This is a genomic window from Curtobacterium sp. 22159 (assembly GCF_052045775.1).
Lineage (GTDB): Bacteria > Actinomycetota > Actinomycetes > Actinomycetales > Microbacteriaceae > Curtobacterium.
This window is the reverse complement of the sequence record NZ_JBQEPN010000007.1, coordinates 93259-206933: the sequence shown is the minus strand read 5'-3', so window position 1 is coordinate 206933 and position 113675 is coordinate 93259. Positions and strand designations below refer to the sequence as shown.

Annotated in this window: 105 protein-coding genes and 3 tRNA genes (1 of these 108 running past the window's edge); 64 read left to right on the top strand and 44 right to left on the bottom strand. The window is 70.8% G+C overall.

Annotated features, from left to right (window positions below; genetic code table 11):
- Positions 1-637 carry the 3' portion of a hypothetical protein gene (locus ACTJKO_RS10530; RefSeq protein WP_440688395.1) on the top strand. Its footprint begins 65 nt before the window's first position, so 637 of the gene's 702 nt are visible here — the last part of the coding sequence; the start codon falls outside the window, past its left edge; it ends in the stop codon at positions 635-637.
- A 37-nt stretch (positions 638-674) separates the two neighbouring features.
- Positions 675-1517 (top strand): NAD(P)H-binding protein, encoded by an 843-nt coding sequence (locus tag ACTJKO_RS10525; RefSeq protein ID WP_440688393.1) that lies wholly within the window; start codon positions 675-677, stop codon positions 1515-1517.
- A 74-nt stretch (positions 1518-1591) separates the two neighbouring features.
- Here the strand turns inward: ACTJKO_RS10525 and ACTJKO_RS10520 are convergent, their stop codons facing one another.
- The 3 genes from ACTJKO_RS10520 to pepN form a co-directional block, all read right to left on the bottom strand.
- Positions 1592-1990, bottom strand: a complete 399-nt coding sequence (locus ACTJKO_RS10520; protein WP_440688415.1) for a globin — start codon at positions 1988-1990, stop codon at positions 1592-1594.
- 74 nt (positions 1991-2064) lie between these two features.
- Complete coding sequence (locus tag ACTJKO_RS10515; protein ID WP_440688391.1) at positions 2065-3138, bottom strand: mechanosensitive ion channel family protein; 1074 nt, start codon at positions 3136-3138, stop codon at positions 2065-2067.
- A gap of 78 nt (positions 3139-3216) precedes the next feature.
- Positions 3217-5796: an aminopeptidase N gene (pepN, locus tag ACTJKO_RS10510; protein ID WP_440688389.1), complete on the bottom strand. Its 2580-nt coding sequence runs from the start codon at positions 5794-5796 to the stop codon at positions 3217-3219.
- 124 nt (positions 5797-5920) lie between these two features.
- Here pepN and ACTJKO_RS10505 point away from each other — a divergent pair, with 124 nt between their 5' ends.
- The gene (locus tag ACTJKO_RS10505) at positions 5921-6562 is read left to right on the top strand and encodes a mycothiol-dependent nitroreductase Rv2466c family protein (protein ID WP_440688387.1); all 642 of its coding nucleotides are present in this window, start codon (positions 5921-5923) and stop codon (positions 6560-6562) included.
- A gap of 11 nt (positions 6563-6573) precedes the next feature.
- Here ACTJKO_RS10505 and ACTJKO_RS10500 read toward each other — a convergent pair whose 3' ends face one another.
- Positions 6574-7101, bottom strand: coding sequence for an N-acetyltransferase family protein (locus ACTJKO_RS10500; RefSeq protein WP_440688385.1), 528 nt, complete (start codon positions 7099-7101; stop codon positions 6574-6576).
- Here ACTJKO_RS10500 and ACTJKO_RS10495 point away from each other — a divergent pair.
- Genes ACTJKO_RS10495 through ACTJKO_RS10485 form a run of 3 tightly spaced genes read left to right on the top strand, consistent with a single transcriptional unit; the run spans position 7100 to position 9224 of the window.
- Complete coding sequence (locus ACTJKO_RS10495) at positions 7100-7708, top strand: helix-turn-helix domain-containing protein (protein WP_440688383.1); 609 nt, start codon at positions 7100-7102, stop codon at positions 7706-7708. The two genes, ACTJKO_RS10500 and ACTJKO_RS10495, sit on opposite strands and share 2 nt — an antisense overlap.
- 22 nt (positions 7709-7730) lie before the next feature.
- Positions 7731-8219 carry a ribose-5-phosphate isomerase gene (locus ACTJKO_RS10490; RefSeq protein ID WP_440688381.1) on the top strand — a complete coding sequence of 163 codons (489 nt, stop codon included), beginning with the start codon at positions 7731-7733 and terminating at the stop codon, positions 8217-8219.
- An 18-nt stretch (positions 8220-8237) separates the two neighbouring features.
- The gene (locus tag ACTJKO_RS10485) at positions 8238-9224 is read left to right on the top strand and encodes an Fpg/Nei family DNA glycosylase (protein WP_440688379.1); all 987 of its coding nucleotides are present in this window, start codon (positions 8238-8240) and stop codon (positions 9222-9224) included.
- Positions 9225-9230: 6 nt separating this feature from the next.
- Here the strand turns inward: ACTJKO_RS10485 and ACTJKO_RS10480 are convergent, their stop codons facing one another.
- Both ACTJKO_RS10480 and ACTJKO_RS10475 read right to left on the bottom strand, forming a co-directional pair.
- On the bottom strand, positions 9231-10670 hold the full coding sequence (locus ACTJKO_RS10480; RefSeq protein ID WP_440688377.1) for an amidohydrolase: 1440 nt from the start codon (positions 10668-10670) through the stop codon (positions 9231-9233).
- Positions 10671-10711: 41 nt separating this feature from the next.
- Complete coding sequence (locus tag ACTJKO_RS10475) at positions 10712-11350, bottom strand: FMN-binding negative transcriptional regulator (RefSeq protein WP_440688375.1); 639 nt, start codon at positions 11348-11350, stop codon at positions 10712-10714.
- Positions 11351-11384: 34 nt separating this feature from the next.
- Here ACTJKO_RS10475 and ACTJKO_RS10470 point away from each other — a divergent pair, with 34 nt between their 5' ends.
- Positions 11385-12788, top strand: a complete 1404-nt coding sequence (locus ACTJKO_RS10470; protein WP_440688373.1) for a serine hydrolase — start codon at positions 11385-11387, stop codon at positions 12786-12788.
- A 3-nt stretch (positions 12789-12791) separates the two neighbouring features.
- Here the strand turns inward: ACTJKO_RS10470 and ACTJKO_RS10465 are convergent, their stop codons facing one another.
- The gene (locus ACTJKO_RS10465) at positions 12792-13376 is read right to left on the bottom strand and encodes a hypothetical protein (RefSeq protein ID WP_440688371.1); all 585 of its coding nucleotides are present in this window, start codon (positions 13374-13376) and stop codon (positions 12792-12794) included.
- Between the two features lie 96 nt (positions 13377-13472).
- Between ACTJKO_RS10465 and ACTJKO_RS10460 the strand changes: the two genes are divergently transcribed.
- The 3 genes from ACTJKO_RS10460 to ACTJKO_RS10450 are packed head-to-tail and all read left to right on the top strand — an operon-like array spanning position 13473 to position 16543.
- Positions 13473-14969, top strand: a complete 1497-nt coding sequence (locus ACTJKO_RS10460; RefSeq protein WP_440688369.1) for a histidine kinase — start codon at positions 13473-13475, stop codon at positions 14967-14969.
- Positions 14970-15008: 39 nt separating this feature from the next.
- Positions 15009-15671, top strand: a complete 663-nt coding sequence (locus tag ACTJKO_RS10455) for a response regulator transcription factor (RefSeq protein WP_440688366.1) — start codon at positions 15009-15011, stop codon at positions 15669-15671.
- Positions 15668-16543, top strand: coding sequence for an EamA family transporter (locus tag ACTJKO_RS10450; protein WP_440688364.1), 876 nt, complete (start codon positions 15668-15670; stop codon positions 16541-16543). Before ACTJKO_RS10455 ends, ACTJKO_RS10450 begins: the two co-directional genes overlap by 4 nt.
- Before the next feature lie 36 nt (positions 16544-16579).
- On the opposite strand, the gene ACTJKO_RS10445 is transcribed toward ACTJKO_RS10450, so the two are convergent.
- The 3 genes from ACTJKO_RS10445 to ACTJKO_RS10435 form a co-directional block, all read right to left on the bottom strand.
- On the bottom strand, positions 16580-16732 hold the full coding sequence (locus tag ACTJKO_RS10445; RefSeq protein ID WP_440688362.1) for a hypothetical protein: 153 nt from the start codon (positions 16730-16732) through the stop codon (positions 16580-16582).
- 104 nt (positions 16733-16836) lie between these two features.
- Positions 16837-17157 (bottom strand): hypothetical protein, encoded by a 321-nt coding sequence (locus ACTJKO_RS10440; protein ID WP_440688360.1) that lies wholly within the window; start codon positions 17155-17157, stop codon positions 16837-16839.
- 99 nt (positions 17158-17256) lie between these two features.
- Positions 17257-18288: a LacI family DNA-binding transcriptional regulator gene (locus tag ACTJKO_RS10435; RefSeq protein WP_440688358.1), complete on the bottom strand. Its 1032-nt coding sequence runs from the start codon at positions 18286-18288 to the stop codon at positions 17257-17259.
- 101 nt (positions 18289-18389) lie between these two features.
- On the opposite strand from ACTJKO_RS10435, the gene ACTJKO_RS10430 reads away from it, so the two are divergent.
- The 8 genes from ACTJKO_RS10430 (at position 18390) to ACTJKO_RS10395 (ending at position 28049) form a co-directional block, all read left to right on the top strand.
- Positions 18390-19682 (top strand): ABC transporter substrate-binding protein, encoded by a 1293-nt coding sequence (locus ACTJKO_RS10430; protein ID WP_440688356.1) that lies wholly within the window; start codon positions 18390-18392, stop codon positions 19680-19682.
- A 19-nt stretch (positions 19683-19701) separates the two neighbouring features.
- Positions 19702-20574, top strand: coding sequence for a carbohydrate ABC transporter permease (locus tag ACTJKO_RS10425; RefSeq protein WP_440688354.1), 873 nt, complete (start codon positions 19702-19704; stop codon positions 20572-20574).
- A complete protein-coding gene (locus ACTJKO_RS10420) occupies positions 20571-21533 on the top strand; it encodes a carbohydrate ABC transporter permease (RefSeq protein WP_440688352.1) in 963 nt (320 codons plus the stop codon). The genes ACTJKO_RS10425 and ACTJKO_RS10420 overlap by 4 nt, the downstream gene beginning before the upstream one ends.
- Positions 21533-22888, top strand: a complete 1356-nt coding sequence (locus ACTJKO_RS10415) for a glycoside hydrolase 5 family protein (RefSeq protein ID WP_440688350.1) — start codon at positions 21533-21535, stop codon at positions 22886-22888. The genes ACTJKO_RS10420 and ACTJKO_RS10415 overlap by 1 nt, the downstream gene beginning before the upstream one ends.
- A 116-nt stretch (positions 22889-23004) precedes the next feature.
- Entirely contained in the window at positions 23005-26049 is a 3045-nt protein-coding gene (locus ACTJKO_RS10410; protein WP_440688348.1) for an alpha-mannosidase, read from the top strand.
- Between the two features lie 82 nt (positions 26050-26131).
- A complete protein-coding gene (locus tag ACTJKO_RS10405; protein ID WP_440688346.1) occupies positions 26132-27046 on the top strand; it encodes an endo-beta-N-acetylglucosaminidase H in 915 nt (304 codons plus the stop codon).
- Positions 27047-27194: 148 nt separating this feature from the next.
- Positions 27195-27482 carry a DUF1905 domain-containing protein gene (locus ACTJKO_RS10400; RefSeq protein ID WP_440688344.1) on the top strand — a complete coding sequence of 96 codons (288 nt, stop codon included), beginning with the start codon at positions 27195-27197 and terminating at the stop codon, positions 27480-27482.
- Between the two features lie 39 nt (positions 27483-27521).
- Positions 27522-28049: a hypothetical protein gene (locus ACTJKO_RS10395; protein ID WP_440688342.1), complete on the top strand. Its 528-nt coding sequence runs from the start codon at positions 27522-27524 to the stop codon at positions 28047-28049.
- A gap of 78 nt (positions 28050-28127) precedes the next feature.
- Here the strand turns inward: ACTJKO_RS10395 and ACTJKO_RS10390 are convergent, their stop codons facing one another.
- The gene (locus ACTJKO_RS10390; RefSeq protein ID WP_440688341.1) at positions 28128-28859 is read right to left on the bottom strand and encodes a DUF2511 domain-containing protein; all 732 of its coding nucleotides are present in this window, start codon (positions 28857-28859) and stop codon (positions 28128-28130) included.
- A 363-nt stretch (positions 28860-29222) separates the two neighbouring features.
- On the opposite strand from ACTJKO_RS10390, the gene ACTJKO_RS10385 reads away from it, so the two are divergent.
- Positions 29223-29885, top strand: a complete 663-nt coding sequence (locus tag ACTJKO_RS10385; protein WP_440688339.1) for a sce7726 family protein — start codon at positions 29223-29225, stop codon at positions 29883-29885.
- Here the strand turns inward: ACTJKO_RS10385 and ACTJKO_RS10380 are convergent.
- Both ACTJKO_RS10380 and ACTJKO_RS10375 read right to left on the bottom strand, forming a co-directional pair.
- Positions 29767-30795 carry a beta family protein gene (locus ACTJKO_RS10380; protein ID WP_440688337.1) on the bottom strand — a complete coding sequence of 343 codons (1029 nt, stop codon included), beginning with the start codon at positions 30793-30795 and terminating at the stop codon, positions 29767-29769. The two genes, ACTJKO_RS10385 and ACTJKO_RS10380, sit on opposite strands and share 119 nt — an antisense overlap.
- A 41-nt stretch (positions 30796-30836) precedes the next feature.
- The gene (locus tag ACTJKO_RS10375; protein ID WP_440688335.1) at positions 30837-30989 is read right to left on the bottom strand and encodes a hypothetical protein; all 153 of its coding nucleotides are present in this window, start codon (positions 30987-30989) and stop codon (positions 30837-30839) included.
- Positions 30990-31102: 113 nt separating this feature from the next.
- Here ACTJKO_RS10375 and ACTJKO_RS10370 point away from each other — a divergent pair, with 113 nt between their 5' ends.
- From ACTJKO_RS10370 to ACTJKO_RS10355, 4 genes are all read left to right on the top strand, one after another.
- Positions 31103-31342 carry a hypothetical protein gene (locus tag ACTJKO_RS10370; protein WP_440688333.1) on the top strand — a complete coding sequence of 80 codons (240 nt, stop codon included), beginning with the start codon at positions 31103-31105 and terminating at the stop codon, positions 31340-31342.
- Positions 31339-31491 (top strand): hypothetical protein, encoded by a 153-nt coding sequence (locus ACTJKO_RS10365; protein WP_440688331.1) that lies wholly within the window; start codon positions 31339-31341, stop codon positions 31489-31491. The genes ACTJKO_RS10370 and ACTJKO_RS10365 overlap by 4 nt, the downstream gene beginning before the upstream one ends.
- A 76-nt stretch (positions 31492-31567) precedes the next feature.
- Positions 31568-32020 carry a hypothetical protein gene (locus ACTJKO_RS10360; RefSeq protein ID WP_440688329.1) on the top strand — a complete coding sequence of 151 codons (453 nt, stop codon included), beginning with the start codon at positions 31568-31570 and terminating at the stop codon, positions 32018-32020.
- 570 nt (positions 32021-32590) lie between these two features.
- Positions 32591-32923: a hypothetical protein gene (locus ACTJKO_RS10355; protein WP_440688327.1), complete on the top strand. Its 333-nt coding sequence runs from the start codon at positions 32591-32593 to the stop codon at positions 32921-32923.
- Positions 32924-33131: 208 nt separating this feature from the next.
- Here ACTJKO_RS10355 and ACTJKO_RS10350 read toward each other — a convergent pair whose 3' ends face one another.
- The 5 genes from ACTJKO_RS10350 to ACTJKO_RS10330 form a co-directional block, all read right to left on the bottom strand.
- Positions 33132-34241 (bottom strand): DUF262 domain-containing protein, encoded by a 1110-nt coding sequence (locus ACTJKO_RS10350; RefSeq protein WP_440688325.1) that lies wholly within the window; start codon positions 34239-34241, stop codon positions 33132-33134.
- On the bottom strand, positions 34238-35029 hold the full coding sequence (locus ACTJKO_RS10345; RefSeq protein ID WP_440688413.1) for an FRG domain-containing protein: 792 nt from the start codon (positions 35027-35029) through the stop codon (positions 34238-34240). Before ACTJKO_RS10345 ends, ACTJKO_RS10350 begins: the two co-directional genes overlap by 4 nt.
- 82 nt (positions 35030-35111) lie before the next feature.
- Complete coding sequence (locus ACTJKO_RS10340) at positions 35112-35624, bottom strand: hypothetical protein (protein WP_440688323.1); 513 nt, start codon at positions 35622-35624, stop codon at positions 35112-35114.
- Complete coding sequence (locus ACTJKO_RS10335; RefSeq protein ID WP_440688321.1) at positions 35617-36150, bottom strand: hypothetical protein; 534 nt, start codon at positions 36148-36150, stop codon at positions 35617-35619. Before ACTJKO_RS10335 ends, ACTJKO_RS10340 begins: the two co-directional genes overlap by 8 nt.
- A gap of 91 nt (positions 36151-36241) precedes the next feature.
- A tRNA-Gly gene (locus ACTJKO_RS10330) sits at positions 36242-36312 on the bottom strand.
- Positions 36313-36369: 57 nt separating this feature from the next.
- On the opposite strand from ACTJKO_RS10330, the gene ACTJKO_RS10325 reads away from it, so the two are divergent.
- From ACTJKO_RS10325 to ACTJKO_RS10305, 5 genes are all read left to right on the top strand, one after another.
- Complete coding sequence (locus ACTJKO_RS10325) at positions 36370-36645, top strand: hypothetical protein (protein WP_440688319.1); 276 nt, start codon at positions 36370-36372, stop codon at positions 36643-36645.
- Positions 36646-36739: 94 nt separating this feature from the next.
- Positions 36740-36816, top strand: a tRNA-Pro gene (locus ACTJKO_RS10320).
- A gap of 36 nt (positions 36817-36852) precedes the next feature.
- Positions 36853-38160, top strand: coding sequence for a trigger factor (gene tig, locus ACTJKO_RS10315; protein WP_440688317.1), 1308 nt, complete (start codon positions 36853-36855; stop codon positions 38158-38160).
- A gap of 150 nt (positions 38161-38310) precedes the next feature.
- Positions 38311-38940, top strand: coding sequence for an ATP-dependent Clp protease proteolytic subunit (locus tag ACTJKO_RS10310; RefSeq protein WP_440688315.1), 630 nt, complete (start codon positions 38311-38313; stop codon positions 38938-38940).
- Between the two features lie 29 nt (positions 38941-38969).
- Positions 38970-39629 carry an ATP-dependent Clp protease proteolytic subunit gene (locus tag ACTJKO_RS10305; protein WP_278311974.1) on the top strand — a complete coding sequence of 220 codons (660 nt, stop codon included), beginning with the start codon at positions 38970-38972 and terminating at the stop codon, positions 39627-39629.
- Positions 39630-39730: 101 nt separating this feature from the next.
- On the opposite strand, the gene ACTJKO_RS10300 is transcribed toward ACTJKO_RS10305, so the two are convergent.
- The gene (locus ACTJKO_RS10300) at positions 39731-40354 is read right to left on the bottom strand and encodes a copper resistance CopC family protein (protein WP_440688313.1); all 624 of its coding nucleotides are present in this window, start codon (positions 40352-40354) and stop codon (positions 39731-39733) included.
- 68 nt (positions 40355-40422) lie between these two features.
- The gene (locus ACTJKO_RS10295) at positions 40423-41148 is read right to left on the bottom strand and encodes a YcnI family copper-binding membrane protein (protein WP_440688311.1); all 726 of its coding nucleotides are present in this window, start codon (positions 41146-41148) and stop codon (positions 40423-40425) included.
- Positions 41149-41340: 192 nt separating this feature from the next.
- On the opposite strand from ACTJKO_RS10295, the gene clpX reads away from it, so the two are divergent.
- Positions 41341-42621 carry an ATP-dependent Clp protease ATP-binding subunit ClpX gene (gene clpX, locus ACTJKO_RS10290; protein ID WP_440688309.1) on the top strand — a complete coding sequence of 427 codons (1281 nt, stop codon included), beginning with the start codon at positions 41341-41343 and terminating at the stop codon, positions 42619-42621.
- 226 nt (positions 42622-42847) lie between these two features.
- Here clpX and ACTJKO_RS10285 read toward each other — a convergent pair whose 3' ends face one another.
- Both ACTJKO_RS10285 and ACTJKO_RS10280 read right to left on the bottom strand, forming a co-directional pair.
- On the bottom strand, positions 42848-44875 hold the full coding sequence (locus ACTJKO_RS10285) for a M3 family metallopeptidase (protein WP_440688307.1): 2028 nt from the start codon (positions 44873-44875) through the stop codon (positions 42848-42850).
- Positions 44876-44971: 96 nt separating this feature from the next.
- The gene (locus ACTJKO_RS10280) at positions 44972-45556 is read right to left on the bottom strand and encodes a TetR/AcrR family transcriptional regulator (RefSeq protein WP_440688306.1); all 585 of its coding nucleotides are present in this window, start codon (positions 45554-45556) and stop codon (positions 44972-44974) included.
- Positions 45557-45676: 120 nt separating this feature from the next.
- On the opposite strand from ACTJKO_RS10280, the gene ACTJKO_RS10275 reads away from it, so the two are divergent.
- Positions 45677-46513, top strand: a complete 837-nt coding sequence (locus ACTJKO_RS10275) for an alpha/beta fold hydrolase (protein WP_440688304.1) — start codon at positions 45677-45679, stop codon at positions 46511-46513.
- Positions 46514-46576: 63 nt separating this feature from the next.
- Here ACTJKO_RS10275 and ACTJKO_RS10270 read toward each other — a convergent pair whose 3' ends face one another.
- Both ACTJKO_RS10270 and valS read right to left on the bottom strand, forming a co-directional pair.
- Positions 46577-46828: a hypothetical protein gene (locus tag ACTJKO_RS10270; protein ID WP_440688302.1), complete on the bottom strand. Its 252-nt coding sequence runs from the start codon at positions 46826-46828 to the stop codon at positions 46577-46579.
- A 65-nt stretch (positions 46829-46893) separates the two neighbouring features.
- On the bottom strand, positions 46894-49482 hold the full coding sequence (gene valS / locus ACTJKO_RS10265) for a valine--tRNA ligase (protein ID WP_440688300.1): 2589 nt from the start codon (positions 49480-49482) through the stop codon (positions 46894-46896).
- 281 nt (positions 49483-49763) lie between these two features.
- On the opposite strand from valS, the gene proP reads away from it, so the two are divergent.
- Positions 49764-51269, top strand: a complete 1506-nt coding sequence (gene proP / locus ACTJKO_RS10260) for a glycine betaine/L-proline transporter ProP (RefSeq protein ID WP_440688298.1) — start codon at positions 49764-49766, stop codon at positions 51267-51269.
- 248 nt (positions 51270-51517) lie between these two features.
- Here the strand turns inward: proP and ACTJKO_RS10255 are convergent, their stop codons facing one another.
- The 4 genes from ACTJKO_RS10255 to ACTJKO_RS10240 are packed head-to-tail and all read right to left on the bottom strand — an operon-like array spanning position 51518 to position 56706.
- Entirely contained in the window at positions 51518-53134 is a 1617-nt protein-coding gene (locus tag ACTJKO_RS10255) for an ATP-binding cassette domain-containing protein (protein WP_440688296.1), read from the bottom strand.
- A complete protein-coding gene (locus ACTJKO_RS10250; protein WP_440688294.1) occupies positions 53131-54012 on the bottom strand; it encodes an ABC transporter permease in 882 nt (293 codons plus the stop codon). Before ACTJKO_RS10250 ends, ACTJKO_RS10255 begins: the two co-directional genes overlap by 4 nt.
- Positions 54009-55040 carry an ABC transporter permease gene (locus ACTJKO_RS10245; RefSeq protein WP_440688292.1) on the bottom strand — a complete coding sequence of 344 codons (1032 nt, stop codon included), beginning with the start codon at positions 55038-55040 and terminating at the stop codon, positions 54009-54011. The genes ACTJKO_RS10250 and ACTJKO_RS10245 overlap by 4 nt, the downstream gene beginning before the upstream one ends.
- Before the next feature lie 25 nt (positions 55041-55065).
- A complete protein-coding gene (locus tag ACTJKO_RS10240; protein ID WP_440688290.1) occupies positions 55066-56706 on the bottom strand; it encodes an ABC transporter substrate-binding protein in 1641 nt (546 codons plus the stop codon).
- Positions 56707-56737: 31 nt separating this feature from the next.
- Here ACTJKO_RS10240 and ACTJKO_RS10235 point away from each other — a divergent pair, with 31 nt between their 5' ends.
- Positions 56738-57337, top strand: coding sequence for a TetR/AcrR family transcriptional regulator (locus ACTJKO_RS10235; protein WP_440688288.1), 600 nt, complete (start codon positions 56738-56740; stop codon positions 57335-57337).
- A gap of 63 nt (positions 57338-57400) precedes the next feature.
- Here the strand turns inward: ACTJKO_RS10235 and ACTJKO_RS10230 are convergent, their stop codons facing one another.
- Positions 57401-58444 (bottom strand): cation diffusion facilitator family transporter, encoded by a 1044-nt coding sequence (locus ACTJKO_RS10230; protein ID WP_440688286.1) that lies wholly within the window; start codon positions 58442-58444, stop codon positions 57401-57403.
- Positions 58445-58681: 237 nt separating this feature from the next.
- On the opposite strand from ACTJKO_RS10230, the gene ileS reads away from it, so the two are divergent.
- Genes ileS through ACTJKO_RS10205 form a run of 5 tightly spaced genes read left to right on the top strand, consistent with a single transcriptional unit; the run spans position 58682 to position 65140 of the window.
- Positions 58682-61936, top strand: a complete 3255-nt coding sequence (ileS, locus tag ACTJKO_RS10225; protein WP_440688284.1) for an isoleucine--tRNA ligase — start codon at positions 58682-58684, stop codon at positions 61934-61936.
- Entirely contained in the window at positions 61933-63399 is a 1467-nt protein-coding gene (locus ACTJKO_RS10220) for a bifunctional folylpolyglutamate synthase/dihydrofolate synthase (RefSeq protein ID WP_440688282.1), read from the top strand. Before ileS ends, ACTJKO_RS10220 begins: the two co-directional genes overlap by 4 nt.
- A complete protein-coding gene (locus ACTJKO_RS10215) occupies positions 63396-63812 on the top strand; it encodes a DUF4233 domain-containing protein (RefSeq protein ID WP_440688280.1) in 417 nt (138 codons plus the stop codon). The genes ACTJKO_RS10220 and ACTJKO_RS10215 overlap by 4 nt, the downstream gene beginning before the upstream one ends.
- Positions 63813-63849: 37 nt before the next feature.
- Complete coding sequence (gene ndk, locus ACTJKO_RS10210; protein ID WP_440688278.1) at positions 63850-64269, top strand: nucleoside-diphosphate kinase; 420 nt, start codon at positions 63850-63852, stop codon at positions 64267-64269.
- A gap of 16 nt (positions 64270-64285) precedes the next feature.
- A complete protein-coding gene (locus ACTJKO_RS10205; RefSeq protein WP_440688276.1) occupies positions 64286-65140 on the top strand; it encodes a DsbA family protein in 855 nt (284 codons plus the stop codon).
- Between the two features lie 75 nt (positions 65141-65215).
- Here ACTJKO_RS10205 and ACTJKO_RS10200 read toward each other — a convergent pair whose 3' ends face one another.
- Both ACTJKO_RS10200 and ACTJKO_RS10195 read right to left on the bottom strand, forming a co-directional pair.
- Positions 65216-66067: a DsbA family protein gene (locus ACTJKO_RS10200; RefSeq protein WP_440688274.1), complete on the bottom strand. Its 852-nt coding sequence runs from the start codon at positions 66065-66067 to the stop codon at positions 65216-65218.
- Between the two features lie 100 nt (positions 66068-66167).
- Complete coding sequence (locus ACTJKO_RS10195) at positions 66168-66770, bottom strand: vitamin K epoxide reductase family protein (protein ID WP_440688272.1); 603 nt, start codon at positions 66768-66770, stop codon at positions 66168-66170.
- 332 nt (positions 66771-67102) lie between these two features.
- Here ACTJKO_RS10195 and ACTJKO_RS10190 point away from each other — a divergent pair, with 332 nt between their 5' ends.
- Together ACTJKO_RS10190 and ACTJKO_RS10185 are read left to right on the top strand one after the other, a co-directional pair.
- Positions 67103-69883, top strand: coding sequence for an Rne/Rng family ribonuclease (locus ACTJKO_RS10190; RefSeq protein WP_440688270.1), 2781 nt, complete (start codon positions 67103-67105; stop codon positions 69881-69883).
- Positions 69884-69885: 2 nt separating this feature from the next.
- Positions 69886-70743, top strand: a complete 858-nt coding sequence (locus ACTJKO_RS10185) for a hypothetical protein (protein ID WP_440688269.1) — start codon at positions 69886-69888, stop codon at positions 70741-70743.
- 172 nt (positions 70744-70915) lie between these two features.
- Here the strand turns inward: ACTJKO_RS10185 and ACTJKO_RS10180 are convergent, their stop codons facing one another.
- Entirely contained in the window at positions 70916-71188 is a 273-nt protein-coding gene (locus ACTJKO_RS10180) for a DUF4031 domain-containing protein (RefSeq protein ID WP_440688267.1), read from the bottom strand.
- A 178-nt stretch (positions 71189-71366) separates the two neighbouring features.
- On the opposite strand from ACTJKO_RS10180, the gene rplU reads away from it, so the two are divergent.
- From rplU to ACTJKO_RS10100, 16 genes are all read left to right on the top strand, one after another.
- Positions 71367-71675: a 50S ribosomal protein L21 gene (gene rplU / locus ACTJKO_RS10175; RefSeq protein ID WP_022905369.1), complete on the top strand. Its 309-nt coding sequence runs from the start codon at positions 71367-71369 to the stop codon at positions 71673-71675.
- A 14-nt stretch (positions 71676-71689) separates the two neighbouring features.
- Entirely contained in the window at positions 71690-71941 is a 252-nt protein-coding gene (rpmA, locus tag ACTJKO_RS10170; protein WP_070416551.1) for a 50S ribosomal protein L27, read from the top strand.
- Positions 71942-72023: 82 nt separating this feature from the next.
- On the top strand, positions 72024-73580 hold the full coding sequence (obgE, locus tag ACTJKO_RS10165; protein ID WP_440688264.1) for a GTPase ObgE: 1557 nt from the start codon (positions 72024-72026) through the stop codon (positions 73578-73580).
- A 7-nt stretch (positions 73581-73587) separates the two neighbouring features.
- Complete coding sequence (proB, locus tag ACTJKO_RS10160) at positions 73588-74406, top strand: glutamate 5-kinase (RefSeq protein ID WP_440688262.1); 819 nt, start codon at positions 73588-73590, stop codon at positions 74404-74406.
- A 99-nt stretch (positions 74407-74505) separates the two neighbouring features.
- On the top strand, positions 74506-75771 hold the full coding sequence (locus ACTJKO_RS10155; RefSeq protein WP_440688260.1) for a glutamate-5-semialdehyde dehydrogenase: 1266 nt from the start codon (positions 74506-74508) through the stop codon (positions 75769-75771).
- Between the two features lie 42 nt (positions 75772-75813).
- Complete coding sequence (locus ACTJKO_RS10150; protein WP_440688258.1) at positions 75814-76014, top strand: hypothetical protein; 201 nt, start codon at positions 75814-75816, stop codon at positions 76012-76014.
- An 11-nt stretch (positions 76015-76025) separates the two neighbouring features.
- Entirely contained in the window at positions 76026-76625 is a 600-nt protein-coding gene (gene nadD / locus ACTJKO_RS10145; protein ID WP_278311999.1) for a nicotinate-nucleotide adenylyltransferase, read from the top strand.
- Positions 76622-77995 (top strand): hypothetical protein, encoded by a 1374-nt coding sequence (locus tag ACTJKO_RS10140; protein WP_440688256.1) that lies wholly within the window; start codon positions 76622-76624, stop codon positions 77993-77995. The genes nadD and ACTJKO_RS10140 overlap by 4 nt, the downstream gene beginning before the upstream one ends.
- A 130-nt stretch (positions 77996-78125) precedes the next feature.
- Positions 78126-78500: a ribosome silencing factor gene (gene rsfS, locus ACTJKO_RS10135; protein ID WP_440688254.1), complete on the top strand. Its 375-nt coding sequence runs from the start codon at positions 78126-78128 to the stop codon at positions 78498-78500.
- A 107-nt stretch (positions 78501-78607) separates the two neighbouring features.
- A tRNA-Ala gene (locus ACTJKO_RS10130) sits at positions 78608-78683 on the top strand.
- A 423-nt stretch (positions 78684-79106) separates the two neighbouring features.
- Positions 79107-79628, top strand: a complete 522-nt coding sequence (locus tag ACTJKO_RS10125) for a hypothetical protein (protein ID WP_440688252.1) — start codon at positions 79107-79109, stop codon at positions 79626-79628.
- Between the two features lie 120 nt (positions 79629-79748).
- Positions 79749-80672, top strand: a complete 924-nt coding sequence (locus ACTJKO_RS10120) for an aldose 1-epimerase family protein (protein WP_440688250.1) — start codon at positions 79749-79751, stop codon at positions 80670-80672.
- The gene (locus ACTJKO_RS10115) at positions 80651-82156 is read left to right on the top strand and encodes an anthranilate synthase component I family protein (protein ID WP_440688248.1); all 1506 of its coding nucleotides are present in this window, start codon (positions 80651-80653) and stop codon (positions 82154-82156) included. Before ACTJKO_RS10120 ends, ACTJKO_RS10115 begins: the two co-directional genes overlap by 22 nt.
- 77 nt (positions 82157-82233) lie before the next feature.
- Positions 82234-83049 (top strand): hypothetical protein, encoded by an 816-nt coding sequence (locus ACTJKO_RS10110; protein WP_440688246.1) that lies wholly within the window; start codon positions 82234-82236, stop codon positions 83047-83049.
- The gene (locus ACTJKO_RS10105) at positions 83046-84767 is read left to right on the top strand and encodes a DNA polymerase Y family protein (RefSeq protein ID WP_440688244.1); all 1722 of its coding nucleotides are present in this window, start codon (positions 83046-83048) and stop codon (positions 84765-84767) included. Before ACTJKO_RS10110 ends, ACTJKO_RS10105 begins: the two co-directional genes overlap by 4 nt.
- A 43-nt stretch (positions 84768-84810) precedes the next feature.
- The gene (locus ACTJKO_RS10100; RefSeq protein ID WP_440688242.1) at positions 84811-88287 is read left to right on the top strand and encodes an error-prone DNA polymerase; all 3477 of its coding nucleotides are present in this window, start codon (positions 84811-84813) and stop codon (positions 88285-88287) included.
- 22 nt (positions 88288-88309) lie between these two features.
- Here ACTJKO_RS10100 and ACTJKO_RS10095 read toward each other — a convergent pair whose 3' ends face one another.
- Both ACTJKO_RS10095 and ACTJKO_RS10090 read right to left on the bottom strand, forming a co-directional pair.
- On the bottom strand, positions 88310-89794 hold the full coding sequence (locus tag ACTJKO_RS10095; protein WP_440688240.1) for a sensor histidine kinase: 1485 nt from the start codon (positions 89792-89794) through the stop codon (positions 88310-88312).
- Complete coding sequence (locus tag ACTJKO_RS10090) at positions 89791-90468, bottom strand: response regulator transcription factor (protein ID WP_440688238.1); 678 nt, start codon at positions 90466-90468, stop codon at positions 89791-89793. Before ACTJKO_RS10090 ends, ACTJKO_RS10095 begins: the two co-directional genes overlap by 4 nt.
- Positions 90469-90673: 205 nt before the next feature.
- Here ACTJKO_RS10090 and ACTJKO_RS10085 point away from each other — a divergent pair, with 205 nt between their 5' ends.
- Positions 90674-90985 (top strand): hypothetical protein, encoded by a 312-nt coding sequence (locus tag ACTJKO_RS10085; protein ID WP_440688236.1) that lies wholly within the window; start codon positions 90674-90676, stop codon positions 90983-90985.
- Between the two features lie 234 nt (positions 90986-91219).
- On the opposite strand, the gene ACTJKO_RS10080 is transcribed toward ACTJKO_RS10085, so the two are convergent.
- The gene (locus ACTJKO_RS10080) at positions 91220-92293 is read right to left on the bottom strand and encodes an FUSC family protein (RefSeq protein ID WP_440688234.1); all 1074 of its coding nucleotides are present in this window, start codon (positions 92291-92293) and stop codon (positions 91220-91222) included.
- Positions 92294-92373: 80 nt separating this feature from the next.
- On the opposite strand from ACTJKO_RS10080, the gene ACTJKO_RS10075 reads away from it, so the two are divergent.
- Together ACTJKO_RS10075 and ACTJKO_RS10070 are read left to right on the top strand one after the other, a co-directional pair.
- On the top strand, positions 92374-93618 hold the full coding sequence (locus ACTJKO_RS10075) for a phosphotransferase enzyme family protein (protein ID WP_440688232.1): 1245 nt from the start codon (positions 92374-92376) through the stop codon (positions 93616-93618).
- 745 nt (positions 93619-94363) lie between these two features.
- On the top strand, positions 94364-96499 hold the full coding sequence (locus ACTJKO_RS10070; protein WP_440688230.1) for a DEAD/DEAH box helicase: 2136 nt from the start codon (positions 94364-94366) through the stop codon (positions 96497-96499).
- Between the two features lie 123 nt (positions 96500-96622).
- Here the strand turns inward: ACTJKO_RS10070 and ACTJKO_RS10065 are convergent, their stop codons facing one another.
- Positions 96623-96895 carry a mycoredoxin gene (locus ACTJKO_RS10065; RefSeq protein WP_440688228.1) on the bottom strand — a complete coding sequence of 91 codons (273 nt, stop codon included), beginning with the start codon at positions 96893-96895 and terminating at the stop codon, positions 96623-96625.
- Positions 96896-97010: 115 nt separating this feature from the next.
- Between ACTJKO_RS10065 and ACTJKO_RS10060 the strand changes: the two genes are divergently transcribed.
- Positions 97011-98546, top strand: coding sequence for a CYTH domain-containing protein (locus ACTJKO_RS10060; RefSeq protein WP_440688226.1), 1536 nt, complete (start codon positions 97011-97013; stop codon positions 98544-98546).
- Between the two features lie 55 nt (positions 98547-98601).
- On the opposite strand, the gene ACTJKO_RS10055 is transcribed toward ACTJKO_RS10060, so the two are convergent.
- Positions 98602-100773 (bottom strand): S9 family peptidase, encoded by a 2172-nt coding sequence (locus ACTJKO_RS10055; protein ID WP_440688224.1) that lies wholly within the window; start codon positions 100771-100773, stop codon positions 98602-98604.
- Positions 100770-101999: a Fic family protein gene (locus ACTJKO_RS10050; RefSeq protein WP_440688222.1), complete on the bottom strand. Its 1230-nt coding sequence runs from the start codon at positions 101997-101999 to the stop codon at positions 100770-100772. Before ACTJKO_RS10050 ends, ACTJKO_RS10055 begins: the two co-directional genes overlap by 4 nt.
- A 127-nt stretch (positions 102000-102126) precedes the next feature.
- Between ACTJKO_RS10050 and ACTJKO_RS10045 the strand changes: the two genes are divergently transcribed.
- Positions 102127-103326, top strand: a complete 1200-nt coding sequence (locus ACTJKO_RS10045) for an amidohydrolase (protein WP_440688220.1) — start codon at positions 102127-102129, stop codon at positions 103324-103326.
- Positions 103327-103539: 213 nt separating this feature from the next.
- Here the strand turns inward: ACTJKO_RS10045 and ACTJKO_RS10040 are convergent, their stop codons facing one another.
- Both ACTJKO_RS10040 and ACTJKO_RS10035 read right to left on the bottom strand, forming a co-directional pair.
- Positions 103540-104430: an aminodeoxychorismate lyase gene (locus ACTJKO_RS10040; protein WP_440688218.1), complete on the bottom strand. Its 891-nt coding sequence runs from the start codon at positions 104428-104430 to the stop codon at positions 103540-103542.
- Between the two features lie 35 nt (positions 104431-104465).
- The gene (locus ACTJKO_RS10035; RefSeq protein ID WP_175351148.1) at positions 104466-104816 is read right to left on the bottom strand and encodes a tryptophan synthase subunit alpha; all 351 of its coding nucleotides are present in this window, start codon (positions 104814-104816) and stop codon (positions 104466-104468) included.
- Positions 104817-104873: 57 nt separating this feature from the next.
- On the opposite strand from ACTJKO_RS10035, the gene ACTJKO_RS10030 reads away from it, so the two are divergent.
- Positions 104874-105380: an 8-oxo-dGTP diphosphatase gene (locus ACTJKO_RS10030; RefSeq protein WP_440688216.1), complete on the top strand. Its 507-nt coding sequence runs from the start codon at positions 104874-104876 to the stop codon at positions 105378-105380.
- Here ACTJKO_RS10030 and ACTJKO_RS10025 read toward each other — a convergent pair.
- The 3 genes from ACTJKO_RS10025 to ACTJKO_RS10015 all read right to left on the bottom strand — a co-directional run bounded on the left by ACTJKO_RS10025 (position 105377) and on the right by ACTJKO_RS10015 (position 109031).
- Positions 105377-105661, bottom strand: coding sequence for a hypothetical protein (locus ACTJKO_RS10025; protein ID WP_440688214.1), 285 nt, complete (start codon positions 105659-105661; stop codon positions 105377-105379). The genes ACTJKO_RS10030 and ACTJKO_RS10025 overlap by 4 nt on opposite strands.
- A 28-nt stretch (positions 105662-105689) precedes the next feature.
- On the bottom strand, positions 105690-107264 hold the full coding sequence (locus tag ACTJKO_RS10020; protein WP_440688212.1) for an ABC transporter permease: 1575 nt from the start codon (positions 107262-107264) through the stop codon (positions 105690-105692).
- A gap of 78 nt (positions 107265-107342) precedes the next feature.
- Complete coding sequence (locus ACTJKO_RS10015; RefSeq protein WP_440688210.1) at positions 107343-109031, bottom strand: cation:proton antiporter; 1689 nt, start codon at positions 109029-109031, stop codon at positions 107343-107345.
- 115 nt (positions 109032-109146) lie between these two features.
- On the opposite strand from ACTJKO_RS10015, the gene ACTJKO_RS10010 reads away from it, so the two are divergent.
- The 3 genes from ACTJKO_RS10010 (at position 109147) to ACTJKO_RS10000 (ending at position 112356) form a co-directional block, all read left to right on the top strand.
- Positions 109147-110403 carry an anion permease gene (locus ACTJKO_RS10010; RefSeq protein WP_440688208.1) on the top strand — a complete coding sequence of 419 codons (1257 nt, stop codon included), beginning with the start codon at positions 109147-109149 and terminating at the stop codon, positions 110401-110403.
- Positions 110403-110699, top strand: coding sequence for a hypothetical protein (locus tag ACTJKO_RS10005; protein WP_440688206.1), 297 nt, complete (start codon positions 110403-110405; stop codon positions 110697-110699). The genes ACTJKO_RS10010 and ACTJKO_RS10005 overlap by 1 nt, the downstream gene beginning before the upstream one ends.
- A 181-nt stretch (positions 110700-110880) precedes the next feature.
- Entirely contained in the window at positions 110881-112356 is a 1476-nt protein-coding gene (locus ACTJKO_RS10000) for an aspartate ammonia-lyase (protein ID WP_440688204.1), read from the top strand.
- 114 nt (positions 112357-112470) lie between these two features.
- Here the strand turns inward: ACTJKO_RS10000 and ACTJKO_RS09995 are convergent, their stop codons facing one another.
- On the bottom strand, positions 112471-113556 hold the full coding sequence (locus ACTJKO_RS09995) for a YihY/virulence factor BrkB family protein (RefSeq protein ID WP_440688202.1): 1086 nt from the start codon (positions 113554-113556) through the stop codon (positions 112471-112473).
- Positions 113557-113675 lie beyond the last annotated feature (119 nt).

The following is a 113675-nucleotide window of genomic DNA, read 5'->3' as shown; positions in this document are numbered from 1 at the left end:
GGCCGCCCGCATCGAGGACGGCTCGGTCCGGCTCATCGCCGACTCGGGCGTCCTGGCGGTGTACACGGCGATCCTCTACCCGATCGGCCTGCTCGACGAGTTGCCGACCGTGCTCGGCCTCCGGACGTTCTCCCTCGCGGCCCCCGCCGAGATCGACGCCGTCGTGCCGCTGGCGTCGCTGCAGGAACGCCTGCGCCTCCTCGCCGAGGAACAGGACGCCGAGCACGCCGAGGGCGCGGACCCCACCCGGGCCACCCCGATCGAGGTCGAACTCCCGCACGAGGTACACACCGTCACCTGGGCCGCCATCTCCCCGCCCCGCGGCGGATGGGTCCCGCTGCCCGACGTCTCGCCCGAGCTGCTCCGCCGCGCAACACGCGACGGCATCGCCGAGGTCGCCGACGCCGTCCCGTCCAACGCCGGTGAAGCCATCGTGCGTCGCGTCCGCGCCGAGGTCTGGGGGCGGCCCGTCCCCGGCGTCGAACACGTCCCGGCGGGCGCCGGGTTCGCGGGGGAGAGCCTCGGGTTCCTCGGGCACGACCCCGTGCGGTTGTTCGAGACGGGTCCCTGGAGCCGCTTGACGACCTCGCGGGGGCACGTGCTCGTCAAGCGTCGCGCCTGGACGCTCAACCCGTAGCCAGGGTTCTCCGGCGCCTGCGTGGTTGGCTGGTGGCATGCACGTCTTCCTCACCGGCGCCTCCGGCTACATCGGTTCCTCGGTCCTCCGGGCCCTCGTGGCCCACGAGCACGAGGTCACCGCGATCGTGCGCACGGACGCGAAGGCGCAGGCCGTCCGCGACGCCGGCGGCCGGGCCCTCGTCGGCGACGTGACGGACACGGACGTCGTCCGCCGGCTCGCGCACGAGGCCGACGCCGTCGTGCACACCGCGTCCGCGCAGGGCATCGACCCGGACTTCACCACGACCGTCCTCGAGGCGCTGCACGGGACGCCGAAGCCGTTCGTGCACACCAGCGGCATCTTCACGTTCGGAGACTCGACGGACATCTCGGAGCAGTCTCCGATCGACCCGCCCGCGTTGACCGCGTGGCGTGTCCCGAACGAGGCCCGGGTCCGGGCGAGCGACGTGCGCACGACCATCATCGCGCCGGGCATCGTGTACGGTCGCGGCGCCGGCATCCCGGCGATGTTCGTCGGTGACGGCGAACACGAGGTCCGACTCGTCGGCGACGGGTCCCAGCGCTGGACGACGGTGCACATCGACGACCTGGGCGAGCTCTACGTCCTCGCGGTGCACCGGGGCGAGCAGGACGGTTACGTGGTGGCCGCGAGCGGCGACAACCCGACGGTGCGGGAGATCGCCGAGGCGGGCGCCCACGGTTCGCCCGTCGTCGCGGAGAGCGTCGACGCGTCCCGCGAGCGGCTCGGTACCGCCTACGCCGACGCGCTGCTCCTGCACCAGGAGGCGTCGGGCGCGCACGCACGGTCCGCGTTCGGGTGGAACCCGGCCCGTCCGTCGCTGGTCGACGACCTCGCCGACGGGTCCTACGTGCGCTGAACGACGCGAGCGCCGACGCGCCGCGTCCAAAGCCGACGCGCCGACGCGCCGACGCGCCGACACCCCGACGCGCGTCAGTCGAACGAGTTGGTCATGGCGTGGGCCGCGCGGTCGAGGTAGGCCCAGAGCTCGGCTTCGTCGAGGGGCGCGAGCCCGAGTGACTCGACGGCGTCCCGCATGTGGAGCAACCAGCGTTCCCGTGCCTCGGGCGTGACCCGGAACGGGGCGTGGCGCATCCGGAGCCGGGGGTGGCCCCGCTGCTCGCTGTACGTGCCCGGTCCGCCCCAGTACTGCTGCAGGAACGCGGACAGGCGCCAGATCGCCCCCTCGAGGTCGTCCGCCGGGTACATGGGCCAGATGACGTCGTCCTGCTGCACGCCGTCGTAGAAGCGTCGCACGAGCCGGTCGAACGTGGGTGCGCCGCCGATGCGCTCGTACAGTGAACCGGTGGCCGAGACGCCGTGCTCGCCCACGCGCAGGGTGATCGGCTGCGCGGGGACGCCGCCGGGCGCACCCGACGACGCGCTCGGGGGAGGAGCCTGGTCGGTCACTGCGGGTCCTTCCCGGAGTCGTGGTCGTCGGTCCGGATCGGCTGCCCGAGGATGTTCCGCCGGGGCCGTCGGGGCTTGGTGGGTGCCGGGGTGGGCTGGGTCCGCACGGTCCGGAGGCCGTTGATGGACGTCGCGTTCTCCCACCCCTGCGGCATGATCATCGCCATCGCCGGCAGGGTCACCCCGAGCTCGTCGACCGCGCGCTTGAGCCGCACGCGGAGTTCTCGGCCGACGACGTCGAGCTCGGAGGCACGGGTCTTCACGACCAGGCGGAACACCATGCCGACGTCGGTGATCGACTGCAGCCCCCAGATCTCGGGCTTCTCGACGATGCGCTGGCGCCACCGGGGCTCCTGCGACATCGCGACGGCGGCCTTGAGCAGGGCGTCCTGCACCGCGTCGATGTCGGTGTCGTACGGGACGGTGATGTCGACGAGCACGCGGGACCACCCCTGGGACAGGTTGCCGACCCGCAGGATCTGCCCGTTGGGCACGAACCAGAGGATGCCGTTGACGTCGCGGATCTGCATGACGCGCAGACCGACGTTCTCGACCACGCCGGTCGCCTGACCGGTGTCGACGACGTCGCCCACGCCCGCCTGGTCCTCGAGGATCATGAAGACCCCGGACAGCAGGTCGCGCACGATGCTCTGTGCGCCGACCGCGAGACCGGCGGCGACGAGGGACGCGCCGCCAACGATGCCGACGGCGGCGTTCGGGATGACGAGCGGGATGATGACCACGAGCGCGAGGACGACGACGATGACGGTCGCGAGGTTCTCGAGGACGCTGCCGAGCGTCCGGGTCCGCTGCACGACGCGAGCGGTCTGGATGGGTGAGGCGATGAGCGCCTGGGTGTCCTGCGCGCCCTGACGCTTCTTCACGCCGTTCACGACGCGGTCGACGATGCCCTTGATCGAGTGCCGCAGGATCACCCGCAGGATGATCGCGGCGAGGACCGTGATGACGATCGTGATCGGCACGTGCCACGTGTCGACGAACTGACCGAACGTCTGCGTCACCACCTGCGCGGCGTCGGTCGGGGTCGGGGAGGGTGCAGCCAATTGCATGATCCGGTCGATGCTAAAGGGCGGGGCCTCGGCCTTCCCTGAGGAACGCCGAGACCCCGCCGGTGGTCGAGCTGGGGCTCAGGCGTCCGCGGCCTGCACCCGCAGCGCGCGCTCCGTGCCCGCCAGGCTCTCGGAGACGATGCGCCGCAGCGCGGGCGTCTCCGGGTGCGCGTCGAGCCAGGCCGCCGCCGCGTCCCGGAGCTCGGCCGACGCGAGCGGCGCCGGGTAGAGCCCCGTGACGATGGTGTCGGCCATGTGGTAGCTGCGCTCGGCCCAGATGCGCGTGAGCACCTCGAAGTACTTCGGGACGAGGCCCTCGAGCACGACCGGGCTGTTCACGTGCTGGTAGCCGACGGTGGTCTGGCGCACGATCGCGTTCGGCAGCTCCGACGAGTCGACGAGCGACGAGAACGCCGCGAGCTTGCCCTCCGCCGTGGGGATCGTGGCTCGGGCACGGGCAGCGGCCTGCTCGCCCGAAGCGGTCTTGTCGGCGGCGAGCTCCGCGTCGACCTCGGCGTCGCCGGCCGCGCCCGCGAGCACGAGGCCCTCGAGCAGCTCCCACCGGAGGTCCGTGTCGATCTCGAGGCCGGTCAGCGTCACCGAACCGGCACGCAGCCCGGTGAGGGTGGCGACGTGCTCGGGCGTCGAGGCGATCTGCGCGAAGAACTTCACGAACTGGAACTGCGCGTCGGACCCGGCCTCGGCCGAGCTCGCGAGCTGCCAGAGGGTGTCGCCGACGGTGCGGATCGTGGCGTCGACCGTCGCGGGGGCGACGTAGTTGCGCGCGGTGAGGAGCAGCTGCGAGAGCGTCGTCCGGATCGTCGTCGACTCGGTCTCGGTCGCGATGTTGCCGAGGACGAGCCGGACGTAGTCGCTGGCCGGGGACTCGGCGTCGCGCGTGGCGTCCCACATCGCACCCCACACGATCGAGCGGGCGAGCGGGTTCGCGATCGAGGCGAGGTGCTCGATCGCGGTGCGGCGGGACTGCTCGTCGAGCCGGATCTTGGCGTAGGCCAGGTCGTCGTCGTTGAGGAGCACGAGGTCGCCGCGGTGGGTCCCGACGAGCTCGGGCACCTCGGTGCGGGCGCCGTCGACGTCGATCTCGACACGGTGCGTGCGCTCGAGCTTGCCGCCGGCGGACGCGGTGTCCGCGCCGAAGGGGGCGTCCGCGTCCTGCTGGAACGCGTACACGCCGATCGCGAGACGGTGCGGGCGGAGCGTGGGGTGGTCGGCCGGGGCTTCCTGCAGGACGGCGAAGGACGTGATCACGCCGGAGTCGTCGGTCTCGATCTCCGGCCGGAGCGTGTTGACGCCGGCCGTCTCGAGCCAGAGCTTCGACCACTCCGAGAGGTCACGCCCGCTCGTCGCTTCGAGCTCGACGAGCAGGTCGCGCAGTTCGGTGTTCGAGTGGTGGTGCTTCTTGAAGTACGCCGAGACACCGGCGAAGAAGGCGTCGATGCCGACCCACGCGACGAGCTGCTTGAGGACCGAGCCGCCCTTCGCGTAGGTGATGCCGTCGAAGTTGACCTGCACGTCCTCGAGGTCGTTGATGGTCGCGACGATCGGGTGCGTCGAGGGCAGCTGGTCCTGCCGGTAGGCCCACGACTTCTCCATGGCCTGGAACGTGGTCCACGCCTCGGTCCACTCGGTGGCCTCGGCGGTGGCGATGGTGGAGGCCCACTCCGCGAAGGACTCGTTGAGCCACAGGTCGTTCCACCACTTCATGGTGACGAGGTCGCCGAACCACATGTGGGCGAGCTCGTGCAGGATCGTGACGACCCGGCGCTCCTTGATGGCGTCGGTCACCTTCGAGCGGAACACGTACGTCTCGGTGAAGGTCACCGCGCCGGCGTTCTCCATCGCACCCGCGTTGAACTCCGGCACGAAGAGCTGGTCGTACTTCTCGAAGGGGTACGCGACGTCGAACTTCTCCTCGTAGTAGGCGAAGCCCTTCTTGGTGATGTCGAACACGTACTCGGGGTCGAGGTACTCCGCCAGCGACTTGCGCGCGAACACGCCCAGCGGGATGGTGCGGCCGTCGCGGCTGGTCAGTTCGTCAAGGACGACCTCGTACGGGCCGGCGACGAGGGCGGTGATGTAGCTGGAGATCTTCGCGGTCGGCGCGAAGGTCCACGTGGCGACCTCGCCGTCGACGTGGGGTTCCGGCGTGGGGGAGTTCGAGACCACCTGCCACCGCGACGGCGCCGTCACGGTGAACGAGAACTCGGCCTTGAGGTCGGGCTGCTCGAACACGGCGAACATCCGGCGCGAGTCCGGCACCTCGAACTGGGAGTAGAGGTACACCTCGTCGTCGACGGGGTCGACGAAGCGGTGCAGCCCCTCGCCCGTGTTCGTGTACAGCGCGTCGGCGACGACGACGAGCTCGTTCTGCTCCTGCAGCCCGTCGAGCTGGATGCGCACGCCGTCGTTCACCGCGGCGACGTCGAGCGCCGTGCCGTTCAGCGTGATCGAGTGCACCGTCTTCGTGATCGCGTCGATGAACGTCGAGGCGCCGGGCGTCGCGGTGAACCGCACGCGCGTGGTGCTGCCGAACGTCTCGGCGCCGCGGGTCAGGTCGAGCTCGACGTCGTACGTCTGCACGTCGACGATCGCGGCGCGTTCCTGGGCTTCGATTCGGGTGAGGTTCTCTCCGGGCACGGACGCTCCAACTTCGCTTGGGGACGCGGACGGTCGTTGTCCGCGTTTCGGGGAGCCCCGCGACGGCGTCGTGCACCGGCGGGACGATGGGATCCAGCCTAGCGAGCGGGCGTACGCTCGCACCGTGACGGACACGACTGTGGACACGACGACCGACCGCACCGCTGTGGAGTTCTGGTTCGACCCGAACTGCCCGTGGGCCTGGATGACGAGCCGCTGGGTGGGCGAGGTCGCTGAACACCGCGACCTCGACGTGACCTGGAAGGTGATGAGCCTCTTCGTCCTCAACGAGGACCAGGACATCCCCGAGGACTACCGGAAGCGCATCGTCACCGGCCAGGTCTACCCGCGCATCGTGACGGCGGCGCGGCTGCGGCGCGGACAGGACGTCGTGAAGCCGCTGTACGACGCGCTCGGCGAGCACATCCACCACCGCCAGGAGCGGGACCCGGAGCAGGTCGTCCCCGCGGTGCTCGAGGAACTCGGGCTCGACGCCGACCTGCTCGAGTACGCCTGGACGGACGAGGTCGACCAGGCCGTGCGCGCCAGCCACCAGGACGGCATCGACCGCGTCGGTCAGGACGTCGGCACGCCGGTCATCGCCGTCGAGGGAACCGCCTTCTTCGGTCCGGTCATCTCGCCCGCGCCGAAGGGCCAGGAGGCGCTGGACCTGTGGGACGGCGTCGTCGCGGTCGCGAAGTACCCCGGCTTCTTCGAGCTGAAGCGGTCGCGCACGGTCGGTCCGATCTTCGACACGGTCGCGTAGCGCGCCGCGGTTCAGGACAGCGGCAGCCGCATCAGGGTCAGGTCGAGCCAGCGGTCGAACTTGCGTCCGACCTCGGGCAGGACGCCGACGGTCGCGAAGCCGAGCCGCTCGTGGAGCGCGATCGAGCCGGTGTTCGACGAGCAGATGCCGGCCATCATGACGTGCATCCCCCCGTCGCGCGCGTGCTCGACGAGCGCCGTCATGAGCGTCGTCGCGACGCCGCGCCCCCGGAAGGCCGGCACGACGTACACGCTGTGCTCGACGGTGTGGCGGTACCCCTGGTGGGGGCGGAACGCGCTGTAGGTCACGTAGCCGGCGACCGACCCGTCGACCTCGGCGACGAGCACGGGGAGCCCGGCGGCGCGGCGTTCGGCGAGCCAAGCGTCGAAGTACGCCCTGGGGTGCGGTTCCTCCTGCCAGATCGCGGTGGAGTGCAGGACCGCGTCGACGTGCAGCGCGTGGACGACGTCGAGGTCCCGGGGCTCGCAGTCCCGCACGGTGACCGGCGCGGCGGAGCCCGTCGCATATGCTGTCGTCATGTCTCACATCGTAGACGACGAGCTCGTCGACGAACAACGCGCCCTCGGCGAGCGCCTGCAGCGCCTGCGCACGGAGCGGAAGTGGAGCCTCACCGAGCTCGCCGAGGAGTCGGGCGTCTCGCGCGCCATGATCAACCGGGTCGAACGGGGGGTATCCAGCCCGACGGCGACCATCCTCGGCCGGCTGTCCGGCGCGTTCGGGCTCACGGTGTCGCAGCTCCTCGACGAGGCGCTCGACCCCGAGGTGCCCAGGGGGACCGATCCCGACACGGCGCGGGGCGTGCAGCGTGGCGCGACCGCGGATTCCTGGACCGATCCCGAGACCGGGTACCGCAGGCGTCCGGTCTCGAGCGCGGCGTTCCCCGCGGACGTGACCGAGGTGCGCCTCCCGGCCGGCCGTGAGGTGGCCTACCCGGCGTCCGCGTACGCGTTCCTGCGCCACTGCATCTGGGTGGTCGACGGCGTGCTCGAGGTCGTCGCCGGAGGCGACGCGACGCGGCTCGGCCCGGGTGACCGGATCGAGCTCGGTGAGCCCGCGGACGTCGTGTACCGCAACCCGGGCGAGGAGCCCGCGCGGTACGTGGTCGTGGTGGTCCGGGCCCCGTAGACCGAGGAATAGGATCGGTCCCATGCGCATCCACCTCGGAACGGACCACGCCGGCCTCGAGTTCAACAAGACCCTCGCGACGCACCTCACCGAAGCGGGGCACGACGTGGTGGACCACGGTCCGACCGAGTACGACGCGCTCGACGACTACCCCTCGTTCTGCATCAACGCCGCGCACGCGGTCGTGCAGGACCAGCGCGCCGGCGTGCAGGCGCTCGGCGTGGTGTTCGGCGGCTCCGGCAACGGCGAGCAGATCGCCGCGAACAAGGTCGAGGGCGTGCGGGCGGCGCTGGTGTGGAACGAGTCGACGGCGCTCCTGGCCCGTCAGCACAACGACGCGAACGTCATCTCGATCGGTGCGCGCCAGCACACCGAGGACGAGGCGATCCGCTTCGTCGACCTGTTCATCGCCGAGCCGTTCTCGGGCGAGGAGCGTCACGCCCGTCGCATCGCGCAGCTCGCCGAGTACGAGACGACGGGGCACATCGCCGGTAAGCAGATCGACGAGTAGAGCGGGTAGACAGGGGTCATGCCCGAGGGTCACTCCGTCCACCGCATCGCCCGCCAGTTCGACCTGCACTTCGTCGGCCACGTCTGCGAGGTCTCGAGCCCCCAGGGCCGCTTCGCCGCCGGTGCCGCCAGGCTCGACGGCAAGCGGATGATCGCCGCCCGGGCCGTCGGCAAGCAGATGTTCCTCGAGTTCGAGGACGACCTGTTCCTCCGCGTGCACCTGGGGCTGTACGGGGCGTGGGACTTCGCCGGCGACATCTCCACCGACGCCACCATGCGGAGCGCGAACGGCCGCATGGGGCAGACGAACCAGCGGGGGACCGACCTCGAGCACGTCCCCGACGATGCCGGTGAGGACTCGTTGACGTCGATCGGGGCGCCGCGCCGCGCCCGGTACCGGATGGCCGAGCAGGAGAAGGTCGAGGACCCGATCGAGGCGTTCCCCCCGGACCCCGTCGGCCAGGTCCGGGTGCGGATCCTCACCGAGGACGCCGTCGCGGACCTCCGCGGCCCGACCGCCTGCGTCGTCGAGGACCCGGCCGGCGTGCAGCGCGCTCTCGACAAGCTCGGACCGGACCCGATGAACGACGACGGTCCCGAGGCCCGGCAGGTGTTCGTCGACAACGTCCGGAAGCGGAACGTCGCCATCGGGCAGCTGCTCATGGACCAGGCGGTGGTGTCCGGCATCGGCAACGTCTACCGTGCGGAGCTGCTGTTCCGGCAGCGCATCGACCCGTACAAGCCGGGCAAGGAGCTCACCGTCGAGCAGGCGGAGGCGCTGTGGGCGGACTGGTCGAAGCTGCTCCACGACGGTGTCCGGATCGGTCAGATGATGACGATGGACGACCTCTCGCCGGACGAGTACCGGGCCGCCATGGCGTCGCGGGACGACCGGCACTGGGTGTACCACCGCGCCGGGGAGCCCTGCCGGGTGTGCGGCACGGAGATCCGGATGGCCGAGATGGCCGGGCGCAAGCTCTACTGGTGCCCGACGGACCAGGTGTAGCGGCGCTCAGAGGTCGCGGTGGGTGAACCGCCCTCCGATCGCCGTGGCCAGCACGTGCATGCCGCGGAGCACCGACGACGTCGGCGCGGCCAGCGGGTCCGACTCGACGAGCACGAGGTCCGCGACGTCCCCGACGGCGACGCCGACGCGCCCGTCGGTCGAACCCCGCCAGGCGGTCAGTGCGGAGATCCGCTCGGCCGGGTGCCACGCCGGTCGGCCGTCGCGGTCGCGGCCGACCGCCGCCGCCATCGAGACCCAGGGGTCCAGCGGCGCGACGGGGGCGTCCGACCCGAGCCGCAGCCGCGCCCCGGCGCGGTGGAGTGACGCGAACGCGAACGCGCGGTCGGTGCGGCCGGCCCAGTGGAGGTCGGCCAGGTCGCGGTCGTCCATCGCGTGCTCGGGCTGCACCGACGCCGCGACCCCCAGCCGCGCGAAGCGGTCGAGGTCGGCGGTGTCGAGCAGCTGCGCGTGCTCGATGGTGCCGCGCGACCCGACCGCCTCGAACACGTCGAGCGCGAGGGTGTTCGCCCGGTCGCCGATCGCGTGCACCGCCGGCACGAACCCTGCGTCGACCGCACGTCGGACCATGGCCACGAGGTCCTCGAACGGCCACGCGAGCACCCCCTCGCCCGCGGCCGTCGCCGCGGTCCGGGTGCCGAGCGACCCGTCGGTGATCACCTTGAACGGTCCGGTCCGCACGAGTCCGCGCGTGCCCTCCGCGACGTCGCCGGTGCGCAGCCCCCGCGCGATGGCCGCGTCGAGCTCGGCCGGGTAGACGCCGGAGTCGACCCGGAGTCCGTCCGTGCCGGCCTGCACGCGCCGGGTCCACCGGTCCAGCCCGAACACCATCTCGAGGTCGACCACGCGCGTCACGCCGCGGGCCGCGGCCGCCTCGACGGCGTCCGCGACGGCGGCGTCGAGCTCGTCGTCCGGGACGCGGGACAGGGCGCCGGTCACGTCGAAGGCGTCCTGCTCGCGGAGCACGCCGTCCTCGCCGGCGGCGAGCGGGCGCCCGAGGACGTGCGCGAAGTGGTCGAGTGCCGCCGTGTTGCACCAGACGGCGTGCAGGTCGGCGCCGACGACGACGACCGGGAGGCGCGGCGCGACCCCGTCGAGCAGCTCGCGTCGGGCGGGGCGGGGCCACAGCCCGTCGCGGTACCCGTGGCCGACCAGCACGCGGTCCGGCGCGCCCGTCCTCGCGACCGTCGCGAGGAGCGCGGCCGTCTCCTCGGCGGACCCGCACCCGGAGACGTCGACGCGGCGGCGGACGAGGGCCCACTGGTCGAAGTGCACGTGGTGGTCGACGAGGCCGGGTCCGAGCCAGGCGCCCGACGCATCGACGACGTCGGTGTCGACATCGGTCGGGTCGAGCGTGCCGGCCGGGGCGACCGCGGTGACCCGCCCGTCGACGATGCGGACGTCGGCGGGGGCGCCGGATGTGCCCACCCGCCGGACGGTCCGGAGCAGGACCTCCGTCGTCTCCGCCGTCACGGCCGGTCCGCCGCTGGTGCGTGCACGCGTTCCATCTCGTCCGCCAGCGCGGGGGACGCGTACGGACCGTCCTCGCGGAGTCCGGCGATGATGCGCTCGACGACCTCGGGCGCCTTGTTCTGCGAGAGCTTCGCGCGGGCGTCGAACCGGGTGATCCGGATCCGGATGCCGACGGTGCCCTTCGCCGTGCGCCGGGCGGTCTCCTCGTCGACCCGGAGGGACGCCGGGGACGGCATGACCCGTTCGAAGTGGTCGACGAGGTCGCCGAGGACGCGGAAGTTCTCCTCGTCGGACAGGATCTCCGGCGTGCCCCAGCAGTGTGCGGTGACGTGGTTCCACGTCGGCACGAACTGCTCCGGCGGGTACCAGGCCGGCGACACGTACCCGTGCGGGCCCTGGAAGACCACGAGCACCTCGTGCCGGCCGAGCTCGTGGGCGACCTCGTCGGGTCTGCCCACGTGCGAGACGAGCACGATCTCGTCGCCCGTGTCCTGCTCGGTGTCGAGGAGGACCGGGTAGTGCGACGCGACGAGTCCCGCGTCGGTGTGCGACACGATCGTGGCCCAGGGGTTGCCGTCGATGAGGCGTCGCACCTCGTCGACGTCCGTCATGAGGAAGTGCGGTGTGTGTCGCATGGTCGCCAGCGTGGCACATGGAAGGGTGGTCGTCATGTCGAACCGTGTCGCCTACGAGTCCGTCCTGCCGTACGTCCGGGAGTGGGTGTCGTACAAGGTGTGGCAGCTCCGGGTCCCCGGGGTGCAGGTCGCGATCGGACTCGGCGGCGAGGTGCTGTTCGACGAGGCGTGGGGGTACGCGGACGTCGAGGCGGGTCGGCGCCTCACCACGACGGACCTGTTCCGGATCGCCTCGCACTCGAAGACCTTCACGTCGACCGCCGTCATGCTGCTCGTCGAGCGCGGGTCCCTCCGCCTGGACGACACGGCGGGCACGTACGTCCCCGCACTCGTCGACGGGGGATCGCCGCTCGCCGACGTCACCGTGCGGGAACTGCTCGAGATGGGCGCCGGCGTGATCCGGGACGGGCACGACGGCGACTACTGGTCGCAGCTCCGCCCGTTCCCGGACGAGGACGAACTGCTCCGGCTGCTGCTCGACGACGGGCAGAAGGTCCCGGCCGGGTCGTCGTTCAACTACTCCAACCTCGGCTACTCGCTGCTCGGACTCGTGATCGCCGCCGTCTCCGGCCGGTCGTACGGCGAGTTCGTGCGGGCCGAGATCACCGAGCCGCTCGGGCTGCGGAACACCGGGCCCGACTGGGACCCGTCACGCGCGGACGAGTTCGTGGTCGGCTACTCCGGGCTGCACAACGCCCGCACGCGCCGACGACTGGCGCACGTCGACACCCGCGCCATGGCCGCCGCGACGGGGTTCCACGGCACGGCGTCCGACCTCGTGCGGTACTTCACCTCGCACGTCGTCGGACAGCCGGGCCTCCTCTCGGACCACGCGAAGCGGCTCGTGCAGCGTCCCGCGTGGGGCGCGTCCGACACCGCCGGCCCCAAGGGCTACGGTGCCGGGTTCATCACCGAGCGCATCGGCGGGCGTGAGGTCCGCGGGCACTCGGGCGGGTTCCCGGGCCACATCACCCAGTCGCTGTTCGACCCCGAGTCGGGGCTGGTCGTCTCCGTGCTGACGAGCGCCGCCGCCGGCCCGGCCACACTCGTCGCCACCGCCATCGTGCAGTTGCTCGACGCCGCGGCGGACGACCACGCCCCGGGCGCGGCCGTGCCCGACGACATCGACCCGACGGCGTTCACCGGCCGGTTCCAGAACCCCTGGGGCGTCACGGACATCGCCCTCGTCGGACGCCGGCTGCTCGCGATCGACCCCACCGCACCGGCGCCGCTCGACGCACCGACCCGGCTCGAGGTGGTCGACGGCGACACGCTGCGGATGACGCACGGGCGACGGTTCGGCTCGATCGACGAGGACGTCACCTACCGTCGCGACGCGGACGGACGCGTGCTGGCGATCCGCGGCGACGGTGGCATGACCTCGGAGCCGTGGGCCGTGCCCGAGGAGGCACCCGAGGTGGCGGCCGGACTCGTCTGACCCTCAGCGCACCTCGGCCGACGCCCACAGCCGCGCGGCCCCGGCGGCGACGGGCCGGAGCAGCGGCGGTGCGACGAGGAGCAGCGCCGCGAGGTAGCCGACGCACTGGAACAGGTACGGCAGCGAGAGCACGACGCCCAGGGCCTCCTGCGGGAGCGCAGCGAGGACGGGCGCGGTCGACAGCATGAGCAGCCCGACGAACCACGCGGCGGCGGCGACCGACGCGATCCATCCCAGGGCCCGCCGGGTGCCGCGCGTGCTCCGGGTCGTCCGGATCCCGGCGGCGAGCAGCGCGCCCTGCGCCACGACGACGAGCACCGTGGTGGCCAGACCCGGCGCCGGCCACGAGAGCGCGAAGGCGAGCACGGACACCCCGAGGGCGAGCAACGCGCGGTCCTGCGTCCGCCACCCGGCCGCGGCCGTGGTGCCGGCCGCGACTCCGGCGAGGACCGCGCCGACGGTCAGGACGCCGTTCGGCACCACCCACTGCGTGAGCACGACCGCCCCCGTGACACCGCTGGCGGCAGCGATCCCCGTGGCGACCACCGCGGCCAGCGCGGTCAGACGTTCCCCCGTGACGTTCCCCATGGCACGGAGCGTACCCCGGGGCGGGGGATAACCCCACCCCGGGTCCGGGAGGGGGCAGGATGGGAGAACGCGCGGCCGCCCGCGAGGCTTGGTGTCATGACCGACACCGCCCGCCTCGACCAGGCCGACACCGTCCCGTTGCACGACTCCGTCCCGCCAGGAGCCACCGAACCCATGCCGACCCAGCCGCAGCCGACGCCGCCGACCTGGGCCTCGACCCCGTCCCCGTCGGCAGCCACGGCATCCGGCGCCGGAGCCGGAGCCGGATCGGGCACGGGCATGACCGCCGGCGCGTTCTACCGGGAGGCCTGGCGCCGTCTGCCCCGCGACTTCGGCTACATGGCGCTCACGGCGGTGCTCCTGTGCACCCTGTACTTCGCGTTCCCCGCGGCCATCTTCGGCGGCGGCTCGCACGACCTGTTCAACCCGTTCACGCTGCTCATGTTCTTCATCGCGCTGTTCGTGGCGCGGTGGCTCGGAGCGTTCGAGAAGCTCCGCATCGGGTGGGCCGACGCCCGCCCGATCCGCCCGGTGGACTGGACGCCGCGTTGGCAGCAGAACTGGTGGACCCGCACGGGGTCGGCGGTCGCCAACCCGCACTACTGGCTGTACCTGCTGCACGCGGCGGTCGTCTACCCGCTCGCGGCGCTCTGCACCGTCGGCGCCGGGACGCTCCTGCTCGCCGGGTTCCTGTGGCCGCTCGGCGTCGGCGCCGCCTGGGCGCTCGGCGGGATCGGCGGCCTGTACGTCCCGACCTGGGACACCTCCGGGGTCGCGAGCGTCGGGCTCCTGGGCCTGCTCTCGATGGCGGCGTCGGTCGCCCTGCTCCCGCTCTGGGCCCGCGGGTCCGTCCTGGCCCACTACTGGATCGACTTCGGCCTCCTCGGCGGGTTCCGCGCCGAGCAGCTCGAGCAGCGCGTCGCGGGCCTGCAGGCCTCCCGCGCCGGTGCCGTCACCGCCGAGGGGCAGGCGCTCCGGCAGATCGAACGCGACCTCCACGACGGCCCGCAGCAGCGCCTCGTCCGGCTCCGGATGGACCTCTCCGCCGCGGAGCGTGCGTTCGACAAGGACCCGGTCAAGGCGAAGCAGCTCATCGGTGAGGCGTCCGAGCACGCCAAGGACGCCCTCGACGAACTCCGCGCACTGTCCCGCGGGTTCGCGCCGCCGATCCTGCTCGACCGGGGGCTCGTCGCCGCCCTCGAAGCGCTCGTCGCACGCACCCCGATCCCCGTCGGCCTCGACGTCCGGCTGCCCGAGGGCCTCGAACTCGCGACGGAGATCCAGCGCAACGTGTACTTCACGGTCAGCGAGCTCCTCACGAACACCACCAAGCACGCCGGCGCCTCCACCGCCGGGGTCTACCTCGGCCTCGTGGTCGACGCGTCGGGCCTCTGGTACCTCACGGTGAGCGTCACCGACGACGGCCGCGGTGGAGCACGACCGCAGGAAGGACACGGCATCGAGGGGCTGATGGGCCGGATGCGCGCCCTCGACGGCGAGCTCACGGTGTCCAGCCCCGAGGGCGGCCCCACCGAGGCCACCGCCCGGATCCCGCTCGGTGCCCTGAACGGCGTGCCCACGGCGCGCGCGTGACACCGCGGGGGCGTCCGCGCTCCCGCTAGGCTGGTCGGCATGAGCGACGGCCCGGATGCAGCACGCATCCGGGCCGTCGTCGTCGACGACGCCGTCCTCCTGCGCGAAGGGCTCGCACGGGTCCTCGACGAAGCCGGCATCGACGTCATCGGGCAGTACGCCGACGCGGACGCCTTCCTCGCCACACTCCCCGGAGCCGCCCCGGACGTCGTCGTGATGGACGTCCGGATGCCGCCGACCTTCACCGACGAGGGTGTCCGAGCCGCCGTCGAGACCCGTCGGCTGGCGCCGCGCACGGGGGTGCTCCTGCTGTCGCAGTACGTCGAGGCCACCTACGCCGAGGACGTCCTCGCCGCGGGCGCGACGGGCATCGGGTACCTGCTCAAGGACCGCGTGACCCGCCTCGAGGAGATCGACGACGCGGTGCGCCGGATCGCTGCCGGCGGGACCGTCCTCGACCCCGAGGTGGTGACGCAGCTCATGAGCCGCCGACGCAACCCGCTCGAGGCACTCACCCCGCGGGAACGCGAGGTCCTCGGCCTCATGGCGGAGGGACGCACGAACGCCGCGATCGCCCGCGCACTCGTCATCGGCACCGGCGCCGTCGAGAAGCACGTCTCGAGCATCTTCGGCAAGCTCGCGCTCGAGGACACCGGCGAGGACCACCGTCGCGTCCTGGCCGTGCTGGCCTACCTGGGATGAACCGGGTCCCCGCGCCGGTCCTCGCGCTCGCCGCGATGGTGTCCGTGCAGCTCGGGGCCGCGATCGCGAAGACGCGGTTCGACGACGTCGGCTCCGTCGGCGCGGCCACGCTCCGGTTGGTCATCGGCGCGGTCGTCCTGGCGCTCGTCGTCCGCCCGCGCGTGCGGCACTGGACCCGTGCGCAGTGGATCGGGGCGGTCGGCCTCGGGTTGGCACTCGGCGGCATGAACGTCTTCATCTACGTCGCGTTCGCGAGCATCCCCATCGGCGTCGCCGTCACCATCGAGTTCCTCGGACCGCTCGCGCTGTCCCTCGCGCACACGAGGCGCTGGCGTGACGTCCTCTGGGCGGTGCTCGCGCTCGCCGGGGTGGTGCTCCTCGGGGTCGGGCCGACCGCCGTCACCGCGGTCTCGGGCGTGGTCTTCGCCGTCCTCGCGGCGGTCTGCTGGGCCGGGTACATCGTCATGAACCGGCACGTCGGCGCGACGATCCCCGGCGTCGACGGGCTCGCGGTCTCGATGCTCGTCGCCATGCTCGTGTCGCTGCCGTTCGGCCTGCGGTCGGCGGTGGACGGGGTGGTCCGCGAACCGGGGCTGCTGGTCGTGTTCGGCGCCGTGGCGGTGCTGTCGAGCGTCCTGCCGTACGCGCTGGAGATGCTCGCGCTCCGGCGGATGCCGACCCGCGTCTTCGGGGTGCTGCAGAGCCTCGGACCGGCGATCGCGGCGCTCGCCGGACTGGTGGTCCTCCACGAGGGGCTCGCGGCGCTCGAGGCCGTCGCCCTCGGGTGCGTCACCGCCGCCAGCGCCGGGGTGACGCTGTCCGCGCGCCGTGCGCAGGGGCGGCGTGGAGGAGGCGCGGACCCCGTTCCGTGATCGTGGAACGGGATCTGCGCCTCCTGGAAGACCCGCCTACTCGTCGCGGAGGAAGTCCGCGTACGTGGGTTCCGAGCGCTCACCCGTCAGCAACGCCGGATCGTTGACCCGTCGTTCGACGTAGGCCGCGATGACCTCGGGCGGCGTGAGCACGTGGGCGACCCAGGACGGCACCTCGCTCTTCTTCATGGTGCCTCCTCCCAGTACGTTGCTCGAGGGAACCGAAAGTCTCGATCGTCGAGTTACTTGCTGTACTGGTGTTCCGTAAACGATCCTCTTGATGGGCGTGGAAGTCAACGCGGTGCGTTCTCCGGACTGTTGCCGGACCGCGCGCGCAGGGTCCGGTGCTTGACCGCGGATCGCCACACCCAGGCGTTCGCTTGCTGACCGAACTGCGCCCACTCGACGAGGACGGCGTCCCTCGTCCAGCTCTTGGCGAAGGCCTTCACGCGGACGTGGAAGGTGGGGAACTGGATCCACGCCCAGACCGGCATCGGGGTGACGGCGTGGCAGACGTCCGGCCCGCGGGCGTCCTCGGACAGCGAGTAGGCGCGCGGACGCTCGACCTCCGGGTGTTCCGGGGGCTGCCACCGGTTCTCGCGACGCCGTCCCACGACGGTATTCGAACGTGTGTTCGATCGGACGTCAAGTCGGCCGCGCCACCGGTGTCCACCGACGATCGTGGATCGGCGTGTCGACGGGGTGGGAGGGTGTCAGTCGGCGGCGCGCCCGGTCGACTCGCGCACGCTCAGCGTCAGCGACGGCCCGGGTCGCGAGGGGAGCGGCGCCCCGGCGTCGATCTGCTCGCGGAGCAGCGTCGCCGCCCGTTGCCCGAGCTCGACGGTGTCGCGGGTCAGGGAGGTGATGGACGGGCGGACGAGCCGGATCATCGCGGAGTCGTCGAACGACACGATGGAGACGTCACCCGGCACGGCGACGCCCATCTCGCTCGCCACGCCGAGGCCCGCGACGGCGAGCACGTCGTTGTCGTACACGATCGCGGTCGGGCGGGTGCTCTGCGACAGCAGCGTCCGGGTCGCGCGCGCGCCGGCTTCGGCGGAGTAGTCGGTCGGGATGGACACGGGGTCGCCGAGCCCCTCCGCGGAGGTGAACGCCCGGACGCGGTCGATGCGCATGGCCGTGTGCTCGAACTCCGGCCGCCCGGCGACGTGCGCGATCCGCCGGTGCCCGAGTGCGTGCAGGTACCGCAGCACGGTGTCGGTGGCGTCCGAGTCGTCGATCCACACGCTCGGTGCCGCACCGTCGGCGGAGGGGTGCGAGCCGACGACGACCGTCGGCATCCCGAGCTCGGCGAGCAGGGCGAGTCGCTCGTCGTCGCGCCGGGGGTCGATCACGATGACCCCGTCGACACGGTGTCCGCGCCACCAGTCCCGGTAGGTCTCGAGCTCCTCCGCGGCGTCCCGGGCGACGAGCAGGTTCATGCCGACGTGACTGCCGGCGAGCCCGAGCTGGATGCCGGAGATGAGGTCACCGAAGAACGACTCCGTGCCGAGGGTGCGTGCGGGCCGGTTCAGCACGAAGCCGATCGAGCCGGCACGTGCACCACCCAGTGCGCGGGCGGCGGTGTGCGGCTGCCAGTCGAGTTCACGGGCGACCTCGCGCACCCGTCGGCGGGTCTCGTCGGAGACGCCGGGCCGGTCGTTGAGCGCGAACGACACCGCGCTGATCGACACGCCGGCGCGTGCGGCGATGTCGGCGATCGTCGTTCGACGTTTGATGACCACGACTTGACTATAGCGCTTTAGTCCTTCACAGTGGCTGCCACACAGCGGTTCTGCAACGAGTGCTGAACCGGTTCAGCAGGATGACGAGGGAGTCAGACGCCATGAGGACCACCACACGCACGCGGACGGGGAGTGCCGTCGCACTGCTCGCCGGGGTCGCCGCGACGGCGCTCGCCCTGACCGGATGCTCGAGCGGCAGCGGCGGCACGAGCGCCGGTTCCGGGGACGTCAGCGGCACCATCACGCTGCAGACCTGGGCGCTCACGCCGACCTACACCGACTACCTCGACGGTGTGATCAAGGACTTCGAGAAGGCCCACCCGGACGCGAAGGTCAAGCTCCAGGACCAGCCCGGCGACGGCTACGCCGACAAGGTGCTCAGCCAGGCGTCGTCGAACTCGCTGCCCGACGTGATCAACCTCCCGCCGGACATCGCCCTGCCGCTCGCCAAGCGCGGGTTCCTGCAGGACGTCTCGAAGGACGACACCAAGCTGGCGAGCACCTACGTGGCCGGCGCGCTCGACTCGTACCAGTACAAGGGCCTCGACGGCACGTACGGCTACCCCTGGTACCTCAACACCGACGTCGACTACTGGAACAGCGACATGTTCGCCAAGTGCGGTCTCGACGCGGACAACCCGCCGAAGACCACCGACGACCTGTTCACGCAGGCGAAGACCATGCACGACAAGTGCCCGGACGACTACCTCATGAGCCGCAAGCCCGGCCTCGGCGACTTCACGCTCGCGGGCGTCAAGGTGCTCAACAAGGACGGCTCGAAGTTCACCTTCGCCGACTCGTCGAAGGCCGTGGACCTCATCGACCGCTACAAGACCGCGTACCAGGACGGCTACATGCCCTCCAACGTGCTCAACAGCGACTACCTCGGCAACTCGACGCTCTTCACGCAGGGCAAGGTCGCGTGGACCACCGGCGGCGCCACCTCGATCGCCGACTTCGTGAAGAACAACCCCTCGCTGAAGGGCAAGGTCACGGTGAGCCCCGCCCTCGACACCCCGCCGCTGTACGTGCAGGGCCTGTCGGTGTCCAGCAAGTCGAAGCACCTCGCCACGGCGGAGGCGTTCGCGAAGTTCATGACGAACGCGAAGAACCAGGAGGCGTTCGCGCACCTGGTGAACATCTTCCCGTCGACCACCTCGTCGCAGTCCGACCCGTACTTCTCGAAGGATGACGGCACCGTGAACGGCAAGGCCCGCGTGCTCGCCAACGAGGCGCTCAAGAAGGCGAAGGTGCTCAACCCGGTCGAGGCGAACTCCGCGATGACGGACTTCCTCGACCAGCAGATCGCCCTCGCGATGAAGGGCGAGGTGACGCCGGAGAAGGCGCTGCAGACCGCCCAGACCAAGATGAACAGCCTGCTGGCCAACGGCTAGCCGGAACGGGAGGATCGTCATGCGCGCGAACCGTTGGTTCACCCCCTGGTTGCTCGTCCTGCCGGCGCTCGTCTGGCTGGTCGCGTTCAGCCTCTGGCCGTCGATCAACACGGTGCGGCTGTCGTTCACGAACGCCAGCCCCCTCGGCGGTGTCAGCCAGTGGGTCGGGTTCCGGAACTTCGAGACCCTGCTCGCGGACCCGCAGGTGTGGCAGGCGCTGCTCAACAGCGTCATCTACATGGCGATCTGCCTGCCGCTGCTGACGGTCCTCCCGCTCCTCATCGCGGTGCTCGTGCAGCAGAAGCTGCCCGGGATCGCGTTCTTCCGCACGGCCTACTACACGCCGGTGATCGCCTCGGCGGTGGTCGTCGGACTCATCTGGACGTGGATCCTCGACGACCGCGGCGTCATCAACGAGATGGTGAAGGCGCTCGGCGGGGCGGGGATCCCGTTCCTCACCGACCGGTGGCTGCTCCTCGTCAGCGCCATCAGCCTCACGGTGTGGAAGGGCCTCGGCTACTACATGATCATCTTCCTCGCGGCGCTCGGGAACGTCGGCAAGGACCTCCACGAAGCCGCCGCCCTCGACGGCGCCGGCGCGGTCCGACGCTTCTGGTCGGTGACCATGCCGGGCGTGCGGGGGACCATGACGCTCGTCGGGATCCTCGTGTGCGTGTCCGCGCTCCGGGTGTTCAGCGAGCTCTACATCCTCACCAACGGCACCGGGGGACCGGGCGGGCAGGACAACTCGCTCGTCATACTCATCCAGCAGTACGCCCGCGGCTTCACCGGCAACCTCGGTTACGCGTCCGCCCTGAGCCTCCTGCTCTTCGTCGTGACGCTCATCCCGATGCTCGCCCTCGCCCGCATGAACAGCAAGGCCGACAAGTGACGAACACGACCACCACCAGCGAACCGGTGCTCGGCGGCGCCACCGGCGCAGCAGCACCCGCAGCCGACGTGAGCGGTGCGACGGAACCACGCCGCGCCTCCCGTCCGCCCCGCCGTCGACGCGCCGCCTGGGGCGTCATGTCGACCCGCGAGAAGGTCGTCCGCTACGTCCTGCTCGTCGTCGTGCTGTTCATCACGATCGGGCCGTTCCTCTGGCAGCTCTCGACCTCGCTCAAGGGCCCTGGCGAGGACATCTACACCGCGAACCCGTCCTTCATCCCGACCGAGCCGACGATCGCGAACTACCTCAAGGTCGCCGCGGCGATCCCGGTCTGGCGCTACATCGGCAACTCGCTCCTCGTCGCGGCGATCGACGTCGTGGGGAACATCGTGTTCGCGACACTCGCCGGCTACGCCCTCGCACGCCTCCAGTGGCGGTTCCGGAAGGCCGTGCTCGGCCTGTTCCTCGCCACCCTCGTGCTCCCCGGCGAAGCGACGATCATCAGCCAGTTCGTCACCGTCAAGGACCTCGGGCTCGCCGACAACCTCGTCGGTGTCGCCCTGCCCGGCATGATCGCGGCGCTCAACGTCCTCCTCATGTTCAACGCGTTCCGGCAGATCCCCGACGAGATCGACCAGGCCGCGGTGATGGACGGCGCCAACGCGATGCAGCGGCTCCGCTACATCTCGCTGCCGGCGGTCCAGGGCACCATCGCCGTCATCGCGATCTTCTCGTTCATCGGCGCGTGGGACGACTTCCTCTGGCCGCTCATCGTGCTGCAGTCGCCGGAGAACCTCACCCTGACCGTCGGCCTGCAGTACCTGCAGGGCACCTTCGCCACCGACCAGCGCATGATCGCCGCCGGCACCATGATCGCGTTCATCCCGATCGCCGTGATCTTCGCCGTCCTCCAGCGGTTCTTCTTCAAGGGCGTCGAAGAGGGCGGGGTGAAGGGCTGATGCGCTTCGGCGTCAACCACACCCCCTCGGTCGGCTGGTTCCACTCGTGGCTCGACTTCTCGGCGGCGGACACCGCCCGCGACATGGAGGCGATCGCGTCGCTCGGCGCCGACCACGTGCGGATCTTCCCGCTGTGGCCGGTCGTCCAGCCGAACCGGACGCTCATCCGACAGGCGGCGCTCGACGACGTCGCCACCGTCGTCGACATCGCGGGCTCCTTCGGGCTCGACGTGAACGTCGACGCGCTGCAGGGGCACCTGTCGAGCTTCGACTTCGTGCCGTCGTGGCTGGACAGCTGGCACCGGCGGAACATGTTCACCGACCCGGACGTGGTCGCCTCCACGGCCGCGTACGTCCGGGCGCTCGCCGGAGCGGTCGCCGACAAGCCGAACCTGCTCGGGATCACCATCGGCAACGAGGTGAACCAGTTCGCACACGCACCGCACCCGACACCGCACGAGATCACGGCGGAGCAGGGGCACGCGTGGGCGGCGGCGATGGTCGCCGCCGCCCGGGACGGCCTGGCACCGGGACGCCCCGGTGGCTCGGGACGGGAGGTGCGGCGCGGGTCCGCCCCGCTGGTCACCGTCGCGCAGTACGACGCGGCCTGGTACGACGACGCGCAGCCGTTCGGTCCGGAGCACGCGGCCGACCACGGCGACGCCACGGTCACGCACTCGTGGGTGTTCAACGGCTCGGCCGCCCTGCACGGGGCGCTCGGCGCCGGTTCGGTGCGGCACGGGGAGTACTTGCTGCAGCTCGCCGCCGCGTGGAACCGCGACCCCGCACGGCCGAACTGGCTGCAGGAGGTCGGCGCCCCGACGAACGTCGTCGACCCCGTCGACGCCGCGACGTTCACGGACCGGACGATCCGGCACGTCCTCGACGCGCAGCAGGTCCTCGGCGTGACGTGGTGGTGCTCCCACGACGTCGCCCGGTCGCTCGCGGACTTCCCCGAACTCGAGTACGACCTCGGCCTGTTCACCAACGACGGCCGGCTGAAGCCCGCGGGCGAGGCCTTCGCGGCGCTCGCGCGGGAGCACGGACGCCGTGCCGCTCCCGCGCCCGCTCCCGTCGCCGCACCGTCCACGGCGCTCGTGCTCGACGACGTCCTGCCCGACGGGACCACCCGGTACGGACTGCGCGCCGACTGCGCGCCCGGCGGCCGGTTCAGCGCCGCATGGCTCGCCCTCGCCGAGGCCGCACCGGACGGACGCGGTCCGCAGGTCGTGCTCCGGTCGCGGCTCGCCGACGACGACACGACCGCGGCGCGTGGCATCGTCTCGGTGGTCGAGGTACCGGCGGAGCTCGACGGCACAGCCCTGACCGTCGCCCACCCCGCCACCATGCCCTGACCCGGCCCGACCGCTCGTCCCGGCTCCACCCGCACGACCGCTCCACCCGCACGACCGCTCCACCCCGCCCGTCCCGCCGGCACCGACGCCGGCCCTCCCACGCCAGGAAGGTCCCCATGCACGACGACATCCCCCTCACCACCGGACGGGCACGACGTGTCCTCGACGAGCGGATCCTGCCCGCGGTGCACGCGACCGCGACGCCCCTCGCGGCCGCGTGGCACGAACTGCCCGGCGAGCCGATCCCGCCCGCCGACGGACTCCGGCTCGCGTTCGAACCGTACGAGGTCGGCACGACGTGGGGCGCGGCGTGGGGGACCACCTGGTTCCGGCTCACCGGCACGGTGCCGAGCGCGTGGGCGGGCCGCCGGATCGAGGCCGTCATCGACCTCGGGTTCGACAAGAACATGCCGGGCTTCCAGTGCGAGGGCCTCGTGTACCTCGCCGACGGCTCGCCGGTGAAGTCGATCAACCCCCGCAACCAGTGGGTGCTCGTCACCGAACGCGCCGAGGGCGGCGAGACTGTCGAGCTCTTCGTCGAAGCGGCCTCGAACCCCGTCCTGCTCGACTACCACCCCTTCCTGCCGACGCAGGAGGGCGACGTGCAGACCTCGTCGTCGAAGCGTCTCTACACGAGCCGCCGCATGGACCTCGCCGTGTTCGAGTCCGAGGTGCACGAACTCGCGCTCGACATCGAGGTGCTGCTCGGGCTGCAGGCGGAGCTGCCCGAGGGACCGCGGCGCATGCGCATCCTCCAGGCGCTCGACGACGCACTCGACCGCCTCGACCTGCAGCACATCGCCGAGACGGCACCGGACGCCCGCGCGGCGCTCGCCGACGTGCTCGCCGCGCCCGCCGAGGCCTCGGCCCACACCATCTCCGCCGTCGGCCACGCGCACATCGACTCCGCGTGGCTCTGGCCCGTGCGGGAGACCATCCGGAAGGTCGCGCGCACCACCTCCACGATGACGGAGCTCATCGACCAGACCGACGACTTCCTCTACGGGATGTCGAGCGCGCAGCAGTACGCGTGGATCAAGGAACACCGGCCCGAGGTCTACGCGCGCGTCACGGCCGCCGTCGAAGCGGGACGGTTCCTGCCGATCGGCGGCATGTGGGTCGAGTCCGACACCGTGATGCCGACCGGCGAGAGCATCGTGCGGCAGTTCTCGCAGGGACAGCGGTTCTTCGAGCGGGAGTTCGGGATCCGACCGAAGGGCGTCTGGCTGCCGGACAGCTTCGGGTACTCGCCGGCGCTGCCCCAGCTCATGCGCCGAGCCGGGTTCGAGTGGTTCTTCACGCAGAAGATCTCGTGGAACCAGGTCAACAAGTTCCCGCACCACACGTTCCTCTGGGAGGGCATCGACGGGTCGCGCGTGTTCTCGCACTTCCCGTCGATGGACACGTACAACTCGCAGCTGTCCGGCAGCGAGGTCGCGAAGGCGTCGCGGCAGTTCCGTGAGAACCGGCTCGCCACCGGATCGATCGCGCCGGTCGGCTGGGGTGACGGCGGTGGCGGCACCACCCGCGAGATGACCGGCACCGCGAAGCGGCTCGCCGACCTCGAGGGGAGCGCCAAGGTCCGCTGGGAGCACCCCGACGCGTTCTTCGACCGGGCCAAGGCCGAGCTGCCGGACCCGCCCGTGTGGGTCGGTGAGCTCTACCTCGAGCTGCACCGCGCCACCCTCACGAGCCAGCACGGCACGAAGCAGGGCAACCGCCGGTGCGAGCAGCTCCTCGTCGAGGCCGAACTCTGGGCCGCGACCGCTGCCGCGCGCACCGACTTCACGTACCCGTACGACGAGCTCGACGCCCTCTGGCAGCAGGTCCTCCTGCAGCAGTTCCACGACATCCTGCCCGGCACCTCGATCGCCTGGGTCCACCGCGAGGCGGTGGCGAAGTACGCCGAGACGGCCGAACGCCTCACCGCGATCATCGACCGGGCGTTGTCGGCACTCGCGGGGGAGGGGGACGCGACGGTCGTCGTGAACCCGGCCCCGTTCCTCCAGGCCGGCGCACCCGCACAGGGCGCGGTCCTCGCAGCCGACGTGGCGGACGCGACCCCGGTGGCGCTGTCCGAGCAGGACGGCGGGTGGGTGCTCGCCAACGACCTCGTGCGCGTCGTCGTCGACGGGCGGGGGCTCGTGACGAGCGCCGTCGACCTGACCACCGGACGCGACGCCGTCGCCCCCGGGCAGGTCGCCAACCTGCTGCAGCTGCACCAGGACTTCCCGAACATGTGGGACGCGTGGGACGTCGACCGCTACTACCGCAACCGCGTCGAGGACCTCGTGTCGGTCACCGCCCTCACCGCCACCGTCGACGAGGGCACCGGCGTCGCCCGCGTCGTCGTGGAGCGGGCGTTCGGCGACTCGACGGTCACCCAGGAGATCACCCTCGCACCCGGCTCCCGGACACTCGAGTTCGACCAGACGACCGACTGGCACGAGACCGAGAAGTTCCTCAAGGTGGCGTTCCCGCTCGACGTCCGCGCCGAGCACACCGTCGCCGAGACGCAGTTCGGGGCGCAGAAGCGGGTGACCCACACGAACACCTCGTGGGAGGCCGCGAAGTTCGAGACCTCGATGCACCGCTACGTGCTCGTCGAGGAGCCCGGCTTCGGCGTCGCCCTCGTGAACGACTCGATCCACGGCTTCGACACCACCCGCGACGCCGTCGACGGCCACGTCACGACCACCGTCCGGCTCTCGCTGCTGCGCGCCCCGCGGTTCCCCGACCCCGAGACCGACCAGGGCGTGCAGACGCACCGGTACGGCCTCGTGGTCGGCACCGACCAGCTCGGGGCGACCGCCGCAGGCGTCCGCATGAACGCGGCCGCCCGGACCATCACGGGGGCGAACGGCTTCGAGCCGCTCGTGCAGGTGTCCGGCGACGTCGTGCTGTCGAGCGTCAAGCTCGCCGACGACCGCTCCGGGGACCTCGTCGTCCGCGTGTACGAGCCCGTCGGACGTCGGGGGACCGGCGGCATCGCCGTGGCCGACGGCGCGGGCACCCGCTTCGGCGAACCGGTCGAGGTCAGCCTGCTCGAGGAACGCGACGACGCGCTGCCCGGCGTCGCCTCGACCACCGACGGGGTCGCGGCCTTCCCGGTCGCTGCCTACGAGGTCCGCACCTTCCGGTACCCCCGCGTGCGCGCCTGAGACCCCGCCGCCGGGACCCGGGGTCCCGGCGGCGGCCCCGGCCGGCGACCGTCGGCCGGTTCATCACTCGAAGAGGAGTGTCATGAAGAAGTCCATGAAGTTCGGGATCGTGGCGGCGCTCGCCGCGATGGTGGCGGCGCCGCTCGTGCCGTCCGCAGCGACGGCGGCGACGGCAGGGGCCGCGCCCGCCGCGACGTCCGCCACGAAGTCCGGGCCGACGAGCATCGCGTACGTCGAGGTCAACAACGACGAACTCGCGAACGTCGGCCGGTACCAGCTCGCCAACGGGGCGAACGCGTTCGACGTCGCGATCATCTTCGCCGCGAACATCAACTGGAACGGCTCGAAGGCCGTCCTGTACAACAACGACAAGGTGCAGGCGACGCTCGACGCAGCGGCGACGCAGATCCGCCCGCTGCAGGCCAAGGGCATCAAGGTGTCGCTGTCGATCCTCGGCAACCACCAGGGGGCCGGGATCGCGAACTTCACCACCCAGGCCGCAGCGCAGGACTTCGCGTCCCAGGTCGCCGCCACGGTGTCGAAGTACGGTCTCGACGGGGTCGACCTCGACGACGAGTACGCCGACTACGGCACGAACGGCACGGCGCAGCCGAACCAGCAGTCCATCGGCTGGCTCATCAGCGCGCTCCGCGCCGACATGCCCGGCAAGCTCATCTCGTTCTACGACATCGGACCGGCGGCCTCGTCCCTGTCGTCGTCGAGCAGCACGATCGGCTCGAAGCTCGACTACGCCTGGAACCCCTACTACGGCACGTACTCCGCGCCGTCGATCCCGGGGCTCGGCAAGGACCGTCTGTCCGCGGCGGCCGTGGACATCCAGAACACGTCCCAGTCCACCGCGGTGTCGCTCGCGCAGCGGACCGTGTCGGACGGCTACGGCGTGTTCATGACGTACAACCTGCCGGGCGGCGACCGCTCGGCGTACGTGTCGGCCATGACCCAGAAGCTCTACGGGCAGGCCGCGACCTACTACTGAGGTCGCGTCCGCGGCGGCTCGCGCCCCGCGTCGTCCGGGCACCGGCCTGGAGGCGCGGGGCGCGTCCGTCCCGTCGGTCGCCTCGGTGGGCCCGGGCGATCCGATCCCGCAGCCGAGTCCCTCGCGGCAGCGGTCGTACGATCGCGTCGTGGAGATCGAGTTCGACGGCGAGGTGATCGAGTGGCGCGGTCCGGCGCCGTTCTTCTACGCCGTCGTGCCGCCCGACGCCGCGGAGACCATCCACGAACTCGCGCCGATGCTGACGTACGGGTGGGGAGTGATCCCCGCGCGGGTGAGGATCGGCGCCGTGACGTGGACGACGTCGCTCTTCCCGAAGGACGGCGGGTACCTCGTGCCGCTCCGGGCGGCGGAGCGGCGACGGACGGGCGTCGAGCTCGGGGACGTGGCGCACGTCAGGCTCGAGTTCGGCGCCTGACATTGTGGAATGTGGTACGGCACCGGTAATCTCGCCGCCATGGAGAGATCGAGCCCTACAGCCCGCCCCGCCGCTCCGGGCGACACCGCTCACGACTCGATGATCCGCATCGTCGAGTGGTGTCCCCGGTGGCTCGTCCTGGGGATGGCACTGGTGCTGCTCGGCGTCGACCTCTTCGTGGCGTGGATGGTGCGTCCAGGGGGACCCGAGACCGGCGACGCTTCCGCGTTGCCCATCCTGGTCCTCGTGTCGGCGATCGTGATGACGTTCGCTGCCGCTCCGCAGACGCTCGTCATCACCGACGAGCGGATCCGGATGCGCGCTCTGTACTTCGTCGACGTTCGCATCTCGCGTCGCGAGGTCGCGGACGTGATCGTGGTGGACGTGCGGGCCGGAGCGTTCGGGGGCATCGGCGTGCGGGCCGCGAACGGAGGACTGGCGTTCGTGTCCGGCTCGAAGCCTGCAATCCGATTGCGCACCCGCAGCGGACGCGAGTACGTGTTCACGACCGAGGATGCACGCACGGTGGCGGCGCGGCTCGAAGATGTGCGCGACGGGAGGGGATGACGGGAATCGAACCCGCGCGGCCGGTGCAGGTTCGTCAGCGTCGTGATCTCAGGGGGGGGGGGGGGCAGGAGCCCGCCGTCACTTGCAGAGCTTCAGACCCGCGTCGACGACCGGCGAGATGTCGACCTTCAGCCCCTCGACGTTCGGGTTCGGTGCCCAGATGGGATCGATCTTCGGGTAGGAGGTGTGGTCCTGCGCGGTGCCGTTGACCGCGTAGCGGGTCCCGTCGGGGGCGTCGAGGGTCACGACGTTGAGGTGCATCCCGCCGGACGTGATGTTCTTGCACCGGACGACCGCGTACGGCACCGTCAGTGGCCAGTCATCGCCGAACTTCGTGCTGACCAGGAGGCCCTTCTTCTTCCGCAGTTTCTCGGGTACGTCCACCTTCGCTGCGGGTGTCGCTGCCACGGGCGCGTGATCGGCACACACGCCGTCCTGCGGGTCTCCGAGCTTGACCTTCCCGCTCTTCTTCTTGGGGAACGTCACCACGACGTACCCGGCGTTGCCGCCCTTGTCGTCCGGTCCGCCGCCAGGAGCCCACGTACGGTCGACGCAGATCACCCGCTTGCTGACCTTGACGCCCTTGACGCTCAGGCCATGCCAGATCGGCGCATCGGGCAGTTCGGCGAGGACCAGCTTCTCGGCCTTCTTGATCCGCTTCGACTTCTTCGGGGCCGCGTTCGGCGTCGATGCACCGGCTGCGGCGGTCTGGGTGGGAGCGGCGGATGCCGTGCCCGGCAGCACCACCGTGCTCGCCACGACGCTGAGCGCTGCAAGCGCCGTGATGGCGGAAGAGAGGTACCTGTTCACAGCGAGCAGCGTACGGCTGGAGAGCTGCTGCTGACAGCCCTCGTCCGGTCGCCCAGGACCCTGATCCCCACCAGTTGCCAGAGAGGGGATGACGGGAATCGAACCCGCGTGGCCAGTTTGGAAGAACGTCCCTCGTGCACTACCGCTGCAAACCGACGCGAACCGATCCGACCTCCGCGGAGCTGTCCTGGCCCGTATTTTCAGGCTTCGAGGAGAGCCGCAGTGGCTCACGTCGGTTCGGCTAGGTCGGGCGTGGTGGAGCGCAGCTGGAGGGGTTCTAGGAGGGGCAGGACACCGTTCGGACGTCTCGCCGCGGGAGCGCGCCACCCCGGGAGAACAAGCCTCGCCACTTATGCTGTCGCTATGCCGCCAGTCACCGAAGAAGAGCTCCGGGACTTCGTCCGCGTAGCTGTGACGGACGACGGAAGCGATGGGCAGACTGCTCCGCTCGTCGTCGACGAGTTCGTCGTGGGCACCGAGGGGCGTATCGACCTCGCCCTGGTGGGAGACGCGTTGATCGGCTATGAGCTGAAGAGCGACCTAGATACGCTGCGTCGTCTCCCTCAGCAAATGTCCTCATACTCGAAGGTGTTCGATTTCTGCACCTTGGTCGTCACAGACCGCCACCTGGGCGGGGCGAGACGCGCCCTCGATCCACGTTGGGGGCTCGCCGTTGTCCGACGCGAGGCCGGGAAATTGACCTACAAGCAGATCCGAAAGGCACGGCCGCTCCGTCGCACGGATGCGGTCGCGCTCGCCGGTCTGCTCTGGCGGGACGAGGCGCTCCACGCCCTGGACTTGCTCGGTGCCGCGGCAGGGCTCCGGTCTAAGCCCCGGGATGTCCTCTGGGAGCGCCTCGCACAGGTTGCGAGTCAGGACGAGTTAAGAGCGATTGTTGTACGAGCGCTCACGGCTCGCCAAGGGTGGCGAGACGTTCAAGCACGACGTGAATATGACGAGACATTCCAATACGCAGGTGCGTCGTCGCGTTTCCTGGCCCGGCGCTTCCGTCCGCAATATCGCTGATCTGCTGGTCAGCAATTGAGAAGCTGGCCCCCGAGTAGTAGGGGGCCGACACGATGCCTGAGGCGAGCGCTCGATATTGCGGCGACGGCGCTTTCCGCTCCTTCGCGCGATGTACAAACCAGTCCGTGCCGCTCGTGTACCGCATGTTTGGGATGGGAGTGAACGGTGCCCCGCCATAGGTGGGCACGCCAATCGCATAGTCCGCAAAGACGACGGGGCGACCGATGCCGGGCCGAACCGTCATGAATGCGGACGCGTCAGCTCTTGCAATAGCCGTTACACTCTCTCGCGGCGCGACATCCCCAATTGCCGAAGGGAATGCGGAGAATGCCACGACAACCGACCGCCAGTCGTTGAGAGCCGGGAGAGCGTGAACCGCCTGGCCGGCGACAGCGGCCTGGATGGCGACACTGCCCGACAGCAGCCCCGCATCGACCACGATGTCAACTTCGGAGCGGGCAAGCCCAAGAGACGCAACTGTGGACTCAACCTCGGTTGCCATGTTGATTGCCTCGTCGATCAAGTCCTCCACGTCGAGGCGGATGACGACGCCACGACTGTCCGTGCGTACAACCGACGCCACCACACCGAGCGTGAGAGGTTCCTCGGTTGCAGTGATGACGGGGACGCTAGTCACGGCTTCATGACGCAGAGCAGCGAAAAGGTCATCGACGACCGGGGCAAAGTCAGAATCGTCCTGCCCCTCAGCGTTGAGGGCTTGGACCCAGATCTGATTCGGCCCCTGCCAGACCCTTGAGATCGCTGCTGCTGCTCCGACTGGATCGATGACTTCCAAGAGGGGGACGAGGCGATCATTGGTGCAGCCGCCGATGGCGTCCAGCTCCGCTCGCTTGCTCTTGAGGATGGGGACATAAGCGTCAGTTGTAAGCGCGACATTGGGCGAGACCATGATTGATACTCACTGCTGTGAGACGGCCCCGTCAGGTCCCCCTACTGGGGCTTGCGTCGATCAGGCATGTCCTTCCGGCTACTCAGTCCCTCGCGCCGCATGGCGCGGGCTTGCGCCTGCACGGTGAGCGGGTGCTTCGCTCGCTCCTTGTCGTTGCCCGTGTACTCGGTGCCGCGGTCGCTGTTGTTGCTCATGAGAATTGCCTTCCGTGATTGTCGATAGTTGCAAAAACAAAAACGCACCTATTGCCCCACGGAGCTGCCGCAGGTATGTACCGTTAATGCTAAAGCCAACGGAAGGACAGCACATGGCAATGCCGCAATCGGAAGCAGAACTGCGAACCACGGTGCCGACGGAAGTGGTGGACGCGCTCGACTTGATGGTGCGCCTCGGCGGCATTTCTAAGGCGACAATCGAGCGCACTGCGCTTGTCGATCACCTGACGACTCTTGGGGTGCTGTTCCCCGAAGTCGCTCAGACGCTCCGCCCGACTAAGACCCGCGGCCGACTCAGCAGTGACCGCTCAACCCAAAAGGACGACCGATGACCATCCAGACCACGCCCTACCCTGCGTACTACGGGCCGCGCGCCGCAGGACTGCTGCGCCTTCGCGCTCAGGACTACCGTGGCGCTGCCGAAGAGCTGCGGGCCGAGCTCGATGCCACGGAGCGGTACTTCACCGCGGCCTTCGAGTGAGCCGACGAGAGCAGCAGTACCCGGGATCGCATCCGCGACCTGGCCAAGCGCCCAACGCGCCGGATCGGAGCCTGACATGCCCGTCTTCGACTACAGCCCCGCCGTCGCTGCGGACCCCGAGGTGTACCGCATCCACGCTCGGGAAGAGTCCTACCCGAACTCGGTCGCTGAACAGGCCGAGATCAAGCGTGTGGACGACGCAGTCTTCGATCGAGTCCGCATCTACGAGAACTCCTTGGTCGACAGCTCAGGGGCGCTGATCGAACGCGGTGCCGCGCTCGCAAAGGGCGCTACAGACATCGAGCGCGCCGTGCGCGAAGAGGTCAGGCACCCGCTCGACAACACCCGCATCGACTTGAAGAAGGTCGCCGAGCGATACACCGCCCTGCGCAGCCGGGCGCAGGAGCAGATCGACGCTCTCGAACGCCTCGCAAGGGAAGCGGAGTGGCTGGCCGAGAAGGCTAACGACCCGTACGCCGCCTACCGCGCTCTCGTAGTCCGCTATCCGGCACTCAGCAAGAAGTATTGACACACAGAACCGCCCCGACTCCTGGAAGCGGAGTCGGGGCGGCGGAGGGACCTACCGTGACATCCAACATTCTAACACCTGGGTCGCTGGAAGCGCTGCACGCGCTGTGGGGCTGGGACCGCTCCTGGCCCACGCTCGACTCGATCGCAGGAGCGCCTGACGACAGTCCGATGCAGCGCTTGAGCCGAGTGGAGCTCGTTACCATCCGCCTGAGCGCGGATCTTGCCTCCGAACGGCTGCCACACCGCGGGGTCGTCTTCGACGCGGCCATGCGCATCGCTGTGTGGGCCGAACGGGTCAGCTGCCCTACCTGTCCGGCTGGTCAGTCGCGAAGACTCTGCAGTCGCTGCATTACCCGCGATCCTGGAACGCGAGAGTGCCCATCCGCGGGCTGGACTTGCTCGTCGCCGTGGACTGCAGCAGCGACCTGCACGGCGTGAGCATCACGGTCGACGCTGAGCCGACCGACGGCCTGCACCACCGGCCGATGCGACTTCGCAACCGGTGGGTTGAGCTCAGCAATATCAAATAAGCGGACTAGAGTCCGCTCGCAGGAGAGGGGTGAGACAGATGCAGTACGGATCAAGCGCATGGCAGGGGCAGCACGCGCCCAAGTCGCCGCGAGGCTTGACCGAGCGCGAAGTGCTGCTCACCACTGACGCGCTTTCTCAGTTGCGAGACGCCGTCCTGACACACCGCGTCGCCGCCGAGATGCTTCAGGCCTCGCGGCGAACTCTGGACGCGATCAACCGCATCAACGCCCGACTGCGTCACGCTCTACGGGTGCAGGTCGCGCTTGTCGCTGCGCGCCTGTTCCGGCCCCTGCCGGATGCTCATCCTGCTGCCCGCCCGGCCAGCCCCAACGCCCCGAACACGGCGCGCTGGGCGACGCCCGCGGGGTAGTTCCGCGCGCTCTGTCGCCCGACAGATCACCTCTGACCGGGCGACGCTGCATTGGTAGCTCGCTGATGCTCGCCGCGGGCTTCAAGCCGTATGAGGTCAGCCGATGGATGGGACACGCGTCCGTTTCCACGACGGACACCATCTACGGACACCTGTACCCGACCGACTACGACCAGATCGCGCGGTTCGAGGCGTTCGTGGCAAAGGCTTAGGGTGTCTGCTCGGCCATGAGTTGCCTCCCCAGCGGCACTGTCTTGGCAAAACGGTCGCCGGTGGCGAGGCCAGTCGTCGTGCCTAGGGTTTGGGGCAAGGTTGACCACAGTGCCTTTGCCGCGTCCAGCACATCTGTTCGGTAGCTAGTGCCCGTTGAAACGTGATACCCGATACCGAGGGCAATAGCCTCGAATGACGTGCTGGAAAAGCCGCCGCGGAAACTCGAACGCTGTACATCCCACTTGCGGAAAACGGCTTCAGATCCGTGGGCCGCGATGATACTGAAGGTTGTGTCAAACACTTTCCGGAGCTCCGTGGAGCGAGCCGGAAACTGCTCCGCGAAGTTGAGGGCCCAGTTGTCCAGCTTCGTCGGGAAGTCACCCAGCCCTCCGCGCTTGCCCTTAATCTCGCGGTCATGCAGCATCAGGAATCGGAGAATGAGTTCCAGGTCAAACTGCTCATCAATTAGGCGGTCGCCGAGGGCCATCGTCTGAACGAAGTTGTCGTTGCTACTGAGCTGGTGCAGCCAGGCAAGAACCTCGCTGTTCACACCTGCGATGAGAGCAGTTCGGATCTCCTGGGGTGTGAGGATCGACCCGTAGCTGTTCAGTCGCTGGAAAAGGTCGAACTTTGCTTTCGGGTCGGAACTCCGCTTGATGACGCGAATATCCAGACGCGCTAGTCGCACGTCGAGCATCTGTGCGTCCGTCAGAGACGCTGAACCTGAACCTCCCCAGGTCTTACCCTCAAGGTCAGGGAGGTACGTAGTAGCAGCGAGGACGAGCGGTTCCTTCTTGCCTTCGAGGTCGGGAAGGAGTCCCTGGAGCTGAAGCAGGGTGCTGACTCGCTGCAATCCATCAACGAGTTCCCATTTCCCGGTGTCGTCTTGAGCGACGAAGATCGACGGAATCGGGATTCCAAGAATGATGCTTTCGACTAGCCGACTCTTCTGGTCGTCCGTCCAGCGGAAAAGCCGTTGGAACTCCGGACGAATGATGAGCACGCCCTCTCTGTACAAGCTAGTGAGTTCGCTCACTGACATGCTGATCGTGTCTGCAGAGACCTCGCGTCGAGCAGCGGAAATCTGCTCTTCCAGACTGTTCATTCGATCTCCTCATTTGCGATGTCTTGAGCCAGTTCGGCGAGGCCCGGATACACGCTTGACCGAGTAATGCCCATCAATGAAAGCTGCTGACGGATCTGCTCAGGTTCCCCGGTGAGTACGATCTTGCGGAGCACCTCGGCCGGCGGAGCGGTTTCGTCGAGTGGAACCATCGTTTTGCCAGACACGGTGAAGGCTCCGCTCTGGGCGGCGATTCGGTCGCTGTTATAAGTGCCATAGATGGCGACGGGTGCGGGCGCGAACTGGTTGTCTAGAACGCCTGGTTCCCATTGCTCTAGTAGCTTGTCCGTGGTCGCCATGATTCCGACCGGCAGTCCGTCGAGGCGAGGATTAGTGCGATTCAGCTTGACGGGGTCCAGGATCCAGATTGCCGGTTCGCAAGCGCCGGTGCCGCACTCGCACCGCGTGGCGTCGTGGTCAAGCGCGAAGTACACGGCCATGAGGAGGTTTGTGGACCAGTCAAGGAGGCGCGTGGGCAGGCCGTAGTGCTGCATCGCGAACAGGTGTTCCCAGTCCGTCTGGGGGTAGCCCGCAGGCCAGTACGGAAGGCTCCTCTGGCGGAACCGTGTCAGAAGACGAGTTTCAAGTTCGAGCACCTGAGTGGAAGAGACCTCGGCTTGTCCGGCCGCTGGTTTCAGCCTTCGCCACAAGGACGGCATGAGATGTCGATGTGAGCACCCCTGGCCTCGAAACCAGAACTGCTTCTCCGGCTTCAGGTCCAAGACGTGGGAGACGAGCTCCGGGATGTCGGCAAGCTTGTTCTCGGTCATGACCACGAGCTGACAGTACCTCACCCCATGTGTTCTCTCGCGCGCGTTCCCTCGGAGGGGCCGGCGCCCGAGCTCAGGTCACCTAGTACGTCGGTTCCTCCCAAACGGTGATCGACCGAACGTCCTCTACTTCTTCCGGCTCCGCCGACTCGAACGGGTCGCCTCTACCCACGACCGAGTCCTTCGGGTCGATTTTTCGTGGTGAATTCTTGTCGAGGGTGAGCTTCTCAACCTTGTCCACGTATTCCGGTTCTTGAAGGGCGGCTGCGAAGGACCGGAGGCCCAAGCCACCGGTACCCCCCACGTTGACCCTGCGAGTGCGGAACGTGCGAGCGAGCGTGATCTTCGGGGCGACCTCAATGGCACGCACCACGATCTTCACGACCTTGATGTCGCCGAGCGGTTCGTTCGTATCTGGGTCGGTGATGCCTACCGCTCCAGGGTCGAGGATCGCGAAGTACATCCCGGCCCGCACCCCGTGATCAGCGCCCCGGTTGAGGATCACCTCTCGGTCACTCACGACCTCGGCGACTTTGCCGCGGATGCGTGGGTCACCATCGGGGTCGTGGGCGACTTCGACGGCTCCGTCACTCATGTTGAGCTCCTTCTTGATCTTGGCTTGCCCTGGCGAGCATCTCGAACGCGCGCTGCCCTTCTTCGCGCAAGCGGTTGACTTCTTCCAGCGAGCCGGGTGCGACGGTGTCCCATTCCGCCATCGCCGCATAGATGGCTACCCGTACGGCTTCCAGGCGTTCCTGCGTATCCCCCAGTCCGTCATGCAGCCGGACGCTTCGTGGGGCAGCTTGTGTCAGTTGCGCGACCAGCACCTGCGCGTTCTCCACGTCCTGGGCGATATGGACGAGTCCGCGCACGGCGCTCGCACCGTTCGCGGTTAGGTCGCGCTCGCGCGGGGTGGGCTGGAAGAGAGCCCCGAGGCTCGCGCCCAGGATGCCCGCTACCCCGATGCCTGCCCCAGCCCATCCGTTCGATGGCGTCACTAGCACGCCGAGAACGACGAGAACAGCTCCCATCACGCAGCCCCACCAGAATTTCGGCCCGATGATGAGGTCGCTATGACGAAATCGCACGACCGGGCGTCGGTCCTGCGGCCTGTCGTTCATGGCGAGAGCATACAGAGACCGAGGGGTTCTGGAGGGGTTCGGCCTGAGCGTCCGTCGTCCGGACTGACCTACTTGCCAGTAGCCACAAGGGAGGGGATGACGGGAATCGAACCCGCGTGGCCAGTTTGGAAGACTGGGGCTCTACCATTGAGCTACATCCCCGCGGCTGCGCACGAGTCGCAGCAGCCCCATCATCGTAGCGGACGAACGACGACCGACATGCCACCACGCGTCACGCTCCCGCCGAGCGACGCCGACGCCCGTCGGATCAAGCGCGCCCGGGTCGTCTCGTACGTGCTCGTGCTCCTCGCCGCGGTCGTGTTCTCGCTGCGCCCGGGCCTCTTCGGGGACCCGACCACGCAGCCGGTGCACGCGCTCCTGCACGTGGGGCGGGTCATCGCCGGCATCGTGCTCGGACTCGCCGCGCTCGGCGTGCAGGTCGTCGTCGGCCTGCGGTGGCGCAAGGACCTGCGGGATCGCGCCGGGGACGACTGACGAAGCTCCCGGGAACCGAGCGCCGGGGGACCGCTAGACTCGTCGGCGTCGCATGCGCCTGCCGGCGTGGGCGGACACCCCTGGCCCAGTCAAACGGGGCGTAGCTCAGCTTGGTAGAGCGCCCGCTTTGGGAGCGGGAGGTCGCAGGTTCAAATCCTGTCGCCCCGACCAGGACCACACGAACGTCAACCAACAGGAGAACATCCCTTGGCCACCAGCACCGTCGACAAGGTGAGCGACACCCGCGTCAAGCTCACCGTGAACGTGACGCCGGAAGATCTCAAGCCGAGCATCGACCACGCGTACAAGCACATCGCCGAGCAGATCAACATCCCCGGCTTCCGCAAGGGCAAGGTCCCGCCGGCGATCGTCGACCAGCGTGTCGGCCGCGGCGAGGTCCTGAACCACGCCGTCGGCGACGCCATCGACAACTTCTACCGCCAGGCGGTGGAGGAGCAGGAGCTGCGCATCCTCGGTCGTGCCGAGGCCGACGTCGCCGAGCTGCCGAACGTCAAGGACTTCACGGGTGACCTCGTCCTCACCTTCGAGGTGGACGTCCGTCCCGAGTTCGACCTGCCGGACTACGCGAACTACGAGCTCACGGTCGATGCCGTCGACGTCACCGACGACGAGATCGAGGAGGAGCTGCAGAACCTCCGCACCCGCTTCGGCACGCTCGTCACGGTCGACCGCCCGGCGACCAAGGGTGACTTCGCCCAGATCGACCTCACCGCCACCATCGGCGACGACGAGGTCGACTCGGCCACCGGCGTCTCCTACGAGATCGGCTCGGGCGACCTGCTCGAGGGCATCGACGAGGCGCTCGATTCCCTCACCGCTGGCGAGTCCACCACCTTCGAGTCGAAGCTCGTGGGCGGCGAACGCGAAGGCGAGACCGCCCAGATCTCCGTGACGGTCACCGCCGTCAAGGAGCGCGAGCTCCCCGAGGCCGACGACGAGTTCGCCCAGATCGCCAGCCAGTTCGACACGATCCACCAGCTCAAGGCGGACCTCAAGGAGCAGATCGCCAAGTCCAAGACCTTCGGTCAGGGCGCCGCGGCTCGCGACAAGCTCGTCGAGAAGCTCATCGAGGACGTCAACATCCCGATCTCGGAGAAGCTCATCGAGGACGAGGTGCACCGCCACCTCGAGCAGGAGAACCGCCTCGAGGACGACGAGCACCGCAAGGAGGTCGCGGAGTCCAGCGAGAAGGCCTTCCGTTCGCAGATCCTCCTCGACGCGATCGCCGAGAAGGAAGAGATCCAGGTCTCGCAGGAAGAGCTCACGCAGTACCTCATCCAGGCCGCTGCGCAGTACGGCATGGAGCCGGGCGAGTTCATCAAGGTCATCGACCAGAACGGGCAGATCCCCGGCATGGTCGGCGAGGTGGCCCGCTCGAAGGCCGTCGCGACCGTCCTCTCCACGGTGACCGTCAAGGACACCAACGGCAACGACGTCGACCTGTCCGCCTTCACGGCGGGCGTCGCGCAGGAGCCGGCGGAGGACGCCGAGTAAGCGTTCCGACACGACGCACGGGAGGCGNTGGCACCGCGCCTCCCGTCGTTCGTTCCCGCACCGTCGCATTGCCGTCAGCGAACAGACGCGAAGTGCCGCGTTGCAACCGATAAGTTCGACAACAAGCGACAACTGAACGGGAGCTTTTCCATGGCCGAAGCGACACTGAACCCCAGTGTTTTTGACCGCCTTCTGAGAGACCGGATCGTGTGGCTCGGCTCCGAGGTCCGCGACGACAACTCGAACGAGATCGCAGCGAAGCTGCTGATGCTCGCCGCCGAGGACCCTGAGAAGGACATCTACCTCTACATCAACTCGCCCGGTGGCTCGATCACCGCCGGCATGGCGATCTACGACACGATGCAGTTCGTGCCGAACGACATCGTCACGGTGGGCATCGGCCTCGCCGCGTCGATGGGGCAGTTCCTGCTCTCGTCCGGCACGCCGGGCAAGCGGTACATCACGCCGAACGCCCGCGTGCTCCTGCACCAGCCGTCCGGCGGCTTCGGAGGCACCGCGGCCGACATCCAGACGCAGGCCAAGGTCATCCTCGACATGAAGCAGCGGATGGCGGAGCTGACGGCGGAGCAGACCGGCAAGACGGTCGAGCAGATCCTCAAGGACAACGACCGCGACAACTGGTTCACGGCGCAGGAAGCCCTCGAGTACGGCTTCGTCGACCACCTCCGTGCGTCCTCGAACGAGGTCGTCGGCGGTGGCGGAACCGTCGGCGACGGCGAGACCCCCACCGAAGCCGCCGAGCCCGACGCGCAGTCCTGACCCGACCCACCGAAGAAAAGGAAACGAGAATGCATCTCCCCATGCTCGGTGGCGCGCAGAACGTCCCGGCTCCGTCGAACCGTTACATCCTCCCGAGCTTCGAGGAGCGCACGGCCTACGGCTACAAGCGGCAGGACCCGTACGCGAAGCTGTTCGAGGACCGCATCGTGTTCCTCGGTGTCCAGGTCGACGACGCGTCCGCTGACGACATCATGGCGCAGCTCCTGGTGCTCGAGTCGATGGACCCGGACCGCGACATCGTCATGTACATCAACTCGCCCGGTGGCTCGTTCACCGCGATGACGGCGATCTACGACACGATGCAGTACATCCGTCCGCAGATCCAGACGGTGTGCCTCGGTCAGGCGGCGTCGGCCGCGTCGGTGCTCCTCGCTGCCGGCACCCCCGGCAAGCGTCTGGCGCTCCCGAACGCCCGCGTGCTCATCCACCAGCCGGCGACGCAGCAGGGCGGCGGTCAGGCGTCGGACATCGAGATCCAGGCGGCGGAGATCCTCCGCATGCGCACCTGGCTCGAGGACACGCTGTCGAAGCACTCGAACCGCACGCCGGAGCAGGTCAACAACGACATCGAGCGTGACAAGATCATGTCCGCCGAAGAGGCTCTGGAGTACGGCCTGATCGACCAGGTCCTCACGAGCCGCAAGAACCTGCCGGCGCTCGTCAAGTAGCGCTGCACGCTCGAAGGCCCCGCACCGATCGGTGCGGGGCCTTCGTCGTCCGTCCGTCGTCGGACTGGAGGCGCGGTGCGGGTCCGGTGGGTCGGCGCGCGTCAGTCCTCGTCGGTGTCGTCCGCCGCGGGAGCCGGGCGCCGACGGAGGAGGAGCAGCACCGCCACGACCACGCCGACGAGGACGATGCCGCCGGCACCGATCCAGATCGCGTCCGAGGCGGCCGAGTCGGTGTCGCCTGACGCCGTGCCCGTGGTGGTGTCGGCACTCGCACTCGCGCCGTTGCCGCTCCCGCCCGAGGTGGCGCAGACCGGGGGCTTCGCGGCACCCTTCGCCGGCGTGGACCCGGCCGGCGCCTTCCACGTGAACGAGTACTCGTCGGACACGGTGTGTCCGTCCGCCGAGATGATCTGCCACTCGACGGTGTACTTGCCGGACTCGCCGAGGGCGGCCTTCGTGGTCATCGAGGGTCCGTCGACGTCGAGGCAGCCGTTCTCGTAGTACTTCCCGTCCGGACCGACGATCCGGTACGCGAAGCCGGAGTCGGTGCCACCGATGTCGAGCAGCTTGTCGTTCGTCGTGATCTCGAAACGGTCCGGCAGCGACGTCAGCGTCCCGTCCACCTTCGGCGTCGACGCCACCATGTAGTTGTGCGCGCTGGCAGGACCAGCGAGGCCCAGGACCGCACCGCCCGCGATGGCGAGCGCTGCTGCGGAACCGGCCACGATCCTCCAGGCCCGCCCGGCCGACGTTCCCCGTGACCGTCGGCCGTGCGCCGGACGCGCGTTGGGCGTCACTTGGACGCGCTCCGCCGGCGCGTGTTCGCGACCGCGACGACCAGGGCGATCGCTCCGAGGACCAGACCGCCGAGGCCGAGGAACCGCCCGACGAGGTCGGGGTCGCTCGAGGTGCTCGTGGACGCGGCCTCGGCCGTCGGGGTGGCGGCGACGGGGTCACCGTCGTCGGACGTCGGCACGGCAGCGGTCAGGGTGATCGAGGGTGCGGGGTGCTCCGGCTCGGCCTCGCCCGCCTTCTGCTCCTGGTTCCACTCGACCGAGCCCTTCTCACAGGTCTGCAGCGCGGGGAACTCGACGAGGTCCCCGGGCTTGCCGTCCGGCAGGGAGAAGGAGAGCGAGAACGTGTCGCGCTCGTCGGCGGGCAGGGGCGTCTTCGCCGTCCACGTGACGCTCGTGACGCGCTGTGCGGCGTCCTCGGTGGATTCGCCGTCCGCCGACGCCGAGGGGCTCGTGTAGGGCTCGGTCGTCTTCGAGATCGTCCAGTTCGGGTTGACCGTCGGCGTGACCTCGATGACGGACTCCGGCACCTGGAACTCGATCTTCGTCGTGGGGGAGCCGTCGCACCCGTGGGGGACCGAGAACGTCGCCGTCGTGTAGGAGTTCGCCGCGGTCGACGTGGCCGTCGCCGAGACGTGCGCGCTCGCGACCCCCGCGGTGCCGAGGACGATGGCAGCGGTGACGCCGAGGGTCGCGGTGCCGACGACGGCGAGGCGCTTGGACATGGCGTTCCTTCCGGGCGGAGTTCTACAACTTGTAGAGGAGTCGGCACCACGGTAGCAGGATCGAACGCCCTGGGCGAACGCAGCCGCCGAAACCGGCTCGGCGTCGCAGCCGGTGTCACCGGTTGCGATTAGGCTCGTCCACAAGTCGGGCAGGTCGTCGACCTGCTTCGGTCAACCAGGGAGGGCACCGACATGGCACGCATCGGAGAGAGCGCTGACCTGCTCAAGTGCTCCTTCTGCGGCAAGAGCCAGAAGCAGGTCCAGCAGCTCATCGCCGGACCCGGCGTGTACATCTGCGACGAGTGCGTGGAGCTGTGCAACGAGATCATCGAGGAACGTCTCGCCGAAGCGGGTGAAGACACTGCCAGCGGTGAGTTCGAGCTCCCCAAGCCGCGCGAGATCTTCGACTTCCTGCAGGAGTACGTCATCGGGCAGGACCCGGCGAAGCGCTCCCTGGCCGTCGCCGTCTACAACCACTACAAGCGCATCCGTGCGCAGGGGCAGATCACCGCGGCGGAAGACCGTGACGACGTCGAGATCGCGAAGTCGAACATCCTGCTCATCGGGCCGACCGGCTGCGGCAAGACCTACCTCGCGCAGACCCTGGCGAAGCGGCTCAACGTGCCGTTCGCCGTCGCGGACGCCACCGCCCTGACCGAGGCCGGGTACGTCGGTGAGGACGTCGAGAACATCCTCCTGAAGCTCATCCAGGCCGCCGACTACGACGTGAAGCGTGCCGAGACCGGCATCATCTACATCGACGAGGTCGACAAGATCGCGCGGAAGGCCGAGAACCCCTCGATCACCCGCGACGTCTCGGGCGAGGGCGTGCAGCAGGCACTGCTCAAGATCCTCGAAGGGACCGTCGCGTCGGTTCCCCCGCAGGGCGGACGGAAGCACCCGCACCAGGAGTTCATCCAGATCGACACGACGAACGTGCTGTTCATCGTGGCGGGGGCGTTCGCCGGGCTCGAGGACATCGTGTCGTCGCGCGTCGGCAAGCGCGGGATCGGCTTCGGGGCGCCGCTGCACAGCCCGCTCGACCAGCAGGACCTCTACGCCGACGTCCTCCCCGAAGACCTCCACAAGTTCGGGCTCATCCCGGAGTTCATCGGGCGTCTGCCCGTCGTGACCACGGTGTCGCAGCTCGACCAGTCGGCACTCATGCGGATCCTGACCGAGCCGAAGAACGCCCTCGTGAAGCAGTACCAGCGGATGTTCGCGATCGACGGTGTCGAGCTCGAGTTCGACCGGGGTGCGCTCGAGGCGATCGCGGACCTCGCCGTCCTGCGGCAGACCGGTGCTCGTGGGCTGCGGGCCATCCTCGAAGAAGTGCTCGGCCCGGTGATGTTCGAGGTGCCCTCGGACGACGACGTCGCGCGCGTCGTGATCACCCGCGAGTCCGTGCTCGAGAACGCAGCGCCCACGATCGTGCCGAGGCCGCGCGCGAAGCGCGTCGAGAAGTCGGCGTAGCGGCGGCGCGGCCGCTGCTGTCGTCCGGAAGGGCCCGTGCCGTCGATCGGCGCGGGCCCTTCGGCGTGCGGCGCCGGGGCGGCGGGGCGGTCGCGTTGAGCGTCGAACCACGGATCCGACGTCGAACCAGGTGTGGGACCTGGTTCGATGTCGGATCCNTCCGTGGTTCGACACCGGGCGGCGCCGCGCCGCGCGCCGCGCGCCGCGCGCCGCGCCGCGCGCCGCGCTACTCCAGCCCGCGGCGCCGCAGCAGCGGCCCCACCTCGGCGTCGCGCCCGCGGAAGTCCCGGTACGCCTCGAGCGGGTCCTTCGCCCCGCCCACGCCGAGCAGCTTCGACGCGAACCGCCGCCCGGCCTCCCGCGAGAGCCCACCGTTCTCCCGGAACCACTCCACCGTGTCCGCGTCGAGCACCTCGGACCAGATGTACCCGTAGTACCCGGCGTCGTACCCGCCCGAGAACGTGTGCGCGAAGTACGTCGACGAGTACCGCGGCGGGACGGCAGCCACGTCCACCCCGGCGGCACGGAGTGCGTCACGCTCGAAGTCCTCGACCGACGTCACGGAAGCGGCATCGGCCGCCGAGAGCCGGTGCCACGCCTGGTCGAGCAGCGCGGCGGCGAGGTACTCCGTGGTGGCGAAGCCCTCGTTGAACCCGGCCGAGTCGCTGAGCCCGAGCACGAGTTCCGGCGGCAGGGGCTCCCCGGTCTCGTGGTGCTTGGCGTAGTTCGCCAGGACGGACGGCCACGACACCCACATCTCGTTCACCTGCGACGGGAACTCCACGAAGTCGCGCTCGACGTTCGTGCCCGAGAAGCGCGGGTACGTGGTGCGGGCGATGAGCCCGTGCAGCGCGTGGCCGAACTCGTGGAAGAGCGTCTCGACCTCGTCCTGGATGAGGAGCGTCGGCGACCCTGCAGCGGGCTTGGCGACGTTGAGGTTGTTCACGACGACGGGCAGTGTGCCGAGCAGGGCGGACTGCTCCACCACGGGGTTCATCCACGCCCCGCCGCGCTTGCCGTCGCGCGTGTAGAGGTCGAGCAGGTAGAGGCCGACCGGCTCACCGTCGGACCCGTGCACCTCGAACACCCGCACCTCGTCGTTGTACCCGTGCAGGTCGGGTCGTTCGGTGAAGGTCAGCCCGTACAGTTCGCCGGCAGCGTGGAACACTCCGTCGTGCAGGACACGGTCGGCCTCGAAGTACGGGCGCAGCGCGGAGCTGTCGGCGGCGAACTGCTCACCGCGCAGCAGCTCGGTCGCGTACGCCCAGTCCCACGCCTCGATGTCGAACCCGACGGTGCGGGACCGGACGGCTCGTTCGTCGTCGGCGTTCGCCGCGGCGGCGGGGACGAGGGACGACAGCAGGCCGTCGACGGCCTCGGGCGTGCCCGCGGTCTCGTCGGCGGTGACGACCGCGGCGTGGTTCGGGAAGCCGAGCAGCTCGGCACGTTCGGCTCGGAGCCGGACGATCCGCAGCAGGACGTCGCGGTTGTCGTGCTCGTTGCCGCGGCGTCCGCGCGAGAGCGAGGCGCGCATGATCCGTTCCCGCAGACCCCGGTCGGCCAGGGTCGCGAGCCACGGGTGACCGGTGTACAGCGGGAGCGTGATGAGCCAGCCGTCCAGCCCCCGGTCGGCGGCAGCAGCGGCAGCGGCCGACTTCGCGCCGTCGTCCAGTCCTTCGAGCTCGTCCTCGGCGGTCACGTGCACGGCGAGGTCGTTGGTGTCCTCGAGCAGGTTCCGCTCGAACGTGGTCGTGAGCGTGGAGAGCTCCTGGTTGATCGCGGTGAGGCGTTCCTTGCCGGCGTCGTCGAGCCCGGCACCGGCGAGGGTCATCTCGGTGTGGGTGCGCTCGACGAGCCGCCGGTCCTCGTCGGTGAGGTCGGTCCGTTCCCCGAGGGTGTCCCGCACGGCGGTGACCCGCTCGTACAGTCGGCCGTCGAGGGTGATCGCGTCGCGGTGCGCGGCGAGGAGCGGGGAGACCTCGGCCTCGAGGTCGTGCAGCTCCGGCGTGGAGTCCGCCGACGACAGCGTGAAGAACACGTGGCTGACGCGGGCGAGCAGTTGGCCCGTGCGCTCGAGCGCCACGAGGGTGTTCTCGAACGTTGGCGCGTCGGTGGAGGTCGCGATCGCCTCCACCTCGGCACGCTGCTCGGCCATGCCGGCGTCGAACGCGGGCCGGTAGTGCTCGAGCCGCACGTCACGGAACGGCGGGAGGGCGTAGGGGAGGGTGCTCGGTGCATCGAACGGGGTTGCCATCACCCCACCCTACGGACCGTGCCGCGGGACGGGGCGACGGGCGGACGGGAGGCGCGGTGCCGGGCCGCCCCGCGCCTCCCGTCCGCCACCGGGCCCTCAGACGCGCGTCGCCGCGTCGATGAGCGTCTCCGCCGCCCGCCGTGCGTGCACCGCCGGAGCGGTCGACCCGGCGATCGCCGCCGTCGTCTGCGCCCCTTCGGCGAGCAGCGCGAGCTGCGCTGCGAGTTCCTCGGCGGCGGCGGGGTCGTCGACCGCCGAAGCGGCCAGTCCGGCGACGAAGCGCTGGAAGGAGTCCTTGTGGTCGCGGGCGATCTCAGCGACCGCGGGTGAGGTCGCACCGAGTTCGCCGAACGCGTTGATGAACCCGCAGCCCCGGAACGTGTCGTCGCCGAACCAGGACTCGAGGAAGTCGTACATCGCGAGGAGCTTGTCGCGCGGCGTCGCTGCGGCGTCGACGGCTCCGTGCACCCCGCGCTCCCAGACGTCATGGCGTCCGGCGAGGACGGCCGCGATGAGCTGCTCCTTGCCGGGGAACGTGGCGTAGAGCTTCTTGAGCGAGACCCCGGCGCCGGTGCGGATCTCGTCCATGCCGACCGACTGGATGCCCCGGGCGTAGAAGAGCCGGTCGGCGACGTCGACGATGTGTGCCCGGACGTCGGGTTCGACGGTGCTGGTGGCCATGGTCGTCCTCTGTTCGCTGCGGGTTCACCGTCCCGGACTTGCGCGGGGAACGGCCGTTCTCTAGTGTAGTCGACATCGACGGAGAACGATCGTTCTCCGCGGGCTAGGGAAGGAACGACCATGGGCGCCATCACCGTCGGGACCGAGAACAGCGTCGACATCGAGCTGCACTACGAGGACAAGGGGAGCGGACAGCCGATCGTGCTGATCCACGGCTTCCCCCTCGACGGCAACTCCTGGGAAGGGCAGGTCCCGGCCCTCCTCGACGCCGGGTACCGCGTCGTCACGTACGACCGTCGGGGCTTCGGCCAGTCCTCGCAGCCGTCGACCGGGTACGACTACGACACCTTCGCCGACGACCTGCACACCGTGCTCGAGACGCTCGACCTGCGCGACGTGATCCTCGTGGGCTTCTCGATGGGCACCGGCGAGATCGCCCGCTACATCGGCCGCCACGGCGAGGACCGGATCGCGAAGGTGGCGTTCCTGGCCTCCCTCGAGCCGTACCTCGCCATCACCGACGACAACCCGGACGGTGCCGCTCCGATGTCGTTCTTCGAGGGCATCGCCGCCGACGTCCGGCAGGACCGGTACGCCTACTTCACGAACTTCTACCGGGACTTCTTCAACCTCGACGAGAACCTCGGGAAGCGCATCTCCGAGGAGCAGGTCCGGAACGCCTGGAACGTCGCCGCGGGATCGGGTGCGATCGCCTCCGCCGCGGCCCCGCTCACCTGGCCGACCGACTTCCGTCAGGACATCCCGAAGGTCACCGTCCCCGCCCTCATCCTGCACGGCACGGCGGACAACATCCTGCCGATCGATGCCACCGGTCGTCGCTTCACGAAGGCCCTGCCGCACGCGGAGTACGTCGAGATCGAGGGCGCCCCGCACGGCTTGCTCACCACGCACACCGCCGAGGTGAACGAGGCGCTCCTGGGCTGGCTCCGGAAGTAGCCGACCCCTCGCACGACGAGAGCCGCCGACCCGTCCGGGCCGGCGGCTCTCGTCGTCGGTGCGTCAGTCCTCTTCCGCGGCGTCGTCCGGGTTGGTCACCTGGGCGTGTCCGGCGTCGTCGAGGTGGATCGCCGTGCCGTCGTCCAGCGTGACGATGGGCTTGCCCTCGAGGAAGGTCAGGGTCCAGCCCCATCCCGTCGTGTCGACCGACTCCGAGGTGAGTTCGTCCTCGACGCCACGCACGGCGACGACCATCGCCTCGGGCAGGCGCGCAGGCGGCTCCCCACCCACGTTCCAGCGCGTTCCCAACTGCATCCGTGCCTCCAGTCCCGGTGTGGACGGGCCTGATCGCCGAGGCGACCCGGCCCGTCCGCCCGACGCTACGCCTGCTGTTCCGCCAGCTCGATGTCGGTGACGGCGAGCTCCTCGCCGTCCACGAACGACAGGTTCTCGACACGGCCCACGGCCGCCAGGTCGACCGCTGCGCGCTCGATGAGTGCACGCGTCTCGGCCGGCGCGGCGACCACCGCCCGCGTCACGGGCGTCTTCTGGGACGCCTTCGCCGCCGTCTTCGCCCCGCGGATGCCGATGAGCGCCTGGCCCACGGCTGCGAGGAGGCCCGTCGGCTCGGCCTGCGTGGGCAGCTCGGCACGGGTCGGCCAGGAGGCGCGGTGCACGCTCGTCTCGTGGGTCCAGGCCCACACCTCCTCGGTCGCGAACGGGAGGAACGGTGCGAGCAGGCGCAGCAGCGCGTCGATCGCGGCGCGGAGCGCGAGCACCGCGCTCGCCTGCGTCTCGTGCGTCGCCTCGGTCGCCGTGCCGTACGCACGCTCCTTGACGAGCTCGAGGTAGTCGTCGCAGAAGGTCCAGAAGAAGCGCTCGATGACCTCGAGGGCACGGGCGTGGTCGAACCCGTCGAACGCGGTCGTGGCCTGGTCGATCACGGAGCCGAGCTCGGCGAGCATGTCCACGTCGAGCGGCTCGGTGACGTCGGTCGCGCCCTCGGGCAGCGGGAAGCCGTACACGAACTTCGCGGCGTTGAGGACCTTGATCGCCAGGCGACGGCCGACCTTGATCTGCTTCGGGTTCTGCGGGTCGAAGGCCGCGTCCGTGCCGAGCTTCGACGAGGCCGCCCAGTAGCGGACGGCGTCGGCGCCGTGCTGCTCGAGGATCGACAGCGGCGTGACGACGTTGCCCTTCGACTTCGACATCTTCTTGCGGTCTGGGTCGACGATGAAGCCGGAGATGGACGCGTGCTTCCACGGCACCGTGTCGGCCTCGAGCTGGCTGCGGAGCACGGTCGTGAACAGCCAGGTGCGGATGATGTCCTGCGCCTGCGGTCGGACGTCGTACGGGTACACCAGGTCGTAGAGCGCCGGGTCGGTCTCCCACTTGCCCGCGAGCTGCGGGGTGAGCGACGACGTCGCCCAGGTGTCCATCACGTCGAGCTCGCCCTGGAACCCGCCGGGCACGCCGCGCTGGGACTCGTCGTACCCGGGTGCCGGTTCGGACGCCGGGTCGACGGGGAGCTGGGCCTCGGTGGGGACGATCGGCTTGTCGTACACCGGGTTGCCGTCGGCGTCGAGCGGGTACCAGACCGGCAGCGGAACGCCGAAGAAGCGCTGCCGCGAGATCAGCCAGTCGCCGGAGAGGCCACCGACCCAGTTGTCGTAGCGGACGCGCATGAAGTCCGGGTGGAACGCGATCTCCTCGCCGCGTCGGCGCAGCGTGCTCTTGAGCTGCTCGTCGCGCGCGCCGTTCACGATGTACCACTGGCGGGTCGAGACGATCTCGAGCGGCTTGTCGCCCTTCTCGAAGAACTTCACCGGGTGGTTGATCGAGGTGATCTCGCCGACCAGCTCGCCGGACTCGGTGAGGGCGTCCACGACGACCTTCTTCGCCGAGAACACGGTCTTGCCGGCCATCTCGGCGTAGAGCTCCTGGCCGCGCGCGGACTCGATCCAGTCCGGCGTCTCGCTCTTCACGCGGCCGTCGAAGCCGATGACCGCGCGGTTCGGCAGCTGCAGCTCGCGCCACCAGACCACGTCGGTGGTGTCACCGAACGTGCAGACCATCGCGATGCCGGCGCCCTTGTCCTGCTGGGCGAGGTGGTGGGCGACGACGGGGACCTCGACGTCGAACAGGGGCGAGCGGACGGTGGTGCCGAAGAGGTCCTGGAAGCGCTCGTCGTCCGGGTGCGCGACGAGGGCGACGCACGCGGGCAGGAGCTCCGGGCGCGTGGTCTGGATGACGACGTCCTGCCCGTCGGGGCGGTGGAAGGCCAGGCCGTGGTACGCGCCGGGCATCTCCTTGTCCTCGAGCTCGGCCTGCGCCACGGCGGTGCGGAACGTCACGTCCCAGAGCGTCGGGGCGTCGGCCTGGTACGCCTCGCCGCGTTCGAGGTTGCGGAGGAACGCGCGCTGGGCGCTCGCCCGGGAGGTGTCGTCGATCGTGCGGTACGACTGCGTCCAGTCGACCGACAGGCCGAGCGTGCGGAAGAGGTGCTCGAACTGCTGCTCGTCCTGCACGGTCAGGCGTTCGCAAAGCTCGATGAAGTTGCGGCGCGACACCGGGACCTGGTCGGCGGCCTTGCTCGACTTGTTGTCGCCGCCCTCGAACGGCGGCACGAACGCCGGGTCGTAGGGGAGCTGCGGGTCGCACCGGACGCCGTAGTAGTTCTGCACGCGGCGTTCGGTGGGGAGACCGTTGTCGTCCCAGCCCATCGGGTAGAAGACCTGCTTGCCGCGCATGCGCTCGTACCGGGCCTTGAGGTCGGTGTGCGTGTACGAGAACACGTGACCGATGTGCAGCGAACCCGAGGCGGTGGGCGGCGGGGTGTCGATCGAGTAGACGTCGTCGCGGGTGATGCCGGTGCGGTCGAAGCGGTACGTGCCGTCCTGCTCCCACTGCGGCCCCCAGACCTGCTCGAGCCCGTCCACCGTGGGCTTGTCGGGCATGGGCTTGGTCATGGCTGCGCCTTTCGATCGGTATGTGCGGCACCGAGTCCGTGATGAGGTGCCTGAGTGTGGTGCGCACGCTGCGCGCTGCCCCAATCGTAGCGGTCCCTGTCGTCGGAGCGCTCCATCTGGTAGGCTGTCGGAGTTTGTCCGGCGAGCGCGGTGTTCGCGAGGACCGCACAGTCGCTTCCCGCCGGGCGCCCGAAGGCAAGACACAGCACTACCGGAGGAACGATTTGGCACCGAACGAGACACGTCAGCACGGCGATCGGCCGCTGCGCACCAAGGCCCAGGTGAAGCGTGCACGCCGCAAGCTGACCGAGGACGACGTCACCGTCGTCGAGGAGTCGCTGCTCAAGCGTGCCGTCGCCGCCGCTGCGCTCGGCAACGCCATGGAGTGGTTCGACTTCGGCATCTTCGCCTACCTCACCGTGACGATCTCGCAGGTGTTCCTGCCCCACGGGGACGCAGCTGCGAACATCGTCGCCACGTTCGGCTTCTTCGCCGCCGCGTTCATCGTGCGTCCGATCGGCGGTGCCGTCTTCGGCCCGATCGGCGACAAGATCGGCCGGCAGAAGGTCCTCGCGCTGACGATGATCCTCATGGCCGCCGGCACGCTCATGATCGGCCTGATCCCGTCGTACGACTCGATCGGGTTCTGGGCGCCGATCCTGCTGCTCGTCGCCCGGTTCGTGCAGGGCTTCTCGACCGGTGGCGAGTACGGCGGCGCAGCGACCTTCATCGCGGAGTACTCGCCGGACAAGCGCCGCGGCTTCATGGGCTCGTGGCTCGAGTTCGGCACCCTCGCCGGCTACGTGCTCGGCGCGTCGATCGTCACGGGCCTGCAGTTCGGCCTCTCCGAGGACGCCCTGCTCAGCTGGGGGTGGCGCATCCCGTTCATCATCGCGGGTCCGCTCGGCCTCATCGGGCTCTACCTCCGCCTGAAGCTCGAGGAGACCCCGGCGTTCCAGAAGCAGCAGGAGCAGGCCGCCGAGCGGGAGTCGCAGAAGACGCCGTTCCTCAAGCTCTTCGCCGAGAACTGGCGCTCGCTCCTCATCTGCATCGGCCTGGTCCTCGTGTTCAACGTGACCGACTACATGCTGCTGTCGTACATGCCGACCTACCTCGAGCAGAACCTCGGGCAGAACGCCACGTTCGGGCTCATCCTGATCGTCGTCGTGATGCTCCTGATGATGGTCGTCATCACGTTCGGCGGACGCCTCTCCGACAAGTTCGGCCGTCGTCCCGTGCTCGCCGCGGGGTGCATCGGCTTCATCCTGCTGTCCTGGCCGGCGCTCAAGCTCGTGCAGGGCGGCACCGGCGTCGGGGTCTTCGCGGGCCTGCTCATCCTCGGCATCGTGCTGGTGACCTTCACCTCGACGATGCCCTCGACGCTCCCCGCGCTCTTCCCGACGATCATCCGGTACGGGGCGCTCGCGATCGCGTTCAACGTGTCGGTGTCCCTGTTCGGCGGCACGACCCCGCTCGCGACCTCCGCGCTCATCAACGCCGCGAAGGACGCCGGACTCGGCTGGGCGGAGGACATCCCCGCCTTCTACCTCATGCTCGCCGCCGTCATCGGACTCGTCGCGGTCTACTTCACGAAGGAGACCGCCTCGTCGCCGCTCATGGGCTCCGGACCGACGGTCGCGTCGGAGGACGAGGTCGCCGAGGTCATCAAGGACTACAACGACCCGACCTCGGAGCTCGCGCAGTCCGACTGGGCGAAGGAGTTCTCGACGAGCGAGATCCCGATCATCTCGGGCGACGTCCCCGCGAAGGAGTCCGCGAGCTCGTAGCGGCCCTTCCCCGCCGGCCAGGAGGCGCGGCGCGCGTCCGCCACGGACGTCGCGCCGCGCCTCCTGCCGTCCTGGGCGCGGTGCGCCGGTGGCGGTGGCGGCGGTGGCGGTGGTGGCGGTGGTGGCGGCCCGAGTCTCGCGCTCAGCGCCGGGCGCCGGCCGGCCGGATTTCGGGCTCAGCGACAGTTCACGCGCGCGAAGGCGCGTGAACTGTCGCTGAGCCCGAAAACTCCCGCGCGCCGGGCGCGCTACGCGGCGCCGGCGTCCGACCGCGGGCCCTCTGCGAGCCGCTCCGCGGCCCGCAGGAGCCTCGCCGTCACGGCGTGGGTCGGCCGGTCGAACACCGACGCGGCGGGGCCGTGCTCCACCACGCGGCCCTCGTGCACGACCAGCACGTCGTCCGCCATCCGTCGCACGGCCCGGAGGTCGTGCGACACGAACACCATCGCCACGCCCGTGCTGTCCCGCAGTCGTTCGAGCAGGGACAACACCGCGTCCTGCACCGTGGCGTCGAGTGCGGTGACGGGCTCGTCGAGGACGATCACCTCGGGCGAGGTCGCCAGCGCCCGGGCGATCGCGAGCCGCTGCCGTTGCCCGCCGGACAGCGTGAGGGGGGAGCGACGCCGCAGCGTCGGGTCGAGGCCGACCTGCTCGAGTGCGGCGTCGACCCGGGCGTCGAGGGATCCACGCGCGGAGCGTTCGGTCCCGTCGGAGAACGCGTCGGCGAGCACCCGTTCGACGCTCCACCGCTCGTCGAAGGTCGCGCCGGGGTCCTGCACCACGGCGGCCACGCGGTGCCGGAGCGGTCGGCGGTCGCGCTCGTCGAGCGGCACCCACGGCGCGCCGTCGAGCGTCACCGTGCCGGCGTCGGGCTCCTCGAGTCCGAGGAGGATCCGCGCGAGCGTCGTCTTGCCGGAGCCGGACGCACCGATCACGCCGAGGACCCGCCCCCGCGCGAGGTCGAACGACACCCCGTCGACCGCTGGGACCTCCCCGAACGAACGGCGGAGTCCCTCGACGGCGAGTACCGGACCCGGCCCGGGCCCCGCCTCCGGTCGTGCAACGGACGCTCCGGCCGCCAGGGGCGGGGTCGGGTCCCCGTCGCGACCGGCCGCCCGCACGAGCGCGCGCGTCGCGTCGTGCTGCGGCGCACCGAACACCGCTGCGACGGCACCCTCCTCGACGACGCGTCCTTCGTGCATGACCACCACGCGGTCCGCCCACCCCGCGACGAGCCCCAGGTCGTGCGTGATGACGAGGAGACCGGCTCCCGCGAGCTGTGCCGCGCGGAGCTGCTCCATGACCGTGACGGCGACGCCGGCGTCGAGTGCGGTGGTGGGCTCGTCCGCGACCACCAGGGCCGGTCTCCCGACGGTCGCTGCGGCGATGAGCGCCCGCTGTCGCATCCCGCCCGACAGTGTCCCCGCGAGCCGTCCGTCCGTCGCGATCGCGGGGTCGAGGCCCACGGACGTCAGTGCGCGACGGACCGCCTCGACACGGGCGGCCGCCGTCATCTCGGTGTGCAGCCGGAGGGTGTCCGCGACCTCGCGTCCGACCGGTCGCAGCGGGTCCAGCGCGCCGAGTGCCTCCTGGCCGACGTAGCCGACCCGGGATCCGCGCACGCTGCGCCACCGGCGGTCCGAGAACGCCCGGACGTCGAGACCGGTGACGGTGAGCCGGTCGACGCGCACCGCCGAGCCGGGGGCGGACAGACCGAGTGCCGCCCGGGCGGTGACGGTCTTCCCGGAGCCGGACGCTCCGACGAGGGCGACGCACTCGCCGGCCGCCACGCGCAGCGCGACGTCCTGCACGACGGTCCGGCCACCGATCGCGACCGTGAGCCCGTGGATGTCGAGCACGTTCACCGGACGACTCCTGTCCGTCGGACGGCTCGCCCGAGCACGGTCACCGCGGTCGCGAGCACGACGATCGCGAGTCCGGGGAACGTGCTCATCCACGGGGCGGTCTCGAGGTAGGTCCGGCCGTCGGCGAGCATCGCGCCCCACTCCGGAGCCGGCGGGGGCGTCCCGACGCCGAGGTAGCTCAGCGCCGAGGCCCACACGATCGCCTGCCCGACCCCGAGCGTCGCGACGGCCACGACGGGCCAGAGCGCCGCGGGCAGCACGTGCCGGAGGACGATGCGGGCGGGGGAGCGGCCCATGACGACGGCGGTCTCGACGACCTGCGAGTGCCGTGCGCTCCGCACGAGTCCGCGGACGATCCGCGCGTACCCGGGGGCGGTCGCGAACCCGACGGCGAGCATCGCGGGGACGGGGCCGGGCCCGGTCACCGCGATGACCACGAGCGCGACGAGGAGGAGCGGGAGCGCGAACGCCACCTCGGTGACGCGCCCGACGACGGCGTCGACGAGCCTGCCGCCCAGGCCCGCGACGACGCCGAGCACCACGCCGACCCCGCCACCGACGAGCGTGGCGACCACCCCGACGAGGAGCGACCCCCGGGTGCCCGCGACGACGCGCGCGAGGACGTCGCGGCCGGATTCGTCGGTGCCGAACACATGCTGGGGGTTCGGCGCGGTCAGGGCCTCGGATGGGTGCACCGCGAGTGGGTCCCCGCCGCCGAGCAGCCCCGGCCAGACCGCCGCGACGACCGCCAGGGCGACGACGGCGGCAGCGATCGTGCCGGCCGGGCCGAGCGTCCCCCCACGGAATCGCTCGGACCGGCCGGTGGTCGGGTCGCCCTGGGCACCGGCCTGGAGGCGCGGCTCGGCGATGCCGCTCACCGTGCGCCCGCCTCGGCGCTGGTGGCGCCCGGGCTGCGGCGTCGTGCGCGGCCGTCCTCGGTGGTCCGGGCCGTCCTCGGGTCCACGGCGCGTTCGACGAGGTCCGCGACGGCGAGCACCACCACGTACGCCGCGGCCGAGACGAGCGCGATGCCCGTCACGAGCGGCATGTCGCGCTGCGTCACGGCGGTCACCAGCGCGCGCCCGATGCCCGGGAGCGCGAAGACCGACTCGACGACGACGGCGCCGGACACGAGCGAGCCGAACGCCCACGCGGACAGCGCGATCCCCGGGAGCGCGGCGTGCCGGAGCAGGTGCCGCCCGAACAGCCCGGCGCGGGTCTCGCCCCGGCTGCGGGCGGCGAGGGCGAACGCGGACCGCTGGGCGTCGACCACGCCGTCCCGGACGGTCTCGGCGAGGTAGCCGGCGACCGGCACCGCGACCGTGACCACGGGGAGCACCCACCCGCGTACCGTTCCGTCGCTGACCGCGGGCACCCACCCGAGCGCGCTCGCGAACACGACGATGAGCACGCTGCCGAGCCAGAAGTGCGGTGTCACGCTCGCGGTGACGCTCAACGCGCTGGTCAGCCCGGCGGCGAACCGGCCCCGCTGCGTCGACCACCACGCGGCGACGATCGCGAGCGCCCACGCCACGACGAGGCCGAGCGCCGCGAGCGTCAGCGTCACGGGGAGCTGTTGACCGAGGAGCGTCGCGACCGGGGTCCGGAAGGCGTACGAGTCACCGAGCTGCCCGGTCGCCAGCCGGCCGAGGAACACCGCGTACTGCACGAGCACCGGACGGTCGAGTCCGTACTCCTGCCGCACATGGGCCACCGCCTCCGCGGATGCCTGCGAGCCCGGGCCGCCGAGGATCGCGAGCGCCGGGTCGCCGGGGATCAGCCGGATCGCGACGAACACGATCGTCGCGACGGCCCAGAGCACCCCGATGCCGCCGGCCAGGCGGCGGAGTCCCCACAGTGCCCACGCCGACCACGCGGCGGGCGGGGTCAGGTGTCCGCGACGCAATCCGTTCCTCCCGGTCCGGGCCGCGTCAGCGGTCCAGCCAGGCCGCGCCGAACCACGGGGTGGAGACCGCGGTGGTCCGCACGCCGTGCACGCTCGATCGGAGCAGGAAGTGGTTCTGCTGGTCGTAGAGGGGCAGGACGGTGCCGCTGGCGAGGATGTCCTGCTGCGCCCGCTGGTACAGGTCGCCGCGCTCGGCGGTGTCCGACGTCCGGGCGGCGCGTTCGAGCAGCTGGTCGACCTCGGGGTCGTCGAGCTGCGCGAGGTTGGCGAAGTACCCGGAGGGTGCCGGCTTGATGCTCGCGCTGTCGTAGAGGATGCGCAGGACGTCCGCGCCGACCTTCGTGTACGGGGCGCTGACGACGTCGTAGTGGTTCGCCGCGAGGGCCGCGTACCAGCTGGAGAGGTCGAGCTCGTCGAGGACGACCTTGAAGCCGACGGCCTTCTCGGACGCCTGGATCTGCTGGAAGAGGCTGCGTTCGGCGGGCACCGACTGGTTCGTCGACACCGGGAACGTCACCGTCAGCTGTTGCCCGTCCTTCTCGCGGACGCCGTCCGGGCCCGTCTTCCAGCCGGCTTCGTCGAGCAGTCGCTTCGCCGTGCTGGGGGAGTACCGGAACAGGCTCTCGTCCGAGTACGCGAACGGCTCCACGCTGGAGAGCACCGAGTATGAGCGCTTCGCGGTGCCGAGGAAGAGCGACCGGATGCCCGGGTCAACCTCCGCGCCGGCGATGAACGCCTTGCGCACTGCCTCGTCGCGGAACACCCCGTGGCCGGAGTTCAGTTCGAGGCGGTTCGACGCTCCGGGGCGCGGGGCGTCGAGGTCGCGGATCGAGCCCTTCGACGACGCAGCCTTGATCTGGTCCGGCTGGGCGTTGTCGATGACGTCGACCTGGCCGGACTGCAGGGCCGCGTACCGCGAGGTCGAGTCCGGGAGGAAGCGCCACGTGATGCCGTCGAGGCGGGGCTTCGTGCTCCCCTGCAGTGGGGTGTAGGAGGTGTTCTTCAGCAGCGTCACCCGGTCGCCGTGCTTCCACCCGGTGACCGCGAACGGCCCGGTGCCGACGGGGGACTCGCAGTTCTGCGCCTGCGGCCGCTCGAGGGCCTTCGGGGACTCCATGCCCACCCAGGGCTGTGAGAACGACTCGAGCAGGGCGCTGTCGGGGCGGCTCAGCGTGAGCGTGACGGTGTGCTCGTCGGTGGCGGTTGCTCGCTGGATGGACTGCAACGCGAGGTACCCGGTGCTGGACGCCGTCGCCGGGTCCTGCACGTGCTCGATGTTCGCGACGACGGCTGCCGCGTCGAACGGGGTGCCGTCGGTGAACCTGACGTCGTCGCGGAGCGTGAAGGTCAGCGTCTTCCCGTCGGCGCTCGTCGTCCACGACTTCGCGAGCGCGGGCACCGGCTTGCCGTCGTGGAGCGCGGTGAGCTCCTCGATGTACTGGCTGGAGAGCAGCGCCTGCGGGTAGTTGCCGCCGACGTGCGGGTCGAGGCAGGTCGGTTCGGCGTCGCCGGAGGCGTAGACGAGCGTGCCGCCGTCCACGGGGGTGCTGTTCGCGGTGGCCGCGCCGCCGCCGGTGCAGGCCGAGACGGCCAGGAGGATCGTGGCGGCGCCCGCCACCGCGCTCGCGATGCGGAGACGGGTTTTCTGTACTGAGTCCAAGATCATGGCTGGACGAGTCTAGCGGTTTACTGGGGCCATGGACGAACCGATGCGCCGCGGCGGCCGCCCCCGACGCTCGAGTGCGGAGGTGCTCGCGGACGCCGCCGCCGAGCTCTTCCTCGAACAGGGCTACGGACGGACGACGGTCGACCACATCGCCGCCCGTGCCGGGGTGAGCCGTGCGACGTTCTTCAACTACTTCACGGCGAAGTCCGACGTGCTCTGGCTGGACCTCGACGCGGCGGTCGGCTCGCTCCCGGAGCACCTCGCGGCGTCCACCGAGGGCTCGGCCGTCCGGGCCGTCGAGGACGCGCTGCTCGCCGCCGCCCGCGCGCACGACCCCGAGCGGGTCCCGTGGGCGATCGCGCAGGCGGAGGTGATGGGCATCGGGCCGGAACTCGTCGCGAGCGTCGCCGCCCGGGTGATGGCACAGCACGCCGCCGTCTCCGCGTTCGTGGCCGGCCGCACCGGCGACCACCCGGCCGCGCTGTGGCCGCAGACGGTGTCGGGCGCCATGCTCGGAGCCGCCGCGGCGGCCTTCGGCGTGTGGGTGGCGGACGGTGTGGGACGTCGACCGCTCGTCGAGTACGTCGGCGCGGCGCTGACCCCGGTCGCGGCGGGGCTCGACGCCCGCTGAGGAGCCTTCCGCTGGAGGAGGGCTGGCGTGCCGTCTGTCGGACGGACGCCGACGCGCCGTCCGTCAGTCGGTGCGGAGCGTCCCCGCGCCGCCTGACGCGACGTCCTCGACCGTGCCGTCCCGCACGACCTCGGGGACGTCGCGGGCGGTCGGCACGAGTGAGTCGTCGCCCGGGTAGCTGAGCGTGAGGACGGCCTCCTCGATGTACTGGCTCTGCTCGAGCGAGGCCTCGACGTCCCGCAGCCGCACCGCGACGTGCTCCTCGTTCTCGTTCCCGGTCAGGTCGACGGCGGCGACGAGGTAGACCCGGCTCGGTCCGACGAACTCCAGGTGCAGGTAGGTGACGCGCTCGATCTGCTCGCGCCCGAGGAGTTCGAGCAGCACGGCGTTCTCCAGCTCGGGGGAGGTGCTCTCGCCGAGCAGGAAGCGCCGGTTCCGGTCGATGAGCACGACCGCGACCACGCCGAGCAGGACGCCGATCGCGATCGAGCCGACGGCGTCGAACACCGCCAGTCCGGTGACCTGGTGCAGGAACACCCCGAGGAACGCGACGACGAGCCCGATGAGCGCCGCGGCGTCCTCGGCGAACACGGCCCGCAGCGTCGGGTTCGACGACTGGAGCACGTGGCGGAGCACCGGCACGCGCCGCTTCGTCGCCGCTCCGTGCGCCTGGCGGTACGCCTGCAGGAAGCTCGTCCCCTCGAGGCAGAACGACAGTCCGAGCACGATGTAGTTGAGCAGCACGTCCTCGGCGGGACCGGTGTCCCCGAGCTCGGTGATGCCGTGGTAGATCGACACGATCGCGCCGGCGGTGAACAGGCCGAACGCGGCGAACATCGACCAGATGTAGGTCTCGCGGCCGTACCCGAGCGGGTGCGCGGTGTCCCGCTTGCGCGCCCCGCGCCGTTCGGCGACGAGCAGGAACACCTCGTTGCCGGTGTCCGCCCACGAGTGCGCCGCCTCGGCGACCATGGACGCGGACCCGGAGATCATGGAGGCGACGGTCTTCGCGATCGCGACGAGCAGGTTCGCGCCGAACGCGATGACGACGGTGAGCAGGGATTCGGGGCGGTCCTGCTGGGCAGGGGCAGGATCAGACGACGGCATCGCTCCAGCATGCTCCCGTCCGCTAAACTCGTGCACACAGGCGTCGAACCGGCCATCACCGGGGAGCCTCCGGAAGAACGCGGACCATCACACGGGCCGTCAGTAGAGCCGGGCGGACCGGGCCGCGCGAACCCCGAACACGAGCGGTCGCGCAGCAACCAGGCGCGGCAAGCGAGGTGGTACCGCGGAGCACGCTCCGTCCTCGTGGCAGAGAACCCCGACCACAGGAGCCATGCGGTGCGCTACCCCTTGAACTCGAACGCCGACGGCGTCACGCCCTCGCCGAGCTTCCCCGCCGTCGAGCAGGGGATCCTCGCCTTCTGGAAGGGCGACGGCACGTTCCAGGCCTCGATCGACCAGCGCGAGGGCTGCGACGAGTGGACGTTCTACGACGGCCCGCCCTTCGCGAACGGCCTGCCGCACTACGGCCACCTGCTGACCGGCTACGCGAAGGACGTCTTCCCGCGCTACCAGACGATGCGCGGCAAGCAGGTGCACCGCCGCTTCGGGTGGGACACGCACGGCCTGCCCGCCGAGCTCGAGGCGATGCGGCAGCTCGGCATCACCGAGAAGCACGAGATCGACGAGATGGGCGTCGACGTCTTCAACGCCGCCGCGAAGAAGTCGGTGCTGCAGTACACCGACGAGTGGCAGGCGTACGTCACCCGCCAGGCGCGCTGGGTGGACTTCGAGCACGACTACAAGACCCTCGACGTGACGTTCATGGAGAGCGTGCTGTGGGCGTGGAAGCAGCTCTGGGACAAGGGGCTGGCGTACGAGGGCTTCCGGGTCCTGCCGTACTGCTGGAACGACCAGACGCCGCTGTCGAACCACGAGCTGCGCATGGACGACGACGTCTACAAGATGCGCCAGGACCAGTCCGTCACGGTCTCGTTCCCGCTGCGCGGTGCCCGTGCCGCCGAGCTGGGCCTCGACGGCGTGCGGGCGCTCGCCTGGACGACGACCCCGTGGACCCTGCCGACCAACGCCGCACTGGCCGTCGGGCCCGCGGTCTCGTACGTGGTGCTGCCCGCCGGGCCGGGAGGCGCGGCTGACGGTGGTCCCGCGGGTTCCGCCGCGTACCTGCTCGCGTCCGACACGGTGGCCGCGTACGCGAAGGACCTCGGCTACGAGTCGGCCGACGCCGCTGCCGAGGCCGTCACGCGGACGATCGCGGGGCGCGAGCTCGACGGGGTCGAGTACGAGCGCCTGTTCGACTTCCTCGACGGCACCGAGGGGTACGAGCACGCGTGGCGGATCCTCGTCGCGGACTACGTCGAGACGGGCGAGGGCACCGGCATCGTGCACCAGGCCCCGGCCTACGGCGCCGACGACCAGGAGGTCTGCGCCGCCGCGGGCATCCCCGTGGTCCTGTCCCTCGACGAGGGCGGCGTCTTCACGTCGCAGTTCGGCGAGGTCGCCGGGCTCCTGTGGTCGGACGCCAACAAGCCGCTGACGAAGGCCGTCCGCGACGCCGGACGGCTGCTCCGTCAGGCGTCCTACGAGCACAGCTACCCGCACTGCTGGCGCTGCCGGAAGCCCCTCATCTACAAGGCGGTCTCGTCGTGGTTCGTCCGCGTCACCGAGCTCCGCGACCGCATGGGCGAGCTGAACCAGCAGATCAACTGGGTGCCGGAGAACGTCAAGGACGGCCAGTTCGGCAAGTGGGTCGGGAACGCCATCGACTGGTCGGTGTCCCGCAACCGGTACTTCGGCACGCCCATCCCGGTCTGGCAGTCGGACGACCCGGCCCACCCGCGCACGGACGTGTACGGGTCGCTCGAGGAGATCGAGCGTGACTTCGGTCGGCTGCCGGTGAACGCGGACGGCGAGGTCGACCTGCACCGGCCGTTCATCGACGACCTGACGCGCCCGAACCCCGACGACCCGACCGGACAGTCCACCATGCGCCGGATCACCGACGTGTTCGATGTCTGGTTCGACTCGGGGTCGATGCCGTACGCCCAGGTGCACTACCCGTTCGAGAACCGCGAGTGGTTCGAGTCGCACAACCCGGCGGACTTCATCGTCGAGTACATCGGACAGACGCGCGGCTGGTTCTACGTCATGCACGTGCTCTCCACCGCGTTGTTCGACCGGCCCGCGTTCCGGAACGTCATCAGCCACGGCATCGTGCTCGGCTCGGACGGGCAGAAGATGTCGAAGTCGCTGCGGAACTACCCGGACGTGTCCGAGGTCTTCGACCGCGACGGCGCCGACGCGATGCGCTGGTTCCTCATGTCGTCGTCGGTGATCCGCGGCGGCAACCTCGTCGTCACCGAGGAGGGGATCCGCCAGGGCGTCCGCGAGTTCCTGCTGCCGCTCTGGTCGACGTACTACTTCTTCACCCTGTACGCGAACGCGTCCGGTGCCGACGGCTACCAGGCGTCGCGACGGACGGACAGCACCGACGTGCTCGACCGGTACCTGTTGGCGAAGACCCGGGTGCTCGTCGAGGACGTCACCGCGCACCTCGACGCGCTCGACACACCGCTCGCCGCCCAGGCCGTGCGGGACTTCGCCGACGTGCTGACGAACTGGTACGTCCGCCGGTCGCGTGACAAGTTCTGGGCCGGAGCGGCATCGTCGCCCGAGGCGCAGGCGGCGTTCGACACGCTGTACACCGTGCTCGAGACGCTCACCCGCGTCGCCGCGCCCCTGGCACCGCTCGTCACCGAGGAGGTCTGGCAGGGCCTCACCGGCGGGCGCAGCGTCCACCTGCAGGACTTCCCCGACGCGGCGGAGTTCCCGGCCGACGACGCCCTCGTCGATGCCATGGACCGGGTGCGCGACGTCGCCTCGAAGGGCCTCGCGCTCCGGAAGGCCACGGGCAAGCGCGTCCGCCTGCCGCTCGCGACGCTCACCCTCGTCGTGCCCGACCCGGCGGCGCTCGAGCCCTTCTCGGACATCCTCCGCGACGAACTCAACGTCAAGCAGGTCGTGCTCGAGCAGCAGGAGGAGTCCTCGCTCGGCCGCTACGGCATCGAGCGGAAGCTCACCGTCAACGCCCGCGCCGCCGGCCCGCGGATCGGCAAGCAGGTCCAGCAGGTCATCCCCGCCGCCAAGCGCGGCGACTGGACCGCCACCGAGTCCGGCGTGACCGTCGGCGGCGTCGACCTGGTCGAGGGCGAGTACACGCTCGACCTCACCGTCGCGGACGACTCCGTGGCCGTGGCGTTCCTCGACGGCGGCGGCTTCGCCGTGCTCGACACCGTCACGACGCCCGAGCTCGAGGCCGAGGGGCTCGCCCGCGACGTCGTCCGCGCCGTGCAGCAGGCCCGCCGCGACGCCGACCTCGACGTCAGCGACCGCATCGCCCTACGCCTGCGGGTGTCCCCCGACGCGGCCGACGCCGTGCGGGCGCACGAGCAGCTCATCGCCGGCGAGACCCTGTCGACCAGCGTCGAGGTCGAGCCGACCGAGTTCGCGGAGAGCGAGGGCACCGACGTCGGCGACGGTGCGAAGGTGTCCGTGGAGGTGGCACGCGCATGAGCGACATCAACGACGAGCAGTACGACGACCTCGACGGTGACCAGGCCGAGGGGATCCGGATCCCGGTCGGTCCGGCCGGCGATGCCGCTCCGACGGAGGCGGTGGCCTACGCCGGGGACGACGACGAGGTCCGGCGCGTCGAGGAGGCGCTGTACGCCCGCATCGGGGAGCAGTCGCCCGAGCACCGGCTGTCCGCCACCCGACGGGCCGTCGAGCTCCTCGGCGACCCGCACCTGTCGTACCCGGTGATCCACCTCACCGGGACGAACGGCAAGACCTCGACCGCTCGGATGACCGAGAGCATCGTCCGCGCGCACGGCCTCCGTACCGGGCTCATGACGAGCCCGCACCTGGTGTCGATCCGGGAACGCATCGTCATCGACGGCGCACCGATCGAGCCGAGCCGCTTCGTGGAGAACTGGGACGACATCGTCCCGATCCTCGAGATGACGGACCGCGAGCTCACCGACAAGGGCGAACTCCCGTTGACGTTCTTCGAGGCGCTCACGGTCCTCGCCCTGGCGTGCTTCGCCGAGGCACCGGTGGACGTCGCCGTGATCGAGGTCGGCATGGGCGGCGAGTGGGACTCCACGAACGTCGTGCAGAGCCAGGTCGCGGTGTTCACGCCGATCGCGATCGACCACGCGAAGCAGCTCGGCGGCACCGTGGCCGAGATCGCCCGCACGAAGTCGGGGATCATCAAGCCGTCGTCGTCGGTCGTGTCGAGCGCCCAGACGCCCGAGGCGCTCGCCGAACTGCAGCGCGCGGCCGAGCTCACCGAGTCGACCCTCGCGGTCGAGGGCGATCGGTTCCGGGTGGTCGACGTCACCCCGGCGGTCGGCGGGCAGCTCATCACCGTGCAGGGCATCGCCGGTCGGTACGACGACCTGTTCCTGCCGCTGTTCGGGCGGCACCAGGCCGACAACGCCGCCGTGGCGATCGCCGCGGTGGAGTCCTTCATCGGCCGCGGCTCGCAGGCCCTCGACGAGGACGTCCTGTCCGAGGGGCTCGCCGGTGCGACGAGCCCCGGACGCCTGCAGCCGATCGCGCAGGAGCCGACCGTGGTGGTCGACGCGGCGCACAACCCGCACGGCGCCCGAGCACTCGCCGAAGCGCTCCCCGTCGCGTTCCCGTCCGGGCACGTCGTCGGGGTCGTCGGGATCCTTGCGGACAAGGACGCCCGCGGGTTCGTCCGGGCGCTGAAGGACACCGTGCAGACGTTCGTCGTGACGCAACCGCCGGGGGACCGCGCGCTCGACGCGGACGCCTTCGCCCGCATCGTCGTCGACGAGGTCGGCGAGGACCGCGTGGTCGTCGAACCGGCGCTCGAGGCCGCGCTCCAGGAGGCGCGCGACCTCGCCGACGACGCCGATGCCGAGGACGCCATGGTGCTCGTCGCGGGTTCCATCGTGATGGTGGGGAAGGTCATGGACCTGGTCCACGCGGAAGGGGAGACGAAGTGACGGACGCAGACCGCGCCTCCCGGACCGGCCGCGCACCGCGCACGCGGAAGCCGCGCCGGGAACGCGGGGCACAGGAGAGTCTGCTGTCGATCACCCTGATCCTCGAGGCGATCATGTTCTTCTTCCCGATGCTCGTCGTGTTCGGGAAGGGCACGCTGCCGCCGGCCGCCGCGTTCGGCGGCGGCATCGGCTCGATGATCGTACTGGCGCTCGCGTCACGCCTGACCGGCAACCGCGCCGGTGTATGGTTCGGGTGGCTGCTGCAGGCGGCCATCCTCGCCACCGGGTTCATCGAGCCGTTCATGTTCGCGGTCGCCGTGGTGTTCCTGGCGCTGTGGGTCTTCTGCTTCGCCAAGGGCGGTCAGCTCGACCGTCAGAACGCGCGGCGACGGGCCGCGCTCGGCGAGGACTGACCACACCGTTCGACCCCGAACACACTAGGAGTTCTGCGTGTCCGACCTCGAAGAGACCCTCGTCCTCGTCAAGCCCGACGGCGTCGCCCGCCAGCTCACCGGTGAGATCCTCCGCCGGATCGAGGCCAAGGGCTACGAGATCGTCGACCTGAAGATGCTGACGGCCCCCCGTGACCTGCTCGACGCCCACTACGAGGAGCACCAGGGCAAGCCCTTCTTCGAACCGCTCGTCGAGTTCATGCAGTCCGGGCCGGTGGTCGCCGTGCGCGTCGCCGGCAACGCGGTGATCGCCGGCTTCCGGTCCCTCGCGGGCACCACCGACCCGACGTCCGCCGCGCCGGGCACCATCCGTGGCGACCTCGGTCGCGACTGGGGCCTCAAGGTGCAGCAGAACCTCGTGCACGGTTCGGACAGCCCCGAGTCCGCGGCCCGCGAGCTCGCACTCTGGTTCGCGTGAGCCCGGAGCGTCGAGCATGACCAACAACGACCGTCCCACCAAGAACGAGCGTCGTCAGCACGCGCGTGAGGTCGCCCGGCAGCGGGCCGAGGCCGAGAAGCGGCGGAAGCGCCGCAACCGGTGGTTCCTGCAGGGCGGGATCGGACTCGGCATCGTCGCGATCGCAGCGATCGTCGCGATCGTCGTCGTCAACGTGAACAACGGCGGCAGCACCTCGGCCGCGGGCCCGAGGAACATGGCGACCGGTGCGATCCAGTTCACCGGCGGTGACGGCAAGGTGACCCCGGTGACCACGAAGGCGGTGTCCGCGAAGGGCACGCCGTCCGCCGTCCCGACGTCGAACCCGGACGGTGCAGTCGCGGTCACCGAGTACGTCGACTGGGCGTGCCCGGTGTGCAAGCAGTTCGAGGCCGCGTACGCCGACCAGATCCTCGACAAGGTCAAGTCCGGCGACGCGACGCTGGCGATCCAGCCCGTGTCGATCCTCGACCGGAACTACCGGAACTCCCGGTACGCCAGCCGCGCCGCGAACGCCGCGATGTGCGTCGCCGACCACGCGCCGGACAAGTTCCTCGACGTCCAGACGCAGTTCTTCGACAACCAGCCGGCGGAGGGCTCCGACGGGCTGACGAACGCGCAGATCGCGAAACTCGTCAAGGCGGGCGGCGCGACGGGCTCGGACGTCTCCCAGTGCCTCTCGAGCGAGCAGTTCCGCGGATGGGTGACGAAGTCCACGAACGCCGTCCTCGCGGACAAGAGCCTGCAGGGCACGCAGGGCTTCGGCACGCCGACGGTCCTCGTGAACGGCAAGAAGATCGCCACGCTGACCGACGTCGTCAGCGAGATCGACGCGGCGTCCAAGTCGGAGTAGGACCCCCGCCGGACGACCACGGCCCCCGCTTCCGGATCGGAAGCGGGGGCCGTGGTCGTCCGGGGTGTCCGGGTGTCACGCCTTCGCGCCGTTCTGCTCGACGAACGCCGCGAACGCGTCCGTGTCGGTGAGTGAACCGCTGTACTGCTTGCCGTTGACGATCACCGTGGGAGTGCCGGTGACCTTGTCGAGCGACGAGTTCGGGATCTTGTCGTTGAGGACGCGGTTCGTCGCGGCCCCCACCCATCCGGCGAACTGCTGATCCGTGATGCAGGAGGCGACCTTGCCGTTCGTCGCCCCCGCCGCCTTCGCCAAGGAGGCGAGCTTGTCGTTCGTCAGGCCACGCGTGTTCTCGGACGGCTGGTTCTCGTAGAGCGCGCTGTTGTACGCGAGGAAGGCGTCCGGGTCGTAGTTCGCGACGCAGGCGGCTGCCGCCGCGGAACGGGTCGAGTACTTCGAGCCGAGCGACGAGCGGTCGAGCAGGTTGAACGGGTGCAGCTCGAGCGTGGCCGAGCCGTCCTTCACCCACTGCTGGATCTGGGACATCTGGCTCGTCTCGAACTGGTTGCAGTACGGGCACATGTAGTCCGAGTACACCGTGATGTTCGCGACCGAGTCGTCCTGCTTCGTCGGGGTCGGCTTGCCACCGTCCGGGACGGCCCCGGTCGTCACGGGCACGATCTTGCCGTTCACCCCGTGCAGGAGCACGCCGTCGCTCGCCATGTTCTTCGGGCCGGGGCCGGCGGGCTGCACCGAGTTCGCGATCACCACGACGACGATCGCGATCACCGCGAGCGCGCCGACGATGATGCCGCTGATCCCCAGCGTGCGGTTGCGACGACGACGCGCCTGCTCCTTCTCACGAGCCGCGCGCGCACGTTCCCGTGCCGCGTCCCGCCGTGCCTTCTTGCTCTCGTTCTCGCTCATCGAGATCGAGCGTAGGGGCAGGTCGGCGGCCGATCGGTCGCTCAGGCTGGGAAGCACCCAGGAATCGGATGACGCGTCATCGACAACGCACAGCGGAGGTTCAGAAGGACGAAAGGAGCGTCGGGAACTTGATGAGGATCGTCACGACGATGAAGAGGTAGTTCGCGAGCGGGAACGCCCAGCAGAACGGCAGCAGCACCCGTCCGAGGCGCTGGGTACCGGCGCCGAAGCGGCCCTGCGCGGCGTTCCAGATCGTGAACACCCAGAACATCGGGATGGTCATCGACCAGACGAGCATGCACCACGGGCAGAGGGCGCCGATGAACCAGACGGTCTGGGTGAACAGCCAGGTCACGAACACCCACGCCAGGAACACCCCGGCGTTGAACGCGATCCAGAACCACCGGGAACCGTTCCGGAACCCGGCCAGGAGCAGGATCGCCACGGCGATCGGGGCGACGAACCCCATCACCCCGAGCAGGGGGTTCGGGAAGCCGAACAGGTGCCCCTGCCAGCTCGCCATGACGTCCGAGCAGCTGATGAACGGGTTGACGTCGCAGGAGAGGACCTTCTTCGGGTTCGCGTACTTCGCGAACTCGTCGAGGACGAGCGAGAAGGACCCGTAGAGACCGACCGCGCCGGTGATCAGGAGGAAGACCGCGATGGCGATCGGACGGCGGGCGGCGGGTGCTGGCGTGCTCACGGCGTCATCATCGCATGCCGCCTCCGGTCCTTTCCGGGCGCGGCATGCGATAATCGCTCCAGGTCGTGCGGCCGATCCGCGCGACGACGAAAGCTTTCCGGGCGCCGCCCGGACGATCAGGTGCGGTGAGAGCGCACCGTGACCGGGACTCGCGTCACTCCGACGCCGAGCCGTCAGGGCCGGGTGCCCGACACGGAACGGCAGCGGACACGAGAAGTCGACGCGCCGGTCACAAGACAGCGAACGCGGGGGCGTGGACGCCGCCCGCAACAACGACAGAGTTCCCGCCGTCCGACGAGGACGCGAGCGGGGTCAAGGAGTGCACCAGGTCCATGGTGGAGCAGAACAACGACAACACGAACAACGAAGAAGTCGCGCCGAAGCGTCGCGGTCGCCTGTTCGGCGGCCGTCGCGCCCGGTCCGCCGGCCAGGAGGCGCGGGGGGACGCCGGCGGGAACGGTACCGCTGACGGGTCGGTCGCGCCGAGCGACGAGACGGTGACGACCGCCGCTCCTGCTGCGGAGCCGGACGCCGTGTCCGGCGCCGTCGCGGCAGCGGTCTCGGTCGAGGTGGAGGCGGTCGCCGCGGCGAGCGACGAGCCGCACGACGTCAGCACGGTCACCGGCGACCTGCCGGTCGTGGACGGCACCGACGCTGCCCCGGTGAGCGACGTGGCGGAGGCGGACCGCGCCTCCCGGTCGCTGTCCTCCGACGACACGACGCCTGCCCCGACCGCCGAGCCGGAGCAGCCGGCCGCCGACGAGCCGTTCGTGCCGAAGGCGACGAGCACGCTCAGCCTCATCTTCCACGCACCGGTCCTGCCGGAGCTGCCGTACCGTGCGCCCCGCGTCGACGAGGACGAGGACGACGAGCAGGGCGGCGGACGCCGACGTTCGCGTCGCCGCGGCACGAGCGCCGATCGCGAGTCGCGTGAGCCGCGCGACCACCAGGAACCGCGTCGCCGCGAGGTCGAGTACATCACCGAGCCGCAGAAGGTGAAGGGCTCGACCCGGCTCGAGGCCAAGAAGCAGCGTCGTCGTGACGGGCGCGACGCGGGCCGTCGTCGCCAGGTCGTCACCGAGGACGAGTTCCTCGCCCGCCGCGAGAGCGTCGACCGGCAGATGATCGTCCGGTCGAGCTCCTCGAAGATCGAGATCGGCGTGCTCGAGGACAACGTCCTCGCCGAGCACTACGTGACGAAGTCGCACAACGTGTCGCTCATCGGCAACGTGTACCTCGGCAAGGTCCAGAACGTGCTGCCCTCGATGGAGGCCGCCTTCGTCGACATCGGCCGCGGCCGCAACGCCGTGCTCTACGCGGGCGAGGTCGACTGGGCATCGGTCGACACCGGAAACCACGGGCGACGCATCGAGGCCGCGCTCAAGCCGGGCGACAAGGTCCTCGTGCAGGTCACGAAGGACCCCGTCGGGCACAAGGGTGCGCGCCTGACCAGCCAGGTCTCGCTGCCCGGCCGCTACCTCGTGTACGTGCCGAACGGCTCGATGAACGGCATCTCCCGCAAGCTCCCCGACACCGAGCGTGCGCGTCTCAAGAAGATCCTCAAGGAGGTCCTCCCCGAGCACGCCGGCGTCATCGTCCGCACGGCGGCCGAGGGTGCCACCGAGGAGCAGCTCACCCGCGACGTGCAGCGCCTCACCAGCCAGTGGGAGGCCATCCAGAAGAAGGTCGCGAACGGGCACGCGCCGGCCATGCTCCACTCCGAGCCCGACCTGCTCGTCAAGATCGTGCGCGACGTCTTCAACGAGGACTTCACGAAGCTCATCATCGACGGCGAGTCGGCCCGCGCCACCATCGACGAGTACCTGTCGGCGGTCGCACCGGACCTCAAGGACCGCGTCGAGCTCTACGACGGTCCGGACTCGTTCGAGGAGTACCGGCTCAACGAGCAGATCGAGAAGGCCCTCGACCGCAAGGTCTGGCTGCCGTCGGGCGGCTCGCTCGTGATCGACCGCACCGAGGCCATGACGGTCATCGACGTCAACACGGGCAAGTTCGTCGGCTCCGGGGGCAACCTCGAGGAGACCGTCACGAAGAACAACCTCGAGGCCGCCGAGGAGATCGTCCGCCAGCTCCGTCTGCGTGACATCGGCGGCATCATCGTGGTCGACTTCATCGACATGGTCCTCGAGTCGAACCGCGACCTCGTGCTGCGACGTCTCGTCGAGTGCCTCAGCCGCGACCGCACGAAGCACCAGGTCGCCGAGGTCACCTCGCTCGGCCTCGTGCAGATGACCCGCAAGAAGATCGGCGTCGGACTCCGCGAGTCCCTCGACGAGGTGAACGCCAAGGTCAACGACAACAACGCCGACCCGGGGCCGTCGAAGGGCCGTCGCAAGGGCCGCGGTGGCAACGGCAACGGCGGGAACAACGGCGGCGGGAACGGCTCCGGTGCGTCGAACGGCGGGTCGAACGGCTCGTCGTCGCAGACGCACCAGATCACCGACGACGTCAAGAACGCCCTCTCGCGGATCGCCGCGTCGACGATCCCGCACGACGAGCACGAGTCGCACCCGACCCCGGCGACGCCGGTGTCGGCACCGGAGGCCTCCGCACCCGAGGCACCGTCCGACGGTCCCGCCACGGGTCCGGCCTCCGACGCCGCCGAACCGAGCGAGCAGCCGTCGGGGTCCAAGCGTCGTCGCCGTCGCGGCGGGCGGGGCGGGGGAGCGCCGGAGACGGTGGACGTCCCGTCGCCCGCCTCGGCTCCGTCTCCGTCGGTCGACGACGCTCCGGCGTCCACGTCCGTCGGGTCCGGGTCTGCGGGCGCACCGACGGCCGGACCGACCACGACGGACGACGCCCCGGCGAAGGCCCCGGTCCGCCGCCGCGTCAGCTCCAGCGCGCCCGTGACCCCGACGGAGACCTCGGTCGCCATCCTCGACATCCCGATCGCCGCCACGAAGCGCGAGCCCCGCAAGGTCAGCGGCGACGCCGAGTCCCTGCTCGACTCCGTCCTGCAGGCGCTCCCGGAGCCGAAGCAGCCCGGCCAGGGACGCTCGCGTTCCCGGCGGGTCTCGTCGCCGAGCATCAGCGCGCCGGCGAGCACCGACGGCGACAGCACCGACGACGGCGCCGTGATCCTGGGGAACTGACGATGTCGATCCCCGGCGACCCGCAGCGGCCGCAGCAGGACCGTGGGTACTACGGCGCGGGCTGGTCACAGCCCGCGCCGTCCGCGCCGCAGTACGGGGCGCCGCAGGGCGGTCCGTACCCGACCGCAGGGGACCGGTACGGCGCACCCCAGCGCGGCGCGTACCCACCGCCCCGGCCGCCGCGCCCCGACGCCGACCCGCGCCGGGCCTTCGCGCCGGGCGCCTCCGTGACGAACACCGCCGGAGCGCTCATCGCCGTCGTCTCGGTCGTCCTCGTCGAGTTCGTCGCCGGGCTGTTCGGGCTGCTGGGGGCGTCGCTCGTCGTGCACCCGTTCTCGTCGTACGGAGCCGGGGACAGCCTGGTCTCCGGGTTCGTCACGGGTGTGTTCGCGGCGCCGTTCCCCTTCTACGCGGGGGCGTTCCTCGCGCTCGCGTTCCTCACCCCCATCGCCCGCCGGAGCCCGCTGCCCACGGTGCTGCTCCGCACCGTGCTCGCCGGCGCCGCCGGGACGGTCGCCCTCGCGCTCGTCGGGGTGTTCACCGGTGCGTTCGGCGCCGTGACCTCCGGGGGAGCGCGGATCGTGATCGACGTGTTCACGAGACCGTTGCAGAGCGGCCTGCCCCTCACGCTGATGCTCCTGGCGACCTCCACCGCCGCGTGGCTCTGGCTCGGACGTCCGCGTGGCCCTCGTCGTGGGCCGGGAGCACCGGGGACGCCCGGCACCGTCCGCCAGCCGGACGCCGTACCGCCGGCGACGGTCCGGCCGACGTCGCAGCAGGGCGCGCAGCAGCCGTCCGTGCCGCCGTACGCGCCGCCGCAGCCGCCGTCCGACCCCTGGGGTGGTCCGCGGCCCCGCTGAGCCGTGCGGCGCCGTCGCGCGCCGACAGCTGTGTCCCCGTGCCGGGCGTGCCGTGTCCGCGCGAGCCGGCGCGCTGTGTACGACCGTGCATCCGCCGGGGCGGCGCCGGCGCGCGGTGGTGCCCCGTGCCCCCAGGTCGCTGCCAGGTCGAGCGTGTGCGCCCGACGGCGCCTCAGAGCGTGCGCTTGTCCCGCTGCGCGACCCGCAGGCCGCTCCCGATGAGGCGGAGGACCAGCTCGCGTCCGGTGACCGCCCGCGCCCCCGCCGCGACGAGTTCCTCGTACCGCGAGAGCGGGACGTCGTAGTGGTCGTGGTCGAACGCCCGCCGCGGCACCCCGGTGCGGTCCGCGAACGCATGCAGCTCGTCGTAGGATGTGTCACTGACGAGGTGCGACCACAGAGTGTCGTGTGCGGGCCACGTCGGCGGGTCGATCAGCACGGTCACACGGCAATCGTACGTGTGTCCCCGTTTGACCGGACCTGGGGGCATCGAGTATTCTCGATCCCTGGTGTCAGCGGGCCGTTCTGCCTGCGTCGCCGATCGGGCCCGGCCTCCGGGAGCCGCTCGTGCAGAAGTGGGCACCCGAGACTTCCCTCAAGCAGAGTTACGTAAGGATTTCCACGTGGTTTACGCAGTAGTGCGCGCCGGCGGCCGTCAGGAGAAGGTCGAGGTCGGCACGATCATCACGATCGACCGTGCCAAGGCCGACGACAAGGGCAACATCGACCTCGCCCCGGTGCTCCTCGTGGACGGTGACAAGATCACGTCGGCGGCTTCCGAGCTCGCGAACGTGACCGTCACCGCCGAGGTGCTCGAGGACCTCCGCGGTCCGAAGGTCGTCATCCAGAAGTTCAAGAACAAGACCGGGTACAAGAAGCGTCAGGGTTTCCGCGCTGAGCTCACCCGTGTCAAGATCACCTCGATCGCGTAAGGCGGGAGTAGAAGATGGCACACAAGAAGGGTGCGAGCTCCACTCGCAACGGTCGTGACTCGAACGCACAGCGCCTCGGCGTGAAGCGCTTCGGTGGCGAGGTCGTCAACGCCGGTGAGATCATCCTCCGCCAGCGTGGCACCCACTTCCACCCCGGCGCCAACGTCGGCCGCGGTGGCGACGACACGCTGTTCGCCCTCTCGGCCGGTGCGGTCGAGTTCGGCACCAAGGGCGGCCGCAAGGTCGTCAACATCGTCAACGCGTAACACCGACGACCAGACTCTGCGGGAGGGACGGGCCACGTGCCCGCCCCTCCCGTTCTCTTTCGCAACACCTAGGAGTGGACCCATGGCGACGTTCGTCGACCGCGTGACCCTGCACCTCAGCGCGGGCAACGGCGGCAACGGCTGCGTGTCGGTCCGCCGTGAGAAGTTCAAGCCCCTCGCCGGCCCGGACGGCGGCAACGGCGGTGACGGCGGCGACATCGTCCTCGTCGCCGACCCGCAGGTGACGACCCTGCTCGGCTACCACCGCTCGCCGCACCGATCCTCGAAGAACGGCCAGCCCGGCATGGGCGACATGCGCAGCGGCATCAGCGGGGAGACCCTCGAGCTCCCCATCCCGATCGGCACCGTGGTGTACGACGAGGACGGCCAGGTCATCGCGGACATGACCGAGCCCGGCATGCGCGTCGTCATCGCCCCCGGTGGCCAGGGCGGCCTCGGCAACGCGGCTCTCGCGACCACGAAGCGCAAGGCCCCCGGCTTCGCCCTGCTCGGCACCGAGGGCTGGTCCGGTGACGTCAGCCTCGAACTCAAGACCATCGCCGACGTCGCACTCGTCGGGTTCCCGAGCGCCGGCAAGTCCTCGCTCATCGCCGCGATCTCCGCCGCGAAGCCGAAGATCGCCGACTACCCGTTCACGACCCTCACGCCGAACCTCGGCGTCGTCGAGTCCGGTTCGACCCGCTTCACCGTCGCCGACGTCCCCGGTCTCATCGAGGGCGCGTCGGAGGGCAAGGGCCTCGGGCTCGAGTTCCTCCGCCACGTCGAGCGCTGCGAGGCACTGCTGCACGTCATCGACTGCGCGACGCTCGACCCCGGTCGTGACCCCGTCAGCGACCTCGACGTCATCCTCGGCGAGCTCGCGCGCTACCCGGTCCCCGAGGGCCAGGTTCCGCTGCTCGAGCGCCCGCAGATGATCGCGCTCAACAAGATCGACGTGCCCGAGGCCGCGGAACTCGCCGAGTTCGTCACGGCCGAGCTCGAAGGGCGCGGCTACCGCGTCTTCCCGATCTCCACCGCATCCCGCAAGGGGCTGCGCGAGCTGACGTTCGCGTTGGCCGACGTCGTGGAGCAGGCCCGCGCCTCCCGTGCGGCGGAGCCGGTCGCCGAGCGCATCGTCCTGCGTCCCAAGGCCGTCGACGACAAGCCGTTCACCGTCCGCGCCGAGGGCGGCGAGGAGCACCGCTTCTACCGCGTCCGCGGTGCGAAGCCGGAGCGCTGGGTGCAGCAGACCGACTTCACCAACGAAGAGGCGATCGGCTACCTCGCCGACCGCCTGGCGAAGCTCGGCGTCGAGGACGGCCTGTTCAAGGCCGGCGCCGTCGCCGGGTCCACGGTCGTCATCGGTGGCGACGGCGGCACCGTCTTCGACTGGGAGCCGACGCTCACCTCGACGGCCGAACTCATCACGAGTGCCCGCGGCACCGACTCGCGCATCGGCGGCAGTTCCCGTCCGACCCGCAACGAGCGCCGCGAGGAGTACTTCGAACGCATGGACGCGAAGGCCGCGGCCCGAGCAGAACTCGAGCAGGAGCGCATCTCGGGCCTGTGGGCTGAGGACGAGGTGGCGCACGAGGGCGACCTGACCACGGACGCGGCCGACCAGGACGAGAGGGACTGACCGCAGCATGACCGACACGACCGCACGCGCCGACCTCGGACCCGTCACCCGGCGTGAGGACATCCCACGCGCGCGGCGGATCGTGGTCAAGGTGGGGTCGTCGTCGGTCAGCGGGGAGAACACCGGGCAGATCGCGCCGCTCGTGGACGCCCTGGCCGCCGCCCACGCCCGCGGCACCGAGGTCGTGCTGGTGTCGTCCGGTGCGATCGCCACCGGGTTCCCGTTCCTCGGACTCGAGGGGCGCCCGGACGACCTCGCCACGCAGCAGGCCGCCGCGGCGACGGGGCAGAACGTGCTGATGTTCCGCTACCAGAAGGAACTCGACCGCCACGGCGTCGTCGCCGCGCAGATCCTGCTCACCGCCGGCGACCTGCAGAACCCCACGCACCGCGTCAACGCACAGCGGGCGATCGACCGGTTGCTCGCGCTCCGGGTGCTCCCGATCGTGAACGAGAACGACACGGTCGCCACGCACGAGATCCGCTTCGGCGACAACGACCGGCTCGCGGCCCTCGTCGCGCGGCTGCTCGGAGCGGACGCACTCGTGCTGCTGTCCGACGTCGAGTCGCTGTACACGCGACCGCCGGAACAGCCCGGGGCGGCCCCGATCGACCTCGTGCCGTTCGGCGACGAGCTCATCGGGGTCACGTTCGGGTCGATCGGCGCTGCCGGTGTGGGCACCGGGGGAGCGGGGACGAAGGTGGCCGCTGCTCGGCTCGCGGCCGAGGCGGGCACGTCGGTGCTCGTGACGGCGACGGCGCTGGTCGAGCGGGCGCTCGCGGGCGACGCGGTGGGCACCTGGTTCGAGGCCGCACCGCGCGGGTGACGGTGCGGGGGTTCCGCTCGGCTCGCGGTTCCTCTCGTGCCCGTTCGCCAGGCGCGGCACGGCTCCGTCACAGGGCTCGCGCGCACCTAGAATCGAGCCATGTCGCTGACCGCACCAGCACCGACCCTGACCGACAAGCTCGTCGCCGCGCGCGACGCCTCGTCGGCGCTCGCGACGGCGACGACCGCGGTGAAGGACGCGGCGCTCCGGGCGATCGCTGCGGCGGTCCGGGCAGCGACGGCGGACATCGTCCAGGCGAACCACGGCGATCTCGTCGCGGGTGAGGAGTCCGGCCTCTCGTCGGGCCTGCTCGACCGGCTCCGGCTCGACGTCGACCGCATCGACGCCCTCGCGGACGCCGTGGAGCACGTGGTGGGACTCACCGACCCGGTAGGTCAGCACGTCCGCGGTTCCCGGTTGCCGAACGGCCTGCAGCTCACCCAGGTGCGGGTGCCGTTCGGCGTCGTCGGGGCGATCTACGAGGCGCGGCCCAACGTCACGGTCGACATCGCGAGCCTCGCGTTGAAGAGCGGCAACGCGGTCGTGCTCCGCGGTGGCTCCGCCGCACAGCGGACGAACGCCGTGCTCGTCGCCCGGATCCAGGACGCGGTCGCGTCGGTCGGCCTGCCGCGTGAGCTCGTGCAGACCATCGACGAGTTCGGTCGCGCCGGCGCCAACGAGCTCATGCGCGCCCGCGGGCTCGTCGACGTCCTCATCCCGCGGGGCAGTGCGTCGCTCATCCAGACCGTCGTGACCGAGTCGCAGGTCCCCGTCATCGAGACCGGCGCCGGCGTCGTGCACGTGTTCCTCGACGAGTCGGCGCCCCTCGACCGTTCGGTCGACATCGTGCTGAACAGCAAGGTGCAGCGGCCGAGCGTGTGCAACGCCCTCGAGACCCTCCTGGTGCACGAGCACGCCGCGGAACGCCTGCTGCCCGTCCTGGCCGACCGGCTCCGCGCTGCCGGTGTGACGCTGCGGGGCGACGACGCAACCCGGGCGATCGTCCCCGGCGTGCTCCGTGCCACCGACGAGGACTGGGCGACCGAGTCGATGGACCTCGACCTGTCGATCCGGGTCGTGCCGGACGTCGACGGCGCCATGGCGCACATCGCGCGGTGGTCGACACACCACACCGAGTCGATCGTCACGAACGACGTCGACACGGCCGAGCGGTTCATCGCCGAGGTCGACTCGGCCGTCGTCATGGCGAACGCATCGACGCGGTTCACCGACGGCGGGGAGTTCGGGTTCGGCGCTGAGGTGGGGATCTCGACGCAGAAGCTCCACGCACGGGGCCCGATGGGGCTGCCCGAACTCACGAGCACCAAGTGGATCGTGCGCGGTCAGGGCCAGATCCGCGGCTAGACTGAACGGCGACTTCCCCCGACCGAACGGAGCATCGGACACATGACCTTCCTCGCTGAAGCCGCTGAGCACGCCTCCGGGGTCCCCGCGTACGTCTTCCCGCTCGTCGGTGCCCTCTTCTTCGCGTTCCTCGGGTTCGTGACCTGGAGCTTCCGCGACGTCGCCTACCGTCACTCGCACAAGTTCGAGGCCACGCGCACCCACGAGACGGGTGTCGACGAGTTCGGTCGCACCGAGATCTGACCCGCCACTCCATGCTCGAGAGCACGGGGCGGCCACGCATCGGTGTGATGGGTGGCACGTTCGACCCGATCCACAACGGCCACCTCGTGGCCGCGTCGGAAGTCGCGCGTGCGTTCGACCTCGACGAAGTGGTCTTCGTCCCGACGGGCCAGCCGTACATGAAGTCGGACGTCACGGACGCCGAGCACCGGTACCTCATGACGGTCGTCGCCACCGCGTCGAACCCCATGTTCACCGTGAGCCGCGTCGACATCGACCGCCCCGGCCCGACCTACACCGTCGACACGCTGCGCGACCTGCATGCCCAGCGGCCCGATGCGCAGCTCGTCTTCATCTCGGGCGCAGACGCCGTCCAGCAGATTGTCGACTGGAAGGACCATGATGGGCTCTGGGACCTCGCGCACTTCGTCGCCGTGACACGACCAGGACACGCCTTGAGCATCACGGGACTGCCAGAACGCGACGTAAGCTTGCTCGAAGTTCCCGCGCTGGCCATATCGTCGACCGATTGCCGCGACCGGGTGAGACGCGGTTTCCCCGTGTGGTACTTGGTCCCAGACGGTGTCGTCCAGTACATCTCGAAGCACCATCTGTATCGGAGCGTTGCATGAGTTCGTCCGACGCGCAGCCGCCCCTGTCGCGGCGCCAGGCGCGCGAGCGTGAGCGCGCCGCCGCGGCCGGCGCGCAGCCCGTGACGCCGCCACCGACCGTCGCGGCTCCCGCAGCGGAGTCGGGGGTCCGACACCGCCCGGGGAGCCACGTCGCACCCGCACCGGGAGCACCGGCGCAGTCCGCCGTCCCCTCGTCGGCTTCCGCACCGACGTCCGCTGCGTCCGCGCACGCGGGCATCCCGGTGATGCCGCCGGCGTCCGCGACCGAGATCGTCCCGGGCAGCGGCGGACTGACCCGTCGTCAGATCCGTGAGATGCGCGCCGCCGAGGGGCAGGCCATCCAGCCCGTCCCGCTGCAGAACCCCACGCCGCAGTCGTCCGACCGCACCGTGCAGGACGTGCTCGGCTCGGTCGACGCCCTGCAGGTCGATGCCGGAGCCGGACGCGCTCCCGAGCCGGACGCACAGGAGCCCGGGGTCGAGACCGTCGCGCTGGACCAGGCTGCGGTTGCCCAGGCGACCGAGGCGGACGGCTCGCCGGACGCCATCGAGCCCCTCGAGACGGCCGTGGCCCACAGTGACGAGCCGCGTCGCCACCGTTCGACCTGGGCGCCGCACGACGCGTCTGACGCGCCGTCCGGACCGGAAGCAGCCGCCGGAGCCCCGACGGACGCGCCGTCCGGCGACCCGGTCCGCTCGTCGTTCCCGACGGTCGAGTCGTCGACCCCGGCGGTCTTCCCGCTCTCGCTGGACGAGGACGACACGAACGAGGTGCCCGTCCAGGCGCAGCCCGCGCAGACCGCCCGCCCGGCCTCGGCACCGTCGTCGACGCCGCGGGTACCGGCGTCGTTCCAGCGGCCGTCCGAACCGAAGCCGCTGACGACCGCGTTCGAGCCGCCCGTGGGTCACTGGTCGCAGCAGGCGCACGACTCGAACGACGCCGAGGTCCACGACGAGGAGACCGGTGCCCGCCGCGTCGCCGTGACCAACACGAACGCCATCATCTTGCCGAACTCGGCGCTGGCCGACCCGACGGGTGCGCTCAACGCCACGGGTGAGGTCATCCTCACGGGCTCGATCGACCTGCCCTCCTCGCTGTCCTCGACGGGTTCGCACCGGCCGATCGACGGCGCCGAGGTGGACCGCCTGCTCGAGCAGCACGACGAGCAGCCGGACACGGATGCCAGCCCGGTCCGCGCCAGCCGTGCCGTCTCGAGCCACACCTCGACGCGGCAGGTGGTGCTCGCCGCCGCCAAGCCGAAGGAGTCGCGCACGCCGCTCATCCTCGGCGTCACAGTCGGTGCCGTCGGCATCGCGGCTGCAGCGGTGATCATCGTCGCCCTCGTCACCACGCACACGTTCGGCGGCTAGAGACGACCCCCGACACCCCGGAAACCGGCGCCCCGTCGACCGCAGCCTGGCCGCTGTCGGCGGGGTGGCTTATGATCGGGACCCATCAAGCGAACCGGCTGCCTGCCGGATCGACGACCGGAAGGAATCCGTGACCGCCTCCTCACGTGCACTGGAACTCGTGCAGATCGCCGCTCGGGCGGCCGACGCCAAGCAGGCGGAAGACCTCGTCGCCCTCGACGTGACCGGACCGCTGCAGCTCACCGACGTGTTCCTGCTCGCGACCGGCCGGAACGAGCGCAACGTGCTCGCCATCGCGGACGAGATCGAAGAGCGCCTCCTCGAAGCCGGGGCCAAGCCGCTCCGTCGCGAAGGCCGGACCGAGGGGCGTTGGGTCCTCATCGACTTCGGTGACATCGTCGTGCACGTCTTCCACGAAGAAGACCGCCAGTACTACTCGCTTGAGCGCCTCTGGTCGGACTGCCCGACCATCACGCTCGAGCTCCCGGTGGACCACACCGCGTAGTCGCGACTCGCCCGGGTGGCGAGGACGATTTCGTCACCCGGCGTTCGCATGGTGTACGCTTCTACGGTGCCTCCGGGGAACGGAGGGACACTGAAGCACAACACTTCGGGTCTGTGGCGCAGCTGGTAGCGCACCTGCATGGCATGCAGGGGGTCAGGGGTTCGAGTCCCCTCAGATCCACCAACAACCCCCGCGGTTCTTCGGAGCCGCGGGGGTTTTTCGTGTCCCCGTCCTGGCGAGTACTGCGGCGCGGCCGGTCCTCGGCGCGATACCCGCGACAGAAGCAGCGGAAGATCACCGAAGGTGTCGGACTCCGGCACCTCGGGCGCGGGCACGTCGGCTCTGCGAACACGGCGTTCGAAGACCGGGGCTGCTTCGTCGAACTCGGATCCACCGACCACGAACCATTGAGACGGGTGTCCGACTGACACACAGGACGCACCATGCTGACCGACGGCGCGAATCGATCTGACGAAGGCCAGGACGAGAGCACACCGAAGCGGCGGTGTTCGTGTACACAAGCGTGAGGTACAAGCTGGCCAGGAGGGTGATCCAGTGAAAACCAGAGTGACGGCGGCGGAACGCAGAACGGGGTACCTCGTCGCCATGGCCATCGCAGTCGTGGCGCTCACGGCGTGCGCCGGGATCGATCCGACAGTCGATGCGAGCAAGGATCGAGCAACGACGCCAGAACAATCCCATGAGGACGTTCTGGACATCCTCGATGCCATCGAGTCGGTCGTCGGGACTGACGGTTGGGACGACTCGGATTCGTCCTGGGGGACCTGCCCCTCGCATGGCGGTGATGGTGCACAGTTCAGCCTCTACGCCGCCCGACGCCTGCGATTGCCCGGCACACCGGATGCCGTCACCAACGAGGTGGCAAAGGCACTGGAATCAGCCGGGTACAAGGACGTTCGGATCCAGCACGATCCCAGTCTCAAGCCAGCTCGCACGGTGATCGGTTACCCGAACGGGTACAACAACGGCACCGCGGAGGACGGATTCGGCATCCAGTTCCAAGCGGGCACCGACTACGCGGCAGCCATCATCTCCGGGCACTGTGTCCCGGGCAAGGCGCCGAAGCTCGGCGACCCCCTCAACCCTCGTCCGACTGACCTGCCCTGAGCTGGGACGGGCGGGGGAGCCGACCCCGTCACCCGAGCCGGTGAATGATCTGCGGTCCTCCTCCGCGCCGCGAGGGTCCTCTCGTCCTGACCCACCCCGTGATCCCGATACGCTGAGCGCATGAGCAGCGTCGCGCCCCTGTCCGGTTCCGCCCTGACGATCACCGCCGGCGGGTACACGGCCGAGATCGCATCGGTCGGGGCGACGCTCCGGACCCTCCGCTCCGCCGGCCGCGACCTGGTCGTGCCGTTCGACGCCGACGAGGTCCGCCCGGTGTTCCGCGGGGCCGTCCTCGCTCCGTGGCCGAACCGGGTGGTCGACGGGCAGTACTCGTTCGGTGGTCAGGAGCACGAGCTGGCGCTGACCGAGCCGACGCGCCACCACGCCCTGCACGGTCTCGTCGCGTGGACCGACTTCCGGGTCGTGTCGCACGAGCCGGACCGGGCCGTCCTCGCCACCACGGTGCCCGCGCAGACGGGCTACCCGTTCCGCGTCGACGTGCTCGTCGAGTACCGCCTCGACGCGGACGGGCTGCACACCACCGTGACCGGGACGAACACCGGCCCGGACGCAGCGCCATGGGGGACCGGACCCCACCCGTACCTCGTCGCAGGCCCGGGTCGGGTCGACGACTGGACGCTGACGCTGCCCGCCGCCGAGGTGCTCGAGGTCACCGAGGACCGCCTCGTCCCGACGGGCCTCGCGCCGGTGCACGACGAGTTCGACCTGCGCACCGCGACGCGCATCGGCGACCGGTTCATCGACCACGCGTTCACCGGGTTCGACCGTGACGCCGACGGCATCGCGGCGATCGTGCTCACCGCCGAGGACGGGCACGGCGTCCGAGTCGCCTTCGGCCCGGAGTGCGGGTGGGCGCAGGTGCACACCGCGGACCACGTCGTCCCCGAGTACCACCGCGCGGGCCTCGCCGTCGAGCCCATGACCTGCGCACCGGACGCGTTCAACGCCGGCGCCGACGCCGGTCTCGTCGTGCTCGAGCCGGGCGCCTCCTCGGCGGCCTCGTGGACGATCGCGGCCGTCTGACGGCAGCTCCCGCCACCGCCCGGATCGAGGTCCGGCGGCTGACGGCGATCCCCGACCTCGGAGCGCTGGCCGCCTCGAACGGAGCGGACGTCGTCTGGCTCGACTCGTCACTGCCGGACGGCGCACCACCCACCGCACGCGCCCGGGCGCGCTGGTCGGTGCTCGCGATGACCGACGGGCCGTTCGCCGCGCGGTTCCGGCACGAGGCACGGCGGGCGTCCGTCGAGACCACATCGGCGTCGCAGCGGTGGTTCGGGGCCGAACCGGCATCCGACCGTCCGGCGTTCGAGGTCCTCGCCGACCTGCTCGATCGCACCCCGACGCTGCCCGAGCCCGTCTCGGGCTGCGGGTTCGCGCTCGGCTGGGTCGGGTTCCTCGGGTACGAGCTCGGACGCGAGTCGGGTGGTGTCGATCGGACGGCGGACGGTCACGCCGATGCGGACCTGCGGTTCACGGACCGCGCGGTGGTCGTCGAGACGGGCGGGGATGCCTGGGCACTCACCCTGGTGGACGACACCGAACCGGACGCGAGCGTCGCGAACCGCACCTGGCTCGACGAGGTGGGCGCCTGGTCGACGCGAGCGGACGTCACGGAGGGCGAGCCGCGCCTCCTGGACGATGCGACGGGTCGCGTGACGCGCGCCGACTACGTGGCGGCCGTGGAGGCGTGCCGTGCGGAGATCCGCGAGGGCAACGCGTTCCAGGTGTGCCTCACCACCGCGTTCGCGGTTCGGGAGGCGCGGGTCGGCCCCGCCGCGGACCCGCACCTGGTCGAGTACCTGCGTCTCCGCGCAGTGGACCCGGTCCCGTTCGGTGCGTACCTGCGGCTCGGTCCGCTGCGGGTCGCGAGCCGCTCCCCGGAGCGTTTCCTGCGCATCGAGGCATCGGGTGTGGTGTCCGCGGAACCGATCAAGGGGACCCGACGGCGTGCCGACGACCCTGTGGAGGACGAAGCGGTGCGTCGGGAACTCGCCGCCAGCGTGAAGGACCGCGCGGAGAACGTGATGATCGTCGACCTGCTCCGGAACGACCTGCTCCGCACGGCCGTGCCGGGCTCGGTGCACGTCGATCGGCTGTGCGACGTGGAGACGTACGAGAGCGTGCACCAGATGGTCTCCACGATCGGCGCGGTGCTGCCGGCCGGGGTCTCCCGCGCGGCCGTGGTGCGTGCGGCGTTCCCGCCGGGGTCGATGACGGGCGCGCCCAAGACGAGTGCGATGGCGATCGCGGACCGGCTCGAACGCGCGCCTCGCGGGGTGTACTCGGGTGCGATCGGGTACTTCTCGGCCAGCGGTGCGGTCGACCTGTCGGTGGTGATCCGCACACTGGTGACGGTCCTCGACGATGAGGGTTCGGTACGGACCCGGACGTTCGGTGCCGGTGGCGCGGTGACGTGGTCGTCGGTCGCGTCCGACGAGGCGGACGAGGTCGAGACGAAGACCCGATCGGTGCTCTCGGGAGTGGGGTCCGTCGCCCGCTGGTAAGAGCACATCGGCGTGTCGAACGGGTGTTCGAATCCTCTGTCCACAGGATGTCGGTCCCGATTGACATCATCGAACACATGTTCGAATATGAGGGCATGCAGACGGCGGCGGCACTCCGGTCGCCCGGCGCTCCACGGGAGTCCACCGGGCGTTCCGGTCCTGCCCGCCCGGTTCGACGGGTCGACCACCTGGGGGATGCGCGGGCCGCGCTCGAACGCATCACGGCGTTGCGTTCGCGGGTCGCCGAGATGGAGTCCACGCGCGTCGACACCGAGGGACTGCCCACCGCCGACGCGCTGGCGCCGCTCCTGCCCGGGGGTGCGATCCGGGTGGGGGGCTCCTACGCGGTGCAGGAATCCGTGCTGCTGGCGATGACGATGCTGCAGGCTGCGTCGGCAGCCGGGGCATGGTGCGCCGTGGTGGGGGTGCCGTCCTTCGGGGTCGAAGCGGCAGCGGCGGCCGGCATCGACCTCGAACGGCTCGTGCTCGTGCCGGACCCGGGGGACCAGTGGCTCACCGTGACCGCCGCCCTGGCGGACGTGGCGCAGATCGTCCTCACCCGTCCGCTCGGTCGGGTGGTGCCCGGTGACGTCTCCCGGCTGTCGGCCCGACTCCGGCAGCGGGGCGGCGCGCTGGTCGTGCTCGGGTCCTGGCCGGGGGCGGACGTCACGCTGCGGGTGACGCGGTCCGAGTGGGGCGGGATCGGGTCGGGTCACGGGTTCCTGACCGAACGACGGGTCACGGTGTCGGCGACCGGTCGCGCCGGAGCGGTGCGTCCGGTGAGCGCCGACCTGCTGCTGCCCGCGGCGGACGGCACGGTCCGGCCGGCCACCCCCGCTGTGGCACCCGCCGCGTCTCCCGGGGTGCTGCGTCCCGTGGCGGTGGCGTCGTGAGCCCGCGCGGGGGCGGCCGCACCCGGACGTCCGGCGCTCGCGTCACCGGTGCGCTCGCCGGTGCGGCCGGTGGCGCCGGGAACGCCGCGGTCCCGGACGCGCGGGCGATCCGTGCCGACGCGCTCGCCCGCGGGGGTGCGCTTCCCGAGCCGCCACCGACCCGGACGATCGTGCTGTGGTGCCCGGACTGGCCGGTGATCGCCGCTGCACGGGCCGCCGGGTCCCCGCCGGAACACCCGTTCGCCCTCGTGGTGAAGGGGCAGGTGTACGCCAGTTCCGCCAGTGCACGACAGCACGGTGTGGTCCGCGGGCTCCGCGTGCGTGAGGCGCAGGCACGGTGCCCCGAGCTCGTGGTGCAGCCGTACGACGACGCCCTCGACCACCGGGCGTTCGAACCGGTCATCCGCGCGGTCGAAGCGGCCGTCCCGGGGGTCGAGGTCCTCCGGCCGGGCACCCTCGCGCTGCGCTCCCGCGGACCGGCCCGGTACTACGGCGGGGAGCGCGCGGCGGCGGCCACCCTCGCTGGCATCGCCGCCGACCACGGCGCGCCCGGGGTCCGTGCCGGGGTCGCCGACACCCCGTTCGCCGCCGAACAGGCCGCGCGTGCGCGTCCGACCCGTCCGGGTGAACGGGTCCGGATCGTGCCCGTCGACGGATCGGCGTCCTTCCTCTCCGGGCTGCCCCTCGGGGTGCTCGGCGACCCCGACCTGGCGATGCTGCTGGGCCGGCTCGGCATCGGGACCCTCGGCGAGTTCGCGGCGCTGAGCGACGTGCAGGTGCGTGATCGGTTCGGGGTCGCGGGGGCGTTCCTGCACCGGCTCGCCGGCGGCCGTGACCCGCGTGAGATCGCCGCGCGGTCAGTGCCCCCGGAACTCCGGGTCGAGGCCGCGTTCGAACCGCCGCTCGACCGCGCCGACCAGATCGCGTTCGCGTTCCGGCGATCCGCCGACGACTTCGCCGCGCGACTCCGGGCAGCGGGGCTCGTGGCCACGACGATCCGGGTCGGCATCGTCGACGAGCGGGACATCCTGCTCGAACGCACGTGGGTGCACCCGCGGTGGTTCGACGCCGCCGACGTGGTCGACCGGGTGCGCTGGCAGCTCGCGGGCGGGGTCGACCCGACCGGGCTCGAAGCGCCTGTGGTCCAGGTGGTGCTCGAGCCGGTCGCGGTGGACGACATGGCGAACCACGAGCGTGGACTCTGGGGGACCGGACCCGACGAACGCGTGCACCACGGTCTCGCCCGTGTGCAGGGGCTGGTCGGGCACGAGGGGGTCGTCACGCCCCGGATCGGCGGCGGCCGCACCCTGGCCGAACGCGTCGTGCTCGTCCCGTGGGGCGATGCGCCCGTCGGCGGCGAGCGTGCACTGGCGACCGTCCGTGACCGCCCCTGGCCCGGCAAGCTGCCCGGGCCACCCCCGGCGACCGTGCTGGACCGTCCGCGGCCGGTGGACGTCGTCGCTGCCGACGGGGGCACCGTCGACGTCGACGACCGAGGGGCCCTGACCGGCACCCCCGAACGGTTCCGGGCCGAGGGCGAGCGCGGCGGTCGGTTCGGTTCCGTCACGGCGTGGGCCGGACCGTGGCCGCTCGTCGTGCGCTGGTGGGAAGCCGGTGGCAGGCGACTGCACCGGCTGCAGCTCGTCGACGCCGAGGGGCGCGCCTGGTACCTGGTGCTCGCCGACCACCGGTGGTGGGCCGAGGCGGTGGCGACGTGACCGCGGGAGCGCGTCGCGTGACGACGTGGGCGGGGGAGCACTGATGGGGTACAGCAACCCGCCGATCCCGTGGTCGCAGTTCGAACGCGCCCTGTCCGACAAACGGAACCCCGGCAGTGCCCACGACGGTGACGGCGGCGACAGCCCCGCCTGGTCCCGCAAGCGCGAGCCCTACGCGCCGGCCGTCCCCCCGGTCCTCGTCGACGACAACGCGCCCGTCGTGCCGTACGCCGAACTGCACGCGCACTCGACGTTCAGCTTCCTCGACGGCGCGAGCGGGCCGGAGCACCTGTTCGAGGAAGCCGCCCGGCTGCACCTGCACGGCCTCGCCCTCACGGACCACGACGGCTTCTACGGCGCCGCACGCATGGCGGAGGTCGCCGAGGCGTACCCGACCGTCGCCACCGTGTACGGCACCGAGCTGTCGCTCGGGCTCACCGAGCCGCAGAACGGCGTCCCCGACCCCGAGGGGACGCACCTGCTGCTGCTCGCCGACGGGCAGGACGGCTACCACCGGCTCGCCGGCGCGGTCACGAGCGCACACCTGGCCGCCGGCGCCGAGAAGGGTCGGCCGCGCTACGACCTCGACGACCTCGCAGCGCGGTCCGACGGACACTGGCGGGTCCTGACCGGGTGCCGGAAGGGCGCCGTCCGGCAGGCGCTCGAGCGCGGGGGCGAGACCGCGGCCGAGACGGCCCTGCGCGCCCTGCTCGACCGCTTCGGCACGGGCGGTGTCGTCGTGGAGCTCACCGACCACGGCGATCCGATGGACACCGCACGGAACGACGCACTGGCCGCACTCGCCGCGAAGCACGCGCTGCCCACGGTCGCCACGGGGAACGTGCACTACGCGACCCCCGACCGGTTCCCGGTGGCGACGGCGCTCGCCGCCGTCCGTGCGCGTCGGAGTCTCGACGAGATCGACGGCTGGTTGCCCGCAGCCCCCACCGCGCACCTGCGTTCCGGCGTGGAGATGACCAGACGGTTCGCGCGGTACCCCGGCGCGGTCGAGTACAGCGTGGAACTCGCCGACGAGCTGGGGTTCCGGCTGAAGACGGTCAAGCCCGGGCTGCCCGGCATCGACGTCCCCGAGGGGCACACCCCGATGTCGTGGCTCCGGGAACTCACCTGGCGCGGTGCCCGCCGGTTCTACCCGGGCAGCGCCGACGGGGTGGACCCACAGAAGCGCGAGCGCATCGAACGCGAGCTCTCGGTGATCGAGGACAAGGACTTCCCGGGGTACTTCCTCATCGTGCGCGACATGGTGCAGTACGCCCGCGAGCGCGGCATCCTCTGCCAGGGCCGGGGGTCGGCGGCGAACTCGGCGGTCTGCTACCTGCTCGAGATCACCGCGGTGGACTCGATCCGGTACGGCCTGCCGTTCGAACGGTTCCTGTCGGCGATGCGCGACGAGGAACCCGACATCGACGTCGACTTCGACTCCGACCGGCGGGAAGAGGTGATCCAGTACGTCTACGAGAAGTACGGCCGGTTCAACGCGGCCCAGGTGGCGAACGTGATCACCTACCGGCCGAAGGGCGCCGTGCGTGACATGGCGAAGGCGCTCGGCCACAGCCCGGGCCAGCAGGACGCCTGGTCGAAGCAGGTCGAGCGGTGGGGGTCGGTGACGGAGAGCCAGGACCACGACATCCCGGACACCGTGGTCGACATGGCGCAGCAGGTGCTCGGGTTCCCGCGGCACCTCGGCATCCACTCCGGCGGCATGGTGCTCACCGATCGACCGGTGGGCGAGGTCGTGCCCATCGAGCACGCCCGGATGGACGGCCGCACCGTGCTGCAGTGGGACAAGGACGACTGCGCGTACATGGGCCTGGTGAAGTTCGACATGCTCGGCCTCGGCATGCTCGCCGCCCTGCAGTACTCGTTCGACCTCGCCGACGAGCACTGCGGGGAGCGCTGGGACATGCACTCCATCCCGAAGGAGGAACAGGGGGTCTACGACCAGCTCTGCCGGGCGGACACGATCGGGGTGTTCCAGGTGGAGTCCCGGGCGCAGATGGGCACGCTGCCCCGGTTGCTGCCGCGACGGTTCTACGACCTCGTGATCGAGGTCGCCCTGGTGCGCCCCGGACCGATCCAGGGCGGCGCAGTGCACCCGTACATCCGGCGACGCACCGGAGAGGAACCGATCACCTACATCCACCCGTCGCTCGAGCCGGTGCTCGAGCGGACCCTCGGTGTGCCGCTCTTCCAAGAGCAGCTCATGCAGATGGCGATCGCGGTGGGCGGCTGCTCGGGGGACGACGCCGACCTGCTCCGGCGCGCGATGGGGTCGAAGCGGGGGCACGAGAAGATCGACCGGCTCCGCGAGAAGCTCTACGCCGGCATGGCCGCGAACGACATCCACGGCGAGGACGCCGACGCCATCTACGCGAAGATCCAGGCGTTCGCGAACTTCGGGTTCGCGGAGAGCCACTCGATCAGCTTCGCGCTCATCGTCTACGCGAGCGCATGGATGCGGCTGCACTACCCGGGGGCGTTCCTGGCGGCGCTGCTCCGGGCACAGCCGATGGGGTTCTACTCGCCGCAGACCCTCGTGGCGGACGCCAGACGGCACGGGGTGCGGGTGCTCCGGCCCGACATCCTCCGGTCCGGCGTGGACGCCACGCTGGAACCGCTGGACGCGGACAGCGCAGCCGGGTCCGACGGGTCCGACGGCTGCGTCGGGCCGGGAGGCGCGGGTCGGCGCCGCACGACCGGTCACGACGACTGCCTGGCCGCGGACCAACCCCCGGTGCTGCCGTTCGACGCGTCCGCTCCGGACGACACCGCCCGGCACCGACGGGACGGCGCGTTCGCGGTGCGGCTCGGCCTCGCCGAGGTCTCGTCGCTCGGACGGAAGAGCGCCGAGAAGATCGTCGCCGAACGCGAGGCCCACGGACCGTTCACCGACATGTCCGACCTCGCCCGCCGGGTCGGCCTCACCACCGCGCAGCTCGAGGCGCTCGCCGCCGCCGATGCCTTCGCCGCGCTCGGCGTCGATCGACGCGGCGGGATGTGGTCGGCAGCGCAGGCCGCCGCCGAGCGCCCCGACCAACTCCCGGACACCCAGGTGATGGTGCAGCCGCCGCTGTTCGGGCAGATGACGAGCGGGGACGTCCTCATCGCGGACATGTGGTCCACGGGGATGACGACGGACGACCACCCCGTGCGGCACGTCCGTGACGGCCTCACCGCGCGGGGGGTGCTCAGCGTCCAGGACACCGCGACGGCCGAGACCGGTCGGCGGGTCGAGGTCGGCGGGATCGTGACGCACCGGCAGCGCCCGGCGACGGCGTCGGGGATCACGTTCATGAACGTCGAGGACGAGACCGGGCTGGTCAACGTGATCTGCAGCGTCGGGGTGTGGGGGCGCTACCGCCGGGTCGCGCGGGAAGCGCCGGCGGTCATCATCCGCGGGATCCTCGAACGTTCGCCGGACGGGGTCGTGAACCTGGTGGCCGACCGGATCGAGCACCTGTCCCTGTCCGTCCGCACCCGGTCGCGGGACTTCCAGTGACGCCGTGGTCCCGCCGGCCGGGCTACGACACCTCGGGGATGCGGATCGTGACCTCGAGACCGCCGGAGCGGACGTTCCTGAGCGATGCCGTGCCGCCGGCCCGTTCCGCGATGGCCCGGACGATCGCGAGTCCGAGACCCGAACCCCCGGGCAGCGGGATCCCGCCGGTGGCCGGGTCGGGGTTCGGGCGCGACCGTCTGGCCTCGTCCGGACGGGTGAATCGGTCGAACGCGACGGGGATGAACGACTCCGGGACCCCGGGGCCGTCGTCGGTGATCTGCAGGATGCCCTCGCCGTCGGCGCTCCGCCACGACACGAAGATGCCGCCGCCGCGGGGGAGCGCGGACACGGCGTTGCCGGCGATGTTCGTCACGAGCTGCGCCATGCCACCGGTGTCCAACCGGTACCGCGGTTCCACGGTGCCGCCGCCGATGCCGGGGCCGGAGCCACCGACGGCGACCGGGGGCTCCAGGTCGAAGTCCACGGTGATGTCCTTCGCCGACGCGATGAGCCGGACGCGGTCGACGGCGGACATCACCTCGTCGCCGAGGTCGGACCAGCCGGTCGTCGGGGGTGCACCGCCGTCCTGTTCCCGGCGTTCGGACTCCTCGATCCGGGACAGCGCGAGCAGGTCGTTGGCGAGGCGCGACAGCCGCGCGACGCTCAGCTTCGCGCGCTCGATGTGGGCGGCCAGGGCTGCCGCGTCGTCGCCGTCGAGGGACGCCAGGTCGAGCTGGGTGGTCAGGATCGCCAGCGGGGTCCGGAGTTCGTGGCTCGCGTCCGACACCATCTGCCGCTCGCGTTCGGTCGCCTGGCGGGTCCGCGCGAGGAAGGCGTTCAGGGTGGTGGCGAGCGATGCGAGTTCGTCCTGGGCGGGGCCGACCGGCAGCTCGGCGCGTTCGGGAGCGACGGAGAGCCGTTCGGCTTCGCGGCGCATCCGGTTCACCGGGCGGAGGGCAGCCGTCGCCAGGACCCACGACGCGACGCCGAACGCGACGAGGATCGCGAGTCCCGTGAGCGACAGGGTGGAGGTCAGGTCGTCGACCACGATCGCCTCGGCCTGCGAGTTGCGGGCGGCGACGACGGTCCAGCGACCGGCGCGGTTCACGGGGTGCTCGACGACGACGCGGTACTCCGACCCGGCGACGCGGATGACCGACGTGCCGGCCTTCGCCTCCGTCAGGCTGCCGAGCGCCCGCTCGACCCGGTGCGGCATGGTCGAGAGGGCGATCTCACCGCTCGGCGAAACGACGGCGACGAGCTGCGCGTTGCCCGGCGAGGACAGGTCGGGCGCGCTGTCCACCTCGAGCGTGGCGACGTACGGGTCGGCATCGGCGTCGAGCAGGGTGCGGGTGGCACTCGCGACCACGCTCACCACCTGGAACCGCATGACGAGCACGAGCAGCACGATGACGACGGCTGCGATCGCCGTGGACCCGATCGTGATCCGGGCCCGGAGCGAGAGCATCCGCAACGGGCGGATCAGCCCACGCCCCGACCTGGTCACGCCCCGAGGAGGTCGAGCCGGTACCCGCGACCGCGCACGGTGGAGATCGCGACCGTCGCCTCGTGCGAGGTCAGCTTCTTGCGGAGGTACGAGATGTACTGCTCCACGACGTTGGGGTCGACGTGCTGCGAGCCGTCCCAGACCTCCTCGAGGATCTTCGGGCGGTCCACCACGGTGCCGACGGAGCGTGCGAGCAGCCGGAGGAGCGCGAACTCGGTCGGGCTCACGGCCACGCGCTGCCCCTTGATCGAGACGCGGCGGGCCTCGGAGTCGATGGAGACGTCGCCGACCTCGATGGTGCGGGGAGCGCCGGTGGTCTCGCGGCGGCCCAGCGCGCGGAGGCGTGCGGTGAGCTCGGCGAACGCGAACGGCTTGGTGAGGTAGTCGTCGGCGCCGGCGTCGAGCCCGAACACCCGGTCGTCGACGGCGTCGCGCGCGGTGACGAGGAGGATGCGCACGGGGTCTTCGCGCTCCCGGATGCGCCGGGCGAGCTCGAAGCCGGACATGCCGGGCATCATGACGTCCACGACGGCGAGGTCGAACGCCTGCTCGCCGAGGGCGATGAGCGCTTCGACCCCGTTCTCGACCGCGGTGACGCGGTACCCCTCAGCGGCGAGACCCCGCTCCATGAGCGCGCGCATCTCGTCATCGTCCTCGACCACCAACAGGCGCATAGCGACCTCCTCGGACCCATCGTGGCATCGAACCGGGAGCTGAGGGGTACTCCTCGGCTGATGTCGCTGAATCTCGTCACAGTCAGCGGCACCTCCAGGTAGAACGGTCTGTCCCTCGTTCGTGGGACGTGAGGACTTCTTCTGTCGTTGCTAGGCTCACGCTCCGGATGCGGCGTACCCGACGCCCGTCCGCACTGGGGGCACCATGAACGACTCGCCGGAACACCCGGCCCTCGTCCGTCTGCGTGCTGAGCTCGACGCCGCCTGGAAGGGCATCGGCGTGCTCGGCGACATGGAGGACAGCAGCCGCGACCGTGTCGTCGCCGAACTCCGGACCGCCGTGCCCGACGTGGCGAGCCGAGCGGCACGGGCGGCGGGAGCGGAAGCGGCCGTCGCCGAGATCAACCGGTTCGCCCAGGTCGAGGTCGTGTCCGGCGACGCGGCCCTGCCGACCGCGACGATCTGGGACGACATCGTGCACTCCGCTGCCGAGGCGGCGTCCGCGGCAGCACGCTGACGCGACCGACCCGGGCGGCGCGGGGGCCGGTCGGAGCCGCACCGCGCCTCCAGGCCGTGCCGAGCCGACCCGCTCCGCGCGGTCGCTTCTCGCGCCCAGCGACAGTTCACGGGCTCGTGGCCGCGTGAACTGTCGCCCAGCGCGTGAACTCGCGCTGAGCGCCACGGCGCACCGCGCCGTGCCGCGCAGACCCGCGCCGCGCCGCGCCGCGCCGCGCCGCGCCGCAGCCGCCGGTCAGTCGTCCTCGCCGAGCAGCTCCTCCCGGATGCGCCGGATGTCCTCGAGCAGCGCGCCGATGAGCACCCAGTGCCGCGAGTTCGGCCGGATGACCTCGAGCGGTGCCGTGAGTGCGGGCCCGGGATCCTCCGCAGTGTCCGTCAGGTCCGCCGATGTCACCGACGTCGTCGCCGTCGCCTCGGACGCCGCCACCCGGGCCCCGAGCGCGCGGACCTCGACCGCGATCCGGGCGACCTCGGTCGCGATGCTGCCCACCACCGGGTCGGCGCGGAGGTCCGGCGCGGTGTTGTCGTGGATCGCGCGGGTCATGCCCGTGGCACGGGTGACCAGCACCCGCAGGTGTTCGGCGACCGCGATGTCCTCGTCGAGGATCCGACGGTGACGACCGCCCCGCGGGTTCATGGTGAGCGACTCACGGGCGGCGGTGAGCGACGCCTCGGCGCGCGCGTGCTGCTGCCGGAGGGCTCGGGCCTGCAGGAGTGCCTCGTGCCAGCGGTCCTGGTCCCACCCCTCCGTGAGGCCGATGGCGATGCGTTCGAACGCCCCCGCGGTGTCACGGGCGAGTCGGGCGACCGCGAGGTGCGCGGGCCCGAGCAGCACCGGCGGCACGATCGCGGCGTTCACGGCGAGTGCGACGACGGCGCCGAGGACGGTCTCGAGGATCCGGTCCGCCGAGTAGTTCGGCGTGACGACCCCCGCCGTGAGCACGAGCATCCCGCTGATGCCGACCTGCGTCGCCGACGTCGGGGTGAGCCGGAGCGCCCACGCGATGAGGATCGCGAGCACGATGACGAGCAGCACGACCCACACCGTGTCGCCGAGCAGCAGGTGGAAACCGGTGGCGAGGACGACGCCGAGGACGACGCCGGCGCTGCGTTCGAGGCCCTTCACGAAGGACTGGTTGATGCTCGGCTGCACCACGAGCAGCGCGGCGATGGCAGCGAACGTCGGGAACGGCCCGTCGATGAGCACCCGGCAGAGCAGGACCGCTGCGACGACCGCGACCGCGGTCTTCACGACCTGCAGGAAGGGCGTGCGACTGGAGCTGCGGAGGCGCGCGACCGGGTTCACGACGACCACGGTAGCCACGGGGCGCACGCCGAGCCGTGCACGAACGCGACGAAACCCGTGCAGTCCGGTTGACTGGTCTCGTGTGGCCCAACCATGAGCGCGTCATCCCGCAGGCCTTCGCCGGCTCCGGGACCTCCGTCGTGGCCGCGCGGGCGCACTCGGTGGAACCGTCGGGGAACGGCTACCTCTACGGCTACGAGGTCGACACCGTCGACCGGAACGGTCAGCGCGCCACCGTCCTGACCTACGTCGACACCGGTGGGACGCACGACCAGAACAGTGCGATCGTGACCGACCCTGCCACCGGCGACCCGGTCTCCGTGTGGGCGTACCCGAACGACCCCGGCCTGCCGGTGCTGCCGCAGGTCACCTACCGTGACGCGGTCGCGGAGCTCCTCACCACGCTCGGCATGCCGGTCACCGATCCGACCCTCACGGTCGCGGCGTACCGACCCGGCAAGCGCGCGGTGGTCCGGGTGGACGCGGCTGAGGGCACGGTGTTCCTCAAGGTCGTGCGTCCGCACCGCGTGGCGCCGATCGAGAAGACGCACGAGCAGTTCGTCCAGGCGGGGCTCCCCGTGCCGCGGGTCCTCTCGAGTCGCGGCGACGGGCTCCTCGTGCTCGAGCGCATCCGCGGGGTGCCCGCCGGTAGCCGCATCCTCGACATCGCGGACGACCCGCGCTTCGTGGCGTCCCTCGCGGCGCTCACCGGGCGGATCGCGACGGTGCCGATGACGCAGCAGGCACGTGCCGACGCCATGGACCACGCGGACTGGCACCGTCGGACGCTCGTCGCAGCGCTGCCGCAGGACGCGGAGGAGATCGACGGGCTCTACGACGCGATCGGCCGACGGTCGATCGGCTGGGCGACGGCGACGAAGCAGGTCGTGCACGGCGACCTGCACCTCGAACAGGTCTTCGTCGACGAGGACGAGCCGTGGCGGATCTCCGGACTCCTCGACATCGACACTGCCGGCTGGGGCTTCCCGGTGCGCGACATCGGCGCGGTCGTGGCGCACCTCGTCGTCACCGGGCTCTGGCACCGGTCGCGTGGAGACGCGGAACGAGGGGCCGCAGCCGAACGGCTCGCCGACGCCGTCGCCCGGGACTGGGTCGCGCGGAACCCCGACCAGGCCGACCGCATCGGACCGGCGATCGGCGCGCAGCTGCTCGCACACGCCGGCGGGCAGGCGACGACCGGGTCCGCGAACGGCATCCACACGGCGGAACAGCTGCTCGCCGCGACCCAGGTGGCGTTGGCCGAGGCGACGCCGATCGTGCCGTCCGACGGGCTCGTGCGGCCGCGGTCCGCGCCCCAGGCCTGACGCCGCGCGAGTCTCGGCCCGGCGCCGGGCGCGAATCTCGGCCCGGCTGACGCGAGTCTCGGGCTGGGCGACGGTCCGCGGGCATCGGCGGGCGAGGCCTGTCGCTGGGCGCGAGTCTCGGCGCGGCCGACGCGAGTCTCGCCCTGCGGGGTGCGAGTCGCGGCCCTGCGGACCCGAGTCTCGGGCTGGGCGACGGTCCTCGGGCATCGGCGCGCGAGGCCTGTCGCTGGGCGCGACTCTCGGCACGGCCGACGCGAGTCTCGGGCCAGCGCGTGGCGGGCGCGACCGGGTGACGGACGGGAGGCGCGGGTCGGGCCGGCACCGCGCCTCCAGGCCGTCAGCAGGACCGCCCAGGAGGCACGACGCGCGCGGGCGGCGTCGAGTCGCCCCTGTCGGTGGTCGGGGAGTAAACTGAGCGTGCACGCACCGCGTTCCCGCGTGCCGCGTCGATTCCGGACGCAGCAGTCGGTCACTTGATCGACGTGGGAACCGGATCCGTGGTCGTCCCGAGGGGACACCACGTGCGTGTGACGGCGCCGGATCCCGGCGCGGACCGTCGCATCCGGTACCCACGGTGGCCGCGATGGGAACGGTCCGCGGGACTCCACCGGACGTCCCGAGGCGGGGACCGGCGACGCGGGGGCCACGGTGGCTCCCGCACACCGGAGCCGTGTCAGGCACCGGTTCAGGACTTCCGCCCCGACGGGCGGCTCGCCCGGCACGAACGGGCGGAACAGGAGGAGCGTTGGCTCGATCAGGCACCCGGCGAGCAGCCGGCGGGACGCGGACCGCGTCGCGTCGCACCAGGCCGCTCGACAACGACGGCGTCATCCCCGTCCTCGCCCGCGCCGTGCGCGAGGTGGAGGCGGCGGCGCAGCGTGGACCGCTCAAGGCGTCGAACCGCTCGAAGTTCCAGGCCGTCGCCCTGCTCATGCGCGAGGAACGCGCGCGGGTCAAGGCGGACACCGAGCTCACCGATGCGCAGCGTGCCGAGCAGCTCAAGCGGCTCGACGGGGTCGCGACGATCCTCGCGAAGACGGCGGCCCGCGACACGAGCGTGATCCAGCTCCTCACCGAGGAGGCCTCGGTCAGCGAGGCGACCCGGACCGTCAAGCGCGACATGATGATCGCCGGCGGCATGGAGCTGCAGCCCGAGGAACTCGTCATCGCAGCCGAGCCGTCCCCGGTCGTCGAGACCCCGGTGCGCGCGGTCGTGCCGCAGGCCGTGGTGCAGCGGCAGCTCGCGAACCCGTTCCTCCCGCCGGACTTCGCCCTCGCCGACCAGCCGGTCGCGCACCCGCGACGCCTCGCGAACTGGGAACTGTTCGGTCCGCTCTTCAAGTCGTTCGAGTACGGCGCGGGCGGGGGAGCGGCGTCGATGCCGCTGCCGGAGCCCACCACGCTCCACTCGAAGTCCGGCACCACGCTCATGAAGCACCAGGCGGAACTCATCGCCGCCGCCGCGCAGGGGCACCGCACGTTCCTGCTCGCCGACGAGCCCGGCCTCGGCAAGACGGCGCAGTCGCTGCTCGCCGCCGACGCCGCGAACGCGTTCCCGCTGCTCGTGGTCGTGCCGAACGTCGTCAAGACGAACTGGGCGCGTGAAGCGTCGCGCTGGGTGCCGAACCGGACCGCCACGGTGATCCACGGCGACGGGGACGACCTCGACGGGTTCGCGGACATCGTCATCGTGAACTACGAGATCCTCGACCGGCACGTCGGCTGGCTCTCGAACTTCGGGTTCAAGGGCATGGTCGTCGACGAGGCGCACTTCATCAAGAACAAGGACTCGCAGCGCTCCAGGTTCGTGCTGCAGCTCGCCGAGGCGATCCGCTCCCGCACCGCCTCGCCGCTGCTCATGGCCCTGACGGGGACGCCGCTCATCAACTCCGTCGAGGACTTCCGCACCATCTGGGAGTACCTCGGCTGGATCGACGACAAGAAGCCCCGCGCGAAGCTCATGAACGAGCTCGAGGAGATCGGGCTCACCCCGGCCGACCCGGGCTTCTTCGTCGAGGCGCGCAAGGCCGTCATCGACCAGGGCATCGTCCGGCGCCGCAAGGTCGACGTCGCGGCGGACATCCCCGCCCGTCGCATCGCCGACATCCCGGTCGAACTCGACGACGAGGTCGGTCGTTCCATCCGGGACGCCGAGCGCGAGCTCACCGCGAAGCTCGTCAAGCGGTACCACCAGGCGCTCGACGCACGCACCGGGCAGGACCCGGTCGTCGGCATCGACCACAAGCTCGTCCGGCAGGTCGCCCGCTGGGAGCTCGAGGACCAGGACGCCTCGTCGACCGGCGAGAACGTGTTCTCGATGGTCCGTCGGATCGGCCGTGCGAAGGCCCAGCTCGCGGCGGACTACGCCGCGCAGCTCGCGTCGAACGTCGGCAAGGTCGTGTTCTTCGCGAAGCACCTCGACGTGATGGACCAGGCGGAGGAGGTCTTCGCCCGCCGTGGCCTGAAGACCGCGACCGTCCGTGGCGACCAGACGCCCGCGCAGCGCACTGCCGAGATCGACGCCTTCGTGAACGACCCGGACGTCGCCGTCATCGTCTGCTCGCTCACCGCGGCGGGCGTCGGCCTCAACCTGCAGGTGTCGTCGAACGTCGTGCTCGCCGAGCTGTCGTGGACGAGCGCCGAGCAGACGCAGGCGATCGACCGCGTGCACCGCATCGGGCAGGAAGAGCCCGTCACCGCGTGGCGCATCATCGCGGCGCAGACGATCGACACCAAGATCGCCGAGCTCATCGACTCGAAGGCGTCGCTCGCCGCTCGTGCGCTCGACGGGTCCGACGAGGAAGTGGTCGACTCCGGCGACATCCAGCTCGACGCCATGGCGGCGCTGCTGACGGAGGCGCTGGAGCGCGGGGCGAAGTAGGGGCCGGGCGCCGGGTGTGGGGCGCCGGGGGTGCCCGCACCAACGAACCACGAAACCGACATCGAACCCGGCTCTGCGCTCGGTTCGATGTCGGTTTCGTGGTTCCGGCAGAGCGTGCGTGCGTCAGACGCGCGACTGCACCTCGGCGAGGGACGGGTTCGTCGCCGTGCTGCCGTCCGGGAACACGAGCGTCGGCACGGTCTGGTTGCCGCCGTTCACCTCGGCGACGAGTTCGGCCGTGCCCGGTGTCTGCTCGATGTCGACCTCGCGGAAGGGCACGCCGGCCTTCGTCATCTGGTTCTTCAGCCGCGCGCAGTAGCCGCACCAGCTGGTCGTGAACATCGTGACGGCGCCGGCCTCGGGCACGAACGCGTCACGGGTGAGGGTCTCGCTCATGGGCTCAGGGTAACCCCCGCGTCTGGCATCCCCACACGGCCGTCGCGACCCGGTTCTCCACAGTCGCACCCGCACGGTTCGAGGAAGACGGCGATGCCCTGGTAGACAGGACGGCGTGAGCGACACGCACCTCGAGATCGAGCGCACCTACGACCTGCCCGAGGGCGGCGACCTCCCCGACCTGATCGGCGCCGGCGGCATCCTCCGCACCGAGCACCAGGAACCCTTCGACCTCGACGCCACCTACTGGGACACCGAGCGGTACGACCTCGTGGCCGCCCGGGTCACGGTCCGTCGACGGACGGGCGGCCCGGACGCCGGCTGGCACATCAAGCGCGCCGCGTCCGACACCGTCCGGCACGAGGAACACTTCCCGCTCACCGACGACGCCGACTCCGTCCCGGACGACGTCCTCGCAGCCCTGTTCACCGAACGTCGTGGTCGCGGACTCCGCCCGGTCGTGCGGATCACCACGACGCGCACGGTCACGCGCCTCCTCGACGAGGACGGCGACCAGGTCGGCGAGCTCGCGGACGACCACGTCACGGCGCAGCGGCTCGACGACGAAGCGCCGGAGTCGCCGCGCACCTGGCGCGAGGTCGAGGTGGAAGCGGTCGAGGGCGTCGACCCGCAGATCGCACACGAACTGTTCGCGGCGCTCGACGGGCGGTTCGCTGCCGTCGGCGCCGGCCCCGCCGCCGTGTCCTCGAAGCTGGCACGTGCGCTGGACGGCGCACCGGCACCGCGCCTCCAGACCGCTGACCGTCCCGAGAAGGGGACGGCTGCCCGCGCGCTGACGAAGCGGCTGCGGAAGCTCCGCAGCGCGCTGCTCACCCAGGAGGCGCTGCTCCGCTCCGGCGGGCAGGCGGACCTCCACGAGACGGCGGAGACCGCACTCGGCATCGCCGCGGTCATCGGGTCGTACCGTCCGGCGTTCCCCGCGACCGAAGCGGTGGACCGGGCGGCCGAGGCCGCCGATGGGCTCGCCGCCGTGACCGCGCGGGCCGCCCTGGCGGAGTACCTCGTCGACCGTCTGCCGCGGGCGTCGACACCCGCGCAGGATGCGCTCGTCGACAGCATGACCCGGGAACGCATCCTCGCCGCGACCCGGGAACGCCGGTCCGTCGCCGTCCGCGACGTGGTGGCGTTCCTCCATGGTGAGCCGTTCCTCGAACTGCTCGACGTGCTCGACGACGCGGTGGAACGGCCGGCACCGACGGATTGGTCGCTCCGGTCCCCGAAGCAGGTCGCACAGGACGTGTCCGCCGTCGAGAAGCCGCGCGTGCGGCAACTCGTGCGGGACGCGGTGGGCGACGACGACGAGGACCCGTCGGCCGTCCTCGATCGGGAAGCCGCTGCGCGCGAGGCCACCGAGGCGGCTTGGCGAGCGGCGACCCGTGCTCGGGTGGCGATGGACGTCCTCGGCGACGATGCGTTCCCGCACGCGCTGTGGAAGCGGATCGGCGACGCGGCCGACGTCCTCACCGAGCGCGTGCGGTCGCTGCACGCCCTCGACGTGCTCCGGGTCCACTCGGGCATCGCCGAGCGCGGAGGCGAGGGCACGTTCGGGTACGGCGTGCTGGCCGGCGACCGGGTCCGGCTGGCGGAGCAGTCCTACGACGAGGCGGTGCACGCACTGAACCGCGTGTGAGCCTGCGCGCGGGCGGCTCCGGTCGACAGCTGCGGGCCGTCGACCGGAGCACGCATCAGCCAGCGGCGATCGGGTTCGCGTTCGCCGCGGCGGGCGACACCTCCGCGAGACCGAGCACGTCCAGGAGCCACGCGAGTTCGAACGCCCGCTCCTTCCACGAGTCGTACCGTCCGCTCACGCCACCGTGCCCAGCGGACATCTCGGTCTTGAGGAGCACCGGAGCACCGACCTCGCGCAGCTTCGCGGTCCACTTGGCGGGTTCGACGTACAGGACGCGAGTGTCGTTGATCGACGTGACGGCCAGGATCTTCGGGTACTGCACGTCCGACCGCACGTTCTCGTAGGGGGAGTACTCGCTCATGTAGCGGTACACCTCGGCGTCGTGCAGCGGATCGCCCCACTCGTCCCACTCGATGACCGTCAGGGGGAGTTCCGGGTCGAGGATGCTCGTCAGCGCGTCCACGAACGGCACGGCCGCGAGGATCCCTGCGAAGCGCTCCGGCGCCAGGTTCGCGACCGCTCCCATGAGGAGGCCGCCGGCGCTGCCGCCCTCGGCGACGAGTCGGTCGGCTGCCGTGCGACCGGTGTCGATCAGGTGGGCGGCGACGGCGACGAAGTCCGTGAAGGTGTTCTTCTTCGTGAGGGTCTTGCCGTTTTCGTACCAGTGCCGTCCCATCTCGCCACCGCCGCGGACGTGTGCGACGGCGAACACGACGCCGCGGTCCAGCATCGAGAGGCGCATCACGCTGAAGCCCGGGTCGATGGAGTGCTCGTACGAGCCGTAGCCGTAGAGGTGGAGCGGAGCCGGGCCGTCGGTGTCCAGCGCGTCGCGACGCCACACCAGCGAGATCGGGATGCGCGTGCCGTCCTCCGCCGTCGCCCAGTCACGCTCCTGCACGTAGTCGGCCGGGTCGTAGCCGCCGAGGACCGGCTGGCGCTTGAGGACGGTCACCTCACCGGTCGCGAGGTCGAGGTCGCTGACCTCCGACGGGGTGACGAACGAGGTGAAGCCGATGCGGAGGGTCGGTTGGTCCCACTCCGGGTTGCCACCGAGGCCCGCGGAGAACAGCGTCTCGTCGAACGGGACCTCGTGCGCGTCGCCGTAGCCGTCGCCCTCGATGGGGATGATCGCGACGCGGGGGAGTGCTTCGGACCGGTACTCGATCGCGAGGTGCCCGGCGAACGCGTCCACCGACTCGATCCGTCGCTCGGGGTGGTGCGCGACGACCACGCGGCGGTCCCGCTCGGAGGTCGGGTCGTCGGCGGGGACGTCGACGAGCTCGAAGTTCTCAGCGCCGTCGTTGTGCAGGATCAGGAACCGGTCGCTGCCGCCGACGATGGCGTGCTCGATCTCGTACTCGACGCCCTCGCGCCGCGGCCACACGACCTGGAACTCGCCGGTCGGGTCGGCGGCGTCGAGGACGAGCGCCTCGGAGGTGATCTTCGACCCGAGTTCGATGACGATGTACTGCGACGAGCGGGTGACCCCGACGCCGACCCAGTACCGGTCGTCCGGCTCCTCGAACACGACGACGTCGTCGGCGGCCGCGCTGCCCACCGTGTGTCGCCAGATCCGGTCGGGCCGCCAGGAGTCGTCGACGGTCGGGTAGAACACGTAACGGCCGGACGGGTCGAAGGTGGCCCCGGCACCGGTGTTCGGGATCTCGTCGCCGAGGTCCGCACCGGTCGTCAGGTCCCGCACGTGCAGGGTGTACCGCTCGTCGCCCTCGACGTCGATGCCGTACACCAGGCGCGTGCCGTCGTCACTGATGTCGTACGTGCCGAGGGAGAAGAAGTCGTGGCCCTCGGCGAGCGCGTTGCCGTCGAGGACGACCTGCTCGCCCGGCAGCGTCGCGGCACCCTCCGCCACCGCGGGCGGGGTCCAGTCGTCCGGCCCGGTGATCGGCGCCCGGCAGTGCACGCCGTACTGGTTGCCCTCGGCCGTCCGCGTGAAGTACCACCAGTCGCCCATGCGGACCGGCACGGAGAGGTCGGTCTCCTGCACGCGTCCCTTGACCTCGGCGAAGATCCGGTCGCGCAGGCCGCCGAGGTGCGCGGTTGCGGCGTCCGTGTAGGCGTTCTCCGCCTCGAGGTAGGCGAGGGTCTCCGGCGATTCCTTGTCGCGCAGCCACTCGTAGTCGTCGACGAACTCGATGCCGTGGTGGGTCCGCGTCACGGGCCGCTTCGCGGCGGTGGGAGGGGTGGCCTGGGTGTCCTCGCTGCTCACCACCCCACCCTATTCGCCCGCTGTGTGACGGCGGCCCGGACGCGGTCACCGAACGCCGTGAGTTCGGCGGCGGGGGCGGTGCCGACCCAGGCGCGGCGGCGTTTCCGCTCGGTGACGGGGCGGAGCACTCCGGCTCGGCAGAGATCGTCGACGACCTGCTCGATCGCCGGGTCGTCGCCGTCGAGCAGGTCGTGGAGGCGGTCGTCGGTGAGGATCGGGTCGTCCACGAGGGCGCCGACGACGACGTCGTGCGGGCCCCGCCGAGCGCCGGCCGGGCGGAGCCCGTGGGCGATCGCGGCGAGGTCCGTCTCGATCTCGGCGAGGTGCAGTGCCGTGAGCGTGGCCTCGTCGCACACCGTGCCGATCGCGATGGCGAGGTCACGGATCCATGCGTCGACGGAGCCGCGTCGGAAGCACTCGAGGTGCCAGAAGTAGCGGTTCCGCTCGGCGACGAGCGCGCTGGCCACCGGCACGGTGACCACGCGCGTCAGCCCCCGCCGCCGGAGCACCGCGGCGATCAGCGCGCGGCCGATCCGTCCGTTGCCGTCGGTGAACGGGTGGATCGACTCGAACTGGGCGTGGCCGATCGCGGCCTGTGCGATCGGGTGCAGGTCGTCACGGTCCAGGAACGCGAAGAGGTCGTCCATGAGCGCGGGGACGAGGGCCGGTGGTGGCGGGACGTGGCGTGCGGTGCGGGGTGTCAAGCCGCCGCCGATCCAGTTCTGCACGTCGCGCCACCGGCCCGCGTACCGCCCGTCGACCGGATCGTCGCGCATGAGCGATCGGTGGGCGTCGAGCACGGCCGCTTCCGTGATCGTGCCGGCGTCTGCGGAGGACACGAGCCGGTCGATGGCCCGGCCTGCGCGGACCACGACCGTCGCGCTCGCGTTCGCCCGGATCCCGACGACGGCCCGGGCGACGTCGTCGACGGAGGCGGGTTCCTCCTCGATGCGGGAGGACGCCACCGCTTCGGTCCGAGCGAGCACCCCGCCGAGGGCGGCCAGTTCGTCGCCGTGGTGCGCGTCGAGCGTGCGGAGTGCCGTCGTGGCGCGGGCGAGCAGTGCTGCCGTGTCGGGATCGGGCGACCACCTGGCGTCGGCGATGCTGGGCGGCACCGACGCCTCGACCGAGGTGGTCTCGCGGTCGGGCCGTGGCCTCCGGGTGGCACTGCGCCACGGCAGCGTCGTCGTCGAGTGGGTCGGCCAGGGGTGCTCCGGGCGGTGCATCGTTCCTCCGGGTGCGAGTGCGGGTGCGGGCGTGGTCCGAACGTAGGCGGAGGCCCTTCGGGACCGCCAACCCTCGGTATTCCGTATGCACGACCGGGACGTCGGTCGCGGTCGGTAGCGTGGAGGCATGAGCAACTCCTTCGTCGTCACGAACGCACACGTGGTCCCCGTCTCCGCCCCCGAGTTCGACGGCGGTGCGGTCGTCATCGAGGACGGCCGGATCACCGCCGTCGGCCCCGACGTCACCCCGCCGCCCGGTCTGCCCGTCGTCGACGCGGCGGGAGCGTGGCTCGTCCCCGGGTTCGTCGAGTCGCACGGCCACGTCGGCATCCACGAGGAAGCCAACGGTGAGGCCGGCAACGACACGAACGAGATGACCGGTCCGAACATGGCGGGCGTCCGTGCGATCGACGCGATCGACATCGACGACGAGGGCTTCCGCGACGCGCTCGCGGGCGGCATCACGAGCATCGTCGTGAAGCCCGGTTCGGGCAACCCGATCGGCGGCCAGACCGTGGCCATCAAGACGTGGGGTGGCCGCACGATCGACGAGCAACTCATCTCCGACGCCGTGAGCATCAAGAGCGCGCTCGGCGAGAACCCGAAGCGCGTCTACGGCGGCAAGGGGCAGACGCCGTCCACCCGCCTCGGCGTGGCGAAGATCATCCGCGACGCCTTCGTCGAGGCGCAGAACTACAGGGCAGCCCGCGACGCCGCCGAGTCGAAGGGCGATCCGTTCGCACGCGACCTGACGAAGGAGACGCTCGTGGGCGTGCTGGACGGCGAGCTCGCCTGGGACCAGCACACCCACCGCCACGACGACATCGCCACCGCGATCCGCCTGTCGGAGGAGTTCGGCTACCGCCTCGTCGTCAACCACGGCACCGAGGCGCACAAGATCGCCGACGTCCTCGCCGAGAAGGACATCCCGGTCATCTACGGGCCGCTCTTCACGAGCCGTTCGAAGGTCGAACTCCGCGACCGCGGCATCCCGAACCTCGCGAAGATCGCCGCCGCCGGTGTGCGCGTCGCCATCACGACGGACGCTCCGGTCGTGCCGATCAACATGCTCGTCGACCAGGCGACCGCGGCGGTCAAGGAAGGCCTGCCGCGCCAGACCGCGCTCGAGGCCCTCACCACCAACCCCGCCGAGTTCCTCGGGTTCGGCGACCGCGTGGGCCGTCTCGCCGAGGGGTACGACGCCGACCTCGTGCTCTGGGACGGCGACCCGCTCGACGCCACGAGCCGCGCGACGCGCGTCTGGATCGAGGGCAAGCCGGTCTTCGAGTGGGCGGACGGTGCGGGCGTCACCACCCCGCGCTGGTAGCGGCCAGGCCACGGACGGGAGGCGCGGNGCGCCTCCCGTCCGTCCGGCTGTCCGGTCCGACGCCGCCGCGACCGCCCGAGTCTCGCGCCCACCGACAGTTCTCGCGCTCGCGACCGCGAGGACTGTCGCCCACCGCGAGACTCGGCCCGCCCCGCAGCCCCCGCGAGCGCGCAGCGCGCGCGGGCCGCGCGAGCGCGCAGCGCGCGCGAGCCGTCAGACCTCGCGCGCCAGCAGGAAGTCGTTGATGCGCGTCGTCAGCTCGGCGTCGATCGCACGCGCGTTCCCGTTCACCTCGCGGATCGGCGCCGCCTGCCGCACGCTCGACACGAGCCACGCCGCGTCGGCCGCGTTGAAGTCCGCGAGCGTGACGAGCTCGTACGCGGTCTCGATGCCCGCCTCCTCCGCGAAGCGGAACACGTCCGCCTGCGTCGTGCCGGCGAGGATGCCGATGTCGGTGCGCGGCGTGACGAGCCGGCCTCCCACGGACAGGATGAGGTTCGCGCGGGTGCCCTCCAGCACGTAGCCGTCGGTGGAGACGAACACGGCGTCGTCGGCGCCGCGGCGAGCGGCCTCCCGGAGCGCCGCCATGTTCACGGCGTAGGACAGCGTCTTCGCGCCCTGGAGCAGCCACGGCGAGGTCCGCTCGACGTCGTGCCGGTACCCGCGGTCGAGCGTGACGACGGAGATGCCCTCGGTCCGCGCCGCGGTCGAGTCGCCGGAGGGTGCCGCGTACACCCAGCCCGTCGGCCGGTCGGTCCCCTCGACGCCGCGCGTGAGCACGGTCTTCACGAACGCCTCGCGCACCGGGTCGAGTCGAGCGCAGACCGCCTCGATCGCCTGTCGCCACGCATCCGTGTCCGGCGCGGGGAGGTCGAGCATCGCGGCCGAACGACCGAATCGGGCGAGGTGCGCCTCGAGTGCCTGCGGACGACCGTCGACCACGGTGATCGTCTCGAAGACGCCGTCACCGCGGGTGATGCCGAGGTCCTGCACCTGGATGTGCTCCTCGAGCGGCTTCGCCCACGTGAAGGCGTCCGCGGCGGGGTCGTGCGGGGCGGCGTCGCGGGAGGGCTGGTTGAGGACGGCGAGGACGGTTTCGGTCATGGCACCCATCCAACCGCAGCCGGGCCGGGAACGGGCTACCCGGCCTCGGGCAGCGCGCCCATGAGCTTCCACACCGCCGGTGTGAGCTCGGGGTGCTGCAACGCGATCCGACGGAGGCGGTGGTACTCCTCGCCGAGCCTGGTGCCCTGGCCGGAGGCAGGGTGCATCGACCACTGCGCGCTCCGCTGGCCGATCGCGGCGTCGAGCTCGACGGCGTCCGCACGCAGGATGAGCACGACCTGCTCGTCGACGGTGGGGAGCGTCGGCATGAACTCCCACGGGTCCTCGCCCTGGCGGCTCCGGTGCTCGACGATCATCGAGATCTCCTCGGCGGCCTCGGCGCGCAGCACTTCGAGGCTGCGCCCGGTCCTGCGGGGCTCAGCCATGGTGCCCCCGCAGCACGCCTGCCATGGAACGATGCTACGCCAGGCCAGACTGGACCCGTGACCGCACGCGACGAGACGAAGTCCCAGCACGCCCCGGTCGTGGTCGTCTACCTGCTGCGGGCGGGGGAGCACGGTCCGGAGGTCCTGCTCGGCGAGAAGCGCCGCGGGCTCGGAACCGGCCGCCTGGTCGGGCCGGGCGGCAAGCGCGAGCCCCGTGAAGCACCGGCCGCGGCGGCCGTGCGCGAGGTCGCGGAGGAGGTCGGCCTGCGGATCGACGTGGCCGACCTGGAGGCGCGGGGCACGTTGGACTACCGGTTCCCGTACCGGCCGAGCTGGTCCCAGGTCTCGGACGTCTTCGTCTGCCGCCGCTGGCACGGCAGCCCGTCGGGCAGCGACGAGCTCGAACCCCGGTGGATCCCGGTCGACGCCGTGCCGTACGACGCGATGTGGGACGACGCCCGCTACTGGTTGCCGGGCGTCCTCGCGGGGGGATCGGTGCGGGCGCGGTTCACCTTCGCCGAGGACAACGCCACCGTCGCCGGCTGGACGGGTACCGCGTTCTAGCGGGTCTGCGTGCGCGTGCTGCCGGTGCGGGCTTCCTCGGCGGCGGCGATGACCTCGGCGTCGCCGCTCCGGCCACCGAGCGGGCGGACGAAGAAGTCGACGATGCCGAACACGATCGCGCCGACCATGGCGAACATCGCCCAGCCCACGAAGAGCCCGGCGACGTTGCGGCCGTCGGCGGGGGCGAGCACCACGCTCGCGACGTAGAAGCCGACCGTCAGCACGAGGAACACGACGACGACGGTGACGAGGACGCGGTGCCAGGCGATGCGGGGGTTCATGGTCCCCAGGATACGCGGCCGTGCGCGCTCAGCGATCCGCGTGCCTCCCGTGCGGGCGCTCGCCGGACGCGTCGGGGCGGGCCGGTGCCCTGGTGTCGTCCACGCGTGGGGCGGGACGGTTGCGCGGACCGTTCTGCGTGCCTCCCGGCCGCTGCGCGGAGCCGCTGCGCACCACGGGGATCCGCCCGGTCGGCGTGGACTCGGTCTCGAGACCGTCCCGGCCGCCCATGAAGACGTCGCCGCTGACCCGCTCGTCCTCCCAGTCGTCGTCGCGCAGCACGCTCAGCGTGCCGGTCTCGGTCGACGTGAGGCCGTGCCGTTCGAGCTCGGCGTCGCGCTGCTTCCCGAGGAACTCGCGGTTCGCGTTCTGGGCGTCCTGGAACATCGTCGTGCGCCCGGTGAGGATTGCCCTGATGCGGCGGTGCTCCCACCACATCTTCCCGAAGTACATGAGCACCAGCCCGGCTGCGGCGTAGCAGGCCATCGTCACGAGTCCGCGGGTGGGTCCGGGGCCGACTCCGTAGATCTGGTGCTTGATCATCTCGACCATGCTCGACCCGACGACGACGTTGTTGAGCCACGCGAAAGGCTCCGGCATGAACCACTTCGGGTAGGCGCCACCGGACGACGGCATGGAAAGGAACACGAAGCAGATCATGGCGGGTGCGGCGATGAACCGGCCGACGAAGTAGCTCAGCCCGTTGACCGCCAGGCCGATGGCGACGATCCAGCCCCAGGCGATGAGGACGAGTTGGATCCAGTGCCCGTGGATCGCGCCGACGACCGGTCCGGCGAGCGTGTTCGTGATGAGCGAGATCACGAGGCCGCCGACGACGATCACCGCCATCCGGGTGCGGTGTCGGAGCGGGCCGCCCATGATGCCGATGAACATCGCGACCATGTACCCGCCGATGCACCAGGCGAGCATGACGTACATGGCGACGGTGCCGTACTCGTCGTAGGCGGGCAGGGGTGCCAGTTCGGTGATCTTCGGCGCCGCGACGCCCATGGCGGTGAGCACGGTGCTCAGCGTCACCGGGACGAGCGAGGCGACCTGGAACTGGTGTGCGGAGGCCTTGAACACCTCGTTCGTGGCCGGGTCGTACGCGACGGCCATCGTCCCCGCGACGACGTCACGCTTCGCGACGGCGAGGGAGTCGTAGACGTGGAAGACGTACTCGCCGGGGAGCGCCTTCTGCACGGCGGCCGGGAGGGCCGGGTCGCTGCCGATGATCGCGACCGGGACGTCGTGCGGGTGCGGTGCGTGGAACGCGAAGACGTAGCAGAGGCAGAAGCCGACGATGAAGAACAGCGGCATCCACAGCTGCAGGCCGATGAGCTGCAGCGACGGGTGCAGCGTGCCGTACCAGCGCCGGTACCGGCCGATGCGCTGCGGTTCCGGGACGGGCGCCTGACGGGGGCGCGTGGTCCGGCTCGGTCGACCCGGTCGCGTCCCGGCGACCGCTGCGCCCCGGCGGGGCTTCGAGCCGCCGCGGGTCGACGGACGTGTCGCGCGCTGCTTCGGAGCGGGGTGCTGCCGCGGCCCTCCGTCACGTTCCGGGAGGTCGTTGTTCCTGGGGACGTCGTTCCGCGGTGTGCTCACTCGGCGATGCGCTCCTGTTCTGGGTCGGGCCGCCAGGATACGCTCGCGAACCTGTCCGCGCGTCGCTGACGGCCGTCGTCAGGACCGGCTGCGCGAGGCCTGGGCGGAGTCCATCGCCAGTTCCTCCGCGTCGAGCGTGACGAGCACGCGCCGCATGACCTCCTCGTCGAGGTTGCCCTTCTCGCGTTCCTCGAGCACGATCTCGCGGCGACGGTCGAGGAGCTCCCGTCGGATGTCCTGGATCTGCGAGCCCCGCAGCCGGACGGGGGCCTTGCGCTCCTCGTCCTCTTCTTCCTCGGCGTCGCGACGGAAGGTCTCGGCCTGGCGTTCGAGTCGCGCCTTCAGCCGGTTCACGACGGTGTCCGTCGCCTCGGCGCCGTACCGCTCCGACCAGTCCGGCCGACGGCGCTCGAGGAGTTCGATCGCCGCTTCGGTGGTGCGCTGGTTGAGGCGCATCTCGCTGCGGAGGTCCTCGTCGTCCTCGTCGGGGTCCTGCACCTTGAGCGCCCGGATGACGAAGGGGAGCGTGAGGCCCTGCAGGAGGAGGGTGCCGACGGTCACGATGAACGCGATGATGAAGATGGTGTCCTGCGCGGGGATCTTCGTCGGGTTGGCGACGACCGACACGGCGGCCGCGAGGGTGACCACGCCCCGCATGCCCGTCCACGAGATGACGGTGAGCTCCCGCCAGTTGAGCTTCGGTTCGGCCGTGCCCCGGAGCCACCGCAGGGACGGGTGCCCCCGGGAGAGCCGGACCCGCAGTGGTCGCAGCCACCGGCCGTTGATCCGGTTCCGGACGTACGACTCGAAGACGAACAAGGGTCGGACGATGATCACCACCACGAGGACGACGCCCGCGGCGGTGAGGGTCTGCGTGAGGCTGCGATCGCTCTTGAGCAGGTCGTCCACCACGGTGTGGAGCTGCAGACCGATGAGGGCGAACACGAAGCCCTCGAGGATGACGTCGATGCTCGTCCACAGCGGGCGTTCCTGCAGCCGGGTCGCGTAGCCCTCCTTCGGCGAGTTGTACCCGATGTAGAGGCCGGCGGTGACGACCGCGATCACGCCGGAGCCCGACAGGTGCTCCGCCAGGATGTAGGCGACGAACGGCAGCAGGATGCTCATGATCGTCTCGACCACCGGGTCGTTGATGCGCATCCGGATCCAGTGCACGAGCACCCCGAGCACCCCGCCGACCGCGAGTCCGACGCCGATCGCGAGCCCGAAGATGCCGAGGTCCTGCCAGACGGTCAGGGACGTCCCCGCGATGATCAGGGTGAACACCCGCACGAGGGTCAGCGAGGCGGCGTCGTTGATGAGGCTCTCGCCCGACAGCACCGTCATCACGCGGCGGGGGAGTCCGAGCTTCCGGCCGATCGCGGCAGCGGAGACGGCGTCCGGCGGGGCCACGATCGCGCCGAGCAGGATCGCGGCCGGCAGCGTCATGTCGGGGATGAGGAAGTACGCGACCGCCCCGACCGCGAGCGCCGTGACGATCACGAGGAAGATGCCGAGGCGGCGGATCTGCTTGATGGAGGTGCGGAAGCTCTGCCACGACACGTCGAGTGCGGCGGAGTAGAGCAGCGGCGGCAGGATGACGGTGAGGATCACCTCGGAGTCGATCTCCATCGCGGGGAGCCCCGGCAGGAACGACGCCGCGAGTGCGACCGCCGTCACGAGCAGCGGCGCCGGCAGGCCCTTGGCCCGGGCGAACCCCGTCACCGCGAGCGATCCGACCAGGAGGATGAGGAGCTCGACGGTGTCCATGCGGTCCATTCTCCCAGAGGCATGGGCCGGACCTGAACGAGTGTGAAGGGAAGGTGAACGTCAGGTTGCCGGCAGGGTTTGCCTCGCGGGCGTCCGCCTGGGACACTGGCCCGCGGTGGACATCACACTCATAGTCGTCCTGGTCATCGCGTTGGCCCTCTTCTTCGACTTCACAAACGGTTTTCACGACACCGCCAACGCGATGGCGACCCCGATCGCGACCGGTGCGATGAAGCCCAAGGTGGCGGTCACCGTCGCCGCGGTGCTCAACCTCGTCGGGGCGTTCCTCAGCACCGCGGTCGCGACGTCGATCTCGCACGGCCTCATCAACGAGGGGCCCGGGGGTGTGGCGATCTCGCCGGAGATGATCTTCGCCGGCCTCATCGGTGCCGTCGTCTGGAACATGATCACCTGGCTGCGCGGCCTGCCGTCCTCGTCGTCGCACGCGCTGTTCGGCGGACTGATCGGTGCCGCCATCGTCGGTGCCGGGTTCGGCTCGGTGAACTACGCCGCGCTGTTGACGGTCGTGATCATCCCCGCGTTCCTGTCGCCGGTGATCGCCGCGCTCGTGTCGTTCCTGTCGACCCGGATCGCGTACCGGATCACCAGGCGCCCGGTGTTCCCGAACGAGCGCGGCGGCTTCCGGTTCGGGCAGATCTTCACGAGCTCGATGGTGTCCCTCGCGCACGGCACGAACGACGCGCAGAAGACCATGGGCGTCATCACGCTCACGCTCATCGCCGCCGGGGCCCAGTCGTCCGAGCAGGGCGTGCAGTTCTGGGTCGTGGTCGCCTGCGCGCTCGCGATCGCCCTCGGCACCTACACCGGCGGCTGGCGCATCATCCGCACGCTCGGCTCGGGCATCACGGAGATCCGTGCGACGCAGGGCTTCGCGGCCGAGGCGTCCACCGCTGCCACGATCCTCGCTTCGAGCCACCTCGGGTTCGCGCTCTCCACCACGCAGGTGTCGTCCGGCTCGATCATCGGTGCCGGTCTGGGTCGCCGCGGGTCGAAGATCCAGTGGTCGACCGCAGGCAAGATCGTCATCGCGTGGTTCATCACGCTGCCGGCATCGGCCGCCGTCGGCGCAGTGGCGTCCGGCATCGCCCGCCTGGGCGTCGCGGGGCTCGTGATCGACGCGCTCATCGGTGCCGCGGTCATCCTCGGCCTGTACCTGTGGTCGCTCCGCAAGCCGCACGAGCAGGCCGCCGCGATCGAGGTCGACGTCGCCGCGAACGCCGTGTTCACCCGCAAGGAGCTGCGCGACATGCAGCGCAAGAAGCGCGCCGACGCGGTCGCCGCGCGCCGAGCCGAGCTGAGCCGTGAGCGCACCCTGCGCCGCATGGCCGGCCGCAAGGGGGGTCGTCGCTGATGGGCATCGACTGGTTCGCCTTCCTCACCGTGGCGATCGTCGCCCTCGTGAGCGCGTGCTTCGTCGTCGCGGTCTACTCCGTCGGCCTGCGGCTCTGGAGCGCCGCCGACACCCGCGCGGGGAAGTACACCGTGAAGGACGACGGCACGGTCGGACCGGCCACCGCCGGCTTCCCGGTGCCCGGCGCCGCGAACGCCGCCGTGCGCTGGCTGCGGACGGTCTCCGTCGCCTGCTTCGTCGTCTCCGGCGCAGCGGTGCTCTACGGCATCTACCTGATCATCCCGCAGTTCCACTGACCCGACCGCGGGTCGCCTGACGCGACCACCTCCGGGCCTGGAGGCGCGGTGCCGGCCCGCACCGCGCCTCCCGTCCGGCGTCGCCGCCGTCCACGCGCGCCCACCGCCGCGTCCATCCGCGACGCGCCCGCTGTCCACGACGGCACGGACCCGACCGGCCGGACGGGCTACCCTCGTGGGCGTGACCGGCAACGAAGCAGCACACACCCGCACCGAGACCGACTCCCTGGGATCCCGGGAGGTCCCGGCCGACGCGTACTGGGGCATCAACACCCTGCGCGCGCTCGAGAACTTCCCGATCACCTCGGTGCCGATCGCGGTCTACCCGGACCTCATCGACGCCCTCGCGACCGTCAAGCAGGCCGCTGCCCGGGCGAACAAGGCGATCGGCGTGCTCGACGCCGAGCGCGCCGACGCCATCGACCGGGCCGCGCAGGAGGTCCGCGACGGTGCGCTCCGCGAGCAGTTCGTCGTCGACATCGTCCAGGGCGGCGCAGGCACGAGCACGAACATGAACACGAACGAGGTGCTCGCGAACCGCGCGCTCGAGATCCTCGGTCGGCCGAAGGGCGACTACGCGTACCTGCACCCGATCGACCACGTGAACCGGAGCCAGTCGACCAACGACACCTACCCGACGAGCGTGAAGCTCGCACTGATCTTCGGGGTGCGGCGGCTCACCGACCAGCTGTCCCTGTTGTCCGACGCGTTCGCGGAGCGCGGCCGCGCGTTCGCCGACGTCCTCAAGATCGGGCGGACGCAGCTGCAGGACGCCGTGCCGATGACCCTCGGCCAGGAGTTCACCGGCTTCGCGCACACCATCCAGGAGGACGTCCTCCTGCTCCGCACGGTGATGCCGCTGCTCGCGGAGACGAACCTGGGCGCGACGGCCATCGGTACGGGCATCACGGCCGACCCGCAGTACCGCGACGAGGTCCGGCGGCAGCTCCAGGAGGCCAGTGGCCTCGACATCGTGACCGCGCCGGACCTCATCGAGGCGACGAGCGACGCGGGCGCGTTCATGACCCTGTCCGGCACCGTCAAGCGCAGCGCCGCGAAGCTCTCGAAGATCTGCAACGACCTGCGGCTGCTCGCGTCCGGACCGCAGGCGGGGCTCGGGGAGATCACCCTCCCGGCACGCCAGGCGGGGTCGTCGATCATGCCGGGCAAGGTCAACCCCGTGATCCCGGAGGTCGTGAACCAGATCGCGTTCGCCGTGGCCGGAGCGGACACCACGGTGACGATGGCGGCCGAGGGCGGGCAGCTCCAGCTCAACGCGTTCGAGCCGATCATCGCCCACTCCATCCTGCAGTCGCTGCAGTGGATGGCGAGCGGGTGCGCGACGCTCCGCGAGAACTGCGTCACCGGGATCGAGGCGAACGAGGCGAAGCTCGCGGCGCAGGTGGACACGAACGTCGGGGTCGTCACCGCCCTCACGCCGTACATCGGCTACGCGGCAGCGGCGTCGATCGCGCACACCGCACTCACGACCTCGACGCCGATCGCGACGCTCGTCACCGCTGCCGGGCTCATGGAGGAGGACCAGGTGCAGCGCGTCCTCTCGCCGGCGCGCCTGTCGGGCATCGAGCTGGCGACGGGGGCGATCCCGGTCGTGACCGAGGAGATGCTCGACGCCGAGGCCGCGCGGCGGCGCTGACGGGCGGGGCGGCGCTGACGCGGAGGGGCGGCGTGCGGCGGCGTTGACGGGGCGGGGCGGCGTGCGGCGGCGAGGGCGTCCGTCGGCGGGCAGGGGCCCCGCGGGCGTGGGGTCCTAGGGCATGGGCCGTTCGCCGACCCGCACCTGCCGGGACATCTGGCGCAGGTGCTCCTCGACGGGCGTCGGGTCGGGCTGCTCTTCCTCGGCGATCTGCGCCGAGAGCTCGCGCACCCGGTGCGCCGCGGCGATGTCCGCGTCCCGCCACCGGGCGAGCGTGAAGTTCCGCGTGACGTCCCGGAGCGGCAGGCGGATCGACTCGTCGGCCTCGATCCCCGCGAGGAGCTGCCGGATGCGGATCACCTCGGAGTCGAGCTCGCCCCCGACGACGAGCACGAAGTTGGAGATGTACAGGTACACGAGCAGCAGGATCGCGCCGCCGAGCCACCCGTACGCCTTGTTCCCGCCGCCCACCGTCTCGACGTAGAGCGCGAAGCCGAACGTCGCCAGCGCCCAGGTCACGATCGCGAACCCGGCTCCGGCGGACACCCACCGCAGCTGCGGCGTCTTCACGTTCGGCGTCGCGTAGTACAGCACGGCGACCATCACGACGAGGTCCGCCGCCAGGATCGGCCACTTCGCCACGTTCCACACGTCGTCGATCCAGGGCGCCCACCCGAGCTGCCGGATGATCGCGGCGGAGATCGTCGGCGTCCCGAGCAGGATGACGATCCCGATCGCGCCGCCGACCATGACGAGCAGCGTGACGAGGAGCATCATGCTGCGGAACTTCCAGATCCGCCGCCCCTCCTCGACCTCGTACGCGGTGTTCATCGCACGGCCGAAGGCGGTGGCGTACCCGGACAGCGACCACAGGGTCAGGACGAGCCCGATCGTGAAGCCGAGCCACGGGTTGTCGAGCGTGAGCAGCTGCCGGAGCGGTCCCTCGAGGTGCTGTGCCGTCTCGGCGCGGACAATGAACCCGAGCACCTCGATGATGTCCGACAGGCTGTCCCCGTGCCGGTCGACCACCGAGAGGGCGGAGACCACCGTCAGCGCCGTGGGGAAGACGGTCAGCAGGGCGAAGAACGTCAGGGAGGCGGCGGCGTCGACCACCCGGTGCCGGATGACCGAGTGGTAGGTGCGGCGGACGACGGCGCGGACTCCCGTCCGCTGGAGGTCGCGCGCGGCGCTGTCCGGCATGTGTCGTACGGTACCCGACCGGTGACCGACGGGAGGCGCGGTGCGGCCCCGACCCGCGCCTCCCGTCCGCGCCAGCCGAGACTCGCGGCGCGCAGCCCGAGACTCGGCGTGAGCGACGG

Bases quoted from the DNA above. Each gene is read 5' to 3' on its own strand.
- ACTJKO_RS10525 (WP_440688393.1), top strand. From the start codon at position 675: ATGCACGTCTTCCTCACCGGCGCCTCCGGCTACATCGGTTCCTCGGTC.
- ACTJKO_RS10515 (WP_440688391.1), bottom strand. From the start codon at position 3,138: ATGCAATTGGCTGCACCCTCCCCGACCCCGACCGACGCCGCGCAGGTG.
- ACTJKO_RS10495 (WP_440688383.1), top strand. From the start codon at position 7,100: ATGTCTCACATCGTAGACGACGAGCTCGTCGACGAACAACGCGCCCTC.
- ACTJKO_RS10500 (WP_440688385.1), bottom strand. From the start codon at position 7,101: ATGACGACAGCATATGCGACGGGCTCCGCCGCGCCGGTCACCGTGCGG.
- ACTJKO_RS10490 (WP_440688381.1), top strand. From the start codon at position 7,731: ATGCGCATCCACCTCGGAACGGACCACGCCGGCCTCGAGTTCAACAAG.
- ACTJKO_RS10485 (WP_440688379.1), top strand. From the start codon at position 8,238: ATGCCCGAGGGTCACTCCGTCCACCGCATCGCCCGCCAGTTCGACCTG.
- ACTJKO_RS10475 (WP_440688375.1), bottom strand. From the start codon at position 11,350: ATGCGACACACACCGCACTTCCTCATGACGGACGTCGACGAGGTGCGA.
- ACTJKO_RS10470 (WP_440688373.1), top strand. From the start codon at position 11,385: ATGTCGAACCGTGTCGCCTACGAGTCCGTCCTGCCGTACGTCCGGGAG.
- ACTJKO_RS10465 (WP_440688371.1), bottom strand. From the start codon at position 13,376: ATGGGGAACGTCACGGGGGAACGTCTGACCGCGCTGGCCGCGGTGGTC.
- ACTJKO_RS10460 (WP_440688369.1), top strand. From the start codon at position 13,473: ATGACCGACACCGCCCGCCTCGACCAGGCCGACACCGTCCCGTTGCAC.
- ACTJKO_RS10455 (WP_440688366.1), top strand. From the start codon at position 15,009: ATGAGCGACGGCCCGGATGCAGCACGCATCCGGGCCGTCGTCGTCGAC.
- ACTJKO_RS10450 (WP_440688364.1), top strand. From the start codon at position 15,668: ATGAACCGGGTCCCCGCGCCGGTCCTCGCGCTCGCCGCGATGGTGTCC.
- ACTJKO_RS10445 (WP_440688362.1), bottom strand. From the start codon at position 16,732: ATGAAGAAGAGCGAGGTGCCGTCCTGGGTCGCCCACGTGCTCACGCCG.
- ACTJKO_RS10430 (WP_440688356.1), top strand. From the start codon at position 18,390: ATGAGGACCACCACACGCACGCGGACGGGGAGTGCCGTCGCACTGCTC.
- ACTJKO_RS10425 (WP_440688354.1), top strand. From the start codon at position 19,702: ATGCGCGCGAACCGTTGGTTCACCCCCTGGTTGCTCGTCCTGCCGGCG.
- ACTJKO_RS10415 (WP_440688350.1), top strand. From the start codon at position 21,533: ATGCGCTTCGGCGTCAACCACACCCCCTCGGTCGGCTGGTTCCACTCG.
- ACTJKO_RS10410 (WP_440688348.1), top strand. From the start codon at position 23,005: ATGCACGACGACATCCCCCTCACCACCGGACGGGCACGACGTGTCCTC.
- ACTJKO_RS10405 (WP_440688346.1), top strand. From the start codon at position 26,132: ATGAAGAAGTCCATGAAGTTCGGGATCGTGGCGGCGCTCGCCGCGATG.
- ACTJKO_RS10395 (WP_440688342.1), top strand. From the start codon at position 27,522: ATGGAGAGATCGAGCCCTACAGCCCGCCCCGCCGCTCCGGGCGACACC.
- ACTJKO_RS10385 (WP_440688339.1), top strand. From the start codon at position 29,223: ATGCCGCCAGTCACCGAAGAAGAGCTCCGGGACTTCGTCCGCGTAGCT.
- ACTJKO_RS10380 (WP_440688337.1), bottom strand. From the start codon at position 30,795: ATGGTCTCGCCCAATGTCGCGCTTACAACTGACGCTTATGTCCCCATC.
- ACTJKO_RS10375 (WP_440688335.1), bottom strand. From the start codon at position 30,989: ATGAGCAACAACAGCGACCGCGGCACCGAGTACACGGGCAACGACAAG.
- ACTJKO_RS10370 (WP_440688333.1), top strand. From the start codon at position 31,103: ATGGCAATGCCGCAATCGGAAGCAGAACTGCGAACCACGGTGCCGACG.
- ACTJKO_RS10365 (WP_440688331.1), top strand. From the start codon at position 31,339: ATGACCATCCAGACCACGCCCTACCCTGCGTACTACGGGCCGCGCGCC.
- ACTJKO_RS10360 (WP_440688329.1), top strand. From the start codon at position 31,568: ATGCCCGTCTTCGACTACAGCCCCGCCGTCGCTGCGGACCCCGAGGTG.
- ACTJKO_RS10355 (WP_440688327.1), top strand. From the start codon at position 32,591: ATGCAGTACGGATCAAGCGCATGGCAGGGGCAGCACGCGCCCAAGTCG.
- ACTJKO_RS10350 (WP_440688325.1), bottom strand. From the start codon at position 34,241: ATGAACAGTCTGGAAGAGCAGATTTCCGCTGCTCGACGCGAGGTCTCT.
- ACTJKO_RS10345 (WP_440688413.1), bottom strand. From the start codon at position 35,029: ATGACCGAGAACAAGCTTGCCGACATCCCGGAGCTCGTCTCCCACGTC.
- ACTJKO_RS10340 (WP_440688323.1), bottom strand. From the start codon at position 35,624: ATGAGTGACGGAGCCGTCGAAGTCGCCCACGACCCCGATGGTGACCCA.
- ACTJKO_RS10335 (WP_440688321.1), bottom strand. From the start codon at position 36,150: ATGAACGACAGGCCGCAGGACCGACGCCCGGTCGTGCGATTTCGTCAT.
- ACTJKO_RS10325 (WP_440688319.1), top strand. From the start codon at position 36,370: ATGCCACCACGCGTCACGCTCCCGCCGAGCGACGCCGACGCCCGTCGG.
- ACTJKO_RS10310 (WP_440688315.1), top strand. From the start codon at position 38,311: ATGGCCGAAGCGACACTGAACCCCAGTGTTTTTGACCGCCTTCTGAGA.
- ACTJKO_RS10305 (WP_278311974.1), top strand. From the start codon at position 38,970: ATGCATCTCCCCATGCTCGGTGGCGCGCAGAACGTCCCGGCTCCGTCG.
- ACTJKO_RS10295 (WP_440688311.1), bottom strand. From the start codon at position 41,148: ATGTCCAAGCGCCTCGCCGTCGTCGGCACCGCGACCCTCGGCGTCACC.
- clpX (WP_440688309.1), top strand. From the start codon at position 41,341: ATGGCACGCATCGGAGAGAGCGCTGACCTGCTCAAGTGCTCCTTCTGC.
- ACTJKO_RS10285 (WP_440688307.1), bottom strand. From the start codon at position 44,875: ATGGCAACCCCGTTCGATGCACCGAGCACCCTCCCCTACGCCCTCCCG.
- ACTJKO_RS10280 (WP_440688306.1), bottom strand. From the start codon at position 45,556: ATGGCCACCAGCACCGTCGAACCCGACGTCCGGGCACACATCGTCGAC.
- ACTJKO_RS10275 (WP_440688304.1), top strand. From the start codon at position 45,677: ATGGGCGCCATCACCGTCGGGACCGAGAACAGCGTCGACATCGAGCTG.
- ACTJKO_RS10270 (WP_440688302.1), bottom strand. From the start codon at position 46,828: ATGCAGTTGGGAACGCGCTGGAACGTGGGTGGGGAGCCGCCTGCGCGC.
- valS (WP_440688300.1), bottom strand. From the start codon at position 49,482: ATGACCAAGCCCATGCCCGACAAGCCCACGGTGGACGGGCTCGAGCAG.
- ACTJKO_RS10240 (WP_440688290.1), bottom strand. From the start codon at position 56,706: ATGATCTTGGACTCAGTACAGAAAACCCGTCTCCGCATCGCGAGCGCG.
- ACTJKO_RS10235 (WP_440688288.1), top strand. From the start codon at position 56,738: ATGGACGAACCGATGCGCCGCGGCGGCCGCCCCCGACGCTCGAGTGCG.
- ACTJKO_RS10230 (WP_440688286.1), bottom strand. From the start codon at position 58,444: ATGCCGTCGTCTGATCCTGCCCCTGCCCAGCAGGACCGCCCCGAATCC.
- ACTJKO_RS10220 (WP_440688282.1), top strand. From the start codon at position 61,933: ATGAGCGACATCAACGACGAGCAGTACGACGACCTCGACGGTGACCAG.
- ACTJKO_RS10205 (WP_440688276.1), top strand. From the start codon at position 64,286: ATGACCAACAACGACCGTCCCACCAAGAACGAGCGTCGTCAGCACGCG.
- ACTJKO_RS10200 (WP_440688274.1), bottom strand. From the start codon at position 66,067: ATGAGCGAGAACGAGAGCAAGAAGGCACGGCGGGACGCGGCACGGGAA.
- ACTJKO_RS10190 (WP_440688270.1), top strand. From the start codon at position 67,103: ATGGTGGAGCAGAACAACGACAACACGAACAACGAAGAAGTCGCGCCG.
- ACTJKO_RS10185 (WP_440688269.1), top strand. From the start codon at position 69,886: ATGTCGATCCCCGGCGACCCGCAGCGGCCGCAGCAGGACCGTGGGTAC.
- rpmA (WP_070416551.1), top strand. From the start codon at position 71,690: ATGGCACACAAGAAGGGTGCGAGCTCCACTCGCAACGGTCGTGACTCG.
- obgE (WP_440688264.1), top strand. From the start codon at position 72,024: ATGGCGACGTTCGTCGACCGCGTGACCCTGCACCTCAGCGCGGGCAAC.
- proB (WP_440688262.1), top strand. From the start codon at position 73,588: ATGACCGACACGACCGCACGCGCCGACCTCGGACCCGTCACCCGGCGT.
- ACTJKO_RS10155 (WP_440688260.1), top strand. From the start codon at position 74,506: ATGTCGCTGACCGCACCAGCACCGACCCTGACCGACAAGCTCGTCGCC.
- ACTJKO_RS10150 (WP_440688258.1), top strand. From the start codon at position 75,814: ATGACCTTCCTCGCTGAAGCCGCTGAGCACGCCTCCGGGGTCCCCGCG.
- nadD (WP_278311999.1), top strand. From the start codon at position 76,026: ATGCTCGAGAGCACGGGGCGGCCACGCATCGGTGTGATGGGTGGCACG.
- ACTJKO_RS10140 (WP_440688256.1), top strand. From the start codon at position 76,622: ATGAGTTCGTCCGACGCGCAGCCGCCCCTGTCGCGGCGCCAGGCGCGC.
- ACTJKO_RS10125 (WP_440688252.1), top strand. From the start codon at position 79,107: ATGGCCATCGCAGTCGTGGCGCTCACGGCGTGCGCCGGGATCGATCCG.
- ACTJKO_RS10120 (WP_440688250.1), top strand. From the start codon at position 79,749: ATGAGCAGCGTCGCGCCCCTGTCCGGTTCCGCCCTGACGATCACCGCC.
- ACTJKO_RS10110 (WP_440688246.1), top strand. From the start codon at position 82,234: ATGTTCGAATATGAGGGCATGCAGACGGCGGCGGCACTCCGGTCGCCC.
- ACTJKO_RS10100 (WP_440688242.1), top strand. From the start codon at position 84,811: ATGGGGTACAGCAACCCGCCGATCCCGTGGTCGCAGTTCGAACGCGCC.
- ACTJKO_RS10090 (WP_440688238.1), bottom strand. From the start codon at position 90,468: ATGCGCCTGTTGGTGGTCGAGGACGATGACGAGATGCGCGCGCTCATG.
- ACTJKO_RS10085 (WP_440688236.1), top strand. From the start codon at position 90,674: ATGAACGACTCGCCGGAACACCCGGCCCTCGTCCGTCTGCGTGCTGAG.
- ACTJKO_RS10065 (WP_440688228.1), bottom strand. From the start codon at position 96,895: ATGAGCGAGACCCTCACCCGTGACGCGTTCGTGCCCGAGGCCGGCGCC.
- ACTJKO_RS10050 (WP_440688222.1), bottom strand. From the start codon at position 101,999: ATGCACCGCCCGGAGCACCCCTGGCCGACCCACTCGACGACGACGCTG.
- ACTJKO_RS10045 (WP_440688220.1), top strand. From the start codon at position 102,127: ATGAGCAACTCCTTCGTCGTCACGAACGCACACGTGGTCCCCGTCTCC.
- ACTJKO_RS10040 (WP_440688218.1), bottom strand. From the start codon at position 104,430: ATGACCGAAACCGTCCTCGCCGTCCTCAACCAGCCCTCCCGCGACGCC.
- ACTJKO_RS10035 (WP_175351148.1), bottom strand. From the start codon at position 104,816: ATGGCTGAGCCCCGCAGGACCGGGCGCAGCCTCGAAGTGCTGCGCGCC.
- ACTJKO_RS10025 (WP_440688214.1), bottom strand. From the start codon at position 105,661: ATGAACCCCCGCATCGCCTGGCACCGCGTCCTCGTCACCGTCGTCGTC.
- ACTJKO_RS10015 (WP_440688210.1), bottom strand. From the start codon at position 109,031: ATGGACACCGTCGAGCTCCTCATCCTCCTGGTCGGATCGCTCGCGGTG.
- ACTJKO_RS10005 (WP_440688206.1), top strand. From the start codon at position 110,403: ATGGGCATCGACTGGTTCGCCTTCCTCACCGTGGCGATCGTCGCCCTC.
- ACTJKO_RS09995 (WP_440688202.1), bottom strand. From the start codon at position 113,556: ATGCCGGACAGCGCCGCGCGCGACCTCCAGCGGACGGGAGTCCGCGCC.